This window comes from Acidovorax sp. AC410 (assembly GCF_979253235.1).
Window position 1 is genome coordinate 1 of the sequence record NZ_CEEDCG010000002.1, and the last position, 111,003, is coordinate 111,003.

Annotated in this window: 116 protein-coding genes; 24 read left to right on the forward strand and 92 right to left on the reverse strand. The window is 58.7% G+C overall.

Going from position 1 to position 111,003, the window contains the following annotated elements:
* Positions 1-82 precede the first annotated feature (82 nt).
* The gene (locus tag AC0IZS_RS32610; RefSeq protein ID WP_023343400.1) at positions 83-1,372 is read left to right on the forward strand and encodes an ISL3 family transposase; all 1,290 of its coding nucleotides are present in this window, start codon (positions 83-85) and stop codon (positions 1,370-1,372) included.
* Positions 1,373-1,407: 35 nt separating this feature from the next.
* Here AC0IZS_RS32610 and AC0IZS_RS32615 read toward each other — a convergent pair whose 3' ends face one another.
* The 18 genes from AC0IZS_RS32615 to AC0IZS_RS32700 all read right to left on the reverse strand — a co-directional run bounded on the left by AC0IZS_RS32615 (position 1,408) and on the right by AC0IZS_RS32700 (position 19,706).
* Complete coding sequence (locus AC0IZS_RS32615) at positions 1,408-2,049, reverse strand: spermidine synthase (protein WP_471639617.1); 642 nt, start codon at positions 2,047-2,049, stop codon at positions 1,408-1,410.
* Complete coding sequence (locus tag AC0IZS_RS32620; RefSeq protein ID WP_305540546.1) at positions 2,039-2,677, reverse strand: fused MFS/spermidine synthase; 639 nt, start codon at positions 2,675-2,677, stop codon at positions 2,039-2,041. Before AC0IZS_RS32620 ends, AC0IZS_RS32615 begins: the two co-directional genes overlap by 11 nt.
* Before the next feature lie 100 nt (positions 2,678-2,777).
* Positions 2,778-3,209 carry a single-stranded DNA-binding protein gene (locus tag AC0IZS_RS32625; RefSeq protein WP_305540549.1) on the reverse strand — a complete coding sequence of 144 codons (432 nt, stop codon included), beginning with the start codon at positions 3,207-3,209 and terminating at the stop codon, positions 2,778-2,780.
* Positions 3,210-3,224: 15 nt separating this feature from the next.
* Positions 3,225-3,692 (reverse strand): transglycosylase SLT domain-containing protein, encoded by a 468-nt coding sequence (locus tag AC0IZS_RS32630; protein WP_305540552.1) that lies wholly within the window; start codon positions 3,690-3,692, stop codon positions 3,225-3,227.
* A gap of 58 nt (positions 3,693-3,750) precedes the next feature.
* The gene (locus tag AC0IZS_RS32635; protein WP_305540555.1) at positions 3,751-4,347 is read right to left on the reverse strand and encodes a hypothetical protein; all 597 of its coding nucleotides are present in this window, start codon (positions 4,345-4,347) and stop codon (positions 3,751-3,753) included.
* Positions 4,348-4,419: 72 nt separating this feature from the next.
* The gene (locus tag AC0IZS_RS32640; protein WP_305540557.1) at positions 4,420-7,170 is read right to left on the reverse strand and encodes a TraM recognition domain-containing protein; all 2,751 of its coding nucleotides are present in this window, start codon (positions 7,168-7,170) and stop codon (positions 4,420-4,422) included.
* A 27-nt stretch (positions 7,171-7,197) separates the two neighbouring features.
* Complete coding sequence (locus AC0IZS_RS32645; RefSeq protein WP_471639618.1) at positions 7,198-10,260, reverse strand: IcmB protein; 3,063 nt, start codon at positions 10,258-10,260, stop codon at positions 7,198-7,200.
* A complete protein-coding gene (locus AC0IZS_RS32650; RefSeq protein WP_087864736.1) occupies positions 10,244-10,441 on the reverse strand; it encodes a hypothetical protein in 198 nt (65 codons plus the stop codon). The genes AC0IZS_RS32645 and AC0IZS_RS32650 overlap by 17 nt, the downstream gene beginning before the upstream one ends.
* Positions 10,438-11,625 carry a hypothetical protein gene (locus AC0IZS_RS32655; RefSeq protein WP_056639285.1) on the reverse strand — a complete coding sequence of 396 codons (1,188 nt, stop codon included), beginning with the start codon at positions 11,623-11,625 and terminating at the stop codon, positions 10,438-10,440. Before AC0IZS_RS32655 ends, AC0IZS_RS32650 begins: the two co-directional genes overlap by 4 nt.
* Positions 11,626-11,634: 9 nt before the next feature.
* Entirely contained in the window at positions 11,635-12,354 is a 720-nt protein-coding gene (locus AC0IZS_RS32660; protein ID WP_087864737.1) for an HNH endonuclease, read from the reverse strand.
* 78 nt (positions 12,355-12,432) lie between these two features.
* Positions 12,433-12,825 carry a hypothetical protein gene (locus tag AC0IZS_RS32665; protein ID WP_216361026.1) on the reverse strand — a complete coding sequence of 131 codons (393 nt, stop codon included), beginning with the start codon at positions 12,823-12,825 and terminating at the stop codon, positions 12,433-12,435.
* Between the two features lie 43 nt (positions 12,826-12,868).
* Complete coding sequence (locus AC0IZS_RS32670; protein WP_087864738.1) at positions 12,869-13,456, reverse strand: type IV secretion protein DotIE; 588 nt, start codon at positions 13,454-13,456, stop codon at positions 12,869-12,871.
* 38 nt (positions 13,457-13,494) lie between these two features.
* Positions 13,495-14,154, reverse strand: a complete 660-nt coding sequence (locus AC0IZS_RS32675) for a hypothetical protein (protein ID WP_305540570.1) — start codon at positions 14,152-14,154, stop codon at positions 13,495-13,497.
* A gap of 17 nt (positions 14,155-14,171) precedes the next feature.
* Positions 14,172-15,866, reverse strand: coding sequence for a DotG/IcmE/VirB10 family type IV secretion system protein (locus AC0IZS_RS32680; RefSeq protein ID WP_471639619.1), 1,695 nt, complete (start codon positions 15,864-15,866; stop codon positions 14,172-14,174).
* A gap of 11 nt (positions 15,867-15,877) precedes the next feature.
* Complete coding sequence (locus AC0IZS_RS32685) at positions 15,878-17,008, reverse strand: DotH/IcmK family type IV secretion protein (protein WP_216361028.1); 1,131 nt, start codon at positions 17,006-17,008, stop codon at positions 15,878-15,880.
* A 13-nt stretch (positions 17,009-17,021) separates the two neighbouring features.
* Positions 17,022-17,780 (reverse strand): DotI/IcmL family type IV secretion protein, encoded by a 759-nt coding sequence (locus AC0IZS_RS32690; protein ID WP_056639275.1) that lies wholly within the window; start codon positions 17,778-17,780, stop codon positions 17,022-17,024.
* Positions 17,767-18,048, reverse strand: a complete 282-nt coding sequence (locus tag AC0IZS_RS32695) for a hypothetical protein (RefSeq protein ID WP_056639273.1) — start codon at positions 18,046-18,048, stop codon at positions 17,767-17,769. The genes AC0IZS_RS32690 and AC0IZS_RS32695 overlap by 14 nt, the downstream gene beginning before the upstream one ends.
* Positions 18,049-18,566: 518 nt before the next feature.
* Positions 18,567-19,706 (reverse strand): site-specific integrase, encoded by a 1,140-nt coding sequence (locus AC0IZS_RS32700; protein WP_305540578.1) that lies wholly within the window; start codon positions 19,704-19,706, stop codon positions 18,567-18,569.
* Positions 19,707-20,715: 1,009 nt separating this feature from the next.
* Between AC0IZS_RS32700 and AC0IZS_RS32705 the strand changes: the two genes are divergently transcribed.
* From AC0IZS_RS32705 to AC0IZS_RS32755, 11 genes are all read left to right on the forward strand, one after another.
* A complete protein-coding gene (locus AC0IZS_RS32705; RefSeq protein ID WP_172415251.1) occupies positions 20,716-21,120 on the forward strand; it encodes a DotD/TraH family lipoprotein in 405 nt (134 codons plus the stop codon).
* Positions 21,121-21,125: 5 nt separating this feature from the next.
* Positions 21,126-22,034: a type IV secretory system conjugative DNA transfer family protein gene (locus AC0IZS_RS32710; RefSeq protein ID WP_082576749.1), complete on the forward strand. Its 909-nt coding sequence runs from the start codon at positions 21,126-21,128 to the stop codon at positions 22,032-22,034.
* 1 nt (position 22,035) lies between these two features.
* A complete protein-coding gene (locus AC0IZS_RS32715; protein WP_087865045.1) occupies positions 22,036-23,274 on the forward strand; it encodes an ATPase, T2SS/T4P/T4SS family in 1,239 nt (412 codons plus the stop codon).
* A gap of 272 nt (positions 23,275-23,546) precedes the next feature.
* Positions 23,547-23,804: an IcmT/TraK family protein gene (icmT, locus tag AC0IZS_RS32720; RefSeq protein WP_087865043.1), complete on the forward strand. Its 258-nt coding sequence runs from the start codon at positions 23,547-23,549 to the stop codon at positions 23,802-23,804.
* Complete coding sequence (parM, locus tag AC0IZS_RS32725) at positions 23,804-24,850, forward strand: ParM/StbA family protein (protein WP_305540586.1); 1,047 nt, start codon at positions 23,804-23,806, stop codon at positions 24,848-24,850. Before icmT ends, parM begins: the two co-directional genes overlap by 1 nt.
* Before the next feature lie 213 nt (positions 24,851-25,063).
* Positions 25,064-25,579, forward strand: coding sequence for a hypothetical protein (locus tag AC0IZS_RS32730; RefSeq protein ID WP_144267072.1), 516 nt, complete (start codon positions 25,064-25,066; stop codon positions 25,577-25,579).
* Positions 25,579-26,973, forward strand: a complete 1,395-nt coding sequence (locus AC0IZS_RS32735; protein WP_305540591.1) for a secretion/conjugation apparatus DotM-related subunit — start codon at positions 25,579-25,581, stop codon at positions 26,971-26,973. Before AC0IZS_RS32730 ends, AC0IZS_RS32735 begins: the two co-directional genes overlap by 1 nt.
* Before the next feature lie 58 nt (positions 26,974-27,031).
* Complete coding sequence (locus AC0IZS_RS32740) at positions 27,032-28,204, forward strand: thioredoxin domain-containing protein (RefSeq protein ID WP_144267073.1); 1,173 nt, start codon at positions 27,032-27,034, stop codon at positions 28,202-28,204.
* 5 nt (positions 28,205-28,209) lie between these two features.
* The gene (locus AC0IZS_RS32745) at positions 28,210-29,007 is read left to right on the forward strand and encodes a hypothetical protein (RefSeq protein WP_144267074.1); all 798 of its coding nucleotides are present in this window, start codon (positions 28,210-28,212) and stop codon (positions 29,005-29,007) included.
* A 270-nt stretch (positions 29,008-29,277) separates the two neighbouring features.
* A complete protein-coding gene (locus AC0IZS_RS32750; protein ID WP_305540596.1) occupies positions 29,278-30,405 on the forward strand; it encodes a hypothetical protein in 1,128 nt (375 codons plus the stop codon).
* On the forward strand, positions 30,374-30,943 hold the full coding sequence (locus tag AC0IZS_RS32755) for a hypothetical protein (RefSeq protein WP_087863492.1): 570 nt from the start codon (positions 30,374-30,376) through the stop codon (positions 30,941-30,943). The genes AC0IZS_RS32750 and AC0IZS_RS32755 overlap by 32 nt, the downstream gene beginning before the upstream one ends.
* A gap of 54 nt (positions 30,944-30,997) precedes the next feature.
* On the opposite strand, the gene AC0IZS_RS32760 is transcribed toward AC0IZS_RS32755, so the two are convergent.
* From AC0IZS_RS32760 to AC0IZS_RS32775, 4 genes are read right to left on the reverse strand one after another with little or no spacing between them, the layout of a single operon-like run.
* The gene (locus tag AC0IZS_RS32760) at positions 30,998-31,330 is read right to left on the reverse strand and encodes a hypothetical protein (RefSeq protein WP_056639244.1); all 333 of its coding nucleotides are present in this window, start codon (positions 31,328-31,330) and stop codon (positions 30,998-31,000) included.
* A 35-nt stretch (positions 31,331-31,365) separates the two neighbouring features.
* Complete coding sequence (locus AC0IZS_RS32765; RefSeq protein WP_056639242.1) at positions 31,366-31,950, reverse strand: hypothetical protein; 585 nt, start codon at positions 31,948-31,950, stop codon at positions 31,366-31,368.
* A 17-nt stretch (positions 31,951-31,967) separates the two neighbouring features.
* Positions 31,968-32,828 (reverse strand): hypothetical protein, encoded by an 861-nt coding sequence (locus tag AC0IZS_RS32770; protein ID WP_087863495.1) that lies wholly within the window; start codon positions 32,826-32,828, stop codon positions 31,968-31,970.
* Entirely contained in the window at positions 32,825-33,253 is a 429-nt protein-coding gene (locus AC0IZS_RS32775) for a hypothetical protein (protein ID WP_471639620.1), read from the reverse strand. The genes AC0IZS_RS32770 and AC0IZS_RS32775 overlap by 4 nt, the downstream gene beginning before the upstream one ends.
* 114 nt (positions 33,254-33,367) lie before the next feature.
* On the opposite strand from AC0IZS_RS32775, the gene AC0IZS_RS32780 reads away from it, so the two are divergent.
* Both AC0IZS_RS32780 and AC0IZS_RS32785 read left to right on the forward strand, forming a co-directional pair.
* Positions 33,368-36,172 (forward strand): DotA/TraY family protein, encoded by a 2,805-nt coding sequence (locus AC0IZS_RS32780; RefSeq protein ID WP_471639621.1) that lies wholly within the window; start codon positions 33,368-33,370, stop codon positions 36,170-36,172.
* A 63-nt stretch (positions 36,173-36,235) separates the two neighbouring features.
* Positions 36,236-36,784, forward strand: a complete 549-nt coding sequence (locus tag AC0IZS_RS32785) for a hypothetical protein (protein WP_305540604.1) — start codon at positions 36,236-36,238, stop codon at positions 36,782-36,784.
* A gap of 1,554 nt (positions 36,785-38,338) precedes the next feature.
* Here the strand turns inward: AC0IZS_RS32785 and trfA are convergent.
* Positions 38,339-39,244, reverse strand: coding sequence for a plasmid replication initiator TrfA (gene trfA, locus AC0IZS_RS32790; RefSeq protein ID WP_172415356.1), 906 nt, complete (start codon positions 39,242-39,244; stop codon positions 38,339-38,341).
* Between the two features lie 134 nt (positions 39,245-39,378).
* Here trfA and AC0IZS_RS32795 point away from each other — a divergent pair, with 134 nt between their 5' ends.
* The 3 genes from AC0IZS_RS32795 (at position 39,379) to AC0IZS_RS32805 (ending at position 41,130) form a co-directional block, all read left to right on the forward strand.
* The gene (locus AC0IZS_RS32795; protein WP_087866049.1) at positions 39,379-39,726 is read left to right on the forward strand and encodes a DUF7673 family protein; all 348 of its coding nucleotides are present in this window, start codon (positions 39,379-39,381) and stop codon (positions 39,724-39,726) included.
* Positions 39,723-40,157 carry a hypothetical protein gene (locus AC0IZS_RS32800; protein WP_087866050.1) on the forward strand — a complete coding sequence of 145 codons (435 nt, stop codon included), beginning with the start codon at positions 39,723-39,725 and terminating at the stop codon, positions 40,155-40,157. The genes AC0IZS_RS32795 and AC0IZS_RS32800 overlap by 4 nt, the downstream gene beginning before the upstream one ends.
* Before the next feature lie 64 nt (positions 40,158-40,221).
* Positions 40,222-41,130: a DUF6685 family protein gene (locus AC0IZS_RS32805; RefSeq protein WP_471639622.1), complete on the forward strand. Its 909-nt coding sequence runs from the start codon at positions 40,222-40,224 to the stop codon at positions 41,128-41,130.
* Positions 41,131-41,134: 4 nt separating this feature from the next.
* On the opposite strand, the gene AC0IZS_RS32810 is transcribed toward AC0IZS_RS32805, so the two are convergent.
* The 24 genes from AC0IZS_RS32810 to AC0IZS_RS32925 all read right to left on the reverse strand — a co-directional run bounded on the left by AC0IZS_RS32810 (position 41,135) and on the right by AC0IZS_RS32925 (position 60,588).
* A complete protein-coding gene (locus tag AC0IZS_RS32810) occupies positions 41,135-41,449 on the reverse strand; it encodes a hypothetical protein (protein WP_087866052.1) in 315 nt (104 codons plus the stop codon).
* 18 nt (positions 41,450-41,467) lie between these two features.
* Positions 41,468-41,890: a glycine zipper 2TM domain-containing protein gene (locus tag AC0IZS_RS32815; protein WP_471639623.1), complete on the reverse strand. Its 423-nt coding sequence runs from the start codon at positions 41,888-41,890 to the stop codon at positions 41,468-41,470.
* A 25-nt stretch (positions 41,891-41,915) separates the two neighbouring features.
* Complete coding sequence (locus AC0IZS_RS32820) at positions 41,916-42,194, reverse strand: hypothetical protein (RefSeq protein ID WP_087863728.1); 279 nt, start codon at positions 42,192-42,194, stop codon at positions 41,916-41,918.
* 13 nt (positions 42,195-42,207) lie between these two features.
* Positions 42,208-42,429, reverse strand: a complete 222-nt coding sequence (locus AC0IZS_RS32825; protein WP_087863727.1) for a hypothetical protein — start codon at positions 42,427-42,429, stop codon at positions 42,208-42,210.
* A gap of 14 nt (positions 42,430-42,443) precedes the next feature.
* Positions 42,444-43,031, reverse strand: coding sequence for a hypothetical protein (locus AC0IZS_RS32830; protein ID WP_087863726.1), 588 nt, complete (start codon positions 43,029-43,031; stop codon positions 42,444-42,446).
* On the reverse strand, positions 43,025-43,303 hold the full coding sequence (locus AC0IZS_RS32835; RefSeq protein WP_471639624.1) for a hypothetical protein: 279 nt from the start codon (positions 43,301-43,303) through the stop codon (positions 43,025-43,027). The genes AC0IZS_RS32830 and AC0IZS_RS32835 overlap by 7 nt, the downstream gene beginning before the upstream one ends.
* 408 nt (positions 43,304-43,711) lie before the next feature.
* Positions 43,712-43,990: a hypothetical protein gene (locus AC0IZS_RS32840; protein ID WP_087863725.1), complete on the reverse strand. Its 279-nt coding sequence runs from the start codon at positions 43,988-43,990 to the stop codon at positions 43,712-43,714.
* A 178-nt stretch (positions 43,991-44,168) separates the two neighbouring features.
* Complete coding sequence (locus AC0IZS_RS32845) at positions 44,169-45,941, reverse strand: hypothetical protein (RefSeq protein WP_087863724.1); 1,773 nt, start codon at positions 45,939-45,941, stop codon at positions 44,169-44,171.
* Positions 45,942-45,949: 8 nt separating this feature from the next.
* Positions 45,950-46,501: a thermonuclease family protein gene (locus tag AC0IZS_RS32850; RefSeq protein ID WP_087863723.1), complete on the reverse strand. Its 552-nt coding sequence runs from the start codon at positions 46,499-46,501 to the stop codon at positions 45,950-45,952.
* Entirely contained in the window at positions 46,498-46,923 is a 426-nt protein-coding gene (locus AC0IZS_RS32855) for a hypothetical protein (protein WP_087863722.1), read from the reverse strand. The genes AC0IZS_RS32850 and AC0IZS_RS32855 overlap by 4 nt, the downstream gene beginning before the upstream one ends.
* Before the next feature lie 215 nt (positions 46,924-47,138).
* On the reverse strand, positions 47,139-47,456 hold the full coding sequence (locus AC0IZS_RS32860) for a hypothetical protein (protein ID WP_087863720.1): 318 nt from the start codon (positions 47,454-47,456) through the stop codon (positions 47,139-47,141).
* A 110-nt stretch (positions 47,457-47,566) separates the two neighbouring features.
* Complete coding sequence (locus AC0IZS_RS32865) at positions 47,567-49,255, reverse strand: type II toxin-antitoxin system HipA family toxin (RefSeq protein WP_087863719.1); 1,689 nt, start codon at positions 49,253-49,255, stop codon at positions 47,567-47,569.
* Positions 49,248-49,553 (reverse strand): helix-turn-helix transcriptional regulator, encoded by a 306-nt coding sequence (locus AC0IZS_RS32870; protein WP_087863730.1) that lies wholly within the window; start codon positions 49,551-49,553, stop codon positions 49,248-49,250. The genes AC0IZS_RS32865 and AC0IZS_RS32870 overlap by 8 nt, the downstream gene beginning before the upstream one ends.
* 128 nt (positions 49,554-49,681) lie before the next feature.
* On the reverse strand, positions 49,682-49,930 hold the full coding sequence (locus AC0IZS_RS32875) for a hypothetical protein (protein WP_087863718.1): 249 nt from the start codon (positions 49,928-49,930) through the stop codon (positions 49,682-49,684).
* Positions 49,927-50,232, reverse strand: coding sequence for a hypothetical protein (locus AC0IZS_RS32880; protein ID WP_087863717.1), 306 nt, complete (start codon positions 50,230-50,232; stop codon positions 49,927-49,929). Before AC0IZS_RS32880 ends, AC0IZS_RS32875 begins: the two co-directional genes overlap by 4 nt.
* Before the next feature lie 85 nt (positions 50,233-50,317).
* Entirely contained in the window at positions 50,318-55,084 is a 4,767-nt protein-coding gene (locus tag AC0IZS_RS32885; RefSeq protein ID WP_471639625.1) for a DEAD/DEAH box helicase, read from the reverse strand.
* Between the two features lie 238 nt (positions 55,085-55,322).
* On the reverse strand, positions 55,323-55,958 hold the full coding sequence (locus tag AC0IZS_RS32890; RefSeq protein ID WP_087863681.1) for a hypothetical protein: 636 nt from the start codon (positions 55,956-55,958) through the stop codon (positions 55,323-55,325).
* Positions 55,958-56,431 (reverse strand): hypothetical protein, encoded by a 474-nt coding sequence (locus AC0IZS_RS32895; protein WP_144267114.1) that lies wholly within the window; start codon positions 56,429-56,431, stop codon positions 55,958-55,960. Before AC0IZS_RS32895 ends, AC0IZS_RS32890 begins: the two co-directional genes overlap by 1 nt.
* Positions 56,432-56,462: 31 nt before the next feature.
* Complete coding sequence (locus AC0IZS_RS32900) at positions 56,463-56,984, reverse strand: hypothetical protein (protein WP_087863679.1); 522 nt, start codon at positions 56,982-56,984, stop codon at positions 56,463-56,465.
* Positions 56,985-56,999: 15 nt separating this feature from the next.
* Positions 57,000-57,608, reverse strand: coding sequence for an OmpA family protein (locus AC0IZS_RS32905; RefSeq protein ID WP_087863678.1), 609 nt, complete (start codon positions 57,606-57,608; stop codon positions 57,000-57,002).
* Positions 57,609-57,620: 12 nt separating this feature from the next.
* Positions 57,621-58,067, reverse strand: a complete 447-nt coding sequence (locus tag AC0IZS_RS32910; protein WP_216360990.1) for a hypothetical protein — start codon at positions 58,065-58,067, stop codon at positions 57,621-57,623.
* A gap of 98 nt (positions 58,068-58,165) precedes the next feature.
* Positions 58,166-59,440, reverse strand: coding sequence for a tyrosine-type recombinase/integrase (locus AC0IZS_RS32915; protein ID WP_471639626.1), 1,275 nt, complete (start codon positions 59,438-59,440; stop codon positions 58,166-58,168).
* 3 nt (positions 59,441-59,443) lie between these two features.
* Positions 59,444-60,316 carry a hypothetical protein gene (locus AC0IZS_RS32920; protein WP_471639627.1) on the reverse strand — a complete coding sequence of 291 codons (873 nt, stop codon included), beginning with the start codon at positions 60,314-60,316 and terminating at the stop codon, positions 59,444-59,446.
* Between the two features lie 11 nt (positions 60,317-60,327).
* On the reverse strand, positions 60,328-60,588 hold the full coding sequence (locus tag AC0IZS_RS32925) for a hypothetical protein (RefSeq protein ID WP_087863674.1): 261 nt from the start codon (positions 60,586-60,588) through the stop codon (positions 60,328-60,330).
* Between the two features lie 346 nt (positions 60,589-60,934).
* Here AC0IZS_RS32925 and AC0IZS_RS32930 point away from each other — a divergent pair, with 346 nt between their 5' ends.
* On the forward strand, positions 60,935-61,939 hold the full coding sequence (locus AC0IZS_RS32930; RefSeq protein ID WP_471639628.1) for a DNA-binding protein: 1,005 nt from the start codon (positions 60,935-60,937) through the stop codon (positions 61,937-61,939).
* 124 nt (positions 61,940-62,063) lie between these two features.
* Positions 62,064-62,447 (forward strand): hypothetical protein, encoded by a 384-nt coding sequence (locus AC0IZS_RS32935; RefSeq protein ID WP_471639629.1) that lies wholly within the window; start codon positions 62,064-62,066, stop codon positions 62,445-62,447.
* A 71-nt stretch (positions 62,448-62,518) separates the two neighbouring features.
* Here AC0IZS_RS32935 and AC0IZS_RS32940 read toward each other — a convergent pair whose 3' ends face one another.
* The 29 genes from AC0IZS_RS32940 to AC0IZS_RS33080 all read right to left on the reverse strand — a co-directional run bounded on the left by AC0IZS_RS32940 (position 62,519) and on the right by AC0IZS_RS33080 (position 85,058).
* Positions 62,519-62,815 carry a hypothetical protein gene (locus AC0IZS_RS32940; RefSeq protein ID WP_471639630.1) on the reverse strand — a complete coding sequence of 99 codons (297 nt, stop codon included), beginning with the start codon at positions 62,813-62,815 and terminating at the stop codon, positions 62,519-62,521.
* A gap of 1,233 nt (positions 62,816-64,048) precedes the next feature.
* Positions 64,049-64,426: a hypothetical protein gene (locus AC0IZS_RS32945; protein WP_471639631.1), complete on the reverse strand. Its 378-nt coding sequence runs from the start codon at positions 64,424-64,426 to the stop codon at positions 64,049-64,051.
* A 13-nt stretch (positions 64,427-64,439) separates the two neighbouring features.
* Positions 64,440-65,138: a hypothetical protein gene (locus tag AC0IZS_RS32950; protein WP_471639632.1), complete on the reverse strand. Its 699-nt coding sequence runs from the start codon at positions 65,136-65,138 to the stop codon at positions 64,440-64,442.
* Positions 65,139-65,498: 360 nt separating this feature from the next.
* Positions 65,499-65,678, reverse strand: a complete 180-nt coding sequence (locus tag AC0IZS_RS32955; protein WP_092942592.1) for a hypothetical protein — start codon at positions 65,676-65,678, stop codon at positions 65,499-65,501.
* Positions 65,679-65,687: 9 nt separating this feature from the next.
* Positions 65,688-65,960 carry a hypothetical protein gene (locus AC0IZS_RS32960; protein WP_471639633.1) on the reverse strand — a complete coding sequence of 91 codons (273 nt, stop codon included), beginning with the start codon at positions 65,958-65,960 and terminating at the stop codon, positions 65,688-65,690.
* An 11-nt stretch (positions 65,961-65,971) separates the two neighbouring features.
* On the reverse strand, positions 65,972-66,382 hold the full coding sequence (locus AC0IZS_RS32965; RefSeq protein WP_471639634.1) for a DNA translocase FtsK: 411 nt from the start codon (positions 66,380-66,382) through the stop codon (positions 65,972-65,974).
* Between the two features lie 57 nt (positions 66,383-66,439).
* Positions 66,440-66,673, reverse strand: coding sequence for a hypothetical protein (locus tag AC0IZS_RS32970; RefSeq protein WP_471639635.1), 234 nt, complete (start codon positions 66,671-66,673; stop codon positions 66,440-66,442).
* Positions 66,666-68,780 (reverse strand): hypothetical protein, encoded by a 2,115-nt coding sequence (locus AC0IZS_RS32975; protein ID WP_471639636.1) that lies wholly within the window; start codon positions 68,778-68,780, stop codon positions 66,666-66,668. The genes AC0IZS_RS32970 and AC0IZS_RS32975 overlap by 8 nt, the downstream gene beginning before the upstream one ends.
* A gap of 11 nt (positions 68,781-68,791) precedes the next feature.
* Positions 68,792-68,989: a hypothetical protein gene (locus tag AC0IZS_RS32980; RefSeq protein WP_471639637.1), complete on the reverse strand. Its 198-nt coding sequence runs from the start codon at positions 68,987-68,989 to the stop codon at positions 68,792-68,794.
* 277 nt (positions 68,990-69,266) lie between these two features.
* Positions 69,267-69,629, reverse strand: coding sequence for a hypothetical protein (locus AC0IZS_RS32985; protein ID WP_471639638.1), 363 nt, complete (start codon positions 69,627-69,629; stop codon positions 69,267-69,269).
* 43 nt (positions 69,630-69,672) lie between these two features.
* Positions 69,673-69,903 (reverse strand): hypothetical protein, encoded by a 231-nt coding sequence (locus tag AC0IZS_RS32990; protein ID WP_471639639.1) that lies wholly within the window; start codon positions 69,901-69,903, stop codon positions 69,673-69,675.
* Complete coding sequence (locus AC0IZS_RS32995) at positions 69,900-70,253, reverse strand: hypothetical protein (RefSeq protein ID WP_471639640.1); 354 nt, start codon at positions 70,251-70,253, stop codon at positions 69,900-69,902. Before AC0IZS_RS32995 ends, AC0IZS_RS32990 begins: the two co-directional genes overlap by 4 nt.
* An 11-nt stretch (positions 70,254-70,264) precedes the next feature.
* Positions 70,265-70,495 (reverse strand): hypothetical protein, encoded by a 231-nt coding sequence (locus AC0IZS_RS33000; RefSeq protein WP_056639108.1) that lies wholly within the window; start codon positions 70,493-70,495, stop codon positions 70,265-70,267.
* Positions 70,496-70,497: 2 nt separating this feature from the next.
* Complete coding sequence (locus AC0IZS_RS33005; RefSeq protein ID WP_087863745.1) at positions 70,498-70,767, reverse strand: hypothetical protein; 270 nt, start codon at positions 70,765-70,767, stop codon at positions 70,498-70,500.
* Between the two features lie 152 nt (positions 70,768-70,919).
* Positions 70,920-71,327, reverse strand: a complete 408-nt coding sequence (locus AC0IZS_RS33010; protein ID WP_305540482.1) for a hypothetical protein — start codon at positions 71,325-71,327, stop codon at positions 70,920-70,922.
* A 28-nt stretch (positions 71,328-71,355) separates the two neighbouring features.
* Positions 71,356-72,714 carry a hypothetical protein gene (locus AC0IZS_RS33015; protein ID WP_087863747.1) on the reverse strand — a complete coding sequence of 453 codons (1,359 nt, stop codon included), beginning with the start codon at positions 72,712-72,714 and terminating at the stop codon, positions 71,356-71,358.
* Between the two features lie 32 nt (positions 72,715-72,746).
* Positions 72,747-73,781, reverse strand: a complete 1,035-nt coding sequence (locus AC0IZS_RS33020; protein WP_305540484.1) for a hypothetical protein — start codon at positions 73,779-73,781, stop codon at positions 72,747-72,749.
* Between the two features lie 23 nt (positions 73,782-73,804).
* Positions 73,805-75,385 carry an ArdC family protein gene (locus AC0IZS_RS33025; RefSeq protein ID WP_305540486.1) on the reverse strand — a complete coding sequence of 527 codons (1,581 nt, stop codon included), beginning with the start codon at positions 75,383-75,385 and terminating at the stop codon, positions 73,805-73,807.
* A gap of 3 nt (positions 75,386-75,388) precedes the next feature.
* A complete protein-coding gene (locus tag AC0IZS_RS33030; protein ID WP_255357421.1) occupies positions 75,389-75,523 on the reverse strand; it encodes a hypothetical protein in 135 nt (44 codons plus the stop codon).
* A 7-nt stretch (positions 75,524-75,530) separates the two neighbouring features.
* Complete coding sequence (locus tag AC0IZS_RS33035; protein WP_305540488.1) at positions 75,531-77,993, reverse strand: DNA topoisomerase; 2,463 nt, start codon at positions 77,991-77,993, stop codon at positions 75,531-75,533.
* Between the two features lie 22 nt (positions 77,994-78,015).
* Positions 78,016-78,471, reverse strand: coding sequence for a hypothetical protein (locus AC0IZS_RS33040; RefSeq protein WP_087864245.1), 456 nt, complete (start codon positions 78,469-78,471; stop codon positions 78,016-78,018).
* The gene (locus AC0IZS_RS33045; protein ID WP_056639333.1) at positions 78,449-79,984 is read right to left on the reverse strand and encodes a toprim domain-containing protein; all 1,536 of its coding nucleotides are present in this window, start codon (positions 79,982-79,984) and stop codon (positions 78,449-78,451) included. The genes AC0IZS_RS33040 and AC0IZS_RS33045 overlap by 23 nt, the downstream gene beginning before the upstream one ends.
* A gap of 15 nt (positions 79,985-79,999) precedes the next feature.
* Positions 80,000-80,386 (reverse strand): hypothetical protein, encoded by a 387-nt coding sequence (locus AC0IZS_RS33050; RefSeq protein WP_156391352.1) that lies wholly within the window; start codon positions 80,384-80,386, stop codon positions 80,000-80,002.
* Positions 80,387-80,395: 9 nt separating this feature from the next.
* Positions 80,396-80,950, reverse strand: coding sequence for a hypothetical protein (locus tag AC0IZS_RS33055; RefSeq protein ID WP_087864246.1), 555 nt, complete (start codon positions 80,948-80,950; stop codon positions 80,396-80,398).
* A gap of 120 nt (positions 80,951-81,070) precedes the next feature.
* Positions 81,071-81,832 carry a hypothetical protein gene (locus AC0IZS_RS33060; protein WP_305540499.1) on the reverse strand — a complete coding sequence of 254 codons (762 nt, stop codon included), beginning with the start codon at positions 81,830-81,832 and terminating at the stop codon, positions 81,071-81,073.
* Entirely contained in the window at positions 81,829-82,293 is a 465-nt protein-coding gene (locus tag AC0IZS_RS33065) for a hypothetical protein (protein ID WP_156391351.1), read from the reverse strand. The genes AC0IZS_RS33060 and AC0IZS_RS33065 overlap by 4 nt, the downstream gene beginning before the upstream one ends.
* Positions 82,283-83,203, reverse strand: coding sequence for a hypothetical protein (locus AC0IZS_RS33070; RefSeq protein ID WP_056639326.1), 921 nt, complete (start codon positions 83,201-83,203; stop codon positions 82,283-82,285). The genes AC0IZS_RS33065 and AC0IZS_RS33070 overlap by 11 nt, the downstream gene beginning before the upstream one ends.
* Before the next feature lie 42 nt (positions 83,204-83,245).
* A complete protein-coding gene (locus tag AC0IZS_RS33075) occupies positions 83,246-83,527 on the reverse strand; it encodes a hypothetical protein (protein ID WP_056639323.1) in 282 nt (93 codons plus the stop codon).
* Positions 83,520-85,058: an ATP-binding protein gene (locus AC0IZS_RS33080; RefSeq protein WP_471639641.1), complete on the reverse strand. Its 1,539-nt coding sequence runs from the start codon at positions 85,056-85,058 to the stop codon at positions 83,520-83,522. The genes AC0IZS_RS33075 and AC0IZS_RS33080 overlap by 8 nt, the downstream gene beginning before the upstream one ends.
* A 418-nt stretch (positions 85,059-85,476) precedes the next feature.
* Here AC0IZS_RS33080 and AC0IZS_RS33085 point away from each other — a divergent pair, with 418 nt between their 5' ends.
* Entirely contained in the window at positions 85,477-86,403 is a 927-nt protein-coding gene (locus AC0IZS_RS33085) for a hypothetical protein (RefSeq protein WP_305540509.1), read from the forward strand.
* Between the two features lie 189 nt (positions 86,404-86,592).
* Here the strand turns inward: AC0IZS_RS33085 and AC0IZS_RS33090 are convergent, their stop codons facing one another.
* The 13 genes from AC0IZS_RS33090 to AC0IZS_RS33150 form a co-directional block, all read right to left on the reverse strand.
* The gene (locus tag AC0IZS_RS33090; protein WP_087866136.1) at positions 86,593-86,973 is read right to left on the reverse strand and encodes a hypothetical protein; all 381 of its coding nucleotides are present in this window, start codon (positions 86,971-86,973) and stop codon (positions 86,593-86,595) included.
* Positions 86,970-90,176 (reverse strand): LPD1 domain-containing protein, encoded by a 3,207-nt coding sequence (locus AC0IZS_RS33095; RefSeq protein ID WP_305540515.1) that lies wholly within the window; start codon positions 90,174-90,176, stop codon positions 86,970-86,972. Before AC0IZS_RS33095 ends, AC0IZS_RS33090 begins: the two co-directional genes overlap by 4 nt.
* Positions 90,151-90,609 (reverse strand): hypothetical protein, encoded by a 459-nt coding sequence (locus tag AC0IZS_RS33100; protein ID WP_305540518.1) that lies wholly within the window; start codon positions 90,607-90,609, stop codon positions 90,151-90,153. Before AC0IZS_RS33100 ends, AC0IZS_RS33095 begins: the two co-directional genes overlap by 26 nt.
* Positions 90,596-92,005: a hypothetical protein gene (locus AC0IZS_RS33105; protein WP_305540521.1), complete on the reverse strand. Its 1,410-nt coding sequence runs from the start codon at positions 92,003-92,005 to the stop codon at positions 90,596-90,598. Before AC0IZS_RS33105 ends, AC0IZS_RS33100 begins: the two co-directional genes overlap by 14 nt.
* Before the next feature lie 24 nt (positions 92,006-92,029).
* Complete coding sequence (locus tag AC0IZS_RS33110) at positions 92,030-93,169, reverse strand: M23 family metallopeptidase (protein ID WP_087865273.1); 1,140 nt, start codon at positions 93,167-93,169, stop codon at positions 92,030-92,032.
* 2 nt (positions 93,170-93,171) lie between these two features.
* Positions 93,172-94,329 carry a hypothetical protein gene (locus AC0IZS_RS33115; protein ID WP_305540524.1) on the reverse strand — a complete coding sequence of 386 codons (1,158 nt, stop codon included), beginning with the start codon at positions 94,327-94,329 and terminating at the stop codon, positions 93,172-93,174.
* A gap of 55 nt (positions 94,330-94,384) precedes the next feature.
* Positions 94,385-95,590 (reverse strand): hypothetical protein, encoded by a 1,206-nt coding sequence (locus tag AC0IZS_RS33120; RefSeq protein ID WP_305540526.1) that lies wholly within the window; start codon positions 95,588-95,590, stop codon positions 94,385-94,387.
* A 5-nt stretch (positions 95,591-95,595) separates the two neighbouring features.
* The gene (locus AC0IZS_RS33125; RefSeq protein WP_087865474.1) at positions 95,596-96,357 is read right to left on the reverse strand and encodes a hypothetical protein; all 762 of its coding nucleotides are present in this window, start codon (positions 96,355-96,357) and stop codon (positions 95,596-95,598) included.
* Positions 96,358-96,367: 10 nt separating this feature from the next.
* The gene (locus AC0IZS_RS33130; RefSeq protein WP_471639642.1) at positions 96,368-97,468 is read right to left on the reverse strand and encodes a hypothetical protein; all 1,101 of its coding nucleotides are present in this window, start codon (positions 97,466-97,468) and stop codon (positions 96,368-96,370) included.
* Between the two features lie 49 nt (positions 97,469-97,517).
* Positions 97,518-97,970, reverse strand: coding sequence for a type IVB secretion system protein IcmW (locus AC0IZS_RS33135; RefSeq protein ID WP_156391347.1), 453 nt, complete (start codon positions 97,968-97,970; stop codon positions 97,518-97,520).
* 145 nt (positions 97,971-98,115) lie between these two features.
* Positions 98,116-103,497, reverse strand: coding sequence for a strawberry notch C-terminal domain-containing protein (locus AC0IZS_RS33140; protein ID WP_305540535.1), 5,382 nt, complete (start codon positions 103,495-103,497; stop codon positions 98,116-98,118).
* Between the two features lie 147 nt (positions 103,498-103,644).
* Complete coding sequence (locus tag AC0IZS_RS33145; protein WP_087865351.1) at positions 103,645-104,901, reverse strand: hypothetical protein; 1,257 nt, start codon at positions 104,899-104,901, stop codon at positions 103,645-103,647.
* 238 nt (positions 104,902-105,139) lie between these two features.
* Positions 105,140-105,463 (reverse strand): H-NS histone family protein, encoded by a 324-nt coding sequence (locus AC0IZS_RS33150; RefSeq protein ID WP_172415286.1) that lies wholly within the window; start codon positions 105,461-105,463, stop codon positions 105,140-105,142.
* Positions 105,464-105,898: 435 nt separating this feature from the next.
* On the opposite strand from AC0IZS_RS33150, the gene AC0IZS_RS33155 reads away from it, so the two are divergent.
* Both AC0IZS_RS33155 and AC0IZS_RS33160 read left to right on the forward strand, forming a co-directional pair.
* On the forward strand, positions 105,899-106,216 hold the full coding sequence (locus AC0IZS_RS33155) for a DMT family transporter (RefSeq protein WP_032429244.1): 318 nt from the start codon (positions 105,899-105,901) through the stop codon (positions 106,214-106,216).
* Between the two features lie 14 nt (positions 106,217-106,230).
* Positions 106,231-107,520, forward strand: coding sequence for an ISL3 family transposase (locus AC0IZS_RS33160; RefSeq protein ID WP_023343400.1), 1,290 nt, complete (start codon positions 106,231-106,233; stop codon positions 107,518-107,520).
* 42 nt (positions 107,521-107,562) lie between these two features.
* On the opposite strand, the gene AC0IZS_RS33165 is transcribed toward AC0IZS_RS33160, so the two are convergent.
* Entirely contained in the window at positions 107,563-108,000 is a 438-nt protein-coding gene (locus AC0IZS_RS33165) for a TetR/AcrR family transcriptional regulator (protein WP_471639643.1), read from the reverse strand.
* A gap of 72 nt (positions 108,001-108,072) precedes the next feature.
* Here AC0IZS_RS33165 and AC0IZS_RS33170 point away from each other — a divergent pair, with 72 nt between their 5' ends.
* Positions 108,073-108,672 carry an NAD(P)H-dependent oxidoreductase gene (locus AC0IZS_RS33170; RefSeq protein WP_054898696.1) on the forward strand — a complete coding sequence of 200 codons (600 nt, stop codon included), beginning with the start codon at positions 108,073-108,075 and terminating at the stop codon, positions 108,670-108,672.
* Position 108,673: 1 nt separating this feature from the next.
* Here the strand turns inward: AC0IZS_RS33170 and AC0IZS_RS33175 are convergent, their stop codons facing one another.
* Both AC0IZS_RS33175 and AC0IZS_RS33180 read right to left on the reverse strand, forming a co-directional pair.
* On the reverse strand, positions 108,674-109,063 hold the full coding sequence (locus AC0IZS_RS33175; RefSeq protein WP_471639644.1) for a hypothetical protein: 390 nt from the start codon (positions 109,061-109,063) through the stop codon (positions 108,674-108,676).
* Between the two features lie 133 nt (positions 109,064-109,196).
* Positions 109,197-110,453, reverse strand: coding sequence for a 3-phosphoshikimate 1-carboxyvinyltransferase (locus AC0IZS_RS33180; RefSeq protein ID WP_034127624.1), 1,257 nt, complete (start codon positions 110,451-110,453; stop codon positions 109,197-109,199).
* Positions 110,454-110,754: 301 nt separating this feature from the next.
* Between AC0IZS_RS33180 and AC0IZS_RS33185 the strand changes: the two genes are divergently transcribed.
* The coding region (locus tag AC0IZS_RS33185) for a DMT family transporter (protein WP_471639645.1) at positions 110,755-111,003 on the forward strand (249 nt) is incomplete at its 3' end.

Consider the following 111,003-nt stretch of genomic DNA (forward strand, 5'->3'; position numbering starts at 1 on the left):
CAGCGAGAATCATTGCTGCGATCCTCATTGTTTCAGGGTTGGTGTTAATGAAACTATCCAGCGCCTGACATCGAGGTTATTAATGATGGGTCTCGTTACTGGCCTTATTAACCTCTCAAATTATGAGGTCAGGGACTCCAAGTCGACAGACGACGAAATGCACTTCCAGGTGGACGCACCCGATCCCATCGCGTGCGAGAAATGTGGCGTGCAGGGTGAAATCGTGCGGTTCGGCAAGCGTGATGTTCCTTATCGTGATTTGCCCATCCACGGCAAGCGGGTCACCCTCTGGGTGGTTCGTCGCCGGTACACCTGCCGGGCCTGCAAGACCTCCTTCAGGCCCCAGCTACCGGAGATGGTGGACGGCTTCCGCATGACGCGGCGGCTGCATGAGTACGTGGAGAAAGAATCCTTCAACCACCCCTACACCTTCGTGGCGGCGCAGACTGGCCTGGACGAGAAGACGGTACGCGACATCTTCAGCGCTCGCGCCGAGTTCCTGGGGCGCTGGCACCGATTCGAGACGCCTCGCATTCTGGGTATAGACGAGCTGTACCTGAACAAGCGCTACCGCTGCATTCTGACCAACATCGAGGAGAGAACCCTGCTCGACCTGCTGACCACCCGCCGGCAGGACTTGGTGACCAACTACCTGATGAAGCTGAAAGACCGGCAGAAGGTCGAGATCGTCAGCATGGACATGTGGAACCCCTACCGTACGGCGGTCAAGACGGTGCTACCACAGGCCCGTATCGTGGTCGATAAATTCCATGTGGTGCGCATGGCCAATGATGCCTTGGAGAAGGTGCGCAAGGGCCTAAGAAAGGAGCTGAAACCCTCCCAGAGCCGAACCCTCAAGGGAGACCGGAAAATCCTGCTGAAACGCGCTCACGAAGTCTCAGACCGAGAGCGGCTGATCATGGAGACCTGGACAGGCGCATTCCCGCAACTGCTGGCCGCCTACGAGCACAAGGAGCACTTCTACGGCATCTGGGATGCCATCACGCGCTCCCAGGCAGAAGCCGCCCTGGACGAGTGGATAGCCACCGTCCCGAAAGGCCAGAAGGAAATCTGGAGCGATCTGGTCAGAGCGGTGGGCAACTGGCGCGAAGAGATCATGACCTACTTCGAGACGGATATGCCCGTCACCAATGCTTACACGGAATCCATCAACCGACTGGCCAAGGACAAGAACCGTGAAGGGCGTGGTTACTCCTTCGAGGTGATGCGGGCACGAATGCTCTACACCACGAAGCACAAGAAGAAGGCCTCAACTGCGAAGGTCTCTCCATTCTACAAGAAAACCATCTGTTACGGACTGTCGGATTTCGCAGAGGAACTCAATTACGGGGTCGATCTATCAACCATCTGAGGGTGGTATAAGGTTGGTGGGGTGAAGGAGCCCCATCAACCATTAAATCCGGATACCCTTTTCTTATAGGTGTTCGACATGAGAATGCCGTTAGGCGTTAACGCACTCTTCACTTGCGTAAGAAACTCAGCCGTCGCCATGTGCTCGGGTATGTAGTCTTTATCAAATGCATCAAGCATCACCACATCAAACTTAACACCATCACGAATTGCCCTCCTAATATGAACTCTTCCATCTTCTGCGAAGACTCTCAGAAGTTCATTATTAGGCTTGAAATTGAAAAACCGCTCTGCGACATTTATCACCTCCTGATCCAGCTCAACAGCATCGACCATCACATCGGGATATTTTTCTCGGATAGCCATGGGAATACTTCCCCCGCCAATACCGATCACCAAAACACGCTTGACGTTTGGCACATATTGCAGAGCATCAAACATCCTCTGCGTATAACCAAAAACCAATTTTGTCGCCGGAGCATCCTTCTCCATGCAGCTCTGCCTCGCGCTGCGGCGCCCAAAGGTCAGGCACCTGTGTGTAGGCCCGTCGAGGACGATGATGTTGCGGTACATCGACCGCTGCACCCAAATGGGCTTTGTCGCCCCAAAGACTTGCGCCTGGGCGTCCACCGCCGCCAGCAGGGCCAGCGCGCCTGCGACCAGGGTTTTAATCATCATTGCGGATACGCAGTTGGTACGACAGGCTTGCTGCTACAGCGGCCACGAGCAACGAGATAACAGCAAGCATGGCGATCAGGCGGTACACATCGAAGACCAGCACCAGAAAAAAGCCGGTGCCTATCGTGCCTGCGGCAGAGCCAATGGTGCTCACGAAGTACACCAGCCCAGCCTCGCGACCGCTACTACCAATGCCGCGCACCAACAGCCGGATGCAGTACGGGCTCACCATGCCGGAGATGACTGTTGGAATTGCAAAGAGGCACATGCTGGAGATGATGCTGCCCCACCGTGGATCGGGGAAGGCAATGGAAATCGCCTCAAGCAATGGCTCTGCTTCAATTACTGGCAGTGTCAACAGGGCTTCTGCAGCCAGCAATGCAGCCAACTTCCAGAGCCTAGGTTGCCGGGTAGAGAAAACCCCACCCAGTAAATAACCAAAAGACAAGGCAAGCATATAGGTCGTGAGAATACCTCCCCATACGAATATGCTAGAGCCGAAATAAGGCGCTAGAAGCCTTGAACTAAGAAGTTCGACAGAAAGAACGAAGAACCCGCTCCATGCAACCACGATGTATGTAGTTATTCGCGCCGCATGCGCGCCTGCATTACTCGCCATATTCGCCATATACACCGTCAATCGAAAATAAAAAGGGCGCTTTCACAGCGCCCCATTAAAACCACGCTAAATTATCGCCACGGCTTTTTAGCTTCTAAAAAAGTGCCGCTTAGTAAGGAATTTGGTCATCCGTATCGTCATAACCACCCGCAGGTAATTGCGCTCCACCCTCCTGGCCCTTCGGACGGCCATGAAGTCGCAGCTCTGTAGCGATAAGCACCAGTTTGGAATCCATTGCGGGGGTGCCATCACCGTTTGTGCGCGTCTTGCTTTCCCACACGTTCTTATCCAACCGCCCGCGCACCGTTATCTCGGCTCCCTTGCCAGAATACTTCTGCAGCCGCTCAATATGATTGGCCTGAAAGAACGTAATTTCAGCCCACAACGTTTGATCGACCCACTCACCCGACTGGCGATCCTTGTAGCCGTTCTCGATACCCAGATTCACACGTCCAACAGGGTGTTGGCTATCTGGGTTAACGATCTCAACGTCAGTTGCTAAGCGGCCAGTAACTTGAAAGCTATTTTGAATTCGAGACATTGCGACTTCCTTTTGTCAGTGAGTAGAAACCTGTGTGGGGTAATTCGCCATCAGCCAACGCCCCCAGCGCGCCGCAAGTGGCACCAGCTTGCGCCGGTAGATCGTGTTGTATTGAGCCGTGGCCGAGTGGTAGGTGGCGACACGCACCCAGTAGTCGTGATTGCCAGGGGCATCCAGCCGCTGCCGGAGGAACCACGCGGCCAGCTCGGCGTTGTAGCAACCGCGCCATGCCGCATCGGTCTTGCTGACGTGCCGAAACACACCCGATTGGGTGTCGAAATGCATGGTGTTGATCTGGAAGTGGCCCAGGTCGTCGGTGCCGTTCGTGTTGCGCACGAATTGCCCATTCTTCCCACCCTCGACCGAGGCCAGTGCCAGTAGGACATTCGCAGGGACGCCCTGGCGCATCGCCGCTTGGATCACGCAAGGAATGTCTGCAGGGCCGACACGGTGCTGGGGATCATTGACGTTGAGCACTGGCATAGCCGCCGCGCCCACGACCGTCAAAGCGCTCGCGCACGCGGCCAGCCCTGCCAGGGCTTTAGCGAAACCACTTCTCATTGTTGAACCACGACTTGAAAGCGCCTTTGACGTAAAGAACGCCGTTTTCCACTTGCCATGCCCGGTAGCTCTTTTTTAGGAAGAGCACGAACATGCACAGGGCCAGTGCAGCCCAATTGATCGACAGCAGAAGGCTTGAGCCCTGCAACAGCATCCAGCAAAAGCCCAGGAAAAAGACAACCGCAGCGCCCAGGAATATCCGCGAACTCAGGGTGTGCGACTTCACAACCGACGCACGCTCCTCAGTGCTTAACCCGTCAAATAACGTGAGCGACTGCTCTTCACGGATCGCCATGAGGGTCGGGGTCACAGTGCTCTTGTCCCGCCCGCCCAGAAGCATGAAATCACACTTGGTGCAGGCCCAGGTATAGGCCATCTCGGTGTTGTCGCCCTCCTGCGCTCCCTGCACCCGCATCACCCCACCAGAACAATGCGGGCACAGGGGGTTGGTCAGCGTGTCATACAGCGCCTTGATGGTCTGGTTGTTCTGCCGAAGGGTGTTCACACCCAAAACGCCAGCCGGTATCTTGACAAAGACGTACTTTGCAGCGCCTTTAGCTTTTCCAAAAATGCTCATGTTGACGCCAGATATATAGCAATGTTCAAAAAACAGTCGTTACGCTTATTTGAACAGAAGACCGGCATCGCATCAATCATCTTTCAAGGTCTTTTTCATGAGCGCACCACAGAAGGCGTCCAGCTTGGACAGGCGCTCCTGGGCCTCGTGCACGTCCATCTTGGCGGGCATTGGAGGGTCGATGTAGGCGGTCTGTTTGATGATTGCCTTGCGCGTGGCCAACACCTCTTGCTCGGCCTGCCACTTCGCATCCAGGCTCTCATAGGGCTGACCCCGGCCCAGCATCTCAATGTCTTTGAGCAGCGCTTCATCGCCCACTGAAAGCTCGGCGTCGAAGTCTTCCTCGGTCTGGGGTGCATCCACGGCACCGGCCAGCATCAGGTGTTGGCGCAAAAGTGGCAGCGCCCGCTCCTTGAAGGCGTTCGCTTCGCTCTGCGTAAGAACGATGCTCGTGGACACATAGTCGTCATTCAGACTGATCTCGTCATCATCGGCTGCAGGTGCAGATCCCGTAGCGGCTGGAAAGGCCGCAGGATCAGCATTCAGAGCCTCACAGACCTCCAGCAAGCGGCTGCGCAAGCTCGGCTGGCCCCGCGCCGCCTCGGAGGCACCAGCGGCCTCCTGGGCGCCATCGGCATCCGATGGGAACTCAGGCGCCTCCTGCAGGAACTCTGGTGCTTCGGGAGTCTCCGGCACCTCGGGTAGGTCAGAACGCGCCGTAGCAGGCGCCGTCACCGGCGCTGCAGCAACTGCAGGCGCCTTGCTACCCACTGCACCAACCAGCTCGTTACCCTTGCGGGACAAGAACCAATGCATCACCGCAGCCGCCGCATCAGGGCGGCTGAGCCGCGTGGAATCCGGCGTCACGTAGTTGTGCGCAAACAGATTTCGCATCGAGGTCAAGATGGGGTCAGCCTCCACGGCCTGGACCAACATGACACCGAGTGATCCGTCGCTCAAGGCGCCTTGCAGCAGCTTCACCGCCTTGCGGTTCTGCGGCAGATCGGCTGGCTCCGGTGCCTGAATAGGCAGGAAGTCATTGATGCGCATTTCCTTGGGCGTCTTGCCACCACCCGTGTAGAAGCCCATCCCCCGGATGACACGCACCCCCCCGCTCTGCCCTCCCCGCTCTTTCTTGCCGATCAGGAACGTGAACTCGCCGTTCTCCTGCATCGCAAGATCGTCGTAGTCGAGCCGATTGCGCCGCTCGATGGTGATGTTGTCTTGCTGACGAAACACCTCATTGACCGCCCCGGACTTGCGCTCGAAGCCAGACATGCGAGCTTCATCTGCCTCACCCGCAGCACCTTGCACCCGCTTCCACGTCTCACTCTCTTGCCCGGAGGTGATGCGGCCGATGGCACGGATGTTGGTGTTTTCCCAGGTCGCATCGGCTTCTTCTGCGGAGGACTTCTTGAGCGAGGAAAAGTCCTGCGCGGCGAAGATCACGGAGAAGCCAAGCGAACGAGCCTGAGCAGGTGCCACGGCGAAGCCGATCACGGCGTAATAGCCGTACTCGTCAAGGATGGTGTAGAACGGCACAGCGGCATTGGTGGGCCGGGAATCAATGATCTCTCGGACCAGGCCCTCCACGCGATTGCCCAGGCACCCGGCCATCATCTGCTTGATGGAGCCCACGATCATCTTGCCGAGCATGCGCATGGAGTCTGGCGCCCGCTCCAGCGCGGGCAGCAGCACCACCAGCAGGCGCCGGTTAATCACCACATCGTAGAAATCAACGTCGCCCACCTTCGTCTTGAAAATGTGGCCGTAGTTGAAAGTAAGGTCATTGAAAATCCGGGTGAGCTGCATGACGATGAAGCCATGCTGCTCAAGCGTTTTCGTCTCCTGCTTCTTGATCTTGTTTTTCTGGTATCCGGGCAGCGTCAGGAGGTACGAGCGCAGCGGTGCGCACACCACATCGAACGTCTCACCGTACTTGCCCTTGTGCTCCCACACCAGTTCCTCGATAGCGTTCAGCTCGAAGTATTCGAGGTAACTTTCCGGCGCCAGATTGATGTACCCCTTGTCGCGCAAGAAAACGAGGGGGCGAGTTAGCGCAGCCACAAAGCTGATTGCTCGGCCCTTCCACATATCACCGCCACCACCGGAATCGTCCATCAGGGCCACGATCAACTCAATCAACATGCCCGATGAGGTATTCCCCATCATGTTCATGTTGTTCGTCACTTTGTCGTACTGCTTTTCAACGAAGTCGCGGCCAGAGGTGATGAAGTTGATGATGAGCAGGTCATCCTCACGGCCAACACGGCGGGCCAGCTTGAAGATGTTTTTCTGCAGGGCGGGATCGCCCTTGCCGTCCGTGTAGATGAACCCCGTGTTCTGCACCAGGGCGTTGAAGACGAGGCCCAACAAGTATTCGGTCTTGCCAGAGCCCGTGGTGCCCAGCACGAGCTGGTGGGTGCGCAAGTCACTGTCGCCAGCGTAGATTTGCTCGCGCGTCTCAAGATCGTTGCCCAGCATCGTGATGCCAGAGCCAAGGCCTTTGCCCTTGAGCGTGGAGCCATCGCGCAGCTTCGACTCAATGGGCATGCGATAGGGGAAGTCGAATGCTCGCCCGTCCACGTTGCCGTACATCCGCCAGAACAACCAGAGGATGAGCAGCGCAAACTCCCCTGCGAAGGGAAGAGGCTTGACGATGGCGAATGCCACAGACAGGCCCACCACAATCAACAGGAAGATCGCGCCGCCATCGGGTGACGAAAAGAATTCCGAGATTTTCTGACCCGCGAGCCGCGTGTCTTTACGGCGTCGAGAAGCCCTTACCTCATGCTTGCGCGAAGCACCCCTGTACTGAACCATTCGTAACCCCTTCGCCTACAGCAGCATTCAACCCAGCGCGTGCGCAGGTGACTCGAACCATTCCGCCAACAACTCTTTGGCGATCTTCTCGATCACAGAACTTTCCATCGCTTCGTCCACAAAATCGGCATCCGCGAACTGCTCTTGCTTGCGCCGCTCTACGAGCTTCTTGCACGAGCCGGACGGAAAGCGTTTGGCGAGCAGCTTGCGTGCTGCATCACGAGGCATTGCCTCATAGAGCATCATCCGCAGCTTGCGATCCTCGGCGGTCGTAGAGAGCGCCCACAGCCGCATCGGCCCCGGCGTCAGCGTGAACAACTGCGAAAAGGGGGAACTCTTCGTCTCAAACTTCGCCAGGAAGGTGCCGCCATCGGCATTAGGGCCGTGCACAAAGTTGACCAACCCCTGCTCTTCGACGGGCGACAAGCCGATGTTCTCGCGCATCCAACGGCGCGTCTGCTCGGTCCCTGAGTCCATGATGAACTGCGTGGTCGCAACCTTGCAGAGGTCGCCAAAGTCTTCCATAAGCTGGCTGGCAAGAACGATCTCCATATTCCACTTCCGAGCCTCACGCGCATCGGTCAGCACTTGCTGACGCAGGATCGGATGCCCGCCCGTCTTGTGAAATTCATCCATGCACAGCACCTTGTTTTCGTCAACGATCTCGTTGACCATCTTGGTGAAGTACGGACGGGCATACGCCTCGAAGAACGGCAGGTCTTCACGCGAATAGGCCACCTTTTTCATGAACGACTCGCGGGCGATCATGAACATGAGCGAGGTCTGTTTCTGCGCAGCCGCAGAGCCCAGCATCGCCACGTCTTGCAAGTCCAGTGAAACGACGCGCGCAGCTCCCAGGTCGAACTTCGTGTAACTGGCGAACACAGGAAAGTCACCGACAGCTTCACGCACCCCAGTAACAAACGTGGGGATCAGATCGCGACCGCCTTCTGTCTTCGTCGTACCGTACTCAGACTTGACCTCTTCGGAGCTGGCAACTGCTGCGAGGTCAGACAACGTGGGAACAGCGTACCGCTGGGCGATTTCAGCCTCGTAATACTGCTCAGCCTTGAAAAACGCATCCACAAGCTCCCAGTAGCTGGTGGCGGGCATGATGGTGATGCCCAGCTTTTGCACAGCCTCATCGAGCAACCGATGGTGCCCAGGTCGATAGCGATTCGGTTGAGCCTTCTCCAGCCGATCCGACTTGCGCATGTATGCAAGGTCGATGATTCGACCGACGAACGTGGACATGCCTTCAAAGGCCCTGCCATCACGCTCGGGCGGCGTAACCAGGGCCGTCATGAAGTTCTTGAGAAATTCACGTCCACGAGGCAGCGGCTCACGCTTCGTGAGCGGCGTGTCCATGGTGTTGATGCAGTCCCGCTCGTTGTTCTGCAGTCGCTTGTAGACCGCAAGGTGCCGCATGTTCTCTGGCAGCGCATCCTGCACCAGATCAATGAATCCAGCCGACGAGATACCAATGTCGATGATGCCCACAAACGGAAGGCGCTGGATACCGGGCAACAGGCAGGACTCGAAGTTATTGGAGTTCATCAGCACCGACTTGCCATAGCCTGGGCGCCCAGCGATCAGCGTGATCCATGTGGTTTGTTCCGATGCGAAGCGCTGGTAGTTGAGCACCTTGCCATCGCGGCTGCGGAAGATGATGGAGCCACGCGCAAAAGGCGATGCGGGGCGGGTCAGCGGCAAGAGTCCCAGCGCCTCATACAGGGGCGCAGGGCACGCGGGAGCGTAGTGCTTAGGCGAGAGGCCCACGCAGCACGTCTGAAAGGCATCCATGACGTACCCAGTGCGCTCAGTGACCGACGACTTGCCCCACCCTTCGAGCGCGCGGAGCACCTTGGACTTGCGCAACCGCAGCTCACGCACGCCTTCTGGCGTGTAGTCAGCCCAGGTCATGGCCGCAATCCGCAACTTCACAATCGTCTCGCCATCGCGCTTGCGCTCCTGCAGATCGCGAAGCGCAAGGTTGATGTTGCGATTGATCTCAGAGGTGAAGCCCAGCAGGTTCGCGAAAAGCTGCTTGAATCCTGTGCCCTGCAGGCCATCGCCTTCGATCATCACGGACAGGGTGTAGGGCATTGACCGCGAGCGCCCGTTTTCCTGTGTGTCGGAACGATTGAGCGCCGAGAACAGGTGGTTGAAGAACTTGGGCTCGCGCGGTGGGGCGCTGACGAACAGCGGCGCATAAATGCGGGTGCCAACACGAATGGTGGTCGGGTCAGGGATCTGTGGATTCGAGATCGTCCCAATGTCCGCAGAGGCTGTCATCACCTGCTCAGCGATGCGCGGATACAAGAACTCGCTGTAGTCCTCGTGCCTCGCGTTGTCCTTCCAACGGAATGGAATCTTCTTCCCTGGCAGCGCGGGCTCCCAGCCTGGGCCGCTTATGTCTGGATACACGCTGGAGCGCACTGCGCGCAAAGCGTCTGCGGCGTTGAGAATTTCAGCGTGGCAATTGAACTCCGGCGAGCACAGGTCCGTCACGACCTTGGTCACGTAGGCATTGTGCCGATCACGCAAGAATGAAATAGGCCGCAACAGGTTCTGCGCATCACGAGTGGCGGGCCATCCGCTTTCCTTGCGAAACGTGTTGACCTGTTCCTGAAAAATCTTGCCCTCGATGGGGTCCAGCAGCGACGGGCGGGACCAGAACACCAGATAGCACTCTTCGTCGTAAACGTAGTCGCCATAGCGATCCACAGTCTCATCAATCAGGTCGTGAACAGCCAGAGACAGGCGCTTGGCCGTAGCGTGCTGCTGCTCTGCATTGCTCACCAGGGCCTCACGGCCATCGAGGTCACGGCGGAAGATCGCTTGAAGCTGGTGCCCCCGATGGTCCAAGAAGATGCCAAGCGACCCCGTGACGAGCGACAGCAACTGCCGGAACTGATCCTCACCCAAAATGCCCTTGCTGCCATGAAAACGAACGATGGTCGCAAAGCTGCCATCAGAGGTGACAAGGCTCCGGCCCTCGTCCACCGTCTCAATGTCGCAATAGTCCTGCACGCTCATTTTCACCGACTCCAAGATGGAGACAATCACCGACTCAAATTTTTCCAGCATGACTCACCCTTTCGACAAACTGCTCGATAAAGCCATGAGCCTGCGCGGTACGCACAGCCTCATCCGACTCCCTGTCCACCAAAATCCCGTCCAGCTCCAGCATTTGCACCACGCTTGCATGCGAGCGCAACACCGCTTCGATCTGGTACAGCCCACTCTTGCCCTGCTCGCCCTGGCTCATGCCGACTCCCTGGCTTCAATGAAACTAGCCATGGGCGGCATCAAGCCCACATCCATTGCAACGTCGAGGATGTGCTTGATGCCACCCTCGGGCACCCGCACAACGACATTGCCCATGCCGTAGGCAATCAGGTTCACGCCCCGGCGTGACTGCATGCGCTGGGCATAGTCAAACATTTGCATGCGGTCGATGGCACGCATCCAGGCCGCACGCGCGGTGAAGCCAGTGATCCGTCCCACTCGCGGCTGCTTGTTCATCAGTGCTGTCCAAACCTGCTCGGCCACAAGACCGAGGCTGTAGGACAGCTCGTCCATTGCCCCTTGTGGCAGCTTCTCCGCATAGCTACCAAGGCTTTCATAGCCCTGCTCGCAGATCATTGCGGCCCGCAGCTCCACATCCGCGTACTGGCGCACAACGCGCCACTCAACATCAGTCAACCACTCGCGAATGGACTTGGAACCGCTGCCCCAGGACAGGGCCTCGGCCATGATCGGCTTCACGTTGGTGATACGGCAGCGAACCATGAATGGCTGCTCCATGTTCTCCAGCTCGGCTTCTGACAGCTTTTGCTTTGCCAACACCCAGCCTGTATCGGGTGGCACCTTTTGGGCGAGCATGCGTCGCGCATAACCCAGGCGATTGCAGCGAAGCGTGGCGCTGCTGGTGGTGCCTCGGCCAAAGCTCACGGGCTGTATCACGGAGACGCTTGGATGCCCCGCAATCGTCTCGAAGGTGGAGTAGTGCACCTCGGGGATGCGGCAGCGATCTAACCCCATGGTGGTCGCGTAGTCGTCATTGAGACGGCCATGGCTCTGGACCTTCACATTCAACTCCCGACAGGAGTAAGCCACCACGCGATGCGCAATCAGGGACAGAGCCTCTGCTGTGTCCTTGGCCTTGCCGGTGTTGCGGCCCAGGCCAAACTCCGTGGCTATCTGCTCGAAGGAAGTTCGCAGCCAACTGTCATTGCGGAAATTGGCATGCATATTCAACTTGGCAGCAAGGAATGCCGAGTAGCCGAGGTTTGTCAGCCAGATCACATCGTTGGGCAGCTCCGAGATACCTTGAATGCGGCGCGCGGTTGTGCCACCGATGGAGGCCCACCCGGCTGTCAGGGAGACGACTGAGCGATCCCCCGACCCCATCACCGAGCTGGGGTCAAATACTATGGCTCCAATGCGCATACGACTGGCTCAGACGTGCTGCGGGCGCAGCGTGTCGAGCAACGCAGGCCAGTGATTCATATCCAAATACTGGCTGTGTGTTCGCGTGAGGTAACCGGCAATTTGGCCGTCACGAAACGCGGCTTCCGTTGGAATCACGCGAAGCCCATCGAGCGTTTTGTTGCGCAGCGCAAACGCTGCATCGTCGAGCTTGGACAGGCCCACCGCAATCTCATGGCCGTTGGAGAAGTCGGCTTCAAAAACGCGCTTGAAAATGTCTACAGAACGGCTCTCGAAGATCGCATACAGACCCTTGAGCCGCGACTGCACATCCTCGTTACCCACTGCCATTGCGCAGTGGTAGATGCGCATCAGATTCGTGATCTCAGCTTGGGTCAATTCAGGCACCACTGCCAGGAACATCGCGCCGCGCATCGCGGCCAAGCCCAGGTGAAAGCAGAGATGGTCAATATTGCAAATCGTCACGAGGTTCGATTCGCGGTTGTTCGTGTGGTCATCATCAAGGTGATGGACCTCTTGGTTCGCTGTGCTGGCAAACCCGCAGAACCAGCAGCGCCGACCATCGCGGTCGAGCACTTTTTTGCGCACTTCCAGAAACACGGCATCCGCCTCATTGCGGTCATGCTCAGACTGCTCCATGCGCCACTGCTTGCGCTTGACGCTCAACACCGGCAAATTCGCGAACCGCGTCAGGAAGGCCTCGGGCCTCGTAGGCGGTATCAGTTCCATGCTTCCCATATTCGTCCGTGATGCGGTGATTGAGCTGTGACTGCGGCCCAGTGATAGCACCTGGGCCGCTGGTTCGGATTAGCCCGTAACGGTGTTACGCATCATCCACATGATGGTGCCAACGCCCGCCATCGCACCACCGATGAACAGACCCACGACAGCCGAGAGTGGCTTTTCGCGCTCATCCTTGGACGCCTTCCAGAGGGTGTACAGCGAGATGGCCACGACCACGAAACCGCCGATTGCCACGAGCTGGATCAGCAGAGATGCGCCAGTCTGCGCGGCACCGTCGATGTTGCCTGCAATGTCGTCAAACTTCTTGCCACCAGAAATGTCCTGAGTCAGGTCGGTCTTGCTGATTGCGTGCGCAGGGAGAGCCAGCGTGCCGCTGAAAAATGCGACGACCAACGAGCAGGCGAGATATGCCTTGTAGCGAGCGATGGCTGCGAGATTGAGGAAAGCTGCTTTCATGAGTGAACTCCGGTTGTAAAAAAGTAAAAATTAGGGAACGAGATCAGAACGGGGTGAACATCGAGATGATGTTGAAACCCAGTGTGTTGTTGACTACATCGGCAAACCACTTGAAGTTCCAGCAGAGCACGCCGCCGAGAGCCCAGCCAAAGGCTGAGCCCATATGGGCCTGCTCGTTGTTGTAGTAGCGATTGACAGTCATAAGGGCTTTGAACATAGCGATGAAGCCCACGACTTGCATGATCGACAGCAGCGCGATGGTGGCGACGGCCCCCTTGTCCGCCAGCGATCCACCAGCGCTGTACGCCATGTCCGTTGGCATGATCCGCGACGCCACATAGTCATCCGACACAGTGCGGGACATGATGCCCATCAAATTGAGGGTGGACAGCGCGCTCAAGAGCGCACCAACCAGCAGAGAGATCAGCGCCGATCCAGTCGAAAAGCGCTGACGGCCAGCAACGTACTTCAGCGCGTTGTCATGAGACACCCCCCACAGCTCGACCAAGGCAGAGCCGACGAGATACAGACCAACCAAGGCTGCGATGCCTTGGATCATCATCAGCAATGCAGGGGCGACTTTGCCTGCATTGACGAGCAAATCGAGTAGATCGGGGAAGCCGGTGCCCATGGTTCAGTGCTCCAGAAATGACGTGCGCAAAACGGCTCTCAGCGTTTGGCCTGAACATCGACAAGTACCTGCCCATTGGGCGCTACACGCTTGATGACAAGAGCACCGTCCAGAGGGATCGTCTCGCCCTCGCTAACGCTCCACTCGTCGTTGCCATTGCGAATCCATGCACGATTCCCGACCGAAGCCAGAACCTTCGAATCGCCGCCAGTGAGTTGCATCGACTTGTCCTTGGATGCACGACGCTCAGCCGAACGCTCCGCAGCCGCAATGCGCTCACTGCGCGTGGGGCGAGAGTCTTGCTCTTCGGGCTTCACAACGTTGATCCGCGTGCCAATGCGGGCTTTCTCCAGATTGCCTACGCGGCTTGCAGTCACTTGAATGTTGTTGTCCAGCGTTGTGAGATTCTTGTTCTGCTGGTCAACCGCCGAGGCCATTTGCGAAAAAGCGGCTTGTGCACTTTGTGCATTGGAATCGACCTTCTCACGCAGCGCCTTGACCTCCAAGCGAAGCTGCTCCAGCTCGACCGATACGCCATTGACTGGCGATTCAAATTGAGCTGGGCGGCTTCTTACCGCCTTCTCGGGTTTGCCAGACGCCGAGATGAGCGCGCCAGCGATCACCATCACGACGACAAAGACGGCGGCGGCGATCCCGACCAGTTGGCCGAACGACATTTTTTTGAGATTGATTGCCATGATTTCTCGCTTTGCGTTCAATAGTTGCTGTTCAAAGGACCGCGATACCTGTTGTCATAGCCGGTGCCCTGGTACTGGCTCGGTGCCGCTCCAGTGCCGCCTGGGGCGTAGCCGTATGGGGTAGTTCCATAACCGGGATTGAAGGTGCCCTGCCCTGCCTGCGGGAACCCCACGGGGGTGGGGGCGTTGACTGCATTCCCCTGCCCACCGGACTGTTGGAGCGCCTGCTGCTGGGCCAACTGTTGGGCCAACTGCTGGGCAGTCAATTGCTGCGGTTGTTGCTGTTGCTGTTGCTGTTGCTCATCACTATTTGCAGGCAACACGTCCTCTAAGAAATAGAGCACGAAGCCCGTCTCAGCGGGTGTTGAGTACGTGCTGGGCTGATTGAAGCCGCGACGCCGAATTTCGGCGCCAATTGCAGACCCCATCTCACCGACAGCAGAGCCAATCACTTGCCGGTCACGAGGCATCTCATTGGTCGTGATGATGCCGCCTGGGGTGGACACAGTTGTCCCCACTGGCTGCTGATACACACGGCCTGCGCCTTGGAGCAACGCTGCCGCTGCAAGCGACGAATAGCGGCTGAGCGTGTGGTGGTCGATCTTCTCTGCCATGCCCATCTTGGCATCCTGCTCACGCAATGCCACTGCACGAATGCGCATGGTGCTGCGCTCGTCCTGGGGGGCCAAAGTCATGAAGGTGAGCGAGATGTTGTTGTAGCTCTGCTCAATCATGCCGATCAGCTTGGCGCCCTTCCATGGACCACTGCGAACGGTTGCAAGGACAGTGCGCCCATCGTCAGTGTTGGCTTCCGAATCAAGGGTAGCGAACATAGTGTTCCCAGCCTTGATCGTTGGCTTGCGGGACGCCGCGCGCATTGCGCTTGCAGCGGCTCCGCTGCTTGCACCACGAGCGGGGGCCACGTAGTAGGTGGACTGGGTGTAGGCCCCCAAATTGTTGAGGCTGTCACTGCCTTGGGAGGCAAACATGCCGCCGATCTGTTTCACGATTTCTTGCGAGACAGATTCAACATATTTATCGCGATCACCTTCCGCCTGCTTCTGATCCGTTTCCAGCTTCGCTGCAGCACGTTGCAACTCTTGGTCGCGGCGTTGCTGCTCCGCTTGCTGTTGCGGCGTCTGCTGCTGTGGCGCTGCGCCCGAAGGCATGGGCTGTGCCTGCATGCTGCGTGCGCTCCCGTTGGCCTGGGCACGAGCAGCCTCTTCTTCGGGGGTTGCAAAGCCCGCGAACTTGGCAGGTGCTCCAGGGGATTCCTGCTTGGAGCTGGCACCGATGTTGTAGTCAAAACCGGGCTGGTAGCTCCCCCCTTTGTTTTGTGCTTCCTCGGCCTCGCGGCGCGACTGCTCTGCGCGGCGAGTAGCTTCTTCGGGCGTCACCGCGTTGGTCGAAACGCGATTTTGTGGAGACGTAGGAGCGTCCACCTGGGCCTTGCTTCCAACCACTGGTGCATCACGCATATTCGTCGCTGCAAGCACACCAAAAACCACTACGACAACCGCCGCAGCGATCAGCGCAAGTTTGCCTGGGCCAGAGCCAAAAGTGGCACGCAGGTTGCGCCGCCTCACATCGGCATCAGCCTTGCGCGCGGCACCATTTGCTTGTGGGTTCACAGCAGGTTCAGGGCTGAATCCCTGGTCTTCTGCTACTGCATCGGGGTTAGCGCCCGTACCGTTGTTGTTTGCGTCGCTCATCTGCTGCTACCTCACTCAAAGAAAGCCGTTTGTGCACGTCCACCGATGGTGAACGTCGCAGCTTTTGGCACACCGACATAGCGGTACACGGACACTCCGCTGGTGCTGCGAGCTGCAGCGAAGTACGCTGGATACTGGGCGTTAGCGCGAGCTTTGACATACAGGTTGCGGTCATAGACCCAGGCCTCGGCGCCGTCCAAGCCAGTCACCCGCAAACGCTTCGCGCTCGCAGGAGGCACGCCATCAAGGAAGTACGGCATAGCGTTGTCCAGCCCTGGAGCAGCTTGCATAGACACCTCAGCCTCGGCATCAGGATTGCGCCCCGGCACCTTGGCATCTACGCGCATATCAACCTCTGCTTGACCAGTTGTCAGGACAAAAATCACTGGTGTCGATTGGCCGCGCAGCGTGACCGTCACGTTGCCATAGGCTGCTGGCGTGAGCGCTTCGATGCTCAGCACGTTCGTCGGCGTTTCGGCCTGCCCGCCCTGCCCGCCCTGCCCCGCTCCAATGACACGGCCATCACTGAACAGTTGACGATTCATGCTGACCTTTTCGATCATCCATGGCTGGCCGCTCACATCCGAAAACACAAGGCTTGTCTGCTGCCCACGAGACAAGCGCAGTGTGGGTGGTGCGACGCCTGGATCGAGATTCACAAGCAATGTGCGAGTCACCGGCTTTGCGGGGTTCAGATAAGGCATCGAACGCTGCTGCTGGCGTTCGATGTAGATGGACTTCAAGCGCTCAACCTGCTCGGGCGTGAGCTGCATGTTTTCGATCTGGCGAACGGCCCGCTCCACAATGGCCTCAGCAGGTGGATACACCACGCTGGGACCATCAGCAGTTGAGTTGACAGTGCCCGCTGGCATCACGATAGGAACAGGAGCATTAACCTGCTGCCCCAGTCTGTTTGGTGGCGCAGCTTCGCGAGGTGATGCTGCAGGAGCGGGTGCAACCGGCACAGCAGCAGATGCCGCCGCCGCAGGCGCCGACTCTGCTGCAGATGAGGCTGGCGCCAACACCTGCGGTGCCTGCTGGGGAGCAGGCGTTATTGGTCCCTGTTGCGCAGCGGCTGCGCCGTGCAACAGGAGCGCCGCAACAGCCGTTGCGACAGAAGAAAAAGCTGCTTTCATCATCATTCCCTACATGCCTTCAACGTTGACTTGCGATTGGGGACAGCACCAGGGAATCGACAGCGATACCCTTCAAGTTCACTGCGCTGGCTTCTTGCTCAAGAATCGTCACATGGGCCAGGAAGTCCTGGCGTGATCGTGGCTGGCTCTCACCACCCGAAAAGAACTCGATAGCCACGGGCACGATTGCCACCCAGTAGCGCTTGGTGCCGCGACGGCCCTCTTCCTCGATCTGCGGCGTGCGTGTCGCCATCGTGCGAAGGACAAGACGCCCCTTGATGACACGCTCAAGATTGCCGCTTTCTTGGAGCGAGGCGAGGTACTGCTTGCGTCCAGCATCTGTGAAACGCTTCGTGGCAACATCGTTGATCGCGGGCCGGTAGTTCACGTAGTCGTAGGTGTAGGCCTCAACCACAGTGTCTTTGGCGTACTCAGTCAGAGCAGCGGGAGTGACGCGCACTTGCGCGTCACTGCTGACTGCACACAGCGCCCTGTTGTCAGTCGTGGGGATGTAGCGGTACTTTGGGAACAGAAACAGTGCCGAACTCACCGACACCGCAAAGGTCGCACCCAACGTGAGCGCCAATCCCCAGACCCTCACATTGCGTTTTTTGAGAGTGATGTTTTCTTGGTGCAGACGCGCGACTTCGCGCAGCACTGCAGCAGCTTCACCAGGGGTCTTGTCGTTGGCGATCTGAGCAAGGATCGCGTCGTCAAGCTGACGCCCCTCAAGCTGATCCTTGCCGTTGTCCGGTTTTGTGTTCTCAGTTTTTGCCATAGCGAATCTCTCCGGTGCGGCTGTCCAGCACGCAAATGTGATCGGTCGCGTCCCAAAAGATCACGTCCTCATAACTGGTTTCCGTAAGGAGCCAAGCACACGAGCCCATGAGGCCCAAGACCAGCACCACTACTGCCACCTCCCCATAGACGGCTGCGCGGTCGTAAAAGCGATTCAGACGGCGCAATGTGCGCACGTCCGAACTTCCATCACTGACCCCCCAACTCGTCTGGCCCGAAAGCCAACCCCGAACGCTGTGCAGACGCATGAATACCTCTCGTTGGGCCGCATTCTACAAGCCATTTCAAAATCCGCAATCACGCAATTTTGCGATTTCTGCGTATGTTGCTGTTGCAATGCACTCCCTTATGACATTGGAGACATACCTTTATGCAACATTCTGAAGCATTCCAACGATCAATCACTGGACTCAGATCAGCAGAACGCTGCGCACCGTCTCGCCCACTGGGAAGGAGCAACAAAAGGATGGATTTCAGGGCCAGTTGAGCGCGCCGTGTACGTGCCGCGTCTGCGCCGCATCTGCGACGTTTATGAGCCGCGTAGGTGTCGCATTGGAGCCGTTGCGGTATACATAAGGTGCAACCGCCCCTCCTGAGTGCCGCATGAGTGCTGCATGGGAGCCAGTTGGGCGCCGCCTACGTGCCGCTCCCGTGTCGCATGCGTGTCACATGATTACAAAATGCGTATCGACGCAATGTTGCGAAATTTAACAATTGCAACTGCGCGTGCAAGTGTGCAGGCGCAAAGCACGGTCGTGCTTTTGAGTCAACTTTTATCTGGCTGGGGGCCTGGGCGGGGCGATGGCTCACTCCACTGCGCAACGTCCTGGGGCGCCTGCACCTGCGTGTAGCGCACGGCCAGCAGGGACTCCCTCGCAGCGCGCATGCTGCGCCCGGTATAGCCCGAAAACTTCCGTGCGTAATGCCTGTGCGCTGTCTCCTCGCTTGAATGCCCAAACAAGGCAGCAATCTGACGGCGGTCCTGACCATCTGCTTTTGCATTTGCAACAGCTTGATGGCGCGTCCCGTAAATAGACGGAACGCTTCCTTCCCACCCTTTACTTAGAAGCGTTCGGCGTATCGCTCTCTGCAAAGAGTCATAAATCTTTTTTGTCTTGTCTCCATAAGACAACCTAGAAATCTCAGGCGTGTACAACTCCTTGATTGCAGCAAGCCACTTTCTGATATAGGAAAGATTTTGCTCTGTCAGGTTTTCAAGCATGATTATTCGATGCTCTCCATTAGCCCTTTCAGCGGATTGCTTGGCGTTATATACCCGCAACGCAGTACAGGTTTCAATCTCGCCATCTCTACCGATAACAAACTCACCCAATGGATCTGTCTTTTGATGCTTGATGAGCGCCGCATTTAGCCATTCAATTGGCCGCAAGCCAACCACGAGGTTCGCCCGAATAAACAACAATCCGTGCAAGAGATTCAAGCTCCTGTCATCAATTGCAGCCTTAGAAAGAATTTCTACTGCCTCATCGGGAAAAGCCTTCAAATTTGGACTTGAAGTCATGCCCGATTTTTTTGGAAGTGCGCTCGTCCCTAGAAACTGAATATCTCTGTATGCAGACTCATAACGGTCAATAACTAAAGCACCCGAATCCATAAGTGATTGCGCTTCCGACGCAATCCAAAATAAAGCAGCGGCCTTTTCAAGGCGCGCTGTGGCTCGGGTAATTTGGCTGTTGTCCACGCGATCCGAAAGATCGCGCACGAGCATCTCAGGAGTTAATCTTGAAATTTCGCCGCCAGCCACTCGGCTGGCGGCTTGTCTTATCTTTCTCGAATACAGAACAATGGTATCTGCAGACAGTGATTGACCCACTCGTTCCTCAGCACCAATACGAGAAAGCAGATCAAGCGCCCGCGTTCCTCCTGTTATCGAATTTTCGTACATAGCAATTATTTATTTAGCTCACAAAAGTAGGTATTTTGCGGATGCAGATCAAAAGAGGGCAGGGTGGCACAGGGCAAAACCTCCAGTTCGGCACCAGCTCAGCAGACCGTCCAGACCTGGCGCAGGGCCTGGCACCAGCTCGCCGAAAGGGCGCAGATCTACGCGCATCCTGTGACCAGAAACGTGTGCTTCGGAACCAGAAAACACGCCCCCAGGAGTCCCGGCACGCGGGCTCCGGTAACAGACGGGGGTTCCAGATCATCGGTGTTTCGGCGGCAGAAGGGGAAAAGCATGGTCGCAGATTGGTCGGCTTGGTCACAGATGGGCGTTACTCCGCCAAATCTTGGATGTATCGCCGCCAAAAAATGGATGTATCGCAGCACAAACGACCCCTCAAAAGTGCCCAGAATGAAGCCCATGCCTACGGATTTCCGCAATTATGCGGATGTATTGCAGCATGGACAAGGGGCACAGACGGACAGTCCAAATTTCGCGGCAAAAACACGCGGAGTAACGCCCATGTGGGCTTCTGTGACCAGAACCTCGCGCTGCCTGCGACCAGAGGACAGGCAACAACTGCAGCATGCGTGCCGCAATGGTGCCAGATTGGGGCGCTTGAGTGCCATTTACGCACCGCATCTGCGCCGTGAGCGTGTCGCATCCGTGCTGTTTGCCGCCAATTTCAGGCGGGTACATAGCGCAAGAGGCGCCAGATAGGTGCCGCATTGGTGCCGTATAAGAGCCAGAAGAGGACCGTTTGCGTGTCGTTTTGGTGCTAGAGAACGCATTTTTGCGCTCGAATTCATGAACTTGGGGATGCTTCTTTTGCCTTGGCGGGGTATGATCCCCGCGTGCGAAAGTGCGCTCCAAGCACGCCACAACATCACAGTTTGTCGTTTTATCGTCGTTTCACTTTTTGAAGGAGTCTGCAATGGGATTGAGATTGACTGCATGTGCGAGTCTGGCCGTGGCGTTCACGCTGTTGGGCTGCGCCACTCCCCCCGCGCCCATGGACGAGGACTTTGCGTCCAAGCTGATTGCCGAGAAAGCTGCGATTGCAGCAGGCGCTCAGCGCGATTACGCGGCGCTGCTCGCCGAGGACTATTCGACTGTCCAAAAACGGCAGGCCGCATTTGACACTGACACCATTGACGTGGACTACATCGGTAATCCACGCGAGCTGGTGCAATCCCTCGCTTCGCGCTATGGCATGGCATTCAGCGAGACAGGTCGTCCCGCTGAATTGCGTCCTATCAATATCCGCATGAAAGGGGTCACACCTGATTCAGTTCTCCGAAATATCGGCAATCAGATGCACCTCGCGGCTGATCTCGTTCTGAATCGTCCCGGCAAGTCACTCACCATTGAGTACAAGAACCGCGACAGCGAACAGAATCAAACAAAGGGAGGCTAAGCGCTATGGCTGCTGATATTCCTGTGTCCCTTGAGCAATTGCAGGCGCAATATGACCGCCCTGCAATGGTTCGATCCGCCGATGATTCTTCATCCAGTATCAAAATCGAAGCCCTCAAAGAAGCCGCTTTGGGCATTGGAGTCAAGGGTGGATTGCGAAAACAGCTCGCCCACATCAATGGCGTGATCGAAAGAAAATCGCGTGAGCTGGATACGGTTTACGATTTCGGCAATCTGATGATTCGGGATCGGGTCGTACCCGCAGTTATCACCGAAGCCCGTGATTTGTATAACCAAGACGGCGCATACGCTCTGCGTTTATCTGGTGCCTCTTACAAAATCGACCAACAGCCGCGATTCTCGTCAGTACCTCCGAACTGGCGTGATTACCTTTGGTTCGGCAATGCAGACAAAGATGATGATGTGGCATCTGGCAATATGCGGCCAAAAACAGATTATGAGCGCCAGCTTTGGCGTGAATACATCGGGAAAGGTTGGCAGCAGGGTATCGACCAAGCGAACGTCATGCTGCAATATGGGCTCGACCGCCTGAACCGGGACTTGACTGGAATGATCCGGTTCCACACATTCGTGCTGCAGAACAAAATCACGATGCCCGCCATTGCGACGCAGACATGGGCATATTCGGCACAGCAGAATGAAACCATTGCTGTCGATGAAACGCTTCTGCGCATCACGACCTTGCCTGAATTCAACCCCGCCATTGACAAATGGCGTGCGTCTGTAAAGACCTCAGAGATCGTGCCTCCTATTCCAGCGCAGCCTACGCAGTCCATGCGCCGGATTTCGCCAAAGTTCAACCCCACGCCCGATCCAGCACAGCCGCCAGCTCCTGAACGGCGCACGCTGCCCCACGGCCAGGATGGCGAAGGGCAGGGTGCCGCAGGTGTCTGATATGAGCGAGCCCGTGGGCAAGCTGCGGGTGGAGGCCGGTGGCTTGCTGCCACGCGCTGCTCGCCTTACCGACTTCGTGCCCCCACAGCGCTTCATCGTGCCGGAGCACTTGAAAGGCGTGATGCTCGAAGCTCAGGCACACAATGCCAGTGACGTGTACATCCAGCCTGGGTTGCCGATCTGTGCACGGATCAACGGCGACCTCATGGCTCTAACGCCCAGCACTCTCGATGAGAGCGAGGTCATGTACATGATTAAGTGGACGAGCAACCGGGACACCGCTGAAACGGACATACTTTCAGGAGTCCCGGTCAATGCTCGGTACGAGCTTTTCTCGCCAACTGAGAGAGACGCCCGTGGCGCAAAGCTGCGCTACGGCTACCGCGTCAACATTTCCCCGATTCTCAACCCAGGTGGCACGTCTGGCCAGATCGTGCTGCGCTCAATCCCAAACGAGCCAATACCGTTCTACAAAATCGGGTTGCCAGAGACGCTTGTGCGCGATTGCATCCCCGAGAGCGGACTGGTCTACATCGCCGGAGCTACCGGATCAGGCAAGACCACCACTTTCGCGGCCATCATCCGCTACATCCTGGAAAACGACACACCCATCAAGGGCAATCTGTTGACGCATGAAGAACCAATTGAGTTCACATACGACCAAATCAACAGCCAGCATTCAATCATCGTGCAGTCTGAGGTGCCACAGCACTTCAAGGATTTCTACGCAGCCAATCGCGAAGCGATGCGCAGAAAGCCAGGACTTGTACTGGTTGGCGAAATGCGTGACGAAGAAACCATTCGTGCCGGTGTGGAGCTATCTCTTACTGGGCATCCAGTTTTTGCCACGGTGCATGCTACTGATGTGCCATCGGTAATGCGAAGACTCATATCGCGTTTTCCATCAAACGAGCGTGCTACCGCTATTTACGACATTGTTGATACTGCGCGGATGATAATGGCGCAGCGCCTTGTAAAAGGCATTGATGGAAAATTGATCGCTGTACGTGAATACTTGAAGTTCAACGACGAAATTCGCGACGAATTGGCCGAGCTGGACCAGATGGGAAAGATTACCAGCGTGATCGCCAGAATCGTTGAAGAGAAAGGGCACTCCTTCCGCAAGGAAGCCAGCACGCTGCTCGCCGAGGGGCGGATCACCAAAGCTGTCGCTGAAAGCATCTTCCCACCGCAGAAGGAGCAACAGCTAAAGGCGATCCTGGCTAGTCAGGAGTCCTGAGCACCTCGCTCCTACGTGTTGCATCGGTGCCGTTTAAGCGCCGCTAATGCGCTGTGAAGGTGCTGCATAGGGTTGTTTAGGTGTCGTTTGCGTGCCACACGGGCCGCTTGCGTGTTGTATTGGTGTCGTTTTGGTGTCGCCTACGTGCCGCGAGTGCTACACTGCACTCACGATGGCGCGCAGTGCCATCTACGTGCCATGAGCTGGTCCCTTGGGACTTGTTCATGGGTATTTGTATCGACTCTTGTTGCTGACAAATTGAAGGGGGATTTATGTCAACTGGGCGTTATCACTGGAGCAATGTCTCTGGAGAAGCCAAATTTTTCATAATCAATGCGTCGGCAAGTGTGCCGTGGCTAGCGCTGATTCTCTTTCCGCGCTGGTCCACGCTCGCAATTGCATTGATATTGACGGCTTTTTTGCTGTACGTGCAATTCAAGAAAATGAATTTCAGGACGTTTCTCAAATCGAAAAAAACGTTTTTCCTGGGTCATTCGATACGTGTTGAGCGGCCTTTCAAGGGGCAATGATGGCAACCAAAAAAAAGGAAACCTCCCAAATGAGCGAAAACAATAGCGATAAGGATCTCTTCGTTGGCGTGGATGATGGTCACTACGCCATCAAAATCGTTCTGGAGACTGGTCAAACGTTCTCGATCCCCTCGCGGGCCGCTGCAGGCAAACACCTGATTTCGCTACGCGATAGCGACGATGGCGTGTTCTACGACACCGAAGAAGGCCGCACCTTCACGGTGAGCGCTCAGCTCCCCAAGTTCGAGGACACGCGCTTTATGGACTACCCCAAGTCCGAGCTGAACCGTGTGCTCGTGCATGACGCACTGCGCCGCGCAGGCCTGGGTGGCCGCAACGTGCGCATCACTACGGGCCTCCCCGTCAGCTACTACTACCTCGCAAACGGTGAGAAGAATCAAGCGCTGATCGACGCCAAAGTTGCCAACCTGGGCAAGCGGGTCAGCTACGGCGACACCCCCCTTGCCAAGATCGTTGCCAACACCGTGACAACCGAAGCGGTTGCCTCGTTTGTGGATCAACTGATGGACCTCGACGGGAACCCCTCGGGTGACTTCCAGAATCTCTCCGAGATGCCCGTGGGCGTCATTGACGTGGGTGGCAAGACAACTGATTGCGCAGTTCTCTTGCCTGGAATGGTCGTTGACCCCAGCCGTTCGGGCTCGAACGATGTGGGCGTGCTGCAGCTCATGGAAAACGTTGGCGCAAAGCTGCTTGCACACCTGCAATTGGACGCTGCGCTCCCGGCCTCGGCCATTGAAAAGGCATTGACCACAGGCACCGTCCGCTTGTATGGCAAAGAGCAGGACGTGAAGAAAATCATTGACGACGAAAAGGAGCGCCTGACGCAGCAGATCATGAGCGCAGTCCGCACGAAGGTCGGCAGCGGCGCTGATCTCGATCATGTGCTCTTCGTCGGTGGTGGGGCACTGGTGCTGAAAGAGCAACTGCTGAAACACTTTCCCCATGCTCGCGTGCCAGACGAACCAGTGTTCGCCAACGCGCGTGGCATGCTCAAGTTCGCCAAGCATGTGGTGGGGGCCTAATGGCGAGCGAAGGCAAGTGGGTTAGGGCTTCGACGGCTTTGAACGGCAGCTACGAAGCCGAAAGCGACTTGCAGAGCGATCTCCAGAAGACCGACACATCCAACAGTGGAAAGCTGTTGCGTGCGTTGATCCGGGCGGGCTTCAAGGCCAGCCACAGCAGTCATGGCAGCGCTGCGGCGACTGCCGTGACACACCCAGGTGGAGGTCAACCGCATGAGCCCTAAACGCCATGGCATGTATCTCTCACCCGAAGACGATCAGCAACTGTTGCAGGAGCTTGAGAGTTGCACGGTGAAGGGTCGGAAGTCGGAGTTGCTCCGCAACTACGCACTGCTCGGCTACAAGCTCGCGCTGGACCTGTGCGAAAAAACGCAGGACCACGCGGCGCTGACGACAGCGCTTGCCGCGCTGTTTGGCGCACAGGAATCACAACATGATTTCCGGCAAGCGGCCGAATTTTTGAAGGTCAGAGGCCTGCGCAAAGGGCAGGGCGGCACAACGCAGATCGCTGCACAACCACCTGCTCCTGTGCAGGCGGTTGTGACGGCACCTGCGCAGCCGTCCGAGGCGCTGCGCGAGCCGTCCCAGCCTGACGACAAGGCGGCACCGCTGATGGCGCACGAAGCGCAGCCAGCGGCTACAAAACCGCGCTGGGGCGCTTTGAACTCGCTGGTAGGCGGTGCGACTCAGCCCAAACCAATTACCTCCGACGAAAAAGGGAGTGACTGATGGCCAGTGGTGCGAGCGGCAGCGGCAACGGGCGCAGCGTTGACGATTTCACGATGATCCTGGCCCTCCTTGCAGGGTCGGTGATCGCAATCTTCATTGCTTGGCTCGCGTTTCATACCGAGCTTTCGATGGCGTACACCTACGTGCGCCGAGCGGAGTTGTGGTGGCTCGACATGATCGGAGCCACAGGCCTTCCAGGCGCTGCTGCAGTCAGCAAATGGTTTGCCAAGGGCTGTGCTGCAAGCGGCTTGTTGGAGCGCTGCACGCGCGATTTCAGCACGATGAGCTGGAGGGAAATTACCAATCTCGCCTTCTATGTGAATGTGATTTTGCTGCCCTTCATCATGCTTTTTGCGTTCAAAATTTTCGCAAACATCCAGTCCAAGCATCCGAACAATCGGTTCTCTAAAACCTTCAACGTGGACAGCTTTGTTCGCGAGAAAAAGCCGCTCTATCGCCACCTGCGCATGTTCGATGCGCTGGACTTGATAGAGGCGCCCCTGGATCACCCCGTCTTGGGCATGTCTCAAACCTCGCGCCAGTTCGTCTACCACCATCGCCTTATCGTGGACAACGGCGAGCCTGGAGACGGCTGGATAGAAGAGGCAGATGGCTCTGTCACCCCGGTGCTGGATAGAGCCAAAGCGGAGCGTGTGCTGCGAGAGCAACTTGGCTCTGTTTGGACCGGGGTTGCAAACCTCACACCAGCAGAAACGCTGTTGCTCGCAATCGCCATCCCGCGCGTAGCAGCCACCGATGGCTCGCTGGACGATGCTGCTTTCAAGGCCTGTCTTGCCGAGTCCAACGAGATGGTCAATTGGTGCTGGGATCAGTTCAAACCACCGCCAAAGGATAGCGACAAGGCTGACAAAGCTGGTATCGCAACAGACCCACTCGCATGGCTTCAACCTCAGATTGATTTGACGGTGCCACGCACCGTCATTGCACGCCATATCGAGAGCAAGCCTATGCAGGCCATCCTGGGCAAGCACGCCTACGTGCGGACGATCCTGTTTGCCATGTTCACCGCCGCGCGCAGCCTGGGCGTGCTGCCGCCCGCAGACATGCGCTGGATGCGCTTCTTTGATCGCACGCTGTGGTATGTGCTGCAGAACTTCGGTCGCCAAGGCGCCTACGTGGAGGGCAGTGCGGTCCACGTCCACTACTTGTACGAAATCAAGTCCAACAACCCATTGATCGAACCGCAACTGGACAAGGCAATTACGGCCCTGGATATGGCCCTGACCGCCTTCCGCTACAGGCCATCGGATCGTGACGCTTACCGGGCTGGGGCACGGTCAATCGCGGAAGCGCTACCACCCGAGTTAACCGAGCAAAAAGACCAATCAGAAACGCCTGATGACCGCCAAAACGCCAAGGTTGTCAAAAATTAGTCGTTACGCTTTTCTAAATCGGTGATAGCATCGTGTGAGCTTCAAATGGATGTTGCTCATGGAATTGACACGCAAAAAACTCGCTATTGCCGCCGCTGCGGTGGCCGTCTTAATGGGTGGGGTTTGGCTCGTTGCCAGCCGCACCGCCTCCCCTCAACTTTCTGCAGATGGCATCGCCGACTTCAAGGCACCGCCTCGTTCACCTGATCTCAGTGGAGAAATCCACGACAAGATGGCGGCACTGCAACCTCCAAACGCAGAGCGGCCAGAGGTCAAGCTGCCACCTGCGCCACCATCGCGTGGATTCGACGCTCCCCCAACGCTGCCGACCGTAGGCACACCCACGGCTCAAGCGATAGGGGCGGGTGCCGCAGAAGCGGCGCAAGCTGCTCAGGCTTTGCAAAACGACCCCGTGATGACCCATCTCGCACGCTACGGCACACCTGTGACCAAGCAGGTGATGCCTGTTGGTGGCTTGACGATGTGGACCCTCATCAGCAAATCCGGCAAAACCGTGAAGCTGTACACCACCGCCGATGGCAAGGCCCTCGTTTCCGGGGTGGTGTGGAATCTGGAGAGCGGCGCCAACGTATCCGAATCCGCTGCGCTGCCCATGCCGATGCCCGGTGGTGACCCCAACTATGCGGCACGCCTGCCTCAAGTTGTGGCACCGGCCACGCCCACAAACAACCTTGTGACCGGCAAGCACTCAACCCCGTCCGCATTCGACGGCAAGGCCCCCAACCAGATCCCCGAAGCCATCAAGCTCGTTGATGGCTTGGCTGGCTTCAAGGAAGGGAAGGGCGGTCCAGCGGACACGCTCTACATCATCATTGACCCCCGGTGCCCATACTGCCGCAGCGCCTACCTCAAGACGCGCGAGCATGTGGCCAAGGGAATGACCATCAAATGGATTCCCACTGCCGCCTTGGGGCGCCCTGAACAGGGCCTCCCCCTGGCGACGACCATCCTGCGCTCCAAAGACCCCAGCGTGATGGAGCGAGTGCTGGGCAAGCACGAGCAAATCGCTACCGAACCTACTGCCGCTGACGTGGCAGCTCTCAACAACAACCTCGACTTCATGTTCGAGGCCTTCAAGCAAAACAACGAACCCAGTCCCGGAGTCCCCGTGGCGTTCTTCGTTGATCGCCGCTCTGGCAAAGCACGAATGATGATGGGCCTGTCTGAACAGGCAGTTATTGACGACATTCTCGGCAACCCCAAGAAGTAAATTCCATGGCAAAACAAACTCTGCCCGATTTCGCTCCTGAGCTGCGCGTTGTTGCAGCAGGAAACGCAAGCAACCGTCTAGTCGTCGTGTTCGATACGGCCACCGACCTTGACCTCAAGCGCTCGCCCCGCGTGGTGATGATCGACACCGAAGGCGTCACGAACATCACCACGGAAGTGACCGATGTATCCACCCAGGAACTGGTGGACCGTGCGCTGTACCAAGGCAAGATCAACCTGCTCACCCAAAAGGGCGAAGCAGAAGCTACTCGATACCTCCTGGCCGAGTTTTCGCTGGAAGTTGAGGGCAGCGGCAAGCGCAGCAAGGAAGGGAAGCTCAACTTCCCTCCAGCGCTGGAAGTCGAACAACAGGTTCTCCAGGGCGTGGCCGACGCCTTCACCGAGGCAAGCCTGGAAATGGTCTACAGCAGCGGCGCAGGAGCCGCCCCGACCACCGCAGCCTATGAACAGGCTCCCGCTGGCTCTCCTTGGCTTGCCAGACCAGCCCTGGCCTACGCTGGCGGCCCAGCCGCCCCTACAGGCTCAGCGCGCAGCAGCGGCGGCAAAAAGGGCTGGAGCAAAAAAGCAACTTGGTTTGTTGGCCTGCTGGCCTTGCTGCTTTTGGCCGCAACGCTCAAAATCATGCTTTCGTCCTCTGATCCCGTTCAGTCCGCCGTCAACAAGGCGCTTGCAAACGACCCTCGCGCCCGCGACGAACAGATCGAGATCACAAGGAATACTCTCAGAGAAATGGGCCTTGATCCAGGCAAAAACGGCGACCTGGGCTGTCTCGCGGCCCCATAACACCGGATGCTTTCATGGAAGGTAGGGTGCCCAGTCTTCGTGGTGACTTTGCTCTCATCCCCACCCGCCAGCGTCAGGCTTGGCGGGATGCTGCTGCGCGGCATTTGACGAGCATCATGCGTGACCGCGACGACAAACTACTGCCCAAATGGAAGCAAGACGAACAACTTGAGCCAGCGCGACTGTTTATTAAGTTATTGCGCGAGCAAGGGGTGGACGACTTGCCTACCATAGCGGGTCTATACACATCAATAGAGCCACGTCCCACGTATGCGCGAACTCAGTAACGTCGAAAACGACCCCGCCGCCCTAAAAGCACTGAGCGAGGAAATAGCGGCTTTTTGCCTCCGAACTCGCTACCTCTTGATCCCGTCACCGGAGCAACTGACCGATGCGGTCATCTTGCTTCGGCGACTGGTTCTGATCTCCCACAAGGTCTTGCCGATCAAGAGCTACTTCAACCTGCTGCGCGATCTGCAGCGAATAGTGCTCACTTCGGCTGTACTCGCACACGAGCACACCAAGAACATGCCGGAGGACACTGACGAGGCTGTACAAGCGAAGCGCAGGGCCTATCAGCATTACGACGACCAGTACAACGCAACCCTGGCCGTCCATCCTGTTGGGGAAGTGGAGGGCGAGCAAATCGCCGCCCTGGTGCGCCATCGCCTTTGCACAGAAGACGTGTTCTGTGCTGCCTGCTCGTTCTTGCAGCTCGAAGTCTCCAAACGCGGCTCCATCTACTACATCCGGGGCGAGTCGCCTGAATTCTCGGAAACGAAGAAGAACCGCGACCCCCTGGTGATGGACAACGAGATCACCTTGAAAACACTGGCGAGCAACCTCGCCCGCCCCGATCTTGAACGCGGGGCGGTCGAGCAGACCCAGATCACATACGGATTCAATCTGATGGCAAAGCTCTACCAGCTTTTCATCAAGATGCCGGTTGTCATCCAGTGGATAAAGGACGGCGAGCACCTTGCAAACCCGCGCCGCAAGGTGGACGTGCGGGCGCACTTCAACCTCACGCTGCGCGATTACGACACGGTGATGGTCATGGCCCGCCAGATGGGCATGACGGTCCTCAAATCGCGAAAAGAGGCGAGCGCCATCAAATGGACGCTCAATGCAAAGATCGAGGAGCGCGTCCTGGCGCACGCCAAGCTGACTGGCTACTCGCCGAACAGGGCATTGAATTCCCTGCTGCACGACCTGTTCATGCTCATTGACGCACGCAAACGCGGTAAAGCACTCCAGCCAGCAACGCCAGAGGCTCCCGCTGCGGCCCCTCCAAAACCCGTGGCACGCCCGGTTCGTGTCAAGGCAAAACTCTCTCAACCCAAAAAACCGCAACATGGAGCGCGGAATGGCAAAACAAGAACAAAGCGACGCCCCTGAGATTCCCGAGGAAGACAAGAAGAGGCTCCAGAAAGCCACCACCTTGTTGACCGCATACACCAACTTCATGCGTTGGGCAGGGAACTTCCGCCGCGATGAGATCAAGCGGCACCCGCGCCACGCATCTGTGGTGATGCTCAGTACGATGCAGTCCAGCCGGTTTGCATTCGCGGTCGAGGGCAGCTCTCTGCTCCTGGCCGCGCAGCCGTTCGAGATGACTTGGCTTTCCGCCATGCCATTTGACTCGGCCTATGTCTCCGACAGGCTGTATCTGTCCACAGATGGTGCGCAGTGTATGGAGGTGAACCTGCCTCCACTCACCATAGGTATTTGGTGCGATCAGAAAGCCAAGCGCGAAGAGATGGCCCAGGCCAACTATGTCGTGCCGGTGGAGATGACCGTCCACGAGGGCCAGATCACCGATGTAGGCAGGCCCCAAGGCCTCGGCATCAAGATCAAGCGCGGGGACGTTGTTGCAGCTCTCAACGAGGCCACGAGAGAGCGCCAGAACAGCCGCGACATGGCGCGGTACTTCTAACGGTTCCACCCACAAAAAAGCCGCCTCGCAGGCGGCTTTTTTTATGAGCTGCCCTCAGATCGACGGGCCATCATTCCAAGGATCGTTGGACCCAAGCCCGATCTCGTCCATCTGACGAGAAGTCGCGGCTCCATTCTTGAGCCACTCCACATCGAGGTTTTGTCCCTTTTCTGCAGACTCGATGATGCGCTCGCGCTCTGCCATAGCAACAAAAACGCCATCGAGCGTTTCGTTGCTGGGGGCCTTGTAATCGGCCAGGAGCGAGTCCACCACCGGGGGAGGGAGCTTGTTCAGCGCTGCCCGCGTCTGCTGGCCATGGGCCGACAGCGCGGACTGCTTGGAAATCAGAATTTCACGCTCTTGCGATGGCAGAACGCTGGATGACATGGCCTGGAAGGACGCTGGAGACATAGACACCTCGCTCACATCGACGGCGAAGGGCCGTCATTTGGTTCGTCGTAATGCGAATACACCATGTCGGCATATCGCTTCAAATAAATCTGCTCGGCCTGCAGCAGCAGCTCGGCGACCTGGGGCCGGTTGGCCTCCGGCACTGCCAGGGCCGTCTCGCTCTGAAACTGCGCGCGCAGCTCCTGCCGCGCCTTCGCGCCCATAGGGAACTGGTCAATGCCCTGCATGGCAGTCACGAAGCTCTCCTGCAGCACGTTGATGCCGTCAGCATCGTTGCTGCGCAACGCAGGGATGGAGTTCAACGTGGTCAATGCTGCGGCGTAGACGCTGACCATGGAGGAAAGCTCCCGCTCACGGGTTTCGTTGACCCGAGGGGAGACAGTGGCGTGTGTAGCGCGCTCTTTGAGGAACCCGCTCTCGCGAGCAGCGAGGGTGTGAATGCCCGTGCGCACTGACAGCGCTCTACTGTCTTCGCCAAGCATCTCATCAGCCATGGAATCAATCGCATAGCTGTTCTCGGGAGTGGATGCAAGCTGGCGCAAAGCGGCAATGCCTATCGCGGCCTCGCTTGCTCTGCGGACGGACAAATTCGACATATAGCTTTCATGTGCTGTCATGATGGTGCCATATCGTCTGAGTAGCTTGAAGACTCGCGCAGGTCTGCTCTGGCCTGCAGCAAATCCCTTGCACGTTTGGCCGCACCGTGCTGAACAAGGTGCATCGTGGGCGACGATGCAATGTCCACCAGCACGCTGTCCGGTGTGTATGGGTTTTCGACAAAGGCCTCAACAACGCCCAGCGCCTTCGAGGTCTTGTCGAACATTTCCCGAAGCTGCTCCGATGACTGGCACACGGGGACGAGATATGGAGCGAAATCGCTCTCGTAACCCACCATTAAAGCACTAAAAATAGCAGCTTTTTTAGTTGTCAGACCTGGCTCGTCTAAGCGCATGTGCCCCCCAAGGCTCGCAGCCACGTTCAACCGTGTCCGCTGGTCATTGCTGACTGCCAAGGCTGCAAGTGTGTCCAGCGTCGCATCAGGCCGTGCTGCCAGGGCCTGCAAGGTCGATGTGTGACCGCTGCAGTGCTCAATCAGTGCTGCCTGAACCTCCGGTGCAATGCGGCGCTGCCTCAGTGTCGCCTCGGAGACAATAGGAGCGTCGCGGCCTTGCTTCACCAGCTCGGCCTGTTGGGCTGGCGACACACGGTTGATCTCGGCGTAGATCAGTTGTGTTGCGAGCGCCTGCGAAGCGTCCGCCATGTTGGCGATGTGTCGCTTGAAAGCAACTTGCATCGTTTGACCAACAGCGGTCGCCGCTTCGGTCAGCTTCTCAACGAGGTTTCCTTGGACCTGGGCCAAGTTCAAAACCACACGAACTGCCAATCGTGCAGGGCGATCTTGATTGAGTTGCCTGCTCAGAAAGTCGTTCTCCGACTCAAAGCGAGCAACTACCGGGAGCTTCTTCATCGTCATAGTGCTCCGTTCGTTATGCGTTCAACAGGGTCGTCTTTGTGCCCAGCAGGACTGTTTCGCTCATCTTCTGGGGGGAACACCACCACCTCGCCAAACCCCTCGACCCTCAACGTGAGCAGCTTTTTGCCTGTGTCCTTCATTTCCCGCGTAATCGCTTCACCGATGGCGCGCATCGCGCTCGCATCAACGTGAGCGGGCAGCGCGGGCACCTCAAGGCGGTACTCGGCATCGAGGTCGCGTGTCAGCAGCACCTCAAGCGTGGAGCCCGGAAAAAGTCCACCCACCGCACAGTCGGCCCGCGCCTGGGCCGCTGAGTAGGCCAGCGCCTGGAGCGCTGCATAAATCTCAACGTTGGAGACTTTGATGGCGCTTCGCGCGAGCACCCACTGGGCTCCATCCGTGTAATTCAATTCCTGCAACGGCATGTTTTCTCACTTTTCTACGATGATGGCACTCGCCGAGTATATTTTCTTCATTGAAAACACACTAGCATCCTGAGAGAATCTTAGGACTCGGTTACATCACTTCGGGACACATCAATGGCAACAATGCCTTTCACCCCCTGCACGGCAGACCCATGCACAGACGTAACAGTCAGCATCCTGCAGACAGTCTTCGGGCCAGTTATTCGCAATCTCACACTTGGAGCGGACCCTGGCACGGTCGATCCGGTTGTGAACGTGATCGCGACGATGATGAGTTACTTCAACAGCGGGGTGCTGACCGTTGCGATGCTGATCGTCAGCTTCATCACCATCATGGGCGTCATCAACACGGCCAACGATGGCGAGGCCTTCGGAAAAAACTGGTCGTCCTTGTGGACACCCGTGCGGATCGTTTCCGGTGCGGCGGTGCTTCTGCCCACGGGCACCGGCTACTCGTTCATCCAGCTCATCGTCATGATGTTCTCGCTGTGGTCGGTTGGCTTTGCCAACGGCACCTTCAAGATGGGCGTTGAAAACGGCATCATCGCTGGCTCACTACAAAATGTGAGTCAGCAAATCGGGGTGGGCTCTAGCGCAACAGCGAATAAAGACTTCCCTTTATTCAATATGCGAGAGCTTGCATCTAACTACATGGTCTCGGCATATTGCGCAAAAACTGTTAATGCAGTTTATGGCGACGGTATTGTTTCTGGCCTCGTGCCACCGAATGTCAGTTTGAATACGGGCGGCACACCTGACAGGCAAGCCACCGAAGCTGGTATTAAAACCACATACACATACGAGTTCAAAGACAGAAATCTTTTGGCTCCGCTGGCTGGTGGGAACGCAGTTTGCGGAACAGTCAACCTGTATGAATATCAGCATGCAACCCCGACACCGAGTTCCACACCAGTGCTGTTGTCCGCAGTTTTTGACGATGCGGCGCGTGATGCCAATAATCAAGCGATCAGCCTGTTGCGGGACGCCATCCTCGCTGCAAAACTTTCCGCAGTCAAAGACATGATGCGAGAAATCGACAGTTGGGTTGCGTCCTGGCCTGGAGACATTAATCAGGATTGGAGCACTGTCAGCGTCAATACCTTCAACACTATTGCCGACAACGCTCAGACAAATATGCTGTCGAACCTCCGGTCGCGCATGCAGTCTGACAATACCCTCAAAGGGTTGATGGAGCGTTTCACAAATGACATTACCAAAGACGGCTGGGCAATGGCGGGCGGCTATTACCAGCGTCTGGGAGGCATCCGTGAAGAGCTGCGCAAGATTTACGCAGAGTCACCCGGTACTGTGACGCAACCAGCTCTGCGCTGGCTCCCGGAAGATGCCAAGGGCAACTTGGTGCGACAAAGCGCAATCATGCCCGCTGTCATCGCACGCAAGGCGCTTGACGGCTCTGGCTACACCCCCAAATCCATCACTGACACAGGCAATGTCGCAAGCATCATTCCTGTCGATCTGGACGATGTGGACATTGACCAGATGGGTGAGCGTGGCAACAAGGTTATGAATTCACTTGTCGGCAGAGTGATGGAGGCCGTCACGAACACGGCGACGGGCGCGGACGGTAATGCAGATGCCATCGCTCGTATCAAGACTACAGGAGATATTCTGGCTGTCGCCAATGGAACGCTCTCTGGTATTGGCAAGCTGCTTGATACTGCTGTGACCACAGGTCGTGTAATTGCTGCGGCAACAACCGGCGTGCCCATCGTGGGTGGCGTGTCGAAAGCAGCGGATATTCTCAGCGAGTTCTTGGGACGAAATATCCTGCAACCCATCGCGGAAATATCAGGCTGGATAGATATTCTTGCCTTCTATTTCGGTGTTTTCCTGCCCAGTTTGCCTTACACGATCTTCATCGTGGCGGTTGTTGGGTGGCTGCTGGCCGTCCTTCAAACTGTGTTCGCAGCTCCGCTTTGGGCCGTTATGCACATGACGCCTGACCGGACATTCGTTGGTAGTCAAACACAAGGCTATTTGATGTTCCTGTCGCTGTTTATGCGGCCTGTACTCATTATTGCAGCGCTTTTTGCTGCAATGTTGCTTGCTAATCCCATCGTCTTGTATGTATCGAAGGCATTCTGGGCAATGCGGACAGCAAATGTTTCGAGTGCTGAATCCCTGGGATTCTTTGTCCAATTCCTCACTTGGAAAAACTGGATGATTATGTACGGCCTTATGCTGGGGCCTATCGTGTACATGATCTTCGGTCTGACAAATACACTTCCTGATGCAATCCTTACGTGGATCGGCGCCGGAATCAAACCGCTGGGTGAAACCCAGGCCACGGCAGAGATGCGCAGCGGCATGGAACGCCATGGAGCATCCGCACGCGGCGCAGCCCTTGGCGGCGCGGCAGGAGCCCGCCGCTTGCCACCCGCTGGATCGGGTAATGCAGGGCGCAGCGGAGGCGCCATGCCCTCTGGCGGCTCAGGCCTGGGCTATGCCGGTGCTGCAGCAGGCGGCGCAGCGGCAGGTGCTGCCTATGCTGGTGGAGCGGGAAGCGACGCCAATCGCGCCCATCGGCCAATCTCCGACACTGGACAGTCCAAGGGACATGACACACCAGACTATGTGCCGCCCGAACAGTCTCCGGCCACGTCCAGCTCGCGCGCTGCGGGAGCTGGTGCTGCAGGCGTTGCAGCAGGCGCTGCTGCGCAGAACTACTCGTCGGGCCAGGACCGACTGGTCAACAATGAATCCTCAACCTCATCCGCAAGAGCTGACGATGCCACAAGTGGCGGTACTGATGCCAATGGCAACAGACCACTCTCCAACGAAGCAGCCTCGACTGCAGGCGTTGGTGCCGTGCTGAATTCGGATACCGCAGAACCATCTGGTACAGCTAAAAACCACATGCTCGATGACAATGAGAGCGACAGAAGCGCTGCAGCCTAAAGAAAACCCGTGCGCAAATTTTCTAATTAGCGCATACTAATTACAACGTGAAAGGAGTACCCAATGTCCGTTTTTCAAGACCCTCGACTTGCTGAGTCCGTTGGCTACAACACTGGACATGCTCACGGCCATGCAATGGGCCTGGAGCAGGGGTACACCAATGGCTGGAACGCTGCCACGATCCACAGCGAGAACGTGATCGCTGAACGTGACGGGGTGATTGAGCGTCTCCACGACGCGAACGCCAACCTACAGTACCAGCTTGCACAGATGCAGCAGCTTCTTGAACTGCGGCAGGAGCAAGCCCAGTCGCTGCGAGCCGACTACGAGGGCATGCACAAGGCATTCTTGGGTGTTGTGGCTATTGCCACACCTGCAATGAAAATTGTTGCGCATCAGCCGCTCGCGGCCCGCGATACCTTCATCTCCGAGTACGGAGACAATGCGTACAAGCTGCAAGGGCGGGAATACGTGACCGCCCATCGGTTTCCTCACAATCAGCCACTGGTGAAGCAATACCTCTCGATTGGGCACCACGTCATCAACGAAACGATTGCACAGATCAAGAAGCAGCAAGCCTCACCATCTCCAGGCGCAGCGGCCACAGCCTGACGCACCTCAATCACGGTTCCTCCCTTTAACCAGCGCACTCCGCTGGTTTTTTTTTGCCTGCTGTGTTCAGCACGCAGCAGCTCGTGCACAAACCCGCCTCGGCGGTCCACCGGAATGTCGAAATGTCAGGAGGGAAGGCAGACGCCCTGGCCAGCGTCGTGAGCGACTTCACCGAGGCCGCAGGGGCATCCTGCAGGAAGGCCGCTCAGGAAACCACCCAGCCCGACCCCTTGCCAAAACGTTTTTAGGCCCTTCCTGGGCTCGTGGGCAAGCGACAGCGGTATTTCCAACCGGCTTCGCCGCCCCCTCTTCCTGATTAACAGGTCGGAGGGGGGTGCCGCTGCGACGGCAGCGGGGGGAGGGCTTGCCCTCCCATGGGGTCTGGGGCGACAGCCCGCAGCGGGGGAGCTGCCAGCAGGCAGCGGGCCGGAGGCCGAGGGGCGTCGAAGCGCCCCTCCCACAGAGGTAGTTCTTCTACGGCCTGGGGGGGCCTATTCCGCCCCCTTCGGGGGCCTGTTAATGGTATTGGGGGGATGCCGGGCGGGAGCGCGAAGCGCGGGCGTAGGCCGAAGGCCGGAGGAGCTGGCGGGGGGCGCAGCCCCCCAAGAGGCGGTGACTTCGTGCACCCCGCGAAAAAATTCGCGAGTTATCCACAGGGTGCGGGCCTAGTTAAAAAACCAGTTATAAAAAAGTTAAAAGACAGTTAGAGGGGTGTGGGTAACCCCAAAAACGCCTTGTGAATCATAGGCTTAGGCGAAGTGCGGCGGTGTTCTACATACGAACTGGCGGGGGTCAACATGCGAACTTGCAGGGCTCAACATACGAGTAGGCGGGGGTCAACATGCGAATTTGCCCGTCTGGACGGGGGTCAACCTACGAAGAGTGCCTTCAAATCGGGGGTCAACATACGAATCGTGTCCGCCCCGTCCGCGCGGCGTACTTTTTGATACGTTTTGCGCCTTCAAGGCCCCTGTTCCCTGCCATGGGTGGCTGCTCATCCCGAAAACGGGGGTCTAAATACGAACTCTGCGGGGGTCTAAGTACGAATCCGGGTGCCTGAAGGAGCTTCGCGGGGGTCAACATACGAACAGAACCTGCCCAGCATGCCCATGCCTGCTCTGAATTGTCGCTGCCGGGGGTCTAAATACGAACTTTTGCCCCCTAGTCCTGGCCTCAGCCGGCCAGTAGCGCGCCCTGGCGCGGGCCGGGGGTCAAAATACGAACGGCAGGCGAGCGAACAGACCAGGCCCCCCACCCCCTCAAAAGCGGCTTGGAAGGAGCCTTTCCTTGGGGAAATGGCTCGTGCATCGCGCTGCAATGCTGCTTGTGGGGGTCAAAAAACGAACTGCCGGGGGTCAACCGACGAACAGCAGTGCTCGCCACAGCCCGTGGCGCAGCGTCTTGCCCGTGAGGACGGGGGTCTAGTGACGAACACGCCCAGCGTGCAGGCACCGCTGGATCACTCCAGCGACGCGCGGCGGTTGTCTATGTACGAATCCAGGGAGGGAAGGGTGCCGAGCGCTTGCGGTAGCGCAGGCGGCACGAGCAGCTTGCTCAGGCGCGGAAGACGGTCACGAGGCCGGTCTTGGATATGTCGTAGGCCTTGAGGAAGCCCACGCTCACCAGGGCCTCCAGGGCACGTTTCATGGTCTTCTTGGCCTCGCGCAAGCGAGCAGATTTACGGCTCGCCTGGGCCTTGGCATCGAGGTCAGCATCCTCCGGTGCATCGACCTCAATGCCAGCTCCACGCAGCAGTGTCTCCAGCTTGTGCGCGTAGGGTTCTTGATGGGTGGAGAAATAGGCATGCAGCCATGTGGCCACGCCCTCGGGGAGGGCCAGTCGAGTCTCCCAATCTATCCGGCTGTACATGCGCTCGAACAAGAACAGCAGCCTGTCTTCCTTGTCGAAGACTTTGACAGTCCAGGGCTTCTGCTCGTCCTTGCTGTACTCGTAGCCCGCGATCAACCGGGTGCTGCAGCCCTTGTCGAAGCGCTGGCTGTAAACCTCGATAGTGCCTGACGAGAGGCGACGGATCGTGCCCAGCAGGCGCTGGTAGCTGGGGCCGGTGGTCGGCCACCTGATGGCCTTGAGAAAACTGTGCGGCGTGAAAGTGACGGAAGGGCACCGCGCCGCCTTGGACAAATGCACGAGCTGCAGCCAGACGGTTTCATCGTCCTGGCGCAGTTCCTCGCCGATGTAGAAAATCTCCCCGCCACCCAGGATGGGAGTGCGCAGCGGGTTCTGGGCAACGAACACGCTGCGCGGCACCTTGCGATTGCGAGCGCTGCAAAGACCGCTACGGAAAACTTCGTTGGGCGCAGCTCGCTCATCCTCCGGCCACATCATCAACTGCCCGTCGCTATGCAGCAGCTCCAGCTCTTCGCTCTTGCGAGCTGCAGCGCGAGCCATCTGTTGGTCCACCAGTTGCCGCGCCTTGGCCGTTGTCCGATCCTCTGTCATAGAACCCCTCCGCAGTTGCATGCTGCCGTAAATCATACACACTCATAAACACCAACGAATAGCAGCCTGAAAGGCCTCAATTAGTGTGGAATAATTATGCCACGATTGGGCATTCTTTGACTCAGGAGGTGTGAATGAACGACTACCATGAACAACAGAAGGAATGGGGCAGACGCGCCGATAGCGTGCAGGCCCCTGCTGCACAGGCCTACGCTCGGCTGCTCGCCCTCACCGAGGAACGCGACAGCGGCCAGATTCAGCGCGTGGCGCAGTTCGTCGCAGCCACCTACAACGGCACGGCGTTCCCACTTGACCCGTTCATCCTCCGAACCCTAGACGTGGACATTTCAGACGACATGCTGCTCTGCCTTGACGCACTGCGATGGGGGCGAGCCGATCTGCACTCCCTAGTGCCGGACGGCGCTCGCCGCATCGAGGCGATGTGCACCAAGTGGGGTCTGAGATCGGACGGTGACAAATGACTGAATGGGCAGGCCTTCAACCGCCGCTCGATCCAGCGCTCATCATCGGGAAAACCGATGTGGGTGCTGTGCTGGTGGATACGCTCAGCCTGCTGCAGGAGGCGTCAGACTACCTGAAACGACTCCCTCGGGTGCCTATTACCCAGCAGCTCATTGCCAAGCTCGAAGCGCACCAGCTCGCACCAGCTACGCTGACTGCGCGTCGGGTAGCGGAGCAGCTTGAGCACGAAAAGCTGGCGCGCTGCGCAGCGGCATACACAACATACGGATTGCCAATCATCGAATGCGAGGTGCAAGGGAACGCACTGCGGATGAAGCTGGGCCACGCGCCCTCATCAAGCGCACGAGCCATCGCGATGCTTGAGGCTGGGTGCGAGCTGCAGCTTGAGCCAAAGACGAGTTTCCGACCGCCCAGGTCAAAGCGTAGTTGACCGTAGCAGTGCACGACAAGCGGATGTTGCTATACGCAGAATCGAAGTCCCAGGAGAAACGATTTTGCAGACGATAAGCAGCTCGATTTTGGAAGGCGTTCGCAACGCCTTCGGCGACCCGGCCAGCATCCGCCGTGTTCTTGCCACATACCCACACATGCGCACCAGCCTAAGCGCCCCGGCACGCACCATCAGCGCCCGCAACGTGCCCTCCTGGCACGAGCTGGGCGCCCCCCCGCTCTTGGGCTGGCCCAGACGAGAGAAAGGTCATCTGGTTGGCTGGAAGGCGTCTGGTCAGGACGGCTGGCAGAGCTTCCACATCGTGCGCCCGGAGTACGCACGGCTTGCCCGCGTCAAGATTACGCAAGCCACCGTGGATTTGCAGGACATAGACGGATTCGCTGCATCCAAGTCAGACCTGAACAACTTTGCCTCCACCGACCAAATGGTCATCACCAATTCGCAGGAGCTGATTGCCGAGATCAGCCCGCAGCAGTTGGCCAAGGCCCTTGCTCACAGAGAAATACGCATCATCCACTCTCCTGGCTCCGACCACTTTGCCCGGTACTTGTGGGATGCCCCTGTCTCGCGACTGTGGCTGATGAACTCAGGCGGGAGCCACCATCTCGCAGCCGCAAAGCTCATTGCGGCACGCCTGGGCCTGCCAGTACCCTTGACTGGCGACCTACACACGCACTGGCTGGATGCCTGCGCTGTGGCGTCGCTCAGGACTGAGTTTGAGCTGTTTGCTCTGACTGACGATTCCTTGGAAATGAACGCCTTCGCAGACGCCATGAGGGCCGTTCGGGCGACGTGGCTGTCTCACCCATTACCAAGGCCCTATGAGGGCTCCACAGCCATCCTGCTGCCGCGCAGCGAAGGCCGCTCGATGCGAGTGGCCCTGGAGATGCGCAAGGCCGGGATGAAAGACCTGGGCGAGCACCTGAGCGCCCTGGCAACGGCGCTGGACTGACTGGTCAGGATGACTGCATATTGAGGGTTGCCGGGTCAAGAACCATTGCCATGCTCGCAGCAATGTCCTCGTTTGAAATCACCCCCACCTGCAGGCCCAGACGCGCGATCACGGGCAGGCGCTCCAACTTAGCCATGACCGCGACCGCTCCGGCGCAGGTCATGCGCTCAGAATCCAAAGTTTTATGACAGGTGAACGTGAGAAAGTCGTCGGCCAGCAGCCCTTTGATGATCCCCTCAACCCGCCCAGGCCTCAGCTCGATGGCCGCGCCATCGCACCTGAACGGGCAGTTTGAGCAGGGGCGCTTGGTGATGGGCATGGCCTTCCAGCGTCCGATTTAGCGCAAGACCAACTTGCCGTCTTCGGTCAGCGAGTACCGAATAGCCATGCCTGGGCGCCAAGGACCGCTGAGGTCAGCGTCGTACAGCGCGCCAGAAATGTTGTCCCTGAAAGTGACATTGACGAAGCGAACCATCTTGGTCGATCCACCGGCACCAGCTCCAACGGCAGCTCCACCAATGACGCCGATGGCAGTCGCGAGCTTGCGGCCGTTGCCCTTGCCGATCTGGTTACCCACGACGCCACCCAAGACCCCGCCAGCAACTGCGCCGCCGGTGCTTGGCTGGAACTCAGGCCGCAGCCCTTCCTGCGTTTCGATGACCGTGCCCATCCGCACGGGCAGGCTCTGGTGTGGGTTGGTTGCGCATCCGGCCAGGATGGCCGCAGCAAGCACCAGGGGAAAGAATTTTGCTCGGATCATGGATACCTCTCTACGAAAAAATGAATCAGCCCGAACGGCTGTCTACGTTGAATGGAAACCGGATAGACGCTTTCAAGTCGGCACCGCTGACGCGCAGCTCCTCCCCCACATCCAGCTCTGCGCGTGGGTTCGCCAGGAGCCACGCCTTGCACACGTTGCTGTCGAAAAACCCAACGTCATGATCGCCCACGGTGTAGGCACCAAGCCGATCCGAAGGGCAGGCATCGAGAACCGCCTGCAGGTCCGTAAGCCACTGCTTCTCGGCCTGGGTGAGTGGCTTGGCTATATGTCGGGTACGTGCCATGGCCCAGCTCCTGTCAGTACGACGCTGGCCCAGCACCGACGCGACGGAGCATTGCCGCCACGGCTTCAATGCCGAACATCGAGTCGTCAGGCTGCGCGGTGCCCGCAATAATGGCAACCGAGATTGCAGCATTTCGCGCGGCCACTCGTTCGCGCCAAAGAGCTTGCAGGCCGCAGACAAGCAGCGTGCGGTCAGCATCGCCGACGAGCGCTTTCAGATCCAGTTCGTTGTCCATTTGTTCTTCCTTGGTTAGCCTGATGCACTGGCAAGCGCATTGGCGAAAAAATGCCTGCAGGCCTTTGCATGGTGTCTCTCAATTTTTTTGGACTCCGCATCTGCTGACCAGCTCGCGCTGGACATGCTGCTCACGGGCATCCTTGTGCGGCGTGTAAGAGGCTTGAGTCTTTCACGCTCGCCCGGTGCCAGGGGTGCCAGCCATGAACTGGACGTGCGCAACGCCTCATCATCGAATAGCACCTGATACTCAAACCCGTAGCGAGTGCGAATGGCACAGAGCACCGAGGCAGGCGCATACAGCTCAAGCGATCCAGGCTTTTGTCGCCCCAGTTCGTTGAACCTGCTGGGCGGGATCGCCAGGGTGCGTATGGGCGCCGTGGGTATGACGTTCATCACATCCAAAGCCGAAATCCGTTCGCCATGCCCAGAAGGCGAGGCGATCAGCATCTCGCCTTCGGAGTGCATCCCTTGAAAGAACCAATAGGGCAGCTCTTTGGGAACCTCGTACATCCGGGACCACTGTGAGGCCTCGCGGATCACGCGCTTTGAAGCCACTTCGATCAGCGTCAATGGGGTGAGGCTCAGGATGCTGTTCAGCATGCGGCCCTCGCGATCCCTGGAGCGTCCACGTTGGCGCCATGGCGCCACCAAGACACGGATTCAAAAGGCGATGCCTGCATCACGAGGTGTTGACCACCCATCAGGCCCACGGCGAAGTCGCGGCAGACGCCCAGACCGAACACATCAGGGCGCTGCGTGGTCACGGCCTCGTTGACCACGGCATCCTCCGGCGCATTCTTGCGATAGCCGAAGGAAGGCGCGGCCAGGAATGGGCACACCTGCAGTGCATAGATCGCACAGTCCCGATGCATGGGTCCATCGGTGTAGCACCTCGACTCCGTTGAGCGAGGGCCACCTACGAAGGCCATGCGTGAACCCAAGGGCTCACCGCACAGGGCGCAGCAGCGGCGCTGAATGAGCGCCGCTACCTTGTACGGGTCCATAGTCCGAAAATCGACCATCCCATCGACCACGCGAGCATGCGCGGTTATGGGGTAGCCTCGCGGGTCACGCGCTAGGCGGGCCATGCGCGCGGGCATAGCAACCGCACTCAGATCGCGCCACGCCTTCACGATTGGGCTCCAATCACGAGGCGGCGAGCTGCGCAAGCGGCTTGAATGCATGCGGCCATAGATGATGAATTCAGGTCCATGGCCTAATCATACACACTAATAAGGCTTGTGCAACCTCAATCCGAGCGACTTCACCGCAGACCCGCGTCAGGCCTTCGAGGATCGTTTCTTTGGTGCTGGCTTTGCCGTGCGAAGGGCATGCCGCTTCTCACTGAATTGGCGCACATCGCCTGCTTCTGCCAATCGACGCGCCGCTTCTCTGGCGCCAAGTGATAGCGCCCCTTTGCCGATGTGCATAAACAGCGCGACGCTATCAGGATCGAGCATGACGTTGTAGCGCTTGCCGTCCTGCACGCCATCTGCTGCCTTGACGCCCGCGCCGGGTGCACGCTTGATAGGTGCAGTCTTGGGTGTGGTTTCTTCCATGTCTATCAACTCAGTTGGCGGTGGTGCATGACCACTCTTTGTTAGCTGCATGACCACTCTCTGTTAGCTGCATGACCACTCTCTGTTAGCAAAATCAGCGCATGCATTCTCCATGCTGGACGCATTCGCCAAATCATACCCATCAATTACACATCAATAAGCATTGACAAACAAATCGCTACCAGCTCTCCATCCGCAGTATCGTTTCCAGCGCGGGACGCTCGGTCGGGCGCTTCAAGACCCGCGCCATGCTCACCTGAGAGAAGGCGATCAGGATGGACATATTCAGTGCGAGCCATGGGTTGGGGGCCACCCAATCCATCGGGTCCACCCGCCCCCCAGCACATGCCTGCCACAGATCCCAGTGCTGCAGCACATCAGGCAACTCGCTGACCTCGCAGCCAGCCAGAAACGCCAGCTCGCCAGGGTTGCAGGGGTAAATTCCCACCCAGTAGGTGGCAATCTTCCCGTTCAGATAGCAGCGCAGATCGCCATGCTCTGAGCGCTCTCCAAAAACCACACCTGATGCCTGGGCTCGTTGCGCCTCCGTGCTCTTGCTCATGAGGAACCGGCGCAGGAACTGGCGGGGCACCCCTTGCTGCGGCGCCTCGACCCAAAGCGATGTGTGACCGCACAAGCTCAGCAACGTGGGCGCGTTTGCCTTCACTCGCTCGGCGTACCACGCGAGCACGTCGTCCTTACGAGCTGCAAACTCAGATGCGGCCAGCTCACCAATACGGGCGGCAAACTTGATCCGCGCAAGTAGGGCACGATCTTCGTCACCGCCCATTTGGCCGGTGCCGGTGTAGGCCTCTACGGGCACCTCACAGCCATACCGATCTTCCATCCAAAGGCTGGCCGAGGACTTGACCTCGCTACGCAGTACCGCGCTGAACCCGGCAGGCTCAGCCGACTTTGGCCGCAGCGCTTGCGACAGGGCAGCGGGCCGGGACACCTTGTAGCCACGGCGCCAGAACTTTTCCACGATCAGGTCGAACATCAAGGACAACCACACCAGCTCCAGGGGGTGCAGATCAGCAATGTGCGTCAACGCAATCGACACATTCTGTTCACTGGCGACGGCACGATGCTCAGTGCGCTGGAAATACAGTCGCTCACTTTCACCGTGATAGCGCAGGCCCAGGTAGCCATACGGAAACCAGCTCCGGGGCACAGGCCTTTGTTGATAGCCATCACCTGTTTCGCTCACCTCCAGCGGCGGCTCTTCGTACTCAGGCACATCCGAGAGCACAAAGAGGTTGCCCCCGTTTTTGACCACAAAGCAGAAATAGCTCTGATAAGTCTCTTGATGCCGAATCAGGTTCAGCGAAATGCCGGAAGGCATGCGGGTGGCCGCTGCCACCATCGACTCCAGGCTCCACCACTGCATCACGGTTCTACTGCAGTCGGGGCGACGCCCCGCCGCATCCGATGGGCCTTCAAGGAACTGCTCGACGCGCAGCCTTTCGATACCGCGCAGCGCATCCCGTCGCAGCAGCGCCATGGAGTCATCACGGGCAAGGAGCTGCTGCACGCCAGGATGGTCTGCAGCACCGCAGCCATTCAGCGACTCGGCCACGGTGGCGAAAAATGCCGCTCTGGCCTGCACCAGCTCCGGCGTGCCCAGCAGCTCCATGAGGGCGCGCGGCTTTTCCAGCCGGGATGCCAAGTGCTCCGGGTCATTGAGCAGCGACAGGGCGCTGCACTCGATCCCAGCAAGGTAGGTTTTCAGGAAGTAGGCCAGCAACAAGCTGGCCGTGACCCCATCGGGATCAAGATGCATTGCATTCTCAACCTCGGAATACGTGTCCTGCAGCCGCCACGCACCGATGCAGACGCCAAAAGAACTGCCCACACCACTTGCGATCTCGCCCCAAATGCTCAATGCTTGCAGCAGATTCGACGGACCCATTTTCACGGGATCAGCACGCACATTCACCACCTTCGTCATTCGTCAATCTACTGGCCTGCACCATCGCAGGCCTGGTTCTTCCAGCATTGCTTTCGCCACTCCCAAGGCGGTACAGGCTGCGCTCCCCCTGCAGCCCAGATGCCAAGTCCTGCAGCCCTGGCTTGGGCTTCAAAGGTCGCTGACTGGGGGTTGCGGACGTAGGAGCGGTTGAGACGGTTTACCCATGCCATCCCGCGCCTCAACTGCTCTGCATTCACATCCAGTCCACCGACATAAACCGTGCAAACGGATCGGCCCCAGTGGTCGTTTTCGTAGCAAGTCGCTGTCGCGTTTTGCCCCCTCGCTAGGGTGGCAAGCGATTGCTTTGCAGCTTGGCTGAACGGTTGCCCAGGCCTACCACGTCCATGTCCGATCTCAGGGCTATCAAGATCGGAAAGTCGGACTGTGATCTTGGAGAAATCAGCTTGCAGAATCGTCAGGCTGTCGCCGTCATCGACGTGGATCACCTTGCCAGTCAATGACCATGGGGCCGCACTTGCAACCTGCCAACTCAGGGCAAGTGCGCCACCGATCAAGATCGCGCGTACCACGCCCTTCATGTCGCGGCCCCTGGTGGCGTTTCGGCTGCACGAGCCTCCATGATCTTGATTGCATCAAGAACATCTACAGCAACGCACCTTGCCATCATTTCCTCCAGGGCCGATTTGCCAAACACAGATAGTCGAGCAGTGCGGATGAGCGAGGCCTCCCGCCGCTCCCCGCGCCCAGAAGGCCCCATGGCATCGGCGAGCGACTGGTGCCAGCTTTCAGCGCAGCAGAGTGCGGTGAAAGCAGTGGCACGCTCAGCCTCGTTCATGTCGGCAAGCGCCTTGCCGCGCAACGCATGTATGGCGCGCATTTCTGAGCGCGCTTGCTCGGCCCCCTCGCCCTGCCCGGAGTAGGCGTCCACCAACCCTTTGCGATCTTGGATCGCGGAATGGATGCAGCGCTGCAAGATCGTGTCTGGCTTCAATCTGGGCATGCCGGATCAGCAGAAGGAGACGAAATTGCCCAGGTGGTCCACCACCAACTCACCCTTGAATTCCCCACTCGCAATGCGAGAGGGAAGGGCGTGCATTGGGAAGACGACCATGGTCGCGTCGGACAGGCGACAGAGCGTGAAATAGCTGAGGCCAGAGAACGAGTCCGTGTCTGTCAGCCGGATGGTCTGATTGCTTGAGCCGGATGGAGCTTGCATCAGCAGTACCCCATGTGGCGGCGTTCTGCCGCCACCTCTGCCGCGTAGTCCCGCCGTGCTTCCTCCGCACGGCGCTTCGTCACCAACGCGCGCTTCTCTGCGAAGCTCAGCGCGGACACGTTGGGCACCTGGACCTTGCCGCTGCCCTTGCACTCCGTGCAGGTCACGTCATAGGCGCCGCTCATATAGCGCTGTTGCTCATCGCCGTCCATCTCGGCCCACTCCGTGGACGTAAAGCCGTTGGAGAAGGCTGGATTTTCAACACGGCCTTCGCCTTCACAGCAGGAGCAAATAGCCCAGTGGTATTTCTCGTTCATGTGCGCGCACCCGTGGTTAGATATGCGCGTTATTGTTACACACAATTAATGATTTTGGAGCAGATTCTTCTGCGGCTCACGGCTCGAAAGTTTCGGTGGCCGTCGCTGCATCACAGACCCGGCTCAGAATCGCTCTCGCGGCCCAAGTGCGCGGGTGAGGGTTTGCCATCCGTCTCATGGGCCACTGCTTGAGCTGCAGTGTTCACACGGTCGCGCAACGCTGCCTTCTGCTCATCCGTCAGTGCTGCAGGGCTCGCACCAGCAATAGCCCGGTACACGTCATCCGCTGACTGCTTGTCAGCGTTCAGACTCTTGGCAATGGCGGCATCCTCCACGGCCCGCCAATCGACCTTGGCGCCGCCGCCAGCTCGCTCGATTGCCTCTGACCCCATCTCCGCAAACGTGAGCAACGCTCCCGTGGTCATGGCCTTGAGGCTGTCCAACATTCCGGCGCGCTGGTCCTGCGCAGCCGTCCAGGCTGGTGTAGCTGGGGCCATGGCCTGCTTGTATGCGCGCGGGTTGCCCAATCCACCCAGACGCACCTTCTTGACCTGGGACTCCAGGCCAAGCCTGCTCATGTCCCATTCCTTCTTCATGCGCTGCCAGAGCTGGTCAGGCACGCGGTCGCGATTGGCCTCAAGGGATGCCGTCATACCGGCGTCGATGCGCTCGATCACGCGCTCGGGCTTGAGCACGTTGCAGCGGTGGCCGAACGCGATCAGCGCCGCACGATCTGGATAGGCCGAAGACTTGTTGAGCTTCAATGCCATGTCACGATCCTGGGTGATCCTCCCTGTGCGGAGGTTCTCCACGTCATAAACCGAGGTCGTCACCACATCAAACAGTGGCGATAACCTGATGCTCTCTGGCTTGTGCGGTGAGTCGTAAAGCAGTCCGAAATTTTTCAAATGCGCGTCCCCGTTTCTGACCATCGTGCTCAGGCAGAAATAGTCAAAGAACCGTTGCTTGGACTCAGTGGCATTCGGCCCGCAGTAGGCCTCAATGATCGTTGCGATGTTTTCATACGAGCCGGTGTACTTATAAGAACCGTATTCGTCGTATGTCAGATTTGCCAGAACTGACATGTCTTCAAAGCCAAAACGCTCCCCCGTCTCAGTTCTATCGAACCTGCGAACAACGAACAAGCTGCCGTCATCGCTCAGGTGAAACTCCGGCACGTCGATGCCAGCGCGCTTGGCCGCATCCATGCATAGAAACTCGTTTTGCGTCAGGTTCTCGTGCTGAATACTGGACGCCTTCACGATGAGATCAGACAGGCGCGCTGTGGTGTGCATGATGGCCGCAACGCCATCGCTGGCATCCGCGTCTGGGACCATAACTTTGGGCTGGACCCCGCTGACTCCCGATGCCAGATAGGTATCCAGCAGGTGATCGAACAGCTCGTCCGACGCCTTGGAGCCAAGCAGTTCACGCAGGCCAACACCGGCACCAGGGCGGTTGACCTGTTCGGAGGGATCAAAAACTGTAAGCCTGCCGATCTGGTCGTGTCCCACGATTGAAAGGAGCGACATGTCATCGAGCTTGCTGAAAGCCTTCCCGTAGCGCTCACGAATCTTGTGTCGCAAGTTACCCTCGGGCAGATTCATCGCGAAGATGGGATGAGGCTGGCTACTGTTGTAGCTCGCCGCCCGCAGCGGCATGCCCAACGCCAGCTCTGCCTGCTTGTCTTGCGTGTCGTAGTTGAAAACGTATTGGGACTCGCGCAGCAGCATCCCACTATGGCCCTGGGGGGTTTCCACCGCCAGGGCCTTGATCTTCCCGCGCAAGCCCTCAGCCATTGTCCAACCCTGCAAGCATCTTGCGCATGCTCTCCGCGTCAGGGCGGGCATCGGTGATCTCCACCAATTTGCCCAAGGCTCCGAGCGTGGCGAAAACGATGTGCGAGCCCACGTTCTTGCCCCTCTCAAGGTCTGCGATGGTCTGCCTGCGGGTGCCCACAGCGTGGGCGAGATCGTCCTGCGTTTTGCCCAGCGCGATGCGCTCCTTGCGAACCATTTGGCCGAACGTCCCGCTGTCTTGGGCACGCTTCGGCCCCTCGGGCCTGTCCGGGGTTTTGATGGTCACTCTGATGCTCATGCTGGGCTCCTTCGCGGCGTTCCGCATGTTCGCAGTATCGAACATTTGCAAAGCTGCGTCAATGTTTTGTTCGTTTAACCGAACAAAACCCCACCCCATGGAACTCGGACAGGTCCAGCCGCAGGACGCTAGTCTTTCGGCGCCAGGAAGATGCCGAACCCAGTGACAAACCCCAACAGCAGCAACGCGGTGGACAGGAGCATCAAAAAGGCGCGCAACACGAAGACTTCAAGGCCTGCCAGCGGATCAAGGCTACTGGCCAGGGCAAACGCGCCTACGGCCAGCAGCATGCACACGGACACGATTACGGTGGCTAATTTCAACCGGGCGAACCGGACTGGCCTCTCGCCCGCTTGGGCCGGGAAGACGCCTTTCACGCCCTTTTGCCTCGCACGAATGGCGCGATCTTTGTGGTGATCGAGGGGTGGTAGATATAGGGCTTGACGCCCTTTGCTGCGGCATCCGCTTTGATGCCAAGGGTGGCGCCCATGCCGTGCAAATGCAGCTCCGTGGCACCCTGAGTCAATGCATCCGCGAGAGCTGCGCGGCACGCGGCGATCTTTGTAGGGTGCGCTTCTTTTCGGTGCGCTACAGGCGCCGCAATCGCGGCAGCTTCTGCCGCACGCGGCACAAACCAATACCCGACCTCATCCTCGAATACTGTGTACTCGGCTTTCATCACTCTCCTTCAAGGAACGGCGAACCTGTGCAAGATGCGCCACTCAACGAGTGCCTACCAATATAGCCAACTATGAATACTGCAACTACTGGATCGAAGGCAGGCCTCTCACGATCTTGACCGTCTCAACGCTAACGCGGATAACGCGCTTTACCAAATTCAAAATGTACATCGGATCGTCGTGCTCGCGGCACCAAGCATTCGCATCGCTGCGAATACCGTTGTCTTTATCTGTGTAGTCCTGGTAGTGCTCCATCACCCACTCAACAGCACTTTTGCCATTAACTACATAATCGTAGGTTTCAGGTGGAATACCTTTCAATGTGATGCGACCATTGAAAAGAATGGCACTCTTATCCTTCTCCCTACCACCTGCCGACGCAAATCGCATCTTCTCAACTCGGTAGTAAGCAAAATCGTTGAGATCACCTTTCTCCTTGGCTACTTCTATTAAAGGCCAGGGCTCAACCGATTCATAATTCAAATGAAGCTCTGCAAGCCGACGACCAGCATTCTCGAAGGCTCGAAATTCAGGAGCAAAAGGCACGCGCGGGAGTACCTTTTTGAGATCGGACGAATACTGCTCCCGATACTCCGGCGAGTGCAGCACGCCGTAGACGTAATAGAAAATATCCTCTTTTGTAATAGATTGATCTACATATTTCTTTTGAAAGTTGGCGAGCGCCAAGTCTGAAACACCGTCTCGTCTTATGTAGCCATCAATTTCAGAACCATCATCCTCTTTCTCAAAATGGAAGCCTGACTGTTTTTTCTGCTCACCAGCTCGCTCATACCAATAAAGCGGGAAACACTGACCATTTGATAGCGTTTGAACATCAAATATCAAATTACTAATCAGGCACGAGAACTCTTTATTTCCACCTGCACCAGTAGCTTGTATAGCCAAATTTTTAGGCTGCGACGTTGGGTACAACTTCTCTTTGTAATACTCGTTGAATTGTGGATCGTAATATATCCAAGATTGACAATAGGGTCGATATGCAACCTTGCCAATTTTCCCAGATTCAAAAGTACCTTCACGACCCCGCGCTAGATGCGCGATCAAACTGCGCGTCCACTTGATTTTACGAGGATTTGCATCAATCAACTGACCAGCCATTTTCTCCCGATCTTTGGAAGAAGCAGCAGATTGAATAGCACCGCGATGCAGCGTTAGTTGATGATTGTAAAAACCAATCATCTTTTCCATATTGTCTGCAAGGACGCTTGGACTGGCGTTATATGCCCAGTTGTCTCGATTAGTTTGCACCCCACTTGAGCGCAACAAAAACACCGCATCATTAGCATCGTTTAGCGGGACGAACGACCCGAAGTCACCGCTGCGCTGGTTAATCCAATCGTGGTGCTCGTTCGGCTCAAGAGTCTGCCACGGCACGCTTTGGTGACTGCCGAAGCCTGTGATGATGTCCAGCTTCTGCTCGCGAGTAAGGTAATCACCGATGTCGTGATAACGAACAGTCGCCTTGCCCGTGTGCGCCTTGCGCTTGACAAGCAGGGTGATGGCGACCGGCGTGCGAGAACCTGAGCCAAAGACCTTGCCGCCTTCCTTGCGTGACAATTCGCCACTGGTACGCTGGTTGCCGCGCAGGTTGAACACGTACACATCCGAAAACTCTTCTTGAAGCGTCTTTCGGAAACCATCCATAGTGTTCCCGTCGATCCAGCCACCATTCGTAACAAAGCACACAATGCCCTCGTCTTTAACCCTATCTGCGGCCCACCGGAAGGCTCGAATATAGGAGTCATACAAACTGTTCTTGTTTGTAGAGCTGGTGTGCGCAGCATAGGATGCCGCAATTCGGCCATCGAGCTTGGGATAGCTCAAGTTGTGATTATTTTCACCTGTATCGTCCTGTCCAACTGAATAGGGTGGATTACCAATAATCACTCGAATGTCGCGCGCTTTTTGTCGGTCAGCTCGCTCATGGTTTTCTGGAAGACCCTCGTCAATATCGCCTGTTTGTGGCTCACCCATCTGGAACGTGTCCGTTAGCACGATCCCAGGGAACGGCTCATAGTCCTGCCCAGTGACACGGTGGAACGACTCTTCGATGTTGATGGCCGCAATGTAGTAAGCCAGCAGCACGATCTCATTGGCATGAAGCTCGTGGCGGTATTTGTAGGACAGCTTGTCTGCGGGGATCAGGCCTGTTTCGATCAGCCGCACAGGGAAGGTGCCGGTGCCGGTGAACGGATCAAGAATGTGGACGTTTTTGTCGGCTAGGCGCGTGCCGAAGTGCTCCTGCAAGGCTGCATCCGCGCTGTGCAGAATGAAGTCCACGACAGGGACTGGGGTGTAGACAATACCCAGCCGCTCGACCATACGAGGAAAGGCCGTCTTAAAGAACCGTTCGTATAGCTCAACGATGATCTTCTGCCGCCCTTTTGGATCGGTGATGCCCGAGGCACGCTCGCGAACGCTCGCATAGAAACCATTTAGCGTCTCGTGCTCCTTGTCCAAGGCCTGAGCTTCTAGGATGTCCATGATCTTCTGCATGGACTGCGACACAGGGTTCTTGCTGGTGAAGGCGTAGCCCTCGAACAACGAATCAAACACCGGCTTGGTGATGATGTGTTGTGCCAGCATCTCGATAGCATCGTTCTGGCTGACGCTGGGGTTCAGATTCTTGCGGACGCCCTTGAGGAACTCGTCAAAGGCCTTCTTGCCTTTGGAGTAAGGCTTTTCGAGCAAAGCGCGAATGCGCATCTGATGACGGTCGGCGATCTCAGCAATGTCCTTGGCCCAGTCCTCCCAGTAGCGACGGTTGCCGCACTTGTTGACGATCTTGGCGAACATTGCGTCTTGCCATTTGCCCAATTCAACCGGGTCAAAGGCGAAACCGAGCTGGTCGGGCACGCGATCAGTCTTGTCATTACCAGCACCGACGCCGATAACGTTGACGATCCCGTTGGCCTTCCCAGTTAGGTCGATGGTGGCAAACTGCTTGTCAAGGCGGTCATCGTGAGCGCGCAGGGCGTTGAGCACCTGCCAGACCACGCGGTACTTCTTGTTGTCGTCCAGCGCTGTTTCGGGGGAAGTGTCCTTGCGGATGCCGATGGGCAAAATCACATACCCGTACTTCTTTCGGCCTGACGGGTCTTTGCGCATCACGCGGCCAACCGACTGCACCACGTCCACCACCGAATCACGCGGATTCAAGAAGATGGCGGCATCAAGCGCAGGCACGTCAACCCCCTCAGACAAGCATCGCGCGTTAGTCAGGATGCGACACACCGGCTCTTCCTTGCCGATGTTGTCCTTGAGCCATGACAACCTCTGATTCCGCTCAACTACGTTCATGGTGCCATCAACGTGTTTGGCTTCCAGCGCTGGCAGGTAGTCAATCTGGTCGCCAAGGTCATTGGACACCCTCTCGAATTCGGCAGTCAGCAACTTGGAATGCTTGATCGACTGGGCAAAGGCAATGGCTGTGCGCATGGGCTGAGGGTCGCCGCTTATGTCCATGCCATCCTCGGCTGCGACGTGCTTTCCAAGGCCGTTCCAGCAGCCGACTACCTTCACTGCGTCATCCAGCTTGAGTTCATCGCCACTGTCGGCGATCCGCTGGTTCAGCACCTGACTGACGTGCAGCTCATCGACGGCGATCACCAGTACCTTGTAATCAGATAGAAGGTCGCGCCGCACCGCCTCGTCAAAGCGCAGGCGGTGAAACACGGGACCGAAGGTTTCCACGTCGTCCATCGAGTACACCTGCACATTCGACTCTTCGGCCTTGTTCTTGCTGGCCTCGGCGTAGATGCGGGGGGTGGCGGTCATGTAAAGCCGCTTTTTGCCCTTGATGAAAGCGTTGTCATGTACACGCACGAAGGCCGATGGATCATCGCCGGGCGCGGTGTAGCCCGCCGTCCGGTGAGCCTCGTCGCACACCACCAGATCAAATTCAATCCCGGTTTTTTGTTGCGCCTGATGCACCACCTCTATGGACTGATAGGTCGAGAACACGACAGTCACAGCCGTGTTGTCTTGCGTCTCGGCGATGGACTTAGCGAGCTTGATTGCGTTCGTCGTGGCTGGGTAGGCCAGCTCATAGATGCGCATGTCCTCTTCATTGCGGCTGGCTTTGCTGTCCGAGCACACAGCAAAGCAGCGCAGCGGCATGCTGGCGTCTGCCGTCCACGCTCGCAGGGTCTGCGACAGCAGGGCGATGGATGGGACGAGGAAGAGGATGGTTTGGCCCAGCTTAACCATCTCCTGCGCGACGATCAGCGACGTGTAGGTCTTGCCGGTACCGCAAGCCATGATGAGTTTGCCACGGTCGCTGGACTTGAAGCCCTTGAGCACGTCCGCCAAGGCTTCGCTTTGGTGCTCACGCGGGTCTTTCTTGGGCAGCTTGCGGAGCTGATCGGGCTTTTCGATGGAGAACTGCGACCAGTCGATAGGGGATGATTCCAAGTCCTCCAAGGTCATCATCTCGACCGGAATGGTCTGGTTTTCCAGCGCGTCCGCAGCGTTGTTACTCAGATTGGCTGTGGCGACGATCAGGCGCTGCGTGAAGCCACCCTTGCCTGACAGAGTGAAGAAGTTGCCCAGGTCGCCCAACGGAATAGGCGTGTCGTAAAACTTGCACTGGATGGCACAAAAGCCCTCGTCATCACGCAACTTGGCCACCAAGTCGATGCCAGTGTCAGGGGCCTTGTAGCCATAGGCCTCGCGCTCAGGCCAATCTTTCCACATCCACACATCCGAGAAGAGAGCGACATACTGCGGATCGAGCTTGAGGTAGGCCCTGATTAGGCGCTCGAAGCGGTCGCCGAGGTCACGATTGAAAGCGGACTCGCTTCGGTACTGCTGGAGAATGGTTCGGATCATGGCTTGGCTTTTTCTTCACTAGCACGTAGCGTTCTGGGTGCCGCGAAGTGACCTGAGTGAATCTGGCAGGCGGTTGGATTGCCCATGGTGCAGGGTATTGGCGCGGGGACTTCTGCCATGCTGCTGTCGGCAGTCCGATCAGGTGGCAAAAAGCAGGGAGAGGCCCGCGCACGCTCTTTTTCGATCATATCCCGCGCCATCCCTCGGATTCGCCGAAACTTCGAGCCAAGGGTCGCAGCTACAAAGGCTGCGTTCCCTTGCTCACAAACTGCTCGGCAAGTTGCCGAGGCAGGCCGTAGAAGCTCATGCGGCCCACGGCCACATCCACCCAGTCGCCACCCAGCGCTTCATGCGACAGCATTGAGCGCAGCACCAGAGTGGCAAAGGCATGCTCTGCCTTGCCATGTGGGTAGAACACGGCAAACCAGTCGGGAAAGAGGACGCGATGGCCGCTGCCATCCTCGCCAGGGCTCTCGACGGTGAAGGGGAGGGCGAGCACACCCGGCATCGCTTTGATCTTGCTGCTGGGCAGGGTATCGGCGACCCAGTAGGCGATGTTCTCGAACTCGCCTTCTGGTATCTCGATCAGCAAAAGCAGCTTGCCACTGCCCCATACGATCCCTTGGGCCAGCTCCACGTCCTTGCCGTCCTCGCCCAGGCTAGACGTGTCGATCACTCGAAGTCGCGGGGCGAAGTGCTGCAGCAGCGCAACCATCTCCATGGCGCCCGGTACGTCCTTCGCCTGCAGGGTATTGCGGCCCATGGCCCGCAACACCGAGGCCGCTTCGCCGAACTCCCAATCGCCACACATGGCGGCGTCTGTGAGTGTTGCGATCTCTGCCCGGATCGCGTCAGCGCGCGTCGCCCCGCCCATCACATGCACTGCAAATTGCTCACCACCAACTTGGTCACCTGGGTGGACTTCTGCATCATGGCATCGGTAAACACATCCTTGTTGATCTGCACCTTCATGTTGGCGGTGTAAGCGGGCTGCATGATGGCTTCACTGCGCACAAGCATACCGGCATCATTCAACAGGTTGACGTTGAACATAATCATTCCCTTGCAGCTTTTGCTGTAAGAGTAATGTCCAGTCAGCTTGTCGATGAATTTCGATGCGGCAGGGCCTGGAATACCAGAACCCTCGCCCTTGCCATAACGCACCTCAATATCGAATCCGGCTGGCATACCGCTTTTGTCCACAGTTTGCTTGCCATTGAGCATCTCAGTCCAGCCAGAATTCATCTTCTTATTCGTGTCTTCGGCCCATTGGTCATAGCCAGCACACCCTGAAAGAATTGAAGCAGCCGCTACTGCTGCTGCGAGCTTGAATTTCATTGCACTCATTAACTTCTCCTGTAGTAGACAAATTTCTCGTTCAGCCGATCACCTGACAGGCGACAGCCGACTGGTATTTCACCGTTGCGTTGCCCACGGACAGCTCAGAGGCGGCGCCGACCAGCAGCGTGGTCTTCTTGCCCGTCTTCTTGAAATAGGAGGCATCGTCCGTGTTCGCCTGCTCGTCCACGTCGAGCACGTTCAGTTTGTTCGCCATGCGTTTGCCCGACTGGGATGCAAGGTAGACGGCGGCTTTCACCTCCCCCGCCCCCTCGCTCACAAGCGCGGCCACAACCGTATCCCCAAACAGCGAGGGCTTGTACCCGGCCCGCGCTGGCAGATACACCCCATCTGGCCCCTTCGCCAATCCAAGCGCCTGGAATTGGCTCTCGATGGCCTTCGCGGAGAGCTTGGTCCCACTCTTACACAGCAAGAGGGTTTCGAGCTGGCTGCGGGCCTGAGCACCCTGCGGGCCTGCATCCAGCAACGGCACGGGCATCTGCGCCGAGGCGCTGAGGACCGAGAACAGCCCGCCCAGGATCACCAGTGATTTCTTCTGCATGACGTGTTGCCCAGGTCAGTGAAACGAAACAATCGCTCGACGATTGGCAGCACGCCCCTCGGGGGTGTCGTTGGTCGCGTAGTACACCCCCGACTGCTCTTTGACTCGAATCGACTTTGCCGGGATTCCCTCCTTGACCAGCATGTCTTTGACGAGCTGGGCGCGGGCAAGGGCGATGCGCTTGTTGATGGCGGCGCTGCCGGTGTTGTCGGTGTAGCCGACGATTTCAATGGATGCCGCGGTGCGAGCGCGCTCCAGAATTTCAGCCTTACGCGAGGCTGGCTGCGCTACGGACGCGCTACCAGTGTCGAAGCCAACGGATGCAGTGTCAGCACCATCTACAGATGGCGCCCTACGGTTACCCAATTTCCACTCGGCATCCCGCAGGCGCTCGCGCAGTTCGCGGTTTTCAGCCTCCAGCGCCTGGACGCGGGCCGCAAGTGCTTGCGGCTCAGCACCCTGGCCAACGGCAAGGGGAGCAGCCACCACAGGCGCGATTGGCACCGGCACGGGGACCGTGTAGGGCGCCTCGGGCGTCCCTTCACCGATAACTCGATACCCGGCCATCAGGCTCGGGTGCCCTGCAATCCCCAGGACGGCGATAGCGATCAGCCGATATTTCATCTCAACCTCCTATTACGTGTACTGAATAACTCGAATCCGCACAAATGCCTTTATCGTGAACCGCACGATTGCGATCCAGAGATAACCAAAAATCAGCATCAAAATCACATTCAAACCAGCAACTTGCACGCGGACCCCCAGCTCAAGATTAGGAATAAGGACCGCAGGAACCCAAAACATAACCAGGGCCACGAGAGGGATCGTCATGGCTTTTTGAATGAGCATTGGAACGTCATCACGAAATTCCTTCGTCTTGACGCCATACCAAATGACCGCCACGAGATAACCGGGAATGCATAGGAATGCGCCGATCAGGACGGTCAATGCCATTGAGCCGATGCCACCCAGAAAACCGCCATGCTTGGCCGCGCCGACCATGCCAAAGGTCTGCAGGCCCACCCCGAAGATGAATGAACCGAAGATCAGCACCAGCGGCCCGCCGCACAGCAGCAGAAGCATCACGGCCCTCGGGCTGATCGTGCCGCGCTCAGACGGCACCCCATAGCTCACATGCGGCTGGCGGGCGCGCGCACGCGCAGGGCGCCTAATCCTTCTCGTCATCTCGATTTCTCCTGTTTGCTTCGTGCCGCTACTGCGGCTTCAAAAAGCTCTGCGTCCTCGCGTCGGGCGCGGCCAGCGATCTGGGCGTAGAGCAGGGTGGTTTTCGGGTTGGCATGCCCCAGCTCCTGCTGGGTGGTTTCCAGGCGCGCTCCAGCCTCCAGGCGATGCGTCGCCGAGGTGTGACGAAACCAGTGGACACTCATGCGGCGCAGCTCATCAGCGACGTGGGGATCGTCGCTGGCACTGGCAGCAGCCTTGCAAAGCTCGCTCACGAGCTTGTGCAGCATTCGCGACGAGATCGGTGTAGTAGCCCGATCCTTGCCTCGCACATGAGGAATCAAGGGCATCGGGTCATCGGGTGTCGGCCAAGGCGGGACTCCCATGGCCTCACGAAAGCGCATCAGCTCGCGCCCCAGCGTGTTGCTCACCGTGACACGGCGAATCTTCGCGCCTTTGCCCAGAACCCTGAGCTGCCACCCGTCAGAGTCACGCACCACGTCAGCCATACGGCCTGCCACGGCCTCTTTGCTGCGAATTCCCGTGTAATAGAGCAGAGCACACACCCACCGATTGCGCGCGGCCATAAGACGCTTGTGCGGCGCAACAGGCAGCTCGTGAGGGCGCAGCCACTCCCATAGGTACTTGCCTCCCTCTTGGGAGAGCACCTTGTCCGCTGCATCGCGCTCCACGACCTCGGGCACCTCCGTCAGCGCGAACACATTGCTACGCACATACCCAGCCGTCATCAGGTATTGGAAAAGCTGGCTCAGAACAGTCCGCGAAAAGGCAAAGCCCTGCGGAGACAGTGGCCGCTTGAGTGTCTGGCTCTTGTACAAGGGCTCGGCCAGCTTGCCCGCCTCATTGCGGGGGATCAGCAAGCTCACATCCGGGCTTCGGAGGGAATCGAGATGCGCCTGTGCGTCAGCCACCGTCATTTCGGCCAGGGTCTTTTCGGCCCTGGCGAGCCAGACCAACAGCCGCTCGCCGATTCGGCGGTAGGTTCTTTGCGTGTGAATTGAACGCGACCCGCGCGCCTGCAGCCAGATAGCCACCGCGTCTGCATCACCACGAGCGCCCAAAACAGACAGCCCGCCTTCGCGAAGCGATGCGGGCATGGGCGCAGACTCATGTACAGGCAGGTTCATAGTGATCCAGTCAGCATAACAGAGGAAGGGTTTTTCACTGGTAAATTCATGCCGTAAACGTGCTTTTGCAACAATCGACAAAATTGCATCGTTACGGTTTTTAACTTCTTTGCACCAAAGGAGCACGGCTCAGCGGCCACCCATGCCCGGTTGCCACTCAGCGAGCATCTTTTCCAGAGGCGGGAGGTCGGCGCGAAGCACGCGGATGGAATACTCCAGTTCAGCGACGTGCGCATTGAACAGCCGGAGCCAAAGAGGGTCACCACGAACAATCCTCTCCAGTGGCCCCTTGCGCTCTCGCTTGCCGAGAAGGTATTCCGGCTGTGTGGCCCGCTCTGCGAACGCCTTCTGATTGGCCTCTAGTTGGGCACGCAGCGTCCGCACCACGTACTCAAGGCCTTTGGGGGACACCTCCAGCGGCTCAAACTGGACGCCTGCGCAAGAGGCGGTCTGCCAGCCATGGCCTGGGCGCTGATAGCCGTGGTGGACCATAGTGCCTCGTGCCACAGCGATGCCGCGCTGGCAACAAGGGCACGTCTTAACCACCTTGCGTGGATTAATGGGCTTGGCAGGCCCCGCGCCGGGTGCGCGGCCCTTAACCACCTTATCGCGGAGCGACGCCACCATGAGAGACAGCGGCAGCACCTCGTCACAGAAAGCACGCATCGCATCAACAGCGGGGCCAGTTGCCTTGGTCTTGGCGACTTTCTTGGCCGTCGAAATCACGTCATGCAGGCCCATCACAAGGACACTGTTGTAGAGGTCTTGCAGATCCTTGGAAAGCTCAGCGTACCGACCGTGGAAAAACGGCTCGCTGACGAGGCGGGGCCACACCTCATACACCGCACGAGAGAGCGTGTCCTTGGCATCCTTCCATGCCGTATTGCGGATCGACCCTGCAGCGTCACCATCAAGGATGACCTCCAGGGCCGCGTCAAAGCTGCGCGTGCTGCGCAGGGCGCCGCGCACCAGGGGGAAGGACTCAGGGGTCAGTTCACTCATGGCGCGGTCTTTCAACGACGATCTTGCTTTGCCAGCTCTTCTGCGAACACGCGCTCATAGAGCGTGCGCTGCTCAGGGGTCAACGTGCGCAGGAGCTGGTTCAGCACTTCCATGCCAGCGAAGGCCTTCTGGAACTCGGACTTGCCAGCCTCCAGGGCTTTCAACTCCTTGGACACAGCAAGCCGCCACAACAGCAGGCCTACCTCGCCCCAGGTGGGCGTCATGTCGAAAGCTGCTACAGCTTGGCCTTGAGTCGTATCGGCAGTGGTCATGGATAACTCCTTGATTTAGAACGGTTTTTTTGCAGCGCTTCGGGCGAAACAGACACAACTTCTGTTGTGTAGACGGCTTGTCAAACCAATTACCTGGAACATTTCACCCTATGCACTGGTGCTGATAATAGCAGTTATCAGCACTTAGTCAATCGCTTTCGTACTGATATGGACGTTATACGTTCATGTATTAATGCTGTTTTTCAGGAACGGGCGCTACAATCGCATTTGCAAATAGCGAGAAAATTTGCAGGATCAATGAGAATTGGTTAGCTGCTGCACACCCCAATACAGAGCACCGATGCGGCACCCATATGACACCAACACAGCACAGAAAGGCGCTTGCATGTCCACCCCTGCAGAGAGTGAAATTCAGAGCGCACTTGAGGCCTACCCTGCATATAAGGAGGGCTCGGCATACGAGCGAACAAAGATTTGCTGCGAGGTTTTGGCAAGGCTTGGAGAGCGAATTCCTTCCTGGCTGGTGATCCGTGGACACATCAAAAAAGGATCTGCCACCGACATAAACCGTGGCATCAAAGACTTCCGTGAAGAACAGGGAGTCAGGCTGCAGCGGCTGCACCAACGGCCCGAGGGCCTGCCTGACGTCTTGACCCAGCCGATGCAGGCCCTATGGCACGCAGCGCTGACAGAAGCACGCTCAGACTTCGAGGAACAGCGTGAAGCCCTGCTGGCCGAGCAGATGGAATCGGATCGCGCCCTCAATGTGGCCATGGGCGAGCTGGAAGCCAAAACCACAGCGCTGACGCATGCCGAGCAACGAACAGCCGAACTCCAGGCCGAGCTGGAACGGGAGCGCGAACGAGGCAACACTGAAAGGGCCGCACGCGAACAGGCAGAGCGCATGGCAGCACAGAACATCGCCGAGCTGGGCCAACAACGCCGGGAAATGTCCCAGGTGATTGCGGCCAACACACAGGAGCTGCACACGCTCACAACCAGGCTTGACGACGAGCGCCGACGCGCAATGCGAGAGATCGACACGGCACGCCAACAGGTCGCGCTGGCCCGCCAGGAGGGCCTGCAGGAAGGTGAGCAGAAGGCGGCGAAGCTGGAGACGACCCTCCGGCGCGAAGTCGCCGACGCTCGCATGGAGCATGCCCAGGCGATGCGACGGTTCAGCGAGCTGGCCGAGGCCAACACCAGCCTGCGCGCAGACCACGCCCAGGCGATGCAAAGAAACGCGGAGCTGGCCGAAGCGAATGCAGCCTTGCGCGCGCTACTGAGCAAGGAGCGGCACCAACCTAAAGCGGCCCCCAGGAAAACTGCCGGAAAGGCCCCTGCTGCGCGTGTACGCAGGCTCAAGCGGCCACAACCACTGGCACGTTGACCACGGTGCGCGCAGCCTGCTCACGACGCTGGCGCGCCCGATCAAGTCCCATTGGACTGAGTGTTCACGTAAAAATGGCAGAGGTGATCGAGCGGACTCAATACTGTATTCTTATACAGTGCAAATGATTGTCTACCAGATGCGCGAACGAGGCCAGCGCAAACACCCCGCCCAGATCATCAAAGCCGGGGGCGTCAAAGGCTGGCTGCACTTCCGGCCTGCCCCGCTGGACGATTACTCGCCAGTCGTAAACATGCAGGCGTTCCTCACAGATGGTCAGGCTGGGCCAGAGCTATTGCTTTGCCTTACCAGGGCACGACTTCGGATCGACGGGGTGATGCAGATCGCGGGCACAGAATACTTTTTGCGCGGTCGCAAAGGCCGTGCCGACAGATGGCGGCAGTCATGGCTTTGCGTACCAGAGGGTCAAGAGGCAGAAGCTGTGCGGCGCATCAGTCTCATCCCGGTGCGGCCAACTGCGACTGGGTTTGTGGATGATGAAGATTAGGAGTGCTACTTTCTCTCGGAAGGGATCATTTCAAGGGCGAGCAAACTTGAGAGAACACCAGCGCTAGAGCCTCACCCGAGGCGTCGGCGATTCCGCTGGAAAAGTAGCTTTTCCCAAGTCGAAGTCCTGCGAATGCCAAGCTCTGCGCGAACCTTGACACACTCCGCGCGAACATCAGCCGCAGAGCACAACCGCGTGAGCAGCGAATCCATGGAGTGCTCGGAAAGTAGTCCAAGCCGCATCGCGTCATCAAGCAGATCGGCGACCGGATAACGCGCGTAGTAGAAACCACCCGCATGCGCCCAGAGCACCCCGACGACCAGGGCAATCGTTGCAGCAGTGAACAGCAAAGCATCAAAATCGGTCATGGTGCGGGTTCAGTCGAATTGCGTTGCGATCATATGCGCCCATCAAGGGGGTAGCAGGTGACGCACCTCTCGCCCATGGCCACCGACACAGCTCATGCATCTTTGGCTCGGTAGCTTTCTTCGCATGCTGCCGAACAGCAGCCGCCGTAACGCAGCGAAAGATAAACCTCGTCATAGAAAGCCACCGGCTCGCCGCAGCCATTGAGGCATGTGCTGTGCCTGGACAGCCAATCCTGCCGCTGGATGGCCGCAAGCCTTGCCTCCTGTGCCTGCTTGCGGGCCTTGGCTCGCTCTGCAGGCGTCCTGGGCTTGTAGGGGCCGAATCGCCCGTTCAATAGGCCAGCCACTTCTATCCTAGCTACTCGGCCCGCTCCAGGGGGTGGAGCCGCCAAAACTCGCCCTCTGAAATCTCCAGCGCACTCAGGCCGTAATGCCGTTCGAGGGCAGGCATCACCTTCGCAGCGAATGCCTCGCGGACAGCGGGCGCACCATGAAAAACTGAGCCACTGCACTCGAAGAACAGCGCTCCGTCAAGACCAAACACATCCACCCCCACCAGGGCGCCAACGGCATCCAAGCCCGCGTCATGGTGATGACCGTAGGGCACACGGAGAAAGCCGCTCCCACGGCGCTTTGGCACCAGAACCTGCAAGCCGCTGGCTACCCAACACCACAAAAGCCGCTTGCAGTCAGTCATACAAATGCCGCGTCAACTCGCGCTCAAGGCCGGGACGGAACTTGATTGCAACCAGTGCAGCCGGGGGTCCAGCAGTAGCTCAGCTTCAACTGGATCACCTCTTGATCGAGTTTCGCAAGTACCTTGCGCGCTGTCGCGGCCTCAACTCCGCGACTTGCATCTGCATGTGCGACGCCCAGGCGCTGCGCACGCAGCGCGGCATCCATGGCTGCACGCTCCTTTGCCGTAGGCTTGTTCCAGCAGCTCATACTCAACTTGCTGGCTCTGGTGGGATGGCGCGCAACAACCACGAGCAAGTCCACAATTCAAGCCCTAGCAGGGCCAGCGCACCCGCGAGCATCAAGCCATGCTCATTCATGCTGAAAACGAGTGATCGGCCAGCAGGCCCAAATGCACCGGGCCACACCGTTGCGAGGATCATGGTTACCGTAGCAACGCAGAGATATGCCACACCAACAAGCAGCAGTGGCATGCCGAACTTCGTAGCAGCCAGCAGCAGCGGTCGCATGCCAGGAGACACCACCATCACCCTTCTCTCAGGAAAATGCGGCGTCGATGCCGCGCTCAGGCCCGCTGGCGTTCTCCAGTCGGTCAACAAGGCCGAGGTCTTGCATGCCACCGATCAGGCCCATGAAGGCCCCCATACCTGTGACTCTGGCTTTGATGATCGGAGTGCGCGCGGGCTGTTCAAGCGTGACAAGCATCGTGTTGCCGCCAAAGCCCTCGTACTTCCGTTTCAGTTGCTCCAGTAGCTGGATGACTGCCTCGCTCTTCGGATGCGCGGCCAAGTCGCCCAGCACTTCCCAGGTGACTGTTTCGCCGCCGCCGTCCGACCTCGCGCCCTGCGTCGCTGGCTTGGGCTTGGTAGTGTCGGGATAGTTTCCCAATGCCTTGCGGCGCTTTGCATCTCCCATTGGTGGCTCCATTTCAATTCATCAAACACGGGTCTGTCACCGCTTCCAGATACCCGCCCTCAAGGCAGTCACGGTACTCGTCCACCAGCTCAAGCACCACGCGCGCATCATCCGTGGAATTGCGCCCTTCCAACGGATCATCGTGCTCCAGCTCAGGGCAAGATACCTCAAACCACATCCCGTCGAAGCTGTCGATCACGATGCCGTAGCGCGCTGCAATCCGCTTGGCCTTCGCCAGTGTCCCACGCGCTGCCACCTTGGCATCTTTCGGAGCCACCATGGGCCGGTCAAGCACCTCGAAAACGCCGAAAACCACGCCTGCCGCTGGCCTGAATGGAATCGACTCGAACGGCACCGGCATTCTGGACAGGTTGCACTGGTACATGCCATCACTGATCGTGCCGTAGTGGGAGTCGCCGTGCACCCCAAATTGCAGTATGAGATGGGAGGCCTGGAAGAGCTGCAGATTGCCCCTGAGCCAATCAGCCAAAGACTCATAGGCCGCGTCAATGCGGGTATATCGCACGCGAACACCAAGCTGCTCCATGGCTGCGGTGAGGTGCCGCACAGAGACTCCCTTGACCCAGCGTTCCCCGGTGAGTCCCCGTAGCACGCGCGCCGCGTGATCGGTGGTCACACCCAGGATCGTCGCCATGGCCGCAGGGCCGCAATAACGGTTTCTGCCTTTGATGGGATGGAAAGGTGCTTTCATCATCCTAGCCTCTCAGGGGCCCCTGCCGAACTGCTGTCAGTTGAGGCTGCATTCTCCAGCACAAGAATCCCGGCCTGCTTCACGTAGTAGCCGCGACCAGCTCCCGCACGCCCACCAGGGCTCCAGCCAATGAGGCCGCGATCCGCCATGCCGCGTGCCAGCCTAGCCGCCGCCAGAGCCGCGCCTTGCGGCGCTTTGAAGCTGTAGCCAGGATACGCCGCATAGCCGAGCGCCGACAATGGCAGCGTGACCTTGTGCCCGCTCACGGTCGGTGAGGCGAGCACTTGAAGAACCAACTTTTCCGAGTCGGCCTGCGAGGTATGCAAGTCCGAGTTGCGTCTGATCCTGCTCATGCCGCACCTACTTTCCAAGCTCTGCCATCTCGCGCGCCTGGGCATTCAGATCATCAACGGCAGCATCCGACAGCAGAATGCGGAGATCCGTTTGACCAAGTACAACAAAGTCGTCAGCGATCTCGCTGCAGCCAGCCTCTTGGAGTAGCTTCTTCGCTGCTTTGGTGAGCTTCTTTGGCTTTGCCATGGTTTCCCCTCAGTGAACGGTGGGCGCTTGCACGTCCACCAGCCGGTACAAGGTGTACGCATCCTCGCCTTCTGCGAGAACGACGAACTCGCCCGCCAGCAGCTCCTGCGTGAGCAGTGACACCAGGATGTTTGAAGCGGTAGCCAAGCTACCGCCCAATGCCTCGGTGGCCTCACCCATGAAGAACCCAACACGCGGCCCGTAGAGCGTGGCGCGTGGCTTCTGCAGTGGCCTCAGCAGCTCGATCGCTTGAGCAAAATTTAGGTCTTGTTTCACCGGCATGCTCGTCTCCCTCAATACCCGCGCAAGCCGTGTGCCTGCATCAGCACAGAGGCAGCAGAGCGCTGTGGCTCCACCATGTAATCCAGCAGATGCTCTGCCGACTTGTCAGACACCTCTTCATAGGCCGCCCTAGCGCTAATGCCGTAATGCTTGGCGATGCCGCCCAGTATCACGGCCTTCGCCTCGCTGTCGATCACCGCAAGGAACCGGACGTTGTTGTTGAGGACGCCCACAACAGCTCTTTCACCAAGTTTACGAATCTCCGCCCCCACCACACCAAGCCTCTCAAGCTCTTCAAGCAGCGCTACTGCCGTTTGATAGTGCACATGCAGCAAGCGCTCCAGCATGGAGGGCGTTGCTCGCTGTTGTGCAATCACAATTTCTGCAGCCCGCTGCACGAGGTCTTCTGGGATCGGGGTCATTTCGCTGTCCTTGAATGTGGCCTTATTATCCCACACTAATTAAGAAAACGAAACCTCCTACTTCGCTGCATCCTCATCGGCGACGAGAGCCCATTGCCGCGCAGCCATCCGTCTGATCCGCTTTGCGGCCTCCCGATTTGCGGCGATCTGCGCACCGCCATCGCGCTCGGGCCACTCTTCGTTTTCGAGAAATTCAGCGGCATTGTCCAGCGCATACGCCAAGTCAGCGCGTTTGAAATTGCCGGGATTCTTGGTGGCATCGGCATGGTTCAGAGATACAACATCAGGCATTGCTTCCCACCCCTTCGTTCATGAGCCTGGGTAGCGCCGGGGTTACCAGTGGCACCTTGGCGAGCTGAGCAACGGCACGCTTCGACAGCGGAATGAGGACCGACAATTTCAGCTTCAACCATGGGTTTTGCGCCTTCCATATCATCGGGTCGATCCGGCTGAGAATATGGTTGCCCGTGTACGTCCTGAGCAAATTCCAGTGCTGGAGCACGTCAGGCAACTCTGTCACCGCGCACCCTGCCACCAGTGCCAGCTCGGCAGCATTCGCCGGATAGATGCCGACCCAGTAGCTCGCCGCAGTGCCATTCATGAGACACAGCATCTTGGAGCCCTTCGCCCCTCCAAGAACAACCCCTGCAGCGCTGTACCGCTGCTCCCAGGTGCTTTCCTCCAGGCTCAATCGCCGCAGGAACTGGCGGCATTTCCGCTGGAGTCCCCGGCTGTTGCCGTCCACCTCCATGGAACGAACACCTCCCACGCTACCCTCGAAATGGGTGAATGAGGCTTGGAGCCCTTCATCCACCCACAGCACGTCATGGCCGCACCAGCTCAGCAGAGTGGAAGCATTGGCTTTCACCCGGTCCTCGTACCACGCCTTCACCTCGTCCTTGCGCTCGGTGAACTCTGCTGCAGCCAGCTTGCCTACGTGCGTGGCGAAGTTGGCTCGGGCGATGAACTTGCGGTCGGCCTCGATCCGCTCACGGCTCCCGAAACTGGTGGCATCGAGCTTGGCCATCTCGGTACGATTGCCCAGCTCGCGCTCCTGCTGCCAGTCCGTGAGGCCAAGGTAGCCAGGACTCGTCTTGGTGATCTCGCCGGTGCTGGCGTCCAGGGCGAACGTTTGCTCCGGCGCCGCCAGCAGGTTGAGTGCTTCGTCGGGGACATGGTGCCCGTACCGTTCCTCCATCCAGCGGTTGGGCTCGTGGCACTTCGCGCCCACCTCGTCATCCGATACTGCATCCGCCGCTACATCGGCCTTGCGCAGTGCAGGCAGGCCGACAGCCTCGTAGACGGGCACCGGCAGATTCGCAGTCCTCGCATGCTCTATGAGCGCATCCTGGGCTTGCAGCATTTCGGCGGTGTACGAGAGCTGCGCTGCCTTGTAGCCACGGTGCCAGAACTTCTCCACGATCAGGTCGAACATCATGGACAACCACACCAGCTCGGGCGGTGCAAGGTCCGCAATGGGCTTTAAGGGAAGCGCTACATTCTGGTAGGCCACCAGCCCGCGCTGCTCGGTCTGCTTGATGTACAGCCGCCCTGACTCTTCGTCATACCACACTCCGAGTAAGTCATACGGAAACCAGTTTCGCGCGGCACGCCTGTCCAGCTCGCGGTCAGGCCTGCGACTCATCATCCCCTGCAATGGATGGGAATACTCGGGCACGTCCGACAGGACGAACAAGTTGCCGCCATTGCGAATCACAAAGCAGAAATAGCTCTGGTAGCCGTCCGGGTGCCGGATCAGGTTCAGCGACACGCCAGAGGGCATGCGCGTCGCCGCTGCCAGCATACTTTGAACATTCCACCACTGGTGCACTACCCGGTTGTAGATCGGGCGAAAGCCCTCGGCCTCTGGCAGGCCGTCAAGGAACTGATCGACACGCAGCTTCTCGATGCCGCGCAGCGCATCCCGCCGCAGCAGTGCGATGGAATCATGGGTCTGCAGGAGCTGCTGCACGTCATCGCGCCCAGCAGCTCCATAGCCCTCCAAGGCCTCGGAGATGGCGGCGATGAATGCCCCCCTGGCTTCCACCAGCTCAGGCCTGCCCAGCAGCTCCATGAGAGCGCGTGGCTTCGCCAGCCGATCCGCCACACTCTTGGGATCGTTGAGCAACGTGAGAAGGCTCACCTCACGCTCCGCAAGGTAGGTGTTCAGAAAATAGCCCAGCAACAGGTTGGCCGTGATCTCGCTTGGATCAAGGTCAATGGCCTCCTGCAGCGCCGTGAAAGTCTCTTTCAGAGCCCACGACGAGATGGTCAAGCGGGTGGCATTGGGATCGACGCCGGTAATCTCCCGCCAGAGTTCCAGGGCCTGCAGCAGCTTCGACCGCGATGCACTCGAAGCGCTATCAACTCCACCCTCCTGCAGCGACTCATCATTCAAGCGGCTATCCATCACGCTAAGCTGCACTCGCCGTCAAGCGACTTGTTGATGACGCCGCACCGGATCAGCGACTCCACTGTTGCCGGGTGGACAGTTCGTGTTGTGGTGGGCTCCTGCAGGCGAAACAACCCTGTGCCAGGGTGGTGCTGCAACTTGCACCCAGCCTGCAGCTTCGTGACGAGCAGTGCCTGTGGATCGCTGAGTTTCATGCTACTCCTTCAACATGCCTTAAAAAAACCAGGCGCCGTTTCAACCGTAGGTTGTGAGGCGCAAAGGCCGTGCGGCCAGGAGCACCCCCGCCCTCCATCCTCCACCGCCAGGATTCCGGGCACTATGGACAAGCCTGCAGCTTGCCCACAGTAAAACCCTGACGCGCCTCACTATGGACATGGTGGACAACGCTCACGTTGCCCACATCCCCACAGCTCAGCCTTGCCCTACTCTTTCAATTTTTTCTAGGAGATGGAAGGCATGCGCTGCGCGCCGTCACCCAGGCACGGACTCCCAGAGCAGCCACAAGCCCAACAAACAACCCAGAATGAATGCGACTTCACACGCAGCAAAGATCGCAAAGCGCTGCGTCCGGGTTTGGAAAGCGAATCGAATGTTCACCGCGACGGCGAGAAGGCAGGCCATGACAAGCCCTGCCAATACCCCAGGCAAAAAATCAAAAATCAAACCCGCCGACATAGGGGTGATGTACTCGGCAATCGGCAGCTCACCCACACCCTTTGGAGCCGCCTGGAGGCGCTTGAGCACCCAGAGGAATAGTGGGCCGCACGCGAAGGAGCCGATGAGCCAAGTAATGGGCACCTGGGCGACTTCCCGCTGATGAGATTGCTTGTGCATGTCAGTGCTCAATTTCTGTTTTTGTAGCCACGCTTGATGCGTTCTATTTTTGAGCTTCATCGAGGCTGGCCGCAGCCTCGTCAACGCCATCAAGGGCAACATCCAGGGCGCTTACGGCCTCGTCCATCCTCTGCCCCCCACTCCCCTGCTGTAGGCTGTCAGGCAAATTGTCGAACGCCCCTTGCTCTTCATCACGCACCGATTCAATGCGCTCGCGCAGCACCTGCAGCTCATCTAGGATGGACTGAATAGCATCGCGCCGTTGCTTGTTCATTTCGGCACTGCACCAATGCCAGGGGATGCCTTGACACTGCCAAATGGAGACTCGATACCGAGGGCGTCGAATTTCCGCTGCCTCGCACTGGCCGTGTATTGCTCAGCCAAACGCGGGGCCGCCGACACACGTTGCACAAGCACCCGCAGCTCCGTCAGGCGCTCGGCGCTCGGGCTGGGATAGGCCTCGCGCCACTCGTCCACGAGCAACGACACCTGGGGGGTGTTCAAGGCTTCAAGGCGCTCCAGAAGCGTGCCCTGCTGCGCAGTGCGCTCTGCCTGCTCCGATTGCCCCACCACCATGAACGCGGTCAACGCAATCGCCGCCATCACCACCAACAATTTGAACATTTCCACCCCCACTATTTCGAGTAAATATCTTGCAGATAGCTGCTGTAGTGCGAGCATTGCGACACGAGAATGACCCTGCTGTCAGCGGCGCCGTTACGGTCGGGATTGCTTGCATCGGCGCATTCGCGGCATGCCCTCATGTACGCATTGAGAGCATCCGCCGCCGCTTCGAGCTTAGCTGCAGCAGCCAGCCCTGCCTTCTTGCGACTGGCCTCCAGAGAGGCCTGTGTGCTGCGCGCCATCGCTAGTCCAGGCCGTAGGCCGTAGCAAAAGCGGCTTGACTGGGGTAGGTTTCACGCTCGCGATCAAGCAACCCGTAGCTGACGATCAATCCGCCATCCACCTCAACGACCTCGATTTTCCTCGGTTCGTTGCCAGCAGCCTCGACATTGCCGAAGAAGCTGATGCTCAGACCGGAGCCTTCCCGGTAGGCGATGGCGACATTGTTGATGTGGCTCATCGCATTGCAGACAGCCACAGCCTGCGATTGATTCAAGATACGTTGGTGGGCCATGCTATTCCTGTGAATTAAGCGATGGCCCTATTATTGCGCACTAATTGGCCTTTTAGTACACACTAATAAAGATTTTTTGCGCTTGCTTGCGCCCCCGCCCACTCCAGCCACCGGGTGGTCTAAGCCCGTGCCGGAATGGTAAGGGCTCCTGCCTAAGCGCTCGGGCTGGCCGACAGCTCGTCATCTTCTGGCTGAATGCGCGTTCCAGCCGTCTCAAGGCCGCTCACCTTGACCCTAGCCATGCGTGCAATGTCCGCGTAGTCGTCCAGGGTAGGCTCTTCGCCGTTGACCGAGTGCAGGTGCAGGGAAAAGAAGCGCCGCTCACCTTCCTCAAAGTAAGCCCGATCCTCTTTCGGCGTGGTGGTGGAAAACCACATGCGCTCCTGCAGATGGCTGCAGGAAGGCTCGGAAAATCCGAAGTCTTGAACAAGCCGTTTCAGCTCGTCAAAATCCATGTCTTCGCGTTCGCGCTCGTAGCCACGGTACGCCACTTCGCCAGCTTCGACCGACTCGTCAGTCACCACCTCGAACGTGATGGAAACGGTGTAGTTTGTGCTCATATAGTTCCTTACGGGTACGGTGTAACGGTCACATGCCAGGGGTCGGTGAATCGCAATGTTCGACCTTCATGGTCTTCCACAGAGCCCGGTCGATCATGAAATCGTCGGCGACACTGCTGACGCGAGACGTGTACGCAACCACTTCCTCGCCCTCAACGTCTACCCAGCCCAAATCGAAGTCGAACCGAGAACTGGCGTTCTTGATCTTGCCGTCCACCACCTCGCCATGCATCAGGACAAGCTGCTGGCTCTCGTCCAGTTCGAGATACCACGCATCACCATCCAGCACTACGGCAGTTCCCTCTTCCTGGCTGGACAGGTAGCCCGCAAGGCGATTCTCTTCCTCGCATAAGTTGGCCCAGGCAGCACCCACCTCGCCAGGGGCATCGACAAACACACGATCAGTCCTGATCGGAAAAGACGGCGCCGGAGTACGCTCAATCGCAACACGCATGGAGACGGCCACCGCCGCGTCAGACACGTTCAGAATACGGTCGGCGTCGGGGGTAAATGGATCTCCGTTGATGCTGACCACGCCGCCCGTGGATGCACTTACGCGGATGGCCCTGCCATCGGGAGTGGTCATCGTGCTACGCACCCACTCCTTGGCCTGCGCCTGCACCCAATCCCCCAGCGTTGCGCCCATCGCACCGGCCACTCGTTGCGCGAGAGCCTGCGCCTCGGGCTGGGTCCGCGCCTCCGTAACGGGCATCTTGGCTTTCAGCGCGTCGAATGAGGCTATGGCCGCATCAAGCGCGCCGATCACTGACTTACGAGGCATGACCTCACCCTCAACGAGCACATCGTCGCCTTTGCCCAGCTTCGCATAGGCCAGGACCATGGACGCACCTGGGGGCGCCTCCAACACAACGTGCAAGGTCAGCCCATCGGGGTCGGTTCGCTTGAATCCCGCCCGCTCAGTGCCATCGGCAAGAGTCTCGACCGCGCCACCAAACTCCAGCTCAACATCCTCGCCGTATTCACGGAGCTTGGTCAACGCGAAATCGGCTTTGATGATCTCAGGTGCCATGGATTCATTGATGGAAGCCGTCACATCCCGCAGAGCCTGCATCTGCGCTTGCCAGCGCGGGTCTTGGTTGGCGGGCGGTAGCTTGCTATTGCTGACCTTCTGGCCCTCGTCCAGTGCCAAGAGTACCGAGGCGTCTTGCAGCTTGTGATGCGCCTCGTGAACACCGTGCAACGCGAGCTTGCAATGCACCAGCGCCTGAACGATCCGGTTTTTGGTGATGGCCGGGTCAGCATGCTCGTGCTGATCCCGAAGCGTTTCCAGGCGCTCCACGCTCGCACGGAGCACCTGATCGGAGTGCATCTCACCCATGGCGATCTTCGCCAGATCACTGGAAAGCGACTTGTTGGAATGATCCATTTTGATCCCCTCGGCGATTGATTGCTGGAGGTTTATGGTGCCGGGTCGGCATCGTCAAAGCTGCGCTCGAAATCCTCGAATGTCACGCGCCCCTCGACCACCTCGCGCAAGGCATTCAGCTCAACCGCTTTCAGCTCACGGAAGGAGGTTTCACGCACCGTCTGTGGCTCGTCGTAGCCGGATGCCAGCTCACCCTTGGCGTTCACCAGCCATGCATCGCCTTGGCCCTGGTGGTATCCCGGCTCGAAGTCCTTGGTTGGCACCACGTACCGGAACTCGCCATCTGCGATGCCGGAGTAGCCGTCATCGGCAAGATAGACGCTGCCGCTCTGTAGCGCTTCACTCATGTCCACGCGGCCATCTTTCACCAGCGAGGCCACGGGTACGAACTGGTAGCGGCCCACGTTCAGCCCGTTCACATCATGGAGCTGGAAGTCGTTTGCACCATCGCCGATCCGGGCAGCGGCATCACGCAGGATGCGCGACACCTCCTGCTGCGGCTCATCCTCAAAAGCAAGGTTGCCCAGCTCGATAGCCAGACGCAGCCCGCTATCGGGGATTGGCTCGCTGGGCACGCGGGAAAGCACCGCAATTTCTCCCACCCGGTTGCCGTTCACGTCACGCAGTGGAAAAGAGCAATCGTCCAGGCTCATGCCCTCGATCTTGTCGGCTGCATCGCCAACGATCCTGGCGATCTCATGAGTGCGGCCCATGTCCGCAAAGGCTGCGTTGCCAGTGCTTTCAATGGAAAGCACTACATACCCCCCAGGCGATGCCTGGGGCAACTCGTCCTCACGCGCGGGGGTTGTGTTCTTCTCTGTCGTCATTGCCTTTTCCTTCTCCCAGTTCGCGGACATGCTCTTGGCCGTTGCAAGCGCATCGTCCGCGTCGTTTGTGTAGTACGCAATCGCTTCCTGCCTTTCCTCGCACCATGCCCTGCCTTTGTCGGGATAGCGCTCGGAAAGCCTGTACAGGTTGACGGTGACACGCCACTCGCCATCGGCGTGCAGCGCAGTCATCCCTGGAAGTTCCTTGATCGCGTCTCTTGTTGCCTTGATAGAAGCCATTTTTTGTTCCACGAGTGCAGCGCCTACGGCGCTGGTCCACCTACCTCAATGTCGCTGTACTGGCCGTCCAACGCCACATCCAGCTCGAAGCCGTCCAGCGCGATCTCATCGTCCTGGTCCTGGGCGACGCCCGCATTCACCTGCTGTGTCGCTTCGTCGCCCAAGCGGAGGCCTCCAAAGTCAATCTCCACATCCTCATCGGCAGCTTGAGCAGCCGGTGACGGGGAAACAGGCACCGGCATCGGCCACACCACCCCACCACCCCCTGGCGCGGGTGGCGGGGTGGCAACGGGAGCGGCAGCGGGCATCGGCCACGCCACATGCCCACCCCCTGGAGTAGCAGGCGGTTCCGCAACAGGCTCATGCGTGACTGCGGGCTTGATCGGCGCAAAATTCGGCAGCTCACCCTTGATAATCTTTTTGAGGTCAATGCCCTGTTGACGCTTCGCATTGGGGTCAGCCGCGCCAATTGCGTTGTCGGAAAGGTGCCCTTCAACAATTGCGCGTAGCTCTGGGTCGAAGTCAAAGACTGCGTTGTAGATTTTCTCGGCGTCGCGAGCCGCCTTGAAGATCGCAGAACGGTCCTCTTTCAAGAGCTTGATGTAGTCATCAAGGTAGGCCGCGTGGTCTTGCAGACCACCCTCCACGCCCAGTGCGGCGCAGATCATGGCCGACGCCATCTCGGCGCGCAGTTCTTCCCACACATATTCGGGCGAGTCGCGCTTGGCATCCTCAACGCCACGATTCAGCCGGGACTCGTGGCCCGTCCAATGCGCGATCTCGTGGATGACAGTGCGGTAGTAGTCACCTGGGGTCTTGAAGTGACCGCGAGGCGGCACCGTGATTTCGTCGCCCGCTGGATCGTAGAAGGCTCTATTGACCAAAGCGCCCTTGGCAGCTCGGGTCAGTTCACGATGTTCGATCACGGCGCCGGTTGCCTGGATCAGGCGCTCTGCATGCTCATTGGCATTGAACGGGCGCCGTTCTTTCATGGGCGGCATGCCCACCACATCGGCCCCGTTGAACACCAGGGCATAGATGGGCTTTGGCCGCTCCACCCTGGCCGTGGCCTCCAAGTCATCGACCGGAGCCCACTGGTACGAGTCGTGGCCACGGAACCTGCTACCTGTGACGCGCGCATTCTGCGCCGCCTCAATGGTGTCCGCTTCCTTCATCCAGCCGAGGCGCCCGTAGGCGGCATATTTGCCGCTCTTGAGCTGATAGACAGCTTCGACAGCAGGCTTGTCTGTCCCTGCAGACCACTCCACATCCTTGGGCTTGGACTCAGGAAACTGCCAAAACATCACCGCCTCCGACACCGCTCCCTTGCGAATCGAAAGCCCTGCCTGCTTGGCCTGATTGAACGTCAGCCAGCGCGGGTCAGCCGAGTCGCGTGCGAGCTGGCCCATGAGCAGGTTCACAGCATTGGCACCGCGATACTCGCGGCCCTGCTTGCCTTTCTGCGGCGTGTAGGGATTGAAGGCCTTGGTCAACCCTCGATCCCAGCTCGCCTCCCACGGCTTCGTGCCCTCCGTTTCCATCAGCTCTATGACCTTGTTGGTCACGTCCTGGGTGAAATTCGGGCGTGGCTTCTTTTCGTCCATGCCTCAACCTCCTGCAGCCACGAGCTGCTGGCCGTCGAAGATGACGTTGCGCTGGTACTCCGCAACGATCTCTTCCAGAAAGTCCAGGGGAACCGCGTCTTCGCGCTCGGCAATCGTCACGTCGATTTCATCGTTCATGGAATCCTCACTTGTCCTCGAAAAAGAAAGAAACCTTGCCCGCTGGGTCCAGGCGCAGGCCTGCGGCGAATTTCTTCTTGGCAGCAGACGTGAACCCACTCACTGGAGCCAATGAGCCCGTGCGGATCAGCGTCAAGGCCTCACGCTCAGAGAGCGTTCGGCCAGCGATGTTTGCCCACAGCGTGAAGTCCCCTGTTGCACACGAGTACCTGGGCTTGTCGCCACCCAGATGGCGCAACTCACCCTGGCACCGTGGACACGGTGCCTCGAATGGCTTGGCGGCTGCAGCGGCGCCGCTGGCCTCCGCTGAATCGGCGAACTCGAAGCCCATGGAGAAATCGTCCTTGAGCACGAGGATCGCGTCGAATTTGCGCTTGGTCTTGCTGCTGTGGAAGCCCTTGAGCAAGCCCGTTCGGCGCTTGGTCAACAGCTCGGTCATCTCGTCGGGCGTTATCACGCGCTCCGACACCGTGGTCCAGATCCCAAAACCGCAACTGCATTCGAGCTTGCGGTTGCCGCGCAGCTCGCCGCCGCACTTCGGGCATGGGGTCTTAAAAACCCGCTGGGTAGGCTCTGGCATTGCCGAGGCCTTGCCCTTGAGCACGTCGATCATGCCGCGCGCACTCTTGCCAATGCCGGACATGAATTCATGGCGGGCAAGGCGCCCGTGCTGCACGTCCTGCAGACGGTGCTCCCACGAAGCCGTCATTTCAGCAGAGGTGAGAGCGGACAGGTTGTTGCGGGTCAGGAACTCGTAAAGACCGTCGCCCTTGTCCGTGGGAACCAGAAACTGCTCTTTGCCTTCACGGGTCATGTAGGGCTGCTTGGGCTTCTCCCTGCTACCCGTGCTCAGCAAGCCTTCAATGATGGACGCCCGTGTCGCGGGCGTGCCCAGGCCAGTTTCGCGGATCGCCGCGCGCAGCTCGGAGTCCGCAAGGGTCTTCCCGGCTTTCTCCATTGCTCCCAGCAACGTGTTTTCGTTGTAGCGAGCTGGAGGCTTGGTCTTGCTGCCAACCGCCTGGACACCCTGGTTGCGTACCGCCTCACCCTTTTCGTAGGCACAAAGGCCTGGAGCATCACCCTTTTGACGGTCGCCACCCCACACCACACGCCAGCCTGCATCAAGCATCACCCGGCCAGAGGTGCGGAAACGCTCGTCAGCCACCACCGTGATGCGGGTGGTGGTCTGGTACACCGCATCCGGGTAGAAGGCCGCGATGAACCGGCGCGCGATCAGGTCGTAGACACGCTGCTCGTCGTCGGAAAGACCGCTAGGCCTCGTGCCGGTAGGAATGATCGCAAAGTGATCGGAAATCTCGTTGTTGTCGAAAATCCGCTTGTTTGGCTTCACCCAGCCGCCGTCGATGACGGCCTGCGCCAATGCGGCATAGGCAGTCCCACCAAATTGGCCCATCAGCGCTGCTGCAGGGGCCACGTAATCCTCCGGCAGCGCTTTTGCATCAGTCCGAGGGTAGGTAGTGACCTTGTGCGTCTCGTACAGCGCCTGGGCAATGTCCAGCGTCTTCTTCGCGGAGAACTTGAAACGCTTGTTCGCCTCGCGCTGCAGCGTGGTCAGATCGAACAGACGCTGCGGCGCTTCCTGGGTGCGCTTCGCCTCCTCAGTCACGCTGCTGGGCGGGACACCGTGGCACTTCGCCACCAGGGCATCAGCCCTGGCCTTGTCGAAGATGCGCTGGCCCGACGAGGCCTCGGGCTCGGCACCAGCTTCGTCGTCGTCCACCTCATCAACAGCCTCGGCCTTTGAGCTGGCATCAAACCAAGTCCCCTGGTAGCTCCCAGCAGCGACACCAAATGTGCCGCGCACCTCCCAGAAATCCTTGGGCACGAACCCCTTGATAGCGCGCTCGCGCGCTACCACCAGTGACAGGGTTGGCGTTTGCACCCGCCCTACGCTCATCAGCTCGTAGGCGCCATTCTGGCGCTCGTGAAGGCGAGTCACACCACGGGTGCCATTGATCCCCATGACCCAATCGGCCTCGCTGCGGCAATAAGCGGCATCAGCAAGGCCCTGGTATGTCGCACCGTCGCTGCGGTGCTTCCAGGCCTCAAGGATGGAGTCGTGCGTCATCGACTGCAGCCACATGCGGCTCATGGGCTTGCGACATCCGGCGTAATCGAAGATGAGCCGGAAGATCAGCTCACCTTCGCGCCCAGCGTCGCACGCATTCACCACCTCTGTGACCGATGGGTCTTTCATCAGCTTGACCAGTTGCCGAAGCTGCGGGCCTGCGTCCTTGGTAGGACGCAGCTCAAACCGCTGGGGGATCACCGGCAGGTCATTCAGACTCTTGCCACCCTCGTCGGCCTCCTTCGAGAAAATCTCGATCAGGTGGCCGCGTGCATTCGACACAATCGCGTCGCTACGCTCGTAGCAGCCGTCGCCCTTGCTGAATCCACCCAACGCCTTCGCAATGTCACCGGCAACAGATGGCTTCTCGGCAACGATCAAGACTCTTCCCATCACCATCCCCTCAGTGCGCTTGGCCTGCTGCGTCCTGCTCAGCCTTATTGATGAACTGCTCAACGATCTCTTGCGCCTTGATGGCGCGGGCTTCCTCTTCGTTCGCCGCGAGCACGGCGACACGAATTGCCGCGACGCTGCCGTCGCAAGCACCTTTCGAGTAAGCGACCAGCACACGCATCACATACAGGGGATCGCGCTCACTGCGCCCCCCTTGGGTTTCGTTGATGTGCTGCGTCAGGGCACGGAGTGCATCCAGCAGATCGTTCTTGCGCGCAAACTCGATCAAAGGCCCAATCTCCACCGGCTTGAAGACAGGGTGGATCACGAGCGGCGTGATCTTCTCCGCGTCAATGGCATCCCAGAATGTGATGCCATCGGCGCCGACCATGACGGTCTTGCGGCCACCGTAGAGGTCTTCGACCTCCAGAAAAGTGGCGGGCCTATATTTCGTTCGCTTGTCCATATTCATGCTCCTGCGCTAAAGGCATTCCATCGTCCGTGACAACGGGAATGCCAAATTTCTCAACCATCTCAGCAACCATCAAGGCTGCTGGGTCACGGTGCGATCCAAGGTAATCCTCAACCATTTTTGCGAGGTTGCGGTGCTGGAACAGTTGGCCAACGTTCGCACTCCAGTCCCGCCCCTTTGCCGTCAACTCAAAATCTTCTGTCACCAGCCCACGCGCAGCGAATTTGTTGACATGCTCCACCAGCGTCGAAGGACGGCCAAGGCCGTTCTTGTGCATGAGATGCAGCAGGCTCTGCTCCTGGGTCCAAGGTTTGAATCCTGCCTCCGGCACAACCACTGGGTACAGCCGCAACCCAGCTTCCGTCTTTCGGTGCCAAGGCAAACCTGCAAGCTCATCAGGCAGTCTCTGCAGATCGCGCAGCGCTGGCTGCTCCAGCGTGCAACGCACTCCACAATCCACCAGATTGCGAGCGACGAGCACAAGCACATGCTCCGGCAGGGACAGCAGTTCTGCCACCCGGTTCAACGGCACCTCGAAGGTCGCGGGATTCGGTGCCTCATGGCCGTGCTCAACCTGCAGCCCATGTGCGCGCACGGCGGTGAAACGCTCCGCGTCGAAGGCGGCGCCGTTCATGCGGGCGATCACATCAAGTCGCCGCGCTGCGTCCACGCTGATCGCCTGGGCCATTGATCGCGGGTAGGTCATCTGTCCCCGCTCATACAAGTCCTGCATCGCCCTGGACACGTCAGCAACTTCGGCACCAGTCTCCACGCTCGACAGCAGGACAATCTCACCGTAGTTGAGGGGACGGGCGCCGACCGTCGATTCAACGCTACTGCCCACCGACAAATGCACATCCAGCATCACGGGATCAGGTATGTCATCGCCCGCAAACACTGGCCGCTGCGCAATCCAAGGCTCGCAGCCGTCCTCGGCGGTAGCTGTGTAGGTTGCAACCCCCACCACGGGCTTTTGCTGGGTCAAGGCCAGGAGCAGCGAGCCCTGCACTCTCCCCACCGCGCCCTCAGCACTGGACAGTGCGCCGACAAGGCGATCAAGCACACGCCTTGCATCGCCCTTTGCCGCCGAGAGCGGATCAAAGGGCGCGGCGTCCTCGAAGGCAGCATGGACCTCTGACGGAGACAGGGCACGAAGCCGTACACGCACCACCCGCGAGCGATCCTCGGGGGCAATGACCAAACGCCACACGTCTCGGGCGATCACGTCGCCCTCTTGGTCGTCATCAGTGGCGATGACGATCCGGCCTGTAGTGCTTTGCGCAGCCTCTCGGATGCGTTCGCACGTAGCTATGCGATCCTCCCGGATCGCATAGTTTGTCTCGCGAAAGCTGCTTGTGATTCCCAGTGGCGACAACCGCGCCGGGTTGCCTGCGATGTGGCCTGCGGTTGCCTCCACCTCGAAGCCACGCATCCCCGCTCGCCAAAGCACATCCTTCAAGCTCGCGCGCTTGCCGGGTGCTTCAATGATGACAAGCGTCTCAGCCATGGCATGGGACGCCCGTCAGGAACGCGCCGCCAACCCCGTCACCTCAGCGAAGTAGTCGCAGGCGAGAAACAGGCCATCGGAGGCCTGCTCCGCACCCACAGGCCCCGTGAAATTCATGTCTGCACGTTCCTCGGAGAGGCAGTAAATCTGAGCCTCGTCGTCGTCCAGGCTCAGGGTGACATTCAGGACATTCGTCGGCACGCCGTTCACACGGGACAGCACACCAAACTCGATCACCCCATCCGCATCGGAGAAGCTGGCCCTGACTCCATCCAGCTCAACGCCAGACACGAGCCAAGAAACGCGCAGCGGCTCAATGCCGTCGCGCGTCAACTCCGCCCCTGCAGCGGTCAGGTAGCCGTAGACACGGCCCCGAATTGCGTCAGCGAAGCTGGTCGCCATCATCACCCCTTACTCGAAGGATGGCCCATTGGGCAATACACGGCTCCACTGGATGCCAGAACCACCGGACATGGCCTCTAGATTCGCAAACTTCACCTCGACAGGATGGGATTCAATCCACGAAGCGCGTGCGTGGTACACCTCAATGAACCGATACAAGTCCTCGAAAGACATTGCAGACTGTGCAGCGCGCAGCACACCGATGGAGATCAGCTCAGGTGGCAAATTGACCTTGCGCAGTGATTCCGCCAATTCGGGATTGCTCGCATGCAACTCGGCATGGCTTGCAGCCACGACCGTGGGCTGCATGTCCTTGTAAACCATCGTGCCCCGGCTGCTGTCTGCCCCCACGGACATACCCTCGACGCCAAAGGCGCCATCGAGATCGGTGAACTGGTAGCGAATCACGCTTAACAGAGCCCGACCCAATCCGCTATTGGCGTATTCGGGCAAATCAACTTGCACCAGGGAGAGCTGAGGCGCATCGAACAGCTCGCGTTGCGGGTCGATGTAGTTCCCGAAAGCGAGGCTGCGTGCTTTGATCGACTGTTCCAGATTGCTCATCTCATACTCCATTCCGATGTGCGCCACCATGGCGGCGCGATGCCATTATGGCACCAATACTAACGCACATTCTCGAACTATGTTCAAAAAAACGTCGTTTCAATTATTGAAATTTTTTGGTTAAAGCGAATGAGCCCGGTGCTCAGGCTCGAAGTCCCAGAGCTGGTAGTCGGGCATTTGGATGCGCTGCGGGTCAGTGAACAGCACGTAGCGCTGCGGCTCCTTGCTGATCTGGTCCATCGCCTGGAACAACACGCGGTTGACCTCCAGCGGCCCGCTGGTAGCCGCGATCATCCCGATCCGCTCCATGCCCTGCTCCATGGCCCTCTTCACCGCGTCCGCGCTGGCCTTGTTCAGGTGCTCCAAACTGTCCATGGCGCCCAGGATTTTCGAGGTAGAGCCGTAGATCGAGCGAGCGATCCGGTCTACGTCAGGCCGCTCGCCGTTGGCGATGGCCTTGGCGATCTCTTCCGAAATGTCCTTGAGATGCCCCGCATAGCGGGTGGACTCGGCCTCGAAAAAGGTGGTCGCAGCTTCCAGATAGGTCTTGAGGTCCGCTCCGCGCCCCAGCGACTTCTCGGATGAGTAGGTTTCCTTCGCCAGCTTCGCCAGCAGTTGGATGCGATCACGGTGCTGCTCTTCCGGCGAGCTGCCGTCCTCGCGCCCCTTGCGCATGAGGTCAATCAGCAGCGGCATATTTTCGACCATGGCCTGCTGGACCCACGAGTCCTGCATCCACAGCAGGACATTGCGATCAACACGCTTGCCTGCATCGGCCATGGCAATCAGGTCAGGGATGACCAGCTTCTCCAGCACCGGCTCCCGCGCGATCTGGACTGTCTTGCGCGTGGCCGCGCCACGCTCTTGCCCGTAAGTGCTCATACCCGTGGCCCCTGTTGTTGGTTGCCGAAAGCCGTTGCCTCACGCCCCACTCGTGTGTTGCGCTCCAAGGTGAAATCAGGATGGATGGACTGTGCAGCCGCCTCGAAAACACGAGCCACATCCGCACGGTGTTCGAGCACATAGGAGTCGAACACCTCGACAACGAACGGGCCGACGCGGTGAAATGGAGCCAGCTTGTCCATGTTTCGCGCAGCGACCAGGGGGAAGGCCTCTTTGCTCTCAGGATCGAGCTTGTAGTCGTAGCCAAACTCGCCCATACCCACATAGCGCGAGACGCCCTGTGCAAGGCAAATCACCGAGGGCAGAAGCATGTCCGCAACGTCCTCGGGGAACAGGCGAGCCCTGTCATACAAAAACTGCGTGCCCTGCGCGTGCTCACGCTCAGCCAATCCCGTCACCAGGGTCATCAAAGACTCCCAGTTCTTTTCCTCAAAAGACATTTTTACCCTCCGATCTGCCCGACTGGGCAATGACGATCAACTCACAAACCTCGTATGTCTTGCGCATCACCCGGTCATGCTCTTCAAGCACATGCTCGTAGTTCATGCCGCCGATGCGCTCGTAGTTGCCAATGGCAAACGCTCGGTCGATCTCCTGCATGTCCTGCAGCTTCTCGACCGCCTTGCGTGCGCATGCGTTGTAGACCTGGGCCATCACATCCACACTCACCCCGTAAGCGCGCTGGATCATCAAGGCCTGCCCGTATTCCGTCATCCCGTCCACGCCCTGTAGCGCGTGAAATTCCGCTTGCGCTGCCACGGCATAGACCAGACGGCACGCCATCGCCTCCGTGTCCATCACGTAGAAGTCGAACAGGTTCACGAGTCCCATCATCACCGGAGCCGCGTGCAGTGTGGCGAGCTTGCGCGCGGCGCCAAGGTCCAACTGCCCCGATGATTTCGGGAACAACCTGGGCTGCTTGGCGCTCACCGCCTCAATCAGGCGCCCGAAGAGTGCCATCGGCAATTCTTTCGTGCGCCCCCCGATCTGACGCCACTTGAATTCTTCGGTCACGGTTTCAAGAGCCACAGCAGTGCACATCGAAAAGGCCGCGCCGTAGTCGGGATGGTCTTCGGGTACTCCGGCAATTGACAGGCATGTCTGACGGACTGCAGCAAGCCGCTTGAGCACATCCGTCATCCCACCAAGAATCTCCCCGTCGCCCAGGTCCGCACTGACGTGGTACACCCGCGAAACGATCTGAGCAGCCAACTTGGCGCTCGCACATCGCTGCCGCACGTCACCATCGGCGATCAAGCTGATCTGCGCCGTGGTGTCCGCCACTGACTCCCCCAGATCGGCCTCGGCCAGTCTGGTGACATGCATTGCGCTGGGATCAAATGCCCCCATCACACACCCCTCCACTAGAGCGCACGGCCAGCTCCGCGAGCATCAGCATTCCTTGCGAATGAGCCATCGGTACACACCCAGCAGATTCGCACACAGAAAGATCGTTTGCTGCGCTATCAGAGGGTGAGAACCCAGTCGGTATGCAGCAACAATCCAGGCGATGCTGGACACGATCCACAACACCCAAGCCCATGGGGCGAGCCGCCCCCGCCAAGCGAGCAACACCGCGCCGGAGATCCCCGTAGCGGCACCCAGCATCTCAACTGGAGACATGGCAAGCACAGCCGCCCACAGCGACGCGAGCAGGCTGTGAACATCAACCATGGGCCATCTCCGGTATCACCACCCAATGCCAATCGTTCTTGGGAGCGCCGCGAGACTTGATCTGGACCAGCATCGACTTCTGCAGCTTGATCCAGGCAAGCGCCTGCTCTTCCACGCGCAGCTTGGTGGCAGCACCGCGCCAGTACAGCTCGTCAATGCCGAGGATGACCTTGGTGGACACAGCGGCAATGAAATCCTCCGAGAAGTGCGTTGGCGACTGGGAAATGCAGATCAACGCAACACCGAATTTTCTAGCCTCCTTCGCGATGCTATTCAGGATGTTTTCTGGATCGGAATCAAAGAAAATATGCGCCTCATCGAGCACGATCACCGTGTTGGGTTGCGCCTGCTCACCTGACTGGATAGCTTCCGCAAACAGCTCCTGCAGCTTGAACAACACGAACAGCTTTCGCTCCTCCATGCCCAGTGCGCGAATGTCGTAGCGCCACACCGATGCCTGCGGATCAAATGGCGGTGGCTTCGGCTTGAACACCCCGATGGCATTCATGTTCTCCAGCCGATCCACCACGCCTTTCAACACATCGGTGCTGTCATAGCGCAGCAGATCATCAACCTCCCGCCCCGTGGAAATCGCGGTCACATACTCGGTATAGGCTTCGATGGCTTTCTGCTTGGCCTTATCAATGTCAGCCTGCATCTTCTCGTCAGAAAAGCCTCGCTCCCCTTTGCGCAAGGCTTCAAGCAGCTTGCGTTGATAGGCTGCAGACGCTTTGTTTGCCGCAGCCAGACAAGTGATGGCCTCCTGACCACTTCCCAAAAAACTCTGCTTCATGATGTAGCGGGCTGTGCGCAGCACATCAGAGATCGAGGGATAGGTTCGTGTCAGCGTCTTCGGAGGCCATCTGGTGATGGCACCGTCATACTCCCTGGCGTCTATGTACCAGCACCGCGCACCGGCATCCCACCGGGCGCCCAATGATTTCGCCGAGTCCTTTTCGGCCAGTGGCACGTCGATGTACAGCCTGCCGCTGCCGTCGCTCATCAAGTGCGCCTCTTCCTCATTGACAGCCCAGGTGCTGGGGTCGTCCTGGCGAAACCCATGGCGCTCATACACGTCGTACAGAACGTTGCGCAGGGTTGCCTGCTGCTTTGGCCCCAACTCACGCATGACACTGTTCATGGTCGCCATGAAGCCCTGCACGCGCTTGCGCACCCCACCAAAGTGAGGGTCTGCGCTCAGCTTGAGAGGGTTAATACCCACATCCGTCTGCTCGGAAAACATGACGCTGCTGGCGTTCGGGATGGCAATATCACCGTGAACGTCAAACACATGAAACCGCACAGGATTTCGGCTATCGCTAGTAGCACTCATCTCGCGCACCATGCGCTTGAGCGTGAACGTTTTTCCGGCACCCGTCATGCCGCAGATCAGCGCGTGACCATTCACCGTGTAAGCCGTGTCACTTGCCACAGGAACCTTGTTGCCAGCCTTCAAGTCCCGTGCTGCGTATCCCCATGTCACACGCACTTCATTCCCCCTTCGCGCGGTCGGGAAGACCTCGAATTGCATCGTCCCAGTACCTGGGCCGCTGTGCGTTCCCCGCCACCTTCTGCAGCCAGTTGGCTGACATATCCCAGCGCCGACCTATCGCCACAAAGGTCCATCCTTTGCGCACGACTTCGGCCCGAAATTCGGCGGGTGTCAATCGCTCCAATGGGGCGGTGTCCCCAGGCGATTTGTCTGTAGCCATGCCATATCCTTTCCATGTATCCAAATGACTATAGCAGCCACCCAACACCCGCCCATGGCGCATACGCCATGAATAACGACGAAACGCCATCTTCAAGCAGCTTTTCCACCATGAACATGGCGCATACGCCACATTTAGATACAAATTAAAGCTGCTTTTTTGCTGCGCACCATGGCGTATACGCCATGTTTGCGGCGCATAATACATGCATGCACAATCACATGGAGGATCGCAGCAATGTCCGGTAAATCCCTGAAAGCAATGGCCGCCGACAAAGACAACAACGCGGTGAAGAAGACTGACCTGTGGAAAGTCGATCCTCGCGTCTTGGTCGAAGTCGAAGGCTTCAATTTGCGCGACTACGACGACCCGGAGGTCATCGCTCAGATCGAGGCGTTCGCAGACGCATACGCTGCGGGGCGCTACGTGCCTGCGCTCATCGTGTGGACCGACGATGAGGGCCGCATCAGCCCTGTCGAAGGCCACCTGCGGCGACGTGGTGCAATGCTTGCCATCGAGCGTGGCCACGACCTGCCCTACCTTGAATGCGTGGGCTTCAAGGGAAGCGATGCAGAACGAATCGAAGTGATGCTGCGCTCTGCAGATGGTCTGCAGCTTCGCCCCCTGAACACAGCAATCGGCTACCTGCGACTGCACCGGAAGGGCTACACCAATCAGGAGATCGCCCAGAAAATGCACCGCACCGTGGCCCGCGTGGAGCAGTTGCTGCTGCTCGGCATGGCGAATAGCGACGTGCATGCACTGGTCAAGAGTGGCAAGGTGTCCGCAGACGCGGCCATCGAAGCTGTCCGCTTGCATGGCGAGGCCGCTGGCGAATACATGCAAAGCACGCTCAACAAGGGTGGAAAGGTCACTCGCGGAGCTGTGCGCGGCGCCGGCATCCCACCCAAGGTGGCAGGAACCGTGACGGGCGCCTTTGGCGAACTCTTCGGGAAACGCACGCGCGGCGGTGTTCTCGAAGGCCTTGCCCGCTGGGAAGCCAGCGGGATGCCGAAGGGGCAGAAAATCGAGGTGGACGCCGCGGCACTCCTGGCGCTGAAAGAGGCACACGATGCCCTGGAGTCGATCACCGAAAAACGCAGCAGCCGCGCATCGGAGCGCGCGGCCAAAGCCAGTCAGGGGAATCTGGAAGGTCTGGAGTAACCCGCTGCTGATCCTTGGCAGGCCCACCGCATCTCGGAGCAATCCGAGTCGGTGGGCCTTGCTGCGTCTACGCGCCCAGGCGCTGCAGGCCTGCAGCGCAGACCCCGTAGGGGGGAGCGTCGTGATGCTGGGCATAGCGGGGCATGCTCTTGATCGCGCGGATGCAGAGAATTGGTCCCGTTGTACAGCTCAACGCGACGGAGCGACCTCGGGACCGCCAGCCAGCTCGCGCATCCACTCGAATCCAGTTGTGAAATGAGGGATGTCCAAACCCGCATCTACGGCCTTCAATCCTTCCGACAACTGGATCACTTCGCGCAGCACTTCGGGCTTCGTCCCCTCCAAGTCCCAGCCGTCGCTGTGTCTTTCAAGTTGCACAAGATGACGGGCCTGGGTGAACGGTTGCCCCGCTACTTCGATGGATTCGCGCAGCGCCGTGTTGAGCTTGCGCGCCACGTCCTGGCCCGTACCCTCGATGCCCTCGGCAAGCTGCGTAGCGTGCCGCAGAAATTCCAAGTGAGCCTCCGGTGTGGCTACCATGTCCTTGTAGTCTTGCACTTGAATTTTCATGGTGTCATGTCCTGTGTTGATTCGTTGGTGAGCGTTGCACGGTACTCATCCAGCAGGTTGTCAAAGCAAGCCCGCAGCGCATTCCGATCCTCACCCGATGGGTTAGGGCTGGCCTCAATGTCGGCCACCTTTCGCCCATCGCCCGCGCCGTGGACGAGGTAGTCGCTGCGCCCGCCCTGTTCTTCAATCTTGTCCTGCACATAAGCCGCAAAGGCGCGAGCAAACAGCTCGCGAGTGGTGTTCCAGTAGGGCGCAGACCGAAGGTTGTCCAGCTTTTCTGCATCACGGCTGAACACCGATTGCTTGCGCAAACTACTTTGACCCAGCAGCACCTCGGGCACCGGCAGGCCACGCTCTGCATAGGCCTGCAAGGTGCTACCGAGCCCAAGAGCCTTGCCCATGTGCCAACAGTTATCGCGCATGTGCTTGAAGCCATCTTTGCCCAGCTTGCCGCGCCATTTCGTACTCATTTCATCGCGCACCTCGTCAGCAAGACTGTGCAGCACAGAGAACGAAATCACGCCAGCCTCCCCCAGAACACCACGGTACGGGTTGTTGTCCAAGGTATCGGGCAACAGTGCCTCTACACGCCGCGTGATCTCCATGCGCATGGAATCCATCGCATGCCCCAGATCAGCAAGGGCCTCGGGCCGCTGCTCCACGGGCACGCTGCCCAGCCAGGATTCCGCATTGGACTTGCTGCGCGCAGCATTGCGAGACGCCAGCTCGGTCAACTCCTCGACCGTGGCGTTGCGCCAACTGAGCCGGGTAGACAGGGTGCGCATCGAATCCAAGGGAGGACTCGTCATCTCGGAGGCATACGTTCCACCACCTGAAAGCGCCGCAATCTGGTGATCCAGAAAATGCCCCATCTCGTGCGCCAGCGAACCGCCACCCTTGAGCCGAGTGAGGTTGATGACGGTACGCCCCGGCTCATAGTGAGCAAGTGCCGCCCCCCTGCCCCCAGTTCCACGAGCACCGAAAGCAACGGCCAGCTTACCGCCCATGCTCAAGTCCTGGGGTCTGAGATTCAGCGCCTGGGCGAGATCGGCGAAGCTGTCGAACGCCGTATTGATGACTGCTTGCCGCTCCTTTTGTGGAAGCCACTCGCCATACTCGATAGCCCGAAACCCGAAGCGCTCAAGCAGCTCGTCAGCCGTCACGTCACGGCCATCGCGCCAGTCTTCTCCATTGCGGCGCAGGTGCTCAAGGTGCGGCACATGCAGCTCCTTGTCGATCTCCGTGCGGCGCTTGCGCTCTGCAGCTTCTTCCTCGGTCGCCGTCTTGGCTGGCTTGACCAGGGCTGTCCAGGGCTCTGCGTTCTCCATCCGCTGGGTTGCAGAGTTCCATGACCGCGTGGCCTTTTGGATCTTCCTCTCGGCAGCGTAGAAAAAATCCCTCTGCAGGAACTTGGAGGTATCCCTGCCTACTTGGTGCCACAAGGCACCACCGTAGATCACGCTGTCATCTCCTTGCGAGAGATATTCACCGGCAGCTACCGCTGCGCTCCTGAATTCAGCCTCGGTCTTCACGCCTTCAAAGAAGTCCCGCATCCGACCAACAGCCGTCACAAAATTGTCGGCGCACTCGCGATCACTGAGTGGGCTGTACTTCATGGGAACGGTGTTGATGCTGTCCTTGAACAGCTTCAAGGCCATCGCCACCTTCGGCTCCACCCCCGCCTCTTTCATGGCCGCATAGTTCAACGGAGGCCACACGTTCTGCTTGTTGACGTGCAACTTGATCTCAAGATCATTCATCGCCAACACATCGTCAAGGGCCATCGCGCGCTTCGCATAGTCCTTGCGCGCACCACCGATCTTCTCGCCCACGTCCACATGCTTGCGCGTGTCGGGCGCATCTATCGCCAACGGTTGCTGCACAGGTTTTGCCTGAACTGCCTTGGCTGCGGCCATGGCCGCATCCCGCTCTGCAGCGATCTCCGCATTGACCATCTTCTGCCACAGCAGGCGGGCGCCCAGCAGGGTGTCAAGCACCTTGTCTTTGGAAGCAATCCCCAGCTTCTCAGCACTCAGCGCCAGGGACTCGTAAGCACTGTTCTCGATGTTGTTGAGTTTGCGAAGACGCCAGCTACCGGCGTCGTTTCGCTCCAGGGCAGGCTCGGTGTCGCCAAAGACCGAATCGGCCAGGGACGAATGGCGCTCGACCAGGGCGTAGCCCTCGTTGAATACAGCCACCTGACCCCACACCAAATCTGGCGACTCGTCCTTGAGCTGCTTTGGATCGGCTATCCAGCTATCCAGGCGATCCAGCGCGGTCTTCAAGAGAGCGGCGTAGGCCATGCGGTCCCGGAGGTAATCAACCACGAGTGATTGCGGCACCGCGTCCTGCCGCAGCCACAGCGCGTTTTCTGGAGAGATCGTGCGCCGCAGATCGGGCATGGCCCAAACGTCGCGCAACGCCACGACCTTGCCCTGCCCCACCACAGCAATGGGAACACTGGCAGCAAAGCCGCTGCGGTGGTACTGCCCCTCCTTGAGCCCATCTGCCTGGGCGGCTTCCTCGTTCACGTAGTAGACCGCCAGCGCATCATCACGATAGCCAAGCTGCGATGCCTTGAGGGCAAGCGCTATCGCTATGGTCCTATCCCGATCCTGACCCAGCAAACCGGCTGTCTCCAGCGCCTCCCGCAGTGGCACTGGCTTGTCACTCTGACCCCATGGCTGCTGATTGGGAACCCAGACACCGATGGAGTCATTCACCATCGCCCTGCGCAGTCGCTCCCATCGAGCCTCGTAGCCTTGAAAGTCCTCGCTCGCAACCAGAACACGCTCAAGTGGCATGTCTTCAACATCATTCACCGTGAGGCCTGGGAACAACCGCTGCAGATCGGACAGCTTGATCGAATCGCGCAAGGCCTCCGCAGCGAAAGTGGGGTACTCGGCGCCATGGGCATTGAAGTCAGCAGCAGTCCCGGAGGCGAGCCGCGTACTGTCCATCGCGCTGAACCCCATATCGGCCAGCGCTTCACGGAACCGATCAGGGGTATACCGCTCAGCGACGGTAGGGTCCAGCACCTGGGCAATGGCCCGCTGCGCAGCCCAATCCCTGGAATGCGGCATTTCCAGCCGCAGTACCGTGCGCGTGCGCGCATCGGACTTTGGCAGCACACTGAGCTTGGCCGCGTAGCGGGAAAGATTGAACCACTTCACTGCGTCACTCCACAGCTTCCAGCCGTTCACCAACCTCTTTTTCCTGCAGAACCAGGCTGCGCAGCTCTGCTATCCCGGCAAGCACGTTGCCAGCCGTAGCTTGCTGCCCAGCTACGTGCGCAGCCTCCACATTCCAGGCGCTACCACCGCCCAGCGTTGTAGCGGCAAGCCCAGCCACGTATGACTCTTTCGCACCGCTGGTAGCACGCTCTAAAACGAGCTGGTAGCCCTCATCACGGGTGCCGGTTACGGTGACTTTTACGCGGTCATCCCCCTGACCATAGGCCAGATGGATGCTCGAAAATGCACCCTCTTCGGCCTCAGAACCAAAGGCAACCGCTGCGCCCAGGATCGCATCGAGACAAACAGCATCCGCGTCCTGCAAGCCAAAGTCGCTGGCCGATGCCCGCAGCAGGCTCAGCCGGGGGAAATGGGTGCGGTCGAACGACTCAGGGTGCTGCATGCTCTTGCTCGCCGCCAGTAAACTTCGCGCCCACCGCCTGCAGCAGCTCCCTGACGCGCTCAATGATCGCCTGGATAGCCGCTTTCAGGCGCTCAGCGTGCGATTCCGTCTCGCCACCAAACACGGGGGTTTCTGCTGCCAGCTCCTGCATCTTGTCCTTGGAGGCGTCCACCTTGTTGCGCGCCTTCATGGTCTTGGGATCGGTCATGTCGGCATTCATCAGCTCTTCGGCGCTGTGCTCGTATTGCCCTGTGTAGCTCTTGAGGGCCTTGTCCAATGACACTTTGGCCTGCAGCGCATCCGGTGATGCAGCGACCTCCTTCACGAACTTGTCGTGAAGCTCGGCCCATTCACCACCGGGCTTCATCTTTGCCATCGCATCGGGCACAGAAATGCCCGTCTTGCGCGCACGCTCTTCGATCTCTTCACGCAGAGCAGCCATCGGCGCAACCTGCCAAAACTTGTTCAGCGCCTTCTCGTAGTTGTTCGTTGACTTCTCAATCTGGTTGATCCGGTACTCGCTGATCGTTGGCATGACGGAAACGCGGTCGTAGCTGCTACCGGCAAACTCGGGCTTCGCCCCCCAATTGCCGATACCTCGCCCAGCGGCGCCGACTGCGGCACCGATGAACTTGGCAGAGCCGGATGCAAGGGAAGCAAGCCCGCCGATCAAAGCGCCGCCTGTGGCGACCAGCTCGGCGCCGACTGAGCTGCCGTACTGTGGCGCCTCGTCACCTCGCGCACCCCGCCCGCCACCGCCGCCAGCAGTGACCCCGGCGCGCAGCTCGGCGCCCTTTTCTTCGCGCAGTCCAAGAGACAACCGCTTGGAAATGTCAGCAAGCATCTTGTCGTGGGCCTTCGCATCGAGCAGCGCTGTGTTGGGGGCCTCTCCAGCCATCTCCGCGAGCACTTCTGCGAGCACGTCCAAGGGAATCTTCCCGCTGGAAAGGTCCACGCCCTTGGCCTGCAATGCAGCGATGAACTCTTTGTCCTCAAGACTGAACTGCCCCTTGCTCTTGCTCTCAGACTTGACCTCGGTGGTCTTCTTCATGCTCACGCCCACACTGGCGTTCACACCATCCTTGTCCACACCGACCTTTGCGTCAAAGCCCTTCTCAGTTTTAGAGCTGGATGACACGATGGCCTCTGCCTGGGCCGCAAGGGCGCTCTTTTGCGCCTGTGCGAATTGCACGATCTCCGCGCCGCCGCCGCGAATGACGCGCAACCCGCCAGGAACCGAACTGAGCGCATCGGCATCCAGGGCAAGCTCGGGCTTTTTCGATTGCCCTAAATCCTTGGACTTCGCCGCTGCAGATTTCGCGGCCTTTGGGTCTGGCCCAAAGCTGGGAAGACCATCTTTTACCTTCAACTCATCCATATCTTTCTCACTACTCATGGTCTTCTCCTACGCGAAATTGCCTTACTGGAGTGCCTTCGTCGCACCCTGCTTTACAGCGCGCTCGCGCGCTGCATCCGTCGCCCTGCGTTGCCTCTCAGATTTCTGAGCAGCCAACGTCGCCAGGAGCGCTTCCACCTTCTCGCGCTTGCGATAAATGGCCTCTTGCATGTAGTTGCTGACCGCCACCGTCTGGGCGTAGTCCACCCACAACGCGCGAGACGAAACCTGTGTCAGGTTTTTTTGCCACTCGGCGTCGATCATGCGCCGCTTGGACTCACGAGCGATCATTTCCGAGGGTGAAACATTGCTGTAGCTCTCGTAGCGCACTCCCGGCAACGAACCATACCCATCACGATCCGAGAGGAATTCGGGGATGGTCTTGCCCACAGCGTTGGCCTGGACGGCGACCGAATTGGCTGCGACAGACTGGGCATCCGTGTATTCCGCGTTGGGAGGGGTGCCATTGGGCACACTGCCATGCAGAATCTGGTACTGCTCCTTGGTGTTCTTGCCCAACACCGCGTTGTCTTTGGTGGCGTCGCCCACGAAGGTGTACGGATCGCACATGTACCCAGCCGGATCGGTGGTGTACGTGCCATCGCTCTTCTGCACGAAATTGTTCTTGGCCTGGAAAACCTGCTCGCGCTCCATCCCCTTGGTCACAAACACATTGCGCGCGTCCTCGCGCTTCTTCACTGTGTACTCAAGGTGCAAATGCGGGCCGCTGCTGCGACCTGTATTGCCAGACAAGGCCACGAACTGGCCTGCGCTGACCGTCTTGCCGACAGCAATGTCATTGGCATACCCACTCAAGTGCATGAACCAGACCACATCGCCATTGCCATTGCGGATCGCAAGAAAATTACCGGCACCCCCTGGCTGAACGTTCTTGTAAAGCACCGTTCCATCGAACGGCGCGTACAACTGCATACCCACGGCAGCACGCAAGTCTTGACCGCCGTGACCGCCGCCCTTGCCGCCGTTGTAATACGAGCGCCATGTGCCAAAGCGGCTTGTAGCCGCCATGCCACCCCCGCCCTTGGTCGGGTCCATGGCACAAGAGGCAGATGCCGCAAAAGCAGATTGCGGCATCAGGCCTGCTGCACTAATTGCAGCGACAGCGCCGAAGTATGCGAGCCACTTGGCAGACTTCATCGCCATGCTCACAACCCCACTTTATTCGCAGCGTTCTGACGAGCTGCGGCCTCTCCCGAGGCCTGCGCCTTGCGGGCCTGACCCGACTTGAGGTTGGCAGCAACTGCGCTTGCCAGTTGCGCCTCCATGCGCTCATATTGACGGTACTGCCGCTCCTGCAGGGTGAGGTCCAGCGCCTTGATCTTGAGCAGCTCCACCATCACGCCACGGTCATTCTGGGCAGCCATAACGCTGGACCAGCGCTTGTATTCAGGCGTATTGCCTGCGTAGCGCTTCACCTCGGTGGCGTATTGCATCGACAGTGGCAGATCGCCGTCACCATGCTCACCATGACCGCCGCTGGTGGTTTCCAGGCGAATCTGGGTCAAGGATGCCAGCGCACTGCTGCGCACCGCGTCTTTCTGGATTTTTGCCAGTTGATACGTCGCTGCAACCTGGGAAGAGCCGCCACCTTGGGGCACTTCGCCATCGGGCAGGCCAGCGACGAAATTGATGAACGAGGTTTTGGCCTTCGTCAGGTCTTCTTCCCCCGCCGTTGGCTTGAACAGCGTCGCCACATTCAGATTGGCCCCTGGCAAACTACCCTGCGCGGTACACAGGCCAGAACTCGCCTGATCCTGAGTGCAGAAGAGCTGGTTGTGCTCCATCTGCATCTCCTTCTGCGCGGTGATCGGATTGGCAAAGCGGCCCGGAGCTGCCTGAACGTCTGCGCGCAGCGCAGCCGCAGACGCACCACTCAAGTCAGATTCAGCACGCGCAATCCCCAGCCGCCCCTGGAACACGTAGCAAGGGGAGTAGCCCTGGCCGAAGTCACCGCCATACTCAAAGCGCGCTTTCTTCACGCGCTCTGCAGTTGCAAGGGCGTTCAGGCCTACTGCTACGTTCTGGTTTGTGTTGCGCAAGCCATCAGCGATCTGGTTGGCTGCAACCGCCTTCTGCTTGGTCATGATCGCTATCGCGCTAATCAGTCGCTCACTCTGGAACCAGAGCTGCGCCGACAGCGCAACGTCCATGGCCGTGATCTGCGCCGTCAAGGTGGAGGTCGCAGCCACGAACGCCGGGTACACCCATGTCTCTTGATACTGCGGTGGGCAAAACGCAGCGAATGAGGTCGCTGCTGTCAGTCCTGCAAGGCCAGTGACCACCCGCCGCTGGGCGCGGGTCATCCCGGTCTTGCCCGCTTGTGCTGCACGATTCAATCTTGTACGCATACCGCCCCCTTTATGGCCGAACTGCCTGCGCTGCCGTTTGTCGGAGCACAGCGTCGTACTTCTGATCGACCTCGGCCTGCATGTCATCAGTGCTGCTCAATACGAATGCCGCCAGATTGGCCTCCATCCGCTGGCCTTGCTCGTACTGCTTATGGCGCATCCACACCTCCAGGCCCGACATTTTGGTGAGTTCAACGACGAGCCCGCGTGTGGTCTGCGCGGCCATGGACGAAGACCACTGCTGCGCTTCCTTGCCGCCAAAATACTGGTTCACGCGCAGTTTCATCATCTCGTTGGCAGACTTGCCCCCGTAGGCTTCGCTGCGCGTGTTGTTGGCGTCGATCATTGCCAGGGAGTAAGCAGGAATCGACAACAGGGAATCCTTGCGATTCTTCTCGAAGGCATAGGCCTGCCCTGCAGGAGACTGACCAGCATCCCGCGTAATCCGCTCATCAGGGGCGCCTACCACGTTCTGGATGAACGCCTTGCGAGCCGCTGCCGCATCACTGCCTTGATCCACGCCCGTAAACAGCAGAGCCGCGTTCGTGTCACCGCCAGGAACACTGCCCACGCTGCAAAGGCCAGCATTGGCCTCGGCTGGAGTGCAGAACTTAGTCCGATGCAGATTCAGTCGGTTTGACATGGCACCCACGCGCGAATCCACCAGTCGCCCAGGTGCAACATCGAGCTGAGCCAAGGTCTGCCGCGCCAGTCCTGGCACGTCATCAAAGGCCTTGTCCAGCGATTGATTACGCGCAACAGTGCCACAGGCATCAAAGCCTTGCCCAGTAGTTGGCGAGTAGTCCAAGTAGGCCTTGACCGTAGCATCGTTGATGCGCTGCGCGCGGACAGCATTCACCAGGGTTTGGCCGGAATTGCGCGTGGCATCGACCACTTGATTCGCCGACACAGCCTCTTGCTTGGTGGCGATGGCCACAGCCGAAATCAACTGCTCAAACCGCAATTGGCTCTGCGCCATGAAAAGCGCCTGGAAGGCGGCGAGCTGGGCTGACACGGTGCCCGTCATCGCCGTAATCATCCCAATGGTCCATGTCTCTGCAGGCCCGAAGCCGTAAAGAGCGCCATAGGCCGCTCCCGACACCAGCACACCGGCACAGATCGCCCCGGCCGCGATGACCTTCGGGTTACCCAACGCTGCAGCCAGCGAGGCCTGCAGGATATGCCGCTTTGCGGCATGTCGATTACGTCTACGCATAGTCACTACTCCAAACGAGTCGAGCGGCGCATGCTCAACTGTCCAATGAAACTTTCCGCCACCATCGAACCGATGGCAGTGGCCTGCATGTTCTCAAGCCGCGCTGCTGCGCAGGCCTCGGACTTGCAATTGATGGAATGAGACGCCCTGGTGTCCACCACGTTGGTGATGTAGTTGTAGCCAGCCAGCTCCACATCAGGCGTCATCGTCTGCTCGCCAAATGGTCCTGAGTAGGAAGCATCCCAGGCCTGCATGCCGTTTGGTTTCAGCTCGCACAAGCCCTGCTTCGCTTCGGAGACAGAACAGAACAGCTCACGATGCTGGGTCAGCACATCCCGATCCGCTGCAGCACGGGATGGCGTGGATGCGGCAGCGAAGTTCGACACCAGAACACGAGTGTTCTTCTCCGACTGGTTGAAAACCTCAACCTGCAGGCGACGATCAAACTGCGCCTCGCACTTGAGCAGCATCGGCTGACCGAGGGACGGGTCGTAGTTTTTCACCACTTCACGTACACGCTCACTGGTCATCACAGCACCCATTGCCACCGCAAGTTGCTTGCGGGTATTGACCTCAGCGTCGCTGATCTGGTTCGATGCGACAGCACTTTGCTTGACCGCAATTGCCAGGGCGCTCAGCTCACGCTGCATCGTCTGGAACCACGACAACACCGAGGCCCAGCCAAAGGCATGGGCCTGGGCTGAGACTCCTACCAGGGAGGCCACCAAGGCCACCTGAGCCAGCTTAGATGCGACGGCCTTTTTCATGATGCGCGCATCACTGGAAAAGGTTGGTCAGCTTCTGCGTCAGGCTCTGCTGGCTTTGGCTCTGCTGAACCGAACGGCTCGAAAGAGTCGTGCCAGTGGTGACACAAGCATTCGCGGGGATCGTGCCATCCGCCTGCAGGTTGTTCATCCTGCAGCGGATGGTGTCGATTGCTGCTTGTGCATTGTTCACCGCCGTCTGCGCAGAAGCCACCGCCTGTTGCTGCGACGTGCAATCCGCGACGCAAACATTGGCCGCTTGCTGGGCTGCGGCCAAGTTCTGGTTGGCAGTCGCAAGCTGCGACTCAGCAGTGTTCAACTGGTTAATCAGTCCAGAGTACACGGCAAAGTAAGAGCCGGGGCCATTGCCCGTCATCCCGCCAGAACCTGTCCCGGTGCCCGTTCCAGTCCCTGTACCAGTGCCCGTGCCCGTGCCCGTGCCGGTGCCAGACCCACTTCCGCCCGCAGAATCAGGAACTGTCGCTTGTGGCTGATTGCCAAACGGTTGCCCGGTGTTGTACGTGCCGGATTGACCGATGTTGTAGTTGGCACCCAGGTTGGGGTCAAGCAACGACATGCCGCCAGAACTATTGAGGTTCGCGCTCAGGCCGTTCAGTGCACCGATGTATTGGTTCGCTTGCCCGATGGCCTGATTGATAGGCCCAGTCACCATGCCAGTGACCTTGGAAACAGCCGAACAAATTTTCTTCTTGGCGTAGGCAATCACGGCCTGTTGAGCCGCAGCGATGATGGTAGCCAACGATGGAATTGCAAAGGACAGGTCCAGCAACGCACTGAGGCCAGCGAAGCAGTCCGCATTCACATCGAAGAGTTGCTCAACGTTCGGCGAAGCTGATGCCAATTCAAGATGGGCCTTGAGTGACATATTGATCGCATTGCCCACAGTCCCTTGCTGCGTGCCGCTTGCGCAGGCCTGCGCGTCAGCGCGCATCTGGGCAGTGATGACCGACTCCTGATCGGATAGCAACGTGCTGGTTGGATCGCTATAAGACCCTCCACCACCGCTAGAAGCAGAGATGGCGTACCCGCCACCCAATGCTGCTACCCCGAGGACAACACCTGCCACGAAGCCCTTGTTGTAGAAGATTTGCATGAAATCCGACAACAAGCTCGTGCGGGACACCAACACCGGCACTACGTTTTCAGCGCTTCCCATTTTCAACCCCCATGATGGACTTGATCCGCTCAAGCCTTGAATTAGAAAAAATCTCCCCGATCAGTTGCGCCTTGGTGAAGGCCTCCAGCCTCCGACGCACGACCATCACCAACCGATCCGCTGGCTTGGCCTCACCAAGCAGCTTTTCTATCTGGTCGGCGAGCACAGGGTTCTGCTCGCTCGCCTTCTTGAGCAGGTAGAGGCATCGGCTGGACCGCATGCCACCTAGCAGCTCCAAAAACTCATGCGGCGCCACCTGCAGGCTGTCCATCCCCCCAGAGTTCAGGAATGCCTGCAATTGCGTCACAAATGCCTTGACCTCCAGTGCGTTCGCTGCCTCGTCCTCTTTGAAGTCCACCGCCCACGCATCAACACTGTCGATGCGAAGCAGGAACGCCAAAACCCGCGCGCTTTGGGTACTGCGCGCGAAGTTGGACATGATTGCGTAGCCACTGAGGTCAATCGGCGCTGCAGCGCCGCTACCTACTGTCATAAATCACCCCGGTAAACTCAACATTTGCGAAATCATCAAAATTGCGCCGTTTCGTTATTTTGACACCGATTGGACCCTTTGAGAAATCCAATTAGCCCAAGGAAGCAACAACCCCGGTATCGCGCGATTGCGCGAGCGCTGCAGTGCTCTCCCTGTTGGCCTTTTGGAGCTGCTTGATGATCTCCAAGTCCAGGTCGTGAACGAAAAAACGACTCACATGGTGGCCCTGGTTCATCCGGGTCAACAACTCCGGCAACTGCCCCTCATCCACCTTGCAGCTCATGGTCTTTCGGGTGCCCGCCAGCTTGAGCCTCAAGCTGTCAGGCGGTGTCTTTGGACCAATGTCGAAAATCCGTCCATCTGCCATCAAGCCGCCAGCATGTTTCTTGGTACCGGGAAGGCGCAGCATGTACTGCCCAGGCGTGCGGCGCGAAAGCACAATGCCGCCGTCCTCTGGGCCGTCCAGCAGGGCGTTGTTGAAGATCAGCATCTCCACGCACGGCTTGTAGCCTTTGTCAGGCAGCGCCTCAAACTTCGCGTCCACCGCGCGGATGTACTGAGCCACGTCATCGGCGTCCATGCCGATGGGCATGCTTTTCAGCTTCTCAGGCGAGATATGCGACCGCACAAGCACTGCGCGCTGCCGGTTGCCTTCGGCATCCGTGTAGAGAATGGGGTTGCCGAGGGCGTTATTGCTCGCAAGCTCCACGCTGCGGAAAATGTTGCCGCTCAGCACAATGGCCGAGCGAGTCACCAGCCCATCCGGCACATCGTTGTAGCCAGACATGAGCTTGTCGTACTCACGCTTGATCCAGCTCGCAATCCCGTTGTCTGGTTTGTCAGTGTTGATGCGCAAGCTGCTGAACTCGCCCAGCGATTTATCCTGATTGAACAGCGTGGCCAGCGAAACCGTCTTCACCCCGCTCTCGCCAGGAAACACCACACGCATGCGGTAGTCGCCCAGCAACGTCAGGGCCTCCGGCCTGGGCAAAGACACATCAGTCACATAGCCCTTGAGCGTCCCCTTGATCGGGTCATCAAACTCAATGAGCGTGCCTGGAAGCATCTGAGGCCATCCGTTCACTAGGCAGCGCATGCGCATCTCTGCACGCTTGGCACTCGTCGCCTTTTCATGCTCCAGGGCGTCGTGGATGGACTTGGTGCCCGCCTCAACCGCCTCGCGCAGCTCGTCCGGGAGCTGCCTGTGCACGAAGGCCTCGGCGGCATTGGCAACGGCCTCGCGAAACCTCGCGCGGTTCGTGCTGCCTTCGTCTCCATGCCCAAACGCCTCGTGGTAGTCGGCCATGCCCGCACGGATCATCTCGATCAGCTTGGCCTCGCGAATCGGCACGACCTCTTCCTCGTAGTGCAGCTTCACGATCTTCACCGGCTCATCGAAGGTCGATGAGGTGATCTTGAGCGTAGGCGCGACCAGCTCATCTTCTGCCACCACGCGAGCGCCCCACTCGTACACATCCACCTTGAACGGGTTGACGCCACGCTGCTCCATTTCCTCGACTTTGGCCTGGAATCGCTGGGACAAAGTAGCCAGAATTTCCTCTTGCTTGGCGACAGGCAGCATCACCAACCGACCCATCAGCTTGTTGATGTACGGATTGTCCTGGGCGCGGGCATCCAGCGAGTTTTCGTCCGTTGGCAGGTCAATGTCCAGATCACGCGCGAACCGCGGATTCTCGACCAGCCACTCCAGCGCGATCTCGTCGCCCAGGTCATTCAGCAGATCAAGCGACTCGTCCGAGATGTTCGAGTTGTCGCGGTTAGAGGTGGTGTTGGCAGAAAGGCGCCGCAGCTTCGAGTTGTGCATCATCGTCAGCCGCGACTCCGCTGGCAGCGCAGTCTCAAGGCTGCGCATGATCGGATGGCACACCTGATCGCGACGATTCACGCGGCCCATCCACTGCAGGTATTCGGCAATGTTTGCGGCCTTCTGCGCAATGATGAATTCACGCTGCCGAATATCAGAGTCTGCAAAGCGATTGGTAGCGTGCAATGAGATCCCCGTAGACCCGGCGCGGGTGATCGTGATGCAGTCGTACTGGCCGCTTTGGAAACCAGCCACGTTCGCCACCGCGTTGGCTTTCTTGTGCTCCGTGGGCACCCACTGCCCTCCCTCAAGCTCTTGATGCAACGACACAGTGCGCCCTGAAACCTCGGCTGGCTCATACCCATGTTGACGCAGACGCTGATTGATAACGTCCAGGGCGCTGAGCGGCATGTCGGGCAGCTCTCGGATCAGCGCACGCAGCGCCTTCGCTTCGTCTTGGTACTCCTCAGACGATGGGCGGTGTGTGCTGTACTCACCATAGCGCTCTTGAACCTTAATGACTCCGATGCGATCCAGCATCACCTCCAGCAGATCACGGAACTGCGGCGGCTTTTCGAGCTTGACCGCTGCCATCCTTGAGTCCACCTGCTCCTTGAGTGCATCCAGGCGCTCCTGCGCGTCTGCAGCGTCGTCGCCTGGGCGGGCCTTGATGCTTTCGATCTCATCGAGCAGCTCGGCCACGTTCGCGCGGCGCTGCAGAACCTCGCGAAGCAGGCTTTCTCCAGTGTTCTCGACCGCAATCACCGGCTTGCGGCCCTCCTTCAACGCTTGTATCGCGGCATCGGCAGCATCCTCAACCACCAACGACAACAGAAACTGCCGATTGAGGCTGTACAGACGTGATCCGAAGTTCATGCTGGACGCCTGCATGCGCGCACCTTGGCGTTCGTTTTCCGGGATGCCTTCGAGCTGCTTTTTGAACCCCGCATTCAGCTCGTTGACTTCCTTGCTCACATCACCAGACAGGTAGGACATGCGACTCAGGATGCGTGCAACCTTGTCGCTAACGTCACGGTTGAATTGAGTGCGCTCAGGCGATGGCTCGCGCGACGCAAACTCCAGCTTGGACAAGTCCAGCTCGCGACGGATGAACACCCCATCGCGGGCCATGTTGGAGCTGATGGCCTCCATCAAGGCCTCGCCACCTGCTTTCAGCGTCTCCGGCAGGCTTGCGAGATCGACGGACTTGGGGAACATCCGCGAATAAATGTGGAATGACGCCACCCCCTTGAATGGGGTAGCCGAGGCATAAACCACCGAATCCGTCTCGGAAAGGGCGGCGCCGATGGACGCACTGATGTTGGACTCGCCAGCAGCCACATGGGCCTCGTCCACCACGAAGGCCGTGCCCTGCCTGGCAATCTCGGCCAGAAAACCCGCTTTGCGGTTGATCTCAGGCCTGCGCTGGAACTGGCTGTACGTGGCGAGCACAAGATCAGTTCCTTCGGGCAGCACCCCAGCATCGAGCGCCGCCTTGCGTGCGCTGGACGACGTGGCCGGGTGCAACACATCGGAGCCAGACCCAAACTGCATGATCCCGACCCCTTCATTGAAGATGAACGGGCTGCGGAACAGATCGTCTGAACCTATGTCCTTTAGGTCACGAAAAATGTCCGTGAACAATTCTGGTTTTAGCGTCAGGAAGACCGGAACCTTGCCCTCCAGCTTTGCATAGCGCAGCATCGCGGCGCAGAAGCGTCCTTTACCGAAGCCCGTGAAATCACTGTTTGTGAATGCTCGGCCATCGTCCATCTTGCTGATCGCAAGGCCCAGCGCATCAACTTGCTCGGGCGAGAAGTACCCACCCAAATCTTCTTTTGCGTACTGCAGCTTGCTCGCCACATAGTCATCAATCGGGCCGACCTTCGACTCCAGATCGGCCAGAGCGCCATAGGTAGCACCGGCAAGGTTGATCGGAACCATGCCAGTCGGCGGCGCAACCTTGGAAGCCGCTTGGTAGGGAGCTTGGTACTCATTCACCTTGCGTTCTGGCACGCTCTTCACTGGCGCTGCAGGCGCTTCGCCCGCATCTACCTCGACAGAGGCCATCACCGGCATCTGGGCGGGCGAATCGCCCTGCAGCTCGAACTCAGGCCGCTCCGGCTCAACCACAGTGACGGCCTCGACCACCGCTGCTGGGTAGGTTGCCACGACGCGCTCGGCCCAATCCCAAGCCTCGGCGTAGGTACGAATCACCGGCAAGCGCTCAGGAATCTCTATGGTCAATGGCACCTCGCGGCGCGCACCGACTGAGAACATGCGCACATTGGCGCCCGCACCCTGCTTTGCGTACATCCGACCGTCCAGCTCGACCGCACCCAGCACCTCATAGTGGTCATAGACGTATTCGAGAAACGCCTTGGTGCCGCCACGAAACTCGCCCGGATTTCGCGCGTCATCACCCCCCAGGATCAATACCGAACGACCCTCTGGCTTGCGGGCTTCCAGGGTCTTGAGGGCAATGTAGTAGTCCGCACGCCGCACACGCGGCAGCTTCTCAAACGAACGATCCCGCTCCATGGCTCCAAATGGTGGATTCGTTATCGAATAGTCGAAGCCCTCGGGCTGTTCCAGCGCCCGTCGATAGTTCAGCTCCACAGCATCGCCAACCACCACCTTTTCGCACTGGTTGGCCTTGAGCACGCTCGCACGCTTGCTGTCCAGTTCGATAGCAAAGACGCGCCCCCCTTTGTTGACGAGCGTCAGCAGCCCGCCATTGCCCGCCGTGGGCTCCACGAACGTTTTGCCCTGAAAGTCCTCATTGCCCACCAGAAGGCGCTGGGCGATGACCCCCATCGGTAGCGGGGTCGAATACTGCTGCAGCGCTATCGACTCGGCAGTCCGCATACGCGCCACCGGCAGGCCGTTGTAGTAGTCCTCGGCCACGGTGAACGCGAGTTTGTCGATCTTCCGGGAGGGACGGCTATTGAAGGCTCGGTAGCCTGCAGCCTCGACCGCCTCCTGAAAGGCCTTTAGTTGCATGTCAGACACCTCGCCGTTGACGAGGTGGCGGGCATAAGCAGCTCGGGTGGCCCGCTCCATGTCAGACCAGTCTTTGCGGGCACCGGCCCTGATTTCCCCAAAGAACCCTTGCGCGCAATCCGCCAAGGACTCCGCGTCATCGGCGTACAGAAAGGCTCCGGCACCCAGCTCGCGGCCAGCCTTCGAGTTCGCTGCAACGATCTCGGCATCGCCGTTGTCATTGGTCCACTGGATCAAACGTCCCGTATTCGACTCGTGTACGAGATAGCCATCCTTGTTGCGGCCCAACTGGCGAGACTGCTGCAACGCAGTCCAGAGGTTCTTGCCAATCTTGTCTTTGAAAGCCGCCTGAAATTCGCGGGCAATCTCGTCGCTTTCCTTGACGACCATGGGGCAGTTGGGCAGGCCCAACGCTGCAGCCAGCTCTGCCCCTTTGATGCGCTGATCGTCACGCGCCAGGAAATACAGCCCGCGTTCGTAGGCTGGCGAGCCCTGAGTACGAGCAAAGCCCGCCGCAAGCAGCTTGTCGGCGTCTGCCTTGTCCTCAACATCCAGCAACAAGATGCGCTGCACCCCATCGCGCAGCCTTGCCGCACCGACAAAATAGCCATGGGAAGCGAGATCAAACCATTTCTTTGCAGCCAAAGCACTACCCTCAAAATCCACCAAAACAGGGCACAAACAGCACCCACACAACACCTATACGACGCGCATACAGCACCAATACGGCACAAATAAAAAACCACCAGGGCACCTGGGCGCCGTGGTGGTTTTCTTGCCGCTCATGAAGCGTTACATGCCTGGGCTGCTCTCGTAAGCAGCCTCTTTTCGGGGAGCTTTGGGGTCTTCCGGCAGGATAGAAGTCAGGGGCATCTGCGCATCAAAGTGCGCCAGGGGACTGACCTGGGGGAAGTGCTCCTGGGGCGATGCGTAGATCGCATAAGGCAGGCCATCGGGATGCCGCTGGATCGCGGTGACGGTGTTGCCATATCCGCGCTCAACGGTAGTGCGCTCGCCCTCCACTTCCGTGCGCACCAGATACCCGGCGAACTTCGGGTTTTCAATGTCCTTGAGGTACGTCTTCGCGCTGTCCAGACCGAAATTAATGCGCTCAGCGGCCACGATCTCGACCGTCAGCTCACCCGCCTTTGCCCCGTAGAAGAAATTCGCAGCCTTTTCTGGCGCCATGACGTGGGACACAGGAGGCTCATCATCGTCCAGAATTCCGGCAACGATGGCCCGTGCAAGATCGTTCTGTACATCCACATTGTCCAGGCCTGCCCTTTTGCCATCCAGCAACGCCTTTACGCTTGCATCCCCCGGCACTGGCAGACGAACCGTTTTGTTGTCGCCATACAGAGGGTCTTTCACCACGGATTCCTCCCGCGCAGGGAAAACACGCGCTGTCGCGAATTCAGTCCCCCCGTGGTAGACGCGCATGATGGCGTGGCCGTCACGGGCATTGCCCTGGTCATCCTTAGTCGCCAAGGCCGACCCCAGGGCCTCGCGCACATTGGAGCCATCCACGATGGTGGAGGTCCGCAGATATTCCACATGGGCTGACGCCTTGCCAGGGGCGCCATCTCTGGGCTGGAACAGGTTGATCGTGCCCAGGCCGTGTACCACCTCGGCCTCGGGCTTTGCTGCCATGGTTTGCGGCCAGTGTGCGCGGTACGTCCTGACGCCATGCTCTGTTTCGCCAAGCGGGCGAGCGCCATCGAACGCGATCAGCTTGATCTTCCCTGCCGCTTTCTCGGCCAGGGTTTCGCGGCGAAATTCGCCGCTTTCGTAGGACTGACGCAGACGGGCCTCATTGGCTTTGGGCATGTCCACCATCCGCTCTTCCACCGTGCTCAAGCGAACGGCCAGCTTCACGCTGGGATCGGTCACGGAGCGCCCAATGGCCCAGTCTTCTCCACCCGTACCAGGGCGCGAAAGCTCAAACCGCTCTACGGCCATGAAGACGCGCTCATCAAAAACGCGCCGCTGCTGCTGAGCCTGCGGCTTCAAAGCGTCTTTTGCCATGGAAGGGTCGAAGGTGCTGCTCATGCGGTTCTCCAAATAAACGAGGGAAATTACGTTGGCCGGAATATAGCCCGCATGAAATTGTACTGTCAACACATCGCCATTTTTACCGCGTACAAATTGACAAACATCATAAATGCGCCGTCGCGCTTTTTGAAATTTTCGATCAACTAACGCAACGATGCCTCTTTGAACATCAGAGATCAATACAGGAACAGCGCAACTGCATCGCCCGGACAGATCAACAAGATACGCCGCGTATTCAGCCGATAAGGTTTGGGAACTTTATTAATCTCGCGGATTTTCCCACCACCCATCGCGGCGTCTTTCCGATGCCATCCCAATCCTTACCAGCGGACAGATCGGAGTATTTCTGCGCGGCTCGCTTGCGGGGTTTTTGTCCATTTTCCCAATCCGCGCCAAATATCACCAAAGGCTCGATTCCATATTTCTCAATTAATGCCCTGGCCTTGGTAATTGCTTGAGCCCTGCCTGCAGCCCTCAATCGCTCTATGCGGGCACCAACATTTTCATGCAACTCCATCAGCTCACCGAGCGAAAGAGCATCTATATCCTCATCCGTCAACACAGGCACTCCTTTCACAATCCGCATCAGCGAACAAGCAGAGAATTAACCGGAGAGAAACGATCCCGCATCACCGTCGCATCCGATTCATCAATACGCGCAGAATCGGGAAGATGGCTTGCAACATCCGCAGCATGCTTTCCCGCAAAAATAATACGGTTGCCGTTGGGTATGGCCGACTCGTAGACACCGCCGAAAACATGCTGATAGGTTGCTTCCTCATACTTGGCAAACCCAGTTTTCTTAGGGTAACCGGAATATCTGGTTGATATCTCCTTTGCTGGCAGCCTGTAATTCCCACTTTCTCACCGGAGAATATGGTTGATCAGCCTCCCTTCGCGGGTTAGTATCAGTCCATCTATAGGAGGACGACCTCCCCCACCTTGGGAAGTAATGACCAGGACGACCTGGCCCCGTTATATTTCGGAGGGGTCAATGCCTTGGGTATATCTTCTCGTTGCCGGTGTCCTTGAGATTGTGTGGGCTTACACAATGAAGCAATCTCATGGCTTCAGTCGGCTCTTACCATCGATCATCACGATTTCTACAATGGTGGCCAGCTTCTGGCTGTTAGCAGTCGCCATGCGAACTATTCCACTCGGAACTGCCTACACAATCTGGACGGGAATAGGAGCTGTAGGCGCTTTTCTTGTCGGAATCGCATTTTTGGCTGAACCGGTTAATGCAGCGAGAATCATTGCTGCGATCCTCATTGTTTCAGGGTTGGTGTTAATGAAACTATCCAGCGCCTGACATCGAGGTTATTAATGATGGGTCTCGTTACTGGCCTTATTAACCTCTCAAATTATGAGGTCAGGGACTCCAAGTCGACAGACGACGAAATGCACTTCCAGGTGGACGCACCCGATCCCATCGCGTGCGAGAAATGTGGCGTGCAGGGTGAAATCGTGCGGTTCGGCAAGCGTGATGTTCCTTATCGTGATTTGCCCATCCACGGCAAGCGGGTCACCCTCTGGGTGGTTCGTCGCCGGTACACCTGCCGGGCCTGCAAGACCTCCTTCAGGCCCCAGCTACCGGAGATGGTGGACGGCTTCCGCATGACGCGGCGGCTGCATGAGTACGTGGAGAAAGAATCCTTCAACCACCCCTACACCTTCGTGGCGGCGCAGACTGGCCTGGACGAGAAGACGGTACGCGACATCTTCAGCGCTCGCGCCGAGTTCCTGGGGCGCTGGCACCGATTCGAGACGCCTCGCATTCTGGGTATAGACGAGCTGTACCTGAACAAGCGCTACCGCTGCATTCTGACCAACATCGAGGAGAGAACCCTGCTCGACCTGCTGACCACCCGCCGGCAGGACTTGGTGACCAACTACCTGATGAAGCTGAAAGACCGGCAGAAGGTCGAGATCGTCAGCATGGACATGTGGAACCCCTACCGTACGGCGGTCAAGACGGTGCTACCACAGGCCCGTATCGTGGTCGATAAATTCCATGTGGTGCGCATGGCCAATGATGCCTTGGAGAAGGTGCGCAAGGGCCTAAGAAAGGAGCTGAAACCCTCCCAGAGCCGAACCCTCAAGGGAGACCGGAAAATCCTGCTGAAACGCGCTCACGAAGTCTCAGACCGAGAGCGGCTGATCATGGAGACCTGGACAGGCGCATTCCCGCAACTGCTGGCCGCCTACGAGCACAAGGAGCACTTCTACGGCATCTGGGATGCCATCACGCGCTCCCAGGCAGAAGCCGCCCTGGACGAGTGGATAGCCACCGTCCCGAAAGGCCAGAAGGAAATCTGGAGCGATCTGGTCAGAGCGGTGGGCAACTGGCGCGAAGAGATCATGACCTACTTCGAGACGGATATGCCCGTCACCAATGCTTACACGGAATCCATCAACCGACTGGCCAAGGACAAGAACCGTGAAGGGCGTGGTTACTCCTTCGAGGTGATGCGGGCACGAATGCTCTACACCACGAAGCACAAGAAGAAGGCCTCAACTGCGAAGGTCTCTCCATTCTACAAGAAAACCATCTGTTACGGACTGTCGGATTTCGCAGAGGAACTCAATTACGGGGTCGATCTATCAACCATCTGAGGGTGGTATAAGGTTGGTGGGGTGAAGGAGCCCCATCAACCATTAAATCCGGATACCCCATTTATCGAGAAAGATCGCCTCGTATTCGCGCTTGGATGCTTCCAACTCCGGCGAACCGCTCAAGGCGGCAATCACCCCGGGTATTTCCCGACCTTGCAACAACACACAATCGACATACGACGACGCGATAACCCACGCGCGGTCCTCAAGGGTCGCCTTGCTGGTGGCGATGGCATCGGCAAATACCTGGTCCTGGCGCGCGTCGAAGTCTGCATACAGCGCGGCCAGCAACCCTGCGCGTGTAGCGAAGTGGTCGTAAACCACTGGTTTGGTGACGCCCGCCAGCTCGGCCAGGCGGCCCAGAGTCAGGGCGTCGGTGCCTTCGTCACGCACTAATTGCCAGGCCACGTCGAGTAACTGGCGCAGGCGATCTTCACGGGACAAACGACGACGTGGGGCAGGGGATTCACTGCTTGACATGCTTATATACCAAAAGTAACTTATTCGACGTAACTTACTAAAAGTAGATTAAGCTCAAATGGAGTCAAAGTCATGCACGCACTGATCGTAGTTGCTCATCACGACCCGCAATCTCTCACCCACAGTGTGGCCGCCGAGGTGGGCGCGGGCTTGACCGCCTCTGGCCACACCTTTGAAATAGCCGACCTTGCCGCTGAAGGGTTCGATCCACGCTACACCATCGCCGACCATCGGGTGCACCGTACTCGGGCGACGCCGCCAGCCGACGTGCAGGCCGAACAGGCCCGCATAGACCGCGCCGACGCGCTGGTGCTGGCGTTCCCCATCTACTGGTGGTCAATGCCAGCGTTGCTCAAGGGTTGGGTCGACCGCGTATTCGTCAATGGCTGGGCGATTGATTACGGCCCCGATACACCGGTGCAGAAGAAACTCAGGCATTTGCACGTACATGTGCTGGCCCTGGGGGCGGCTGACGAAAGCGCCTTCGATCGACACGGTTATGCCAAGGCCATGAATACCCAGATCGACTACGGCATCTTTGATTATTGCGGGGCGCGGGTACTCACTTCCGAGTTGTTGTTGGACTCGGAAAGTGGCACGGCCCAGGCGCATTTGCACAAGGCCCGGACCGTGGGGCAGGGGTTGTTTGAGCGTGAGGCCATCGCGGGATAATTCAAGCGTCGCGAAACAGGTCGTGGGCGTCGAGCAAGCGGTAGGCAATCTCTGGGTTTTTCTCCAGGCCACGGCGAATGGAGGCGGGGATCGACTGGCGGGTCTTGCGGCACATGCCCGGCAGTTCGTCGATGACGATCTGGATCCCGCGCATGCTTTTGACCTCGGTATGCCCGGGCGCGATGTGGACGCGGATGCCGAGTTGGTCGTACATCCGCCGTTGCAAGTGTTCGAGGTCTTGCAGGCTCTTGAGGTTTTCCAGGCGCTCCAGCAGGATTTTTTCCTGCTGTCGCGTCAGTTGCAGAATGCGCAGATCAGCGCCGGGAGCTTCCAGCAGTTGTTCACGGTTGCAGACACAGGCGCCGGGTGGGCAGGGTTGGCGAAGGGTCATTGACGCTCCCGGCAAGGTTCAGTTGTAGGAGCGAGCTTGCTCGCGAAAAACTCACAGGCGCCGCATTCATTCAGCAAACACGCGTTTTGGTTAACGTTTTTCGCGAGCAAGCTCGCTCCCACAGGTTTGTGTGTCAGTAGCTCAAGTGAACGCCCAGGCTGGCCAGCGCTTTCCAGTAGTCAGGGTAGGTCTTGGCTACGCAATCAGGGTCTTGGATGCGAATGCCCGAGACTTTCAGCCCGGCCAGGGCAAAGCACATGGCGATGCGATGGTCGGCGTGGGTATCGATCAGTGCGGTGCAGGCGGTGCCAGCCAAAGCGGGGTCGCTGGCAACCAGCAGGTCATCACCTTCGATGGTCGCCAGGCCCGGGCGAATTTCGTTGAGGCCATCGTGCAGCGCCTGCACGCGGTCACATTCCTTGACGCGCAGGTTCGCCAGTTCAGTGAAGCGCACCGGGGTATTGTTGAATGCGGCGAGCACCGCCAGGGTCGGGATCGCATCCTGCATTTGTGAACCCACCACCGTGGCCTGCATGTTCGGGAATTGCGCGATCACGGCCTGTGCCTTGGCGTCGGGCTGGGTGAAATCCTGCGCGGCTACACCAATATCGATACGGCCACCGGTCAGTACTTCTGCGGCCCACAGGTAAGTGGCGGCGGAAGCGTCGGGTTCGATCAGGTAATCATGGGCGGTATAGCCCGTGGGGGCCACGCGCCAGGTGGTGTCGTCCACGATGTCTACCTGGGCCCCGAACGCACGCATGCAATCGAGGGTCAGGTCCACATAGCCACGGGCGCCGATGTCCTTGCCGGTCAGCGCCACTTCAATCGGTGCTTCGCCGCACGCCGCCAGCATCAGCAGGGCCGATACGTACTGGCTGGACAAGCCTCCGTCAATCTCAAAACGCCTGGCCTGGACCTTGCCCGCGCCATGCACCGTTACCGGTGGGCAACCGGTGGGGCTGTCGACCTGGATGCCGTTCTGGCCCAGGGTGGCCAGCAGCGGGCCGATCGGGCGTTTTTGCATGTACTCGTCACCGTCCAGTACCACGGTGCCTTGCACGGTGGCGACGGCAGCCGTGAGAAAGCGCATGGCGGTGCCGGCGTTGCCGAGGAACAACGGCTGGGCCGGCAATTGCAGCGAGCCTTGGCTGGTGACGACAAAGGTGGTGTCGTCCGGCTCGTCGATGGTGACGCCCATCTGCCGCAGGGCGACCGACATATGGCGTGTGTCATCGCTTTTGAGCGCGCCGCTCAAACGGCTGGTGCCCTTGGCCAGTGCCGCGAGCAACAGAGCACGGTTGGTAATGGATTTGGAGCCGGGGGGCGCGACCTTGCCAGTGAGGGGGAAGTTGGGCGGTGTAACGGTCACGGTTTTCTGCGAACTCAAGGTACAAGGCTCCTGGTCAAGGCGAGGTGGCGTGGAGTGGCCGACGTGCGGACCCGAATCATCAGGCAAACACGCCATGCTTGTCGAGTGAGTGGGTGATCTGCGTATTTTAGGGTAACCGGAATATCTGGTTGATATCTCCTTTGCTGGCAGCCTGTAATTCCCACTTTCTCACCGGAGAATATGGTTGATCAGCCTCCCTTCGCGGGTTAGTATCAGTCCATCTATAGGAGGACGACCTCCCCCACCTTGGGAAGTAATGACCAGGACGACCTGGCCCCGTTATATTTCGGAGGGGTCAATGCCTTGGGTATATCTTCTCGTTGCCGGTGTCCTTGAGATTGTGTGGGCTTACACAATGAAGCAATCTCATGGCTTCAGTCGGCTCTTACCATCGATCATCACGATTTCTACAATGGTGGCCAGCTTCTGGCTGTTAGCAGTCGCCATGCGAACTATTCCACTCGGAACTGCCTACACAATCTGGACGGGAATAGGAGCTGTAGGCGCTTTTCTTGTCGGAATCGCATTTTTGGCTGAACCGGTTAAT

What these genes read in the sequence shown, in the direction of transcription:
- AC0IZS_RS32795 (WP_087866049.1), top strand. Translation starts at nt 39,379, where the DNA reads ATGAACGACTACCATGAACAACAGAAGGAATGGGGCAGACGCGCCGAT.
- AC0IZS_RS32625 (WP_305540549.1), bottom strand. Translation starts at nt 3,209, where the DNA reads ATGTCTCGAATTCAAAATAGCTTTCAAGTTACTGGCCGCTTAGCAACT.
- AC0IZS_RS32635 (WP_305540555.1), bottom strand. Translation starts at nt 4,347, where the DNA reads ATGAGCATTTTTGGAAAAGCTAAAGGCGCTGCAAAGTACGTCTTTGTC.
- AC0IZS_RS32960 (WP_471639633.1), bottom strand. Translation starts at nt 65,960, where the DNA reads ATGCCGGTGAAACAAGACCTAAATTTTGCTCAAGCGATCGAGCTGCTG.
- AC0IZS_RS33050 (WP_156391352.1), bottom strand. Translation starts at nt 80,386, where the DNA reads ATGGCGACCAGCTTCGCTGACGCAATTCGGGGCCGTGTCTACGGCTAC.
- AC0IZS_RS32680 (WP_471639619.1), bottom strand. Translation starts at nt 15,866, where the DNA reads ATGAGCGACGCAAACAACAACGGTACGGGCGCTAACCCCGATGCAGTA.
- AC0IZS_RS32860 (WP_087863720.1), bottom strand. Translation starts at nt 47,456, where the DNA reads ATGAACGAGAAATACCACTGGGCTATTTGCTCCTGCTGTGAAGGCGAA.
- AC0IZS_RS33090 (WP_087866136.1), bottom strand. Translation starts at nt 86,973, where the DNA reads ATGAAAATTCAAGTGCAAGACTACAAGGACATGGTAGCCACACCGGAG.
- AC0IZS_RS33135 (WP_156391347.1), bottom strand. Translation starts at nt 97,970, where the DNA reads ATGTCCAACTTCGCGCGCAGTACCCAAAGCGCGCGGGTTTTGGCGTTC.
- AC0IZS_RS33030 (WP_255357421.1), bottom strand. Translation starts at nt 75,523, where the DNA reads ATGAACGATGAAATCGACGTGACGATTGCCGAGCGCGAAGACGCGGTT.
- AC0IZS_RS33165 (WP_471639643.1), bottom strand. Translation starts at nt 108,000, where the DNA reads ATGTCAAGCAGTGAATCCCCTGCCCCACGTCGTCGTTTGTCCCGTGAA.
- AC0IZS_RS33115 (WP_305540524.1), bottom strand. Translation starts at nt 94,329, where the DNA reads ATGACCCGCGCCCAGCGGCGGGTGGTCACTGGCCTTGCAGGACTGACA.
- AC0IZS_RS32930 (WP_471639628.1), top strand. Translation starts at nt 60,935, where the DNA reads ATGTCCACCCCTGCAGAGAGTGAAATTCAGAGCGCACTTGAGGCCTAC.
- AC0IZS_RS32730 (WP_144267072.1), top strand. Translation starts at nt 25,064, where the DNA reads ATGAGCCCTAAACGCCATGGCATGTATCTCTCACCCGAAGACGATCAG.
- AC0IZS_RS32865 (WP_087863719.1), bottom strand. Translation starts at nt 49,255, where the DNA reads ATGGCTGAGGGCTTGCGCGGGAAGATCAAGGCCCTGGCGGTGGAAACC.
- AC0IZS_RS33125 (WP_087865474.1), bottom strand. Translation starts at nt 96,357, where the DNA reads ATGAAAAAGGCCGTCGCATCTAAGCTGGCTCAGGTGGCCTTGGTGGCC.
- AC0IZS_RS32670 (WP_087864738.1), bottom strand. Translation starts at nt 13,456, where the DNA reads ATGGGCACCGGCTTCCCCGATCTACTCGATTTGCTCGTCAATGCAGGC.
- AC0IZS_RS32905 (WP_087863678.1), bottom strand. Translation starts at nt 57,608, where the DNA reads ATGAAATATCGGCTGATCGCTATCGCCGTCCTGGGGATTGCAGGGCAC.
- AC0IZS_RS33175 (WP_471639644.1), bottom strand. Translation starts at nt 109,063, where the DNA reads ATGACCCTTCGCCAACCCTGCCCACCCGGCGCCTGTGTCTGCAACCGT.
- AC0IZS_RS33075 (WP_056639323.1), bottom strand. Translation starts at nt 83,527, where the DNA reads ATGGTTGATGTTCACAGCCTGCTCGCGTCGCTGTGGGCGGCTGTGCTT.
- AC0IZS_RS32940 (WP_471639630.1), bottom strand. Translation starts at nt 62,815, where the DNA reads ATGACCGATTTTGATGCTTTGCTGTTCACTGCTGCAACGATTGCCCTG.
- AC0IZS_RS33120 (WP_305540526.1), bottom strand. Translation starts at nt 95,590, where the DNA reads ATGCGTAGACGTAATCGACATGCCGCAAAGCGGCATATCCTGCAGGCC.
- AC0IZS_RS32775 (WP_471639620.1), bottom strand. Translation starts at nt 33,253, where the DNA reads ATGCCGTTGCAGGAATTGAATTACACGGATGGAGCCCAGTGGGTGCTC.
- AC0IZS_RS32665 (WP_216361026.1), bottom strand. Translation starts at nt 12,825, where the DNA reads ATGAAAGCAGCTTTCCTCAATCTCGCAGCCATCGCTCGCTACAAGGCA.
- AC0IZS_RS32640 (WP_305540557.1), bottom strand. Translation starts at nt 7,170, where the DNA reads ATGGTTCAGTACAGGGGTGCTTCGCGCAAGCATGAGGTAAGGGCTTCT.
- AC0IZS_RS33040 (WP_087864245.1), bottom strand. Translation starts at nt 78,471, where the DNA reads ATGGACAAGCGAACGAAATATAGGCCCGCCACTTTTCTGGAGGTCGAA.
- AC0IZS_RS32870 (WP_087863730.1), bottom strand. Translation starts at nt 49,553, where the DNA reads ATGAGCATCAGAGTGACCATCAAAACCCCGGACAGGCCCGAGGGGCCG.
- AC0IZS_RS32700 (WP_305540578.1), bottom strand. Translation starts at nt 19,706, where the DNA reads ATGTACGAAAATTCGATAACAGGAGGAACGCGGGCGCTTGATCTGCTT.
- AC0IZS_RS32880 (WP_087863717.1), bottom strand. Translation starts at nt 50,232, where the DNA reads ATGAAAGCCGAGTACACAGTATTCGAGGATGAGGTCGGGTATTGGTTT.
- AC0IZS_RS32820 (WP_087863728.1), bottom strand. Translation starts at nt 42,194, where the DNA reads ATGGCACGTACCCGACATATAGCCAAGCCACTCACCCAGGCCGAGAAG.
- parM (WP_305540586.1), top strand. Translation starts at nt 23,804, where the DNA reads ATGGCAACCAAAAAAAAGGAAACCTCCCAAATGAGCGAAAACAATAGC.
- AC0IZS_RS32890 (WP_087863681.1), bottom strand. Translation starts at nt 55,958, where the DNA reads ATGGGCGGGGCGACGCGCGCTGACGCGATCCGGGCAGAGATCGCAACA.
- AC0IZS_RS32800 (WP_087866050.1), top strand. Translation starts at nt 39,723, where the DNA reads ATGACTGAATGGGCAGGCCTTCAACCGCCGCTCGATCCAGCGCTCATC.
- AC0IZS_RS33045 (WP_056639333.1), bottom strand. Translation starts at nt 79,984, where the DNA reads ATGGCTGAGACGCTTGTCATCATTGAAGCACCCGGCAAGCGCGCGAGC.
- AC0IZS_RS32825 (WP_087863727.1), bottom strand. Translation starts at nt 42,429, where the DNA reads ATGGACAACGAACTGGATCTGAAAGCGCTCGTCGGCGATGCTGACCGC.
- AC0IZS_RS32745 (WP_144267074.1), top strand. Translation starts at nt 28,210, where the DNA reads ATGGCAAAACAAACTCTGCCCGATTTCGCTCCTGAGCTGCGCGTTGTT.
- AC0IZS_RS32885 (WP_471639625.1), bottom strand. Translation starts at nt 55,084, where the DNA reads ATGATCCGAACCATTCTCCAGCAGTACCGAAGCGAGTCCGCTTTCAAT.
- AC0IZS_RS32970 (WP_471639635.1), bottom strand. Translation starts at nt 66,673, where the DNA reads ATGCCTGATGTTGTATCTCTGAACCATGCCGATGCCACCAAGAATCCC.
- AC0IZS_RS32620 (WP_305540546.1), bottom strand. Translation starts at nt 2,677, where the DNA reads ATGGCGAATATGGCGAGTAATGCAGGCGCGCATGCGGCGCGAATAACT.
- AC0IZS_RS33170 (WP_054898696.1), top strand. Translation starts at nt 108,073, where the DNA reads ATGCACGCACTGATCGTAGTTGCTCATCACGACCCGCAATCTCTCACC.
- AC0IZS_RS32710 (WP_082576749.1), top strand. Translation starts at nt 21,126, where the DNA reads ATGGCTGCTGATATTCCTGTGTCCCTTGAGCAATTGCAGGCGCAATAT.
- AC0IZS_RS32910 (WP_216360990.1), bottom strand. Translation starts at nt 58,067, where the DNA reads ATGCTTCTGCTGCTGTGCGGCGGGCCGCTGGTGCTGATCTTCGGTTCA.
- AC0IZS_RS32965 (WP_471639634.1), bottom strand. Translation starts at nt 66,382, where the DNA reads ATGACCCCGATCCCAGAAGACCTCGTGCAGCGGGCTGCAGAAATTGTG.
- AC0IZS_RS32980 (WP_471639637.1), bottom strand. Translation starts at nt 68,989, where the DNA reads ATGAAACTCAGCGATCCACAGGCACTGCTCGTCACGAAGCTGCAGGCT.
- AC0IZS_RS32950 (WP_471639632.1), bottom strand. Translation starts at nt 65,138, where the DNA reads ATGAAAGCACCTTTCCATCCCATCAAAGGCAGAAACCGTTATTGCGGC.
- AC0IZS_RS32695 (WP_056639273.1), bottom strand. Translation starts at nt 18,048, where the DNA reads ATGCGTCTGCACAGCGTTCGGGGTTGGCTTTCGGGCCAGACGAGTTGG.
- AC0IZS_RS33100 (WP_305540518.1), bottom strand. Translation starts at nt 90,609, where the DNA reads ATGCAGCACCCTGAGTCGTTCGACCGCACCCATTTCCCCCGGCTGAGC.
- AC0IZS_RS32920 (WP_471639627.1), bottom strand. Translation starts at nt 60,316, where the DNA reads ATGAGTGAACTGACCCCTGAGTCCTTCCCCCTGGTGCGCGGCGCCCTG.
- AC0IZS_RS32815 (WP_471639623.1), bottom strand. Translation starts at nt 41,890, where the DNA reads ATGATCCGAGCAAAATTCTTTCCCCTGGTGCTTGCTGCGGCCATCCTG.
- AC0IZS_RS32925 (WP_087863674.1), bottom strand. Translation starts at nt 60,588, where the DNA reads ATGACCACTGCCGATACGACTCAAGGCCAAGCTGTAGCAGCTTTCGAC.
- AC0IZS_RS32655 (WP_056639285.1), bottom strand. Translation starts at nt 11,625, where the DNA reads ATGCGCATTGGAGCCATAGTATTTGACCCCAGCTCGGTGATGGGGTCG.
- AC0IZS_RS32985 (WP_471639638.1), bottom strand. Translation starts at nt 69,629, where the DNA reads ATGCACAAGCAATCTCATCAGCGGGAAGTCGCCCAGGTGCCCATTACT.
- AC0IZS_RS32690 (WP_056639275.1), bottom strand. Translation starts at nt 17,780, where the DNA reads ATGGCAAAAACTGAGAACACAAAACCGGACAACGGCAAGGATCAGCTT.
- AC0IZS_RS33155 (WP_032429244.1), top strand. Translation starts at nt 105,899, where the DNA reads ATGCCTTGGGTATATCTTCTCGTTGCCGGTGTCCTTGAGATTGTGTGG.
- AC0IZS_RS32850 (WP_087863723.1), bottom strand. Translation starts at nt 46,501, where the DNA reads ATGAAGGGCGTGGTACGCGCGATCTTGATCGGTGGCGCACTTGCCCTG.
- AC0IZS_RS32840 (WP_087863725.1), bottom strand. Translation starts at nt 43,990, where the DNA reads ATGGAAGAAACCACACCCAAGACTGCACCTATCAAGCGTGCACCCGGC.
- AC0IZS_RS33055 (WP_087864246.1), bottom strand. Translation starts at nt 80,950, where the DNA reads ATGAGCAATCTGGAACAGTCGATCAAAGCACGCAGCCTCGCTTTCGGG.
- AC0IZS_RS32945 (WP_471639631.1), bottom strand. Translation starts at nt 64,426, where the DNA reads ATGGGAGATGCAAAGCGCCGCAAGGCATTGGGAAACTATCCCGACACT.
- AC0IZS_RS33020 (WP_305540484.1), bottom strand. Translation starts at nt 73,781, where the DNA reads ATGGCTTCTATCAAGGCAACAAGAGACGCGATCAAGGAACTTCCAGGG.
- AC0IZS_RS32845 (WP_087863724.1), bottom strand. Translation starts at nt 45,941, where the DNA reads ATGACGAAGGTGGTGAATGTGCGTGCTGATCCCGTGAAAATGGGTCCG.
- AC0IZS_RS32610 (WP_023343400.1), top strand. Translation starts at nt 83, where the DNA reads ATGATGGGTCTCGTTACTGGCCTTATTAACCTCTCAAATTATGAGGTC.
- AC0IZS_RS33130 (WP_471639642.1), bottom strand. Translation starts at nt 97,468, where the DNA reads ATGCAAATCTTCTACAACAAGGGCTTCGTGGCAGGTGTTGTCCTCGGG.
- AC0IZS_RS32900 (WP_087863679.1), bottom strand. Translation starts at nt 56,984, where the DNA reads ATGCAGAAGAAATCACTGGTGATCCTGGGCGGGCTGTTCTCGGTCCTC.
- AC0IZS_RS32715 (WP_087865045.1), top strand. Translation starts at nt 22,036, where the DNA reads ATGAGCGAGCCCGTGGGCAAGCTGCGGGTGGAGGCCGGTGGCTTGCTG.
- AC0IZS_RS32770 (WP_087863495.1), bottom strand. Translation starts at nt 32,828, where the DNA reads ATGACGATGAAGAAGCTCCCGGTAGTTGCTCGCTTTGAGTCGGAGAAC.
- AC0IZS_RS32705 (WP_172415251.1), top strand. Translation starts at nt 20,716, where the DNA reads ATGGACGAGGACTTTGCGTCCAAGCTGATTGCCGAGAAAGCTGCGATT.
- AC0IZS_RS32955 (WP_092942592.1), bottom strand. Translation starts at nt 65,678, where the DNA reads ATGGCAAAGCCAAAGAAGCTCACCAAAGCAGCGAAGAAGCTACTCCAA.
- AC0IZS_RS32760 (WP_056639244.1), bottom strand. Translation starts at nt 31,330, where the DNA reads ATGTCATCCAGCGTTCTGCCATCGCAAGAGCGTGAAATTCTGATTTCC.
- AC0IZS_RS32660 (WP_087864737.1), bottom strand. Translation starts at nt 12,354, where the DNA reads ATGGAACTGATACCGCCTACGAGGCCCGAGGCCTTCCTGACGCGGTTC.
- AC0IZS_RS32615 (WP_471639617.1), bottom strand. Translation starts at nt 2,049, where the DNA reads ATGATGATTAAAACCCTGGTCGCAGGCGCGCTGGCCCTGCTGGCGGCG.
- AC0IZS_RS32735 (WP_305540591.1), top strand. Translation starts at nt 25,579, where the DNA reads ATGGCCAGTGGTGCGAGCGGCAGCGGCAACGGGCGCAGCGTTGACGAT.
- AC0IZS_RS32785 (WP_305540604.1), top strand. Translation starts at nt 36,236, where the DNA reads ATGTCCGTTTTTCAAGACCCTCGACTTGCTGAGTCCGTTGGCTACAAC.
- AC0IZS_RS33145 (WP_087865351.1), bottom strand. Translation starts at nt 104,901, where the DNA reads ATGAGCAGCACCTTCGACCCTTCCATGGCAAAAGACGCTTTGAAGCCG.
- AC0IZS_RS32675 (WP_305540570.1), bottom strand. Translation starts at nt 14,154, where the DNA reads ATGGCAATCAATCTCAAAAAAATGTCGTTCGGCCAACTGGTCGGGATC.
- AC0IZS_RS32990 (WP_471639639.1), bottom strand. Translation starts at nt 69,903, where the DNA reads ATGAACAAGCAACGGCGCGATGCTATTCAGTCCATCCTAGATGAGCTG.
- AC0IZS_RS32755 (WP_087863492.1), top strand. Translation starts at nt 30,374, where the DNA reads ATGGCAAAACAAGAACAAAGCGACGCCCCTGAGATTCCCGAGGAAGAC.
- AC0IZS_RS33080 (WP_471639641.1), bottom strand. Translation starts at nt 85,058, where the DNA reads ATGCAATTCGAGGTCTTCCCGACCGCGCGAAGGGGGAATGAAGTGCGT.
- AC0IZS_RS32645 (WP_471639618.1), bottom strand. Translation starts at nt 10,260, where the DNA reads ATGCTGGAAAAATTTGAGTCGGTGATTGTCTCCATCTTGGAGTCGGTG.
- AC0IZS_RS33000 (WP_056639108.1), bottom strand. Translation starts at nt 70,495, where the DNA reads ATGGCGCGCAGCACACAGGCCTCTCTGGAGGCCAGTCGCAAGAAGGCA.
- AC0IZS_RS32750 (WP_305540596.1), top strand. Translation starts at nt 29,278, where the DNA reads ATGCGCGAACTCAGTAACGTCGAAAACGACCCCGCCGCCCTAAAAGCA.
- AC0IZS_RS33110 (WP_087865273.1), bottom strand. Translation starts at nt 93,169, where the DNA reads ATGGCGATGAAGTCTGCCAAGTGGCTCGCATACTTCGGCGCTGTCGCT.
- AC0IZS_RS32780 (WP_471639621.1), top strand. Translation starts at nt 33,368, where the DNA reads ATGGCAACAATGCCTTTCACCCCCTGCACGGCAGACCCATGCACAGAC.
- AC0IZS_RS33005 (WP_087863745.1), bottom strand. Translation starts at nt 70,767, where the DNA reads ATGGCCCACCAACGTATCTTGAATCAATCGCAGGCTGTGGCTGTCTGC.
- AC0IZS_RS32740 (WP_144267073.1), top strand. Translation starts at nt 27,032, where the DNA reads ATGGAATTGACACGCAAAAAACTCGCTATTGCCGCCGCTGCGGTGGCC.
- AC0IZS_RS32630 (WP_305540552.1), bottom strand. Translation starts at nt 3,692, where the DNA reads ATGCCAGTGCTCAACGTCAATGATCCCCAGCACCGTGTCGGCCCTGCA.
- AC0IZS_RS33065 (WP_156391351.1), bottom strand. Translation starts at nt 82,293, where the DNA reads ATGTCTTTTGAGGAAAAGAACTGGGAGTCTTTGATGACCCTGGTGACG.
- AC0IZS_RS32650 (WP_087864736.1), bottom strand. Translation starts at nt 10,441, where the DNA reads ATGAGCCAGGGCGAGCAGGGCAAGAGTGGGCTGTACCAGATCGAAGCG.
- trfA (WP_172415356.1), bottom strand. Translation starts at nt 39,244, where the DNA reads ATGACAGAGGATCGGACAACGGCCAAGGCGCGGCAACTGGTGGACCAA.
- AC0IZS_RS32765 (WP_056639242.1), bottom strand. Translation starts at nt 31,950, where the DNA reads ATGTCGAATTTGTCCGTCCGCAGAGCAAGCGAGGCCGCGATAGGCATT.
- AC0IZS_RS32830 (WP_087863726.1), bottom strand. Translation starts at nt 43,031, where the DNA reads ATGCTGAACAGCATCCTGAGCCTCACCCCATTGACGCTGATCGAAGTG.
- AC0IZS_RS33015 (WP_087863747.1), bottom strand. Translation starts at nt 72,714, where the DNA reads ATGGATCATTCCAACAAGTCGCTTTCCAGTGATCTGGCGAAGATCGCC.
- AC0IZS_RS32855 (WP_087863722.1), bottom strand. Translation starts at nt 46,923, where the DNA reads ATGCCCAGATTGAAGCCAGACACGATCTTGCAGCGCTGCATCCATTCC.
- AC0IZS_RS32935 (WP_471639629.1), top strand. Translation starts at nt 62,064, where the DNA reads ATGATTGTCTACCAGATGCGCGAACGAGGCCAGCGCAAACACCCCGCC.
- AC0IZS_RS33025 (WP_305540486.1), bottom strand. Translation starts at nt 75,385, where the DNA reads ATGGACGAAAAGAAGCCACGCCCGAATTTCACCCAGGACGTGACCAAC.
- AC0IZS_RS33160 (WP_023343400.1), top strand. Translation starts at nt 106,231, where the DNA reads ATGATGGGTCTCGTTACTGGCCTTATTAACCTCTCAAATTATGAGGTC.
- AC0IZS_RS33085 (WP_305540509.1), top strand. Translation starts at nt 85,477, where the DNA reads ATGTCCGGTAAATCCCTGAAAGCAATGGCCGCCGACAAAGACAACAAC.
- AC0IZS_RS33010 (WP_305540482.1), bottom strand. Translation starts at nt 71,327, where the DNA reads ATGAGCACAAACTACACCGTTTCCATCACGTTCGAGGTGGTGACTGAC.
- AC0IZS_RS33070 (WP_056639326.1), bottom strand. Translation starts at nt 83,203, where the DNA reads ATGGGGGCATTTGATCCCAGCGCAATGCATGTCACCAGACTGGCCGAG.
- AC0IZS_RS32995 (WP_471639640.1), bottom strand. Translation starts at nt 70,253, where the DNA reads ATGTTCAAATTGTTGGTGGTGATGGCGGCGATTGCGTTGACCGCGTTC.
- AC0IZS_RS32810 (WP_087866052.1), bottom strand. Translation starts at nt 41,449, where the DNA reads ATGCCCATCACCAAGCGCCCCTGCTCAAACTGCCCGTTCAGGTGCGAT.
- AC0IZS_RS33060 (WP_305540499.1), bottom strand. Translation starts at nt 81,832, where the DNA reads ATGAGCACTTACGGGCAAGAGCGTGGCGCGGCCACGCGCAAGACAGTC.
- AC0IZS_RS32685 (WP_216361028.1), bottom strand. Translation starts at nt 17,008, where the DNA reads ATGATGATGAAAGCAGCTTTTTCTTCTGTCGCAACGGCTGTTGCGGCG.
- AC0IZS_RS32835 (WP_471639624.1), bottom strand. Translation starts at nt 43,303, where the DNA reads ATGCATCGGGACTGTGCGATCTATGCACTGCAGGTGTGCCCATTCCTG.
- AC0IZS_RS32895 (WP_144267114.1), bottom strand. Translation starts at nt 56,431, where the DNA reads ATGAGTGCAATGAAATTCAAGCTCGCAGCAGCAGTAGCGGCTGCTTCA.
- AC0IZS_RS33105 (WP_305540521.1), bottom strand. Translation starts at nt 92,005, where the DNA reads ATGAGTAGTGAGAAAGATATGGATGAGTTGAAGGTAAAAGATGGTCTT.
- icmT (WP_087865043.1), top strand. Translation starts at nt 23,547, where the DNA reads ATGTCAACTGGGCGTTATCACTGGAGCAATGTCTCTGGAGAAGCCAAA.